At 48.4% G+C, this 115,343-nt stretch carries 114 protein-coding genes and 2 pseudogenes (2 of these 116 only partly in view); 39 read left to right on the forward strand and 77 right to left on the reverse strand.

Going from position 1 to position 115,343, the window contains the following annotated elements:
- Positions 1 to 71, reverse strand: the start of a protein-coding gene (locus GI364_RS17650; RefSeq protein ID WP_198850541.1) for an RDD family protein. 877 nt of this gene lie to the left of the window's left edge; 71 of the gene's 948 nt are visible here — the first part of the coding sequence; it begins with the start codon at positions 69 to 71; its stop codon lies beyond the left edge, outside the window.
- Positions 72 to 97: 26 nt separating this feature from the next.
- Between GI364_RS17650 and GI364_RS17655 the strand changes: the two genes are divergently transcribed.
- On the forward strand, positions 98 to 1,138 hold the full coding sequence (locus GI364_RS17655; RefSeq protein ID WP_198850542.1) for a stage II sporulation protein M: 1,041 nt from the start codon (positions 98 to 100) through the stop codon (positions 1,136 to 1,138).
- Here GI364_RS17655 and GI364_RS17660 read toward each other — a convergent pair.
- The 9 genes from GI364_RS17660 to GI364_RS17700 all read right to left on the reverse strand — a co-directional run bounded on the left by GI364_RS17660 (position 1,053) and on the right by GI364_RS17700 (position 11,978).
- Positions 1,053 to 2,414, reverse strand: a complete 1,362-nt coding sequence (locus tag GI364_RS17660) for a DUF58 domain-containing protein (RefSeq protein WP_198850543.1) — start codon at positions 2,412 to 2,414, stop codon at positions 1,053 to 1,055. The two genes, GI364_RS17655 and GI364_RS17660, sit on opposite strands and share 86 nt — an antisense overlap.
- Complete coding sequence (locus GI364_RS17665) at positions 2,368 to 3,300, reverse strand: AAA family ATPase (RefSeq protein WP_233095848.1); 933 nt, start codon at positions 3,298 to 3,300, stop codon at positions 2,368 to 2,370. Before GI364_RS17665 ends, GI364_RS17660 begins: the two co-directional genes overlap by 47 nt.
- A 58-nt stretch (positions 3,301 to 3,358) precedes the next feature.
- A complete protein-coding gene (locus tag GI364_RS17670) occupies positions 3,359 to 4,528 on the reverse strand; it encodes a DUF4350 domain-containing protein (protein WP_198850544.1) in 1,170 nt (389 codons plus the stop codon).
- A complete protein-coding gene (locus GI364_RS17675; protein ID WP_198850545.1) occupies positions 4,525 to 5,121 on the reverse strand; it encodes a DUF4129 domain-containing protein in 597 nt (198 codons plus the stop codon). The genes GI364_RS17670 and GI364_RS17675 overlap by 4 nt, the downstream gene beginning before the upstream one ends.
- A 5-nt stretch (positions 5,122 to 5,126) precedes the next feature.
- Positions 5,127 to 6,077, reverse strand: coding sequence for a DUF7847 domain-containing protein (locus GI364_RS17680; protein ID WP_198850546.1), 951 nt, complete (start codon positions 6,075 to 6,077; stop codon positions 5,127 to 5,129).
- A gap of 211 nt (positions 6,078 to 6,288) precedes the next feature.
- Positions 6,289 to 6,756, reverse strand: a complete 468-nt coding sequence (locus tag GI364_RS17685; protein ID WP_198850547.1) for a cupredoxin domain-containing protein — start codon at positions 6,754 to 6,756, stop codon at positions 6,289 to 6,291.
- An 83-nt stretch (positions 6,757 to 6,839) separates the two neighbouring features.
- A complete protein-coding gene (locus GI364_RS17690) occupies positions 6,840 to 8,684 on the reverse strand; it encodes an ABC transporter ATP-binding protein (RefSeq protein WP_233095849.1) in 1,845 nt (614 codons plus the stop codon).
- Positions 8,681 to 10,474: an ABC transporter ATP-binding protein gene (locus GI364_RS17695; protein ID WP_233095850.1), complete on the reverse strand. Its 1,794-nt coding sequence runs from the start codon at positions 10,472 to 10,474 to the stop codon at positions 8,681 to 8,683. Before GI364_RS17695 ends, GI364_RS17690 begins: the two co-directional genes overlap by 4 nt.
- 151 nt (positions 10,475 to 10,625) lie before the next feature.
- Positions 10,626 to 11,978 carry a glucose-6-phosphate isomerase gene (locus tag GI364_RS17700; RefSeq protein ID WP_198850548.1) on the reverse strand — a complete coding sequence of 451 codons (1,353 nt, stop codon included), beginning with the start codon at positions 11,976 to 11,978 and terminating at the stop codon, positions 10,626 to 10,628.
- Between the two features lie 198 nt (positions 11,979 to 12,176).
- Here GI364_RS17700 and GI364_RS17705 point away from each other — a divergent pair, with 198 nt between their 5' ends.
- Together GI364_RS17705 and GI364_RS17710 are read left to right on the forward strand one after the other, a co-directional pair.
- The gene (locus GI364_RS17705) at positions 12,177 to 12,704 is read left to right on the forward strand and encodes a transcription repressor NadR (protein ID WP_198850549.1); all 528 of its coding nucleotides are present in this window, start codon (positions 12,177 to 12,179) and stop codon (positions 12,702 to 12,704) included.
- A 189-nt stretch (positions 12,705 to 12,893) separates the two neighbouring features.
- On the forward strand, positions 12,894 to 14,267 hold the full coding sequence (locus tag GI364_RS17710; RefSeq protein ID WP_198850550.1) for a purine-cytosine permease family protein: 1,374 nt from the start codon (positions 12,894 to 12,896) through the stop codon (positions 14,265 to 14,267).
- 112 nt (positions 14,268 to 14,379) lie between these two features.
- Here GI364_RS17710 and GI364_RS17715 read toward each other — a convergent pair whose 3' ends face one another.
- From GI364_RS17715 to GI364_RS17725, 3 genes are all read right to left on the reverse strand, one after another.
- Complete coding sequence (locus GI364_RS17715; protein WP_198850551.1) at positions 14,380 to 16,011, reverse strand: Na+/H+ antiporter NhaC family protein; 1,632 nt, start codon at positions 16,009 to 16,011, stop codon at positions 14,380 to 14,382.
- Positions 16,012 to 16,212: 201 nt separating this feature from the next.
- Positions 16,213 to 16,419 (reverse strand): DUF378 domain-containing protein, encoded by a 207-nt coding sequence (locus GI364_RS17720; RefSeq protein WP_198850552.1) that lies wholly within the window; start codon positions 16,417 to 16,419, stop codon positions 16,213 to 16,215.
- A gap of 72 nt (positions 16,420 to 16,491) precedes the next feature.
- On the reverse strand, positions 16,492 to 17,229 hold the full coding sequence (locus tag GI364_RS17725; RefSeq protein WP_198850553.1) for an HAD family hydrolase: 738 nt from the start codon (positions 17,227 to 17,229) through the stop codon (positions 16,492 to 16,494).
- A 124-nt stretch (positions 17,230 to 17,353) separates the two neighbouring features.
- Here GI364_RS17725 and GI364_RS17730 point away from each other — a divergent pair, with 124 nt between their 5' ends.
- Together GI364_RS17730 and ytxJ are read left to right on the forward strand one after the other, a co-directional pair.
- The gene (locus tag GI364_RS17730; protein ID WP_198850554.1) at positions 17,354 to 18,658 is read left to right on the forward strand and encodes a uracil/xanthine transporter; all 1,305 of its coding nucleotides are present in this window, start codon (positions 17,354 to 17,356) and stop codon (positions 18,656 to 18,658) included.
- Positions 18,659 to 18,853: 195 nt separating this feature from the next.
- A complete protein-coding gene (gene ytxJ, locus GI364_RS17735) occupies positions 18,854 to 19,186 on the forward strand; it encodes a bacillithiol system redox-active protein YtxJ (RefSeq protein ID WP_233095851.1) in 333 nt (110 codons plus the stop codon).
- A 1,068-nt stretch (positions 19,187 to 20,254) separates the two neighbouring features.
- Here ytxJ and GI364_RS17740 read toward each other — a convergent pair.
- From GI364_RS17740 to GI364_RS17755, 4 genes are all read right to left on the reverse strand, one after another.
- Entirely contained in the window at positions 20,255 to 21,493 is a 1,239-nt protein-coding gene (locus GI364_RS17740) for an MDR family MFS transporter (protein WP_198850556.1), read from the reverse strand.
- A 97-nt stretch (positions 21,494 to 21,590) separates the two neighbouring features.
- Entirely contained in the window at positions 21,591 to 22,649 is a 1,059-nt protein-coding gene (gene selD, locus GI364_RS17745; RefSeq protein WP_198854095.1) for a selenide, water dikinase SelD, read from the reverse strand.
- Positions 22,650 to 22,768: 119 nt separating this feature from the next.
- Positions 22,769 to 23,560: a lipoate--protein ligase family protein gene (locus GI364_RS17750; protein ID WP_198850557.1), complete on the reverse strand. Its 792-nt coding sequence runs from the start codon at positions 23,558 to 23,560 to the stop codon at positions 22,769 to 22,771.
- 733 nt (positions 23,561 to 24,293) lie between these two features.
- Entirely contained in the window at positions 24,294 to 25,202 is a 909-nt protein-coding gene (locus tag GI364_RS17755) for a LysR family transcriptional regulator (RefSeq protein ID WP_198850558.1), read from the reverse strand.
- A gap of 168 nt (positions 25,203 to 25,370) precedes the next feature.
- Here GI364_RS17755 and GI364_RS17760 point away from each other — a divergent pair, with 168 nt between their 5' ends.
- The 3 genes from GI364_RS17760 to GI364_RS17770 all read left to right on the forward strand — a co-directional run bounded on the left by GI364_RS17760 (position 25,371) and on the right by GI364_RS17770 (position 28,947).
- Positions 25,371 to 26,648 (forward strand): adenylosuccinate synthase, encoded by a 1,278-nt coding sequence (locus tag GI364_RS17760; protein WP_233095852.1) that lies wholly within the window; start codon positions 25,371 to 25,373, stop codon positions 26,646 to 26,648.
- Between the two features lie 127 nt (positions 26,649 to 26,775).
- Positions 26,776 to 27,729 carry an EamA family transporter gene (locus GI364_RS17765; protein WP_198850559.1) on the forward strand — a complete coding sequence of 318 codons (954 nt, stop codon included), beginning with the start codon at positions 26,776 to 26,778 and terminating at the stop codon, positions 27,727 to 27,729.
- Positions 27,730 to 27,837: 108 nt separating this feature from the next.
- Complete coding sequence (locus GI364_RS17770; RefSeq protein ID WP_233095853.1) at positions 27,838 to 28,947, forward strand: mechanosensitive ion channel family protein; 1,110 nt, start codon at positions 27,838 to 27,840, stop codon at positions 28,945 to 28,947.
- Positions 28,948 to 28,954: 7 nt separating this feature from the next.
- On the opposite strand, the gene GI364_RS17775 is transcribed toward GI364_RS17770, so the two are convergent.
- The 4 genes from GI364_RS17775 to GI364_RS17790 form a co-directional block, all read right to left on the reverse strand.
- The gene (locus GI364_RS17775; RefSeq protein WP_198850560.1) at positions 28,955 to 29,323 is read right to left on the reverse strand and encodes a hypothetical protein; all 369 of its coding nucleotides are present in this window, start codon (positions 29,321 to 29,323) and stop codon (positions 28,955 to 28,957) included.
- Between the two features lie 227 nt (positions 29,324 to 29,550).
- Entirely contained in the window at positions 29,551 to 30,564 is a 1,014-nt protein-coding gene (locus GI364_RS17780) for a hypothetical protein (protein ID WP_198850561.1), read from the reverse strand.
- 85 nt (positions 30,565 to 30,649) lie between these two features.
- Positions 30,650 to 31,015 carry a hypothetical protein gene (locus tag GI364_RS17785; RefSeq protein ID WP_198850562.1) on the reverse strand — a complete coding sequence of 122 codons (366 nt, stop codon included), beginning with the start codon at positions 31,013 to 31,015 and terminating at the stop codon, positions 30,650 to 30,652.
- 185 nt (positions 31,016 to 31,200) lie between these two features.
- Entirely contained in the window at positions 31,201 to 32,652 is a 1,452-nt protein-coding gene (locus GI364_RS17790) for an MFS transporter (protein ID WP_198850563.1), read from the reverse strand.
- Between the two features lie 571 nt (positions 32,653 to 33,223).
- Here GI364_RS17790 and GI364_RS17795 point away from each other — a divergent pair.
- Positions 33,224 to 33,823 carry a hypothetical protein gene (locus GI364_RS17795; protein ID WP_198850564.1) on the forward strand — a complete coding sequence of 200 codons (600 nt, stop codon included), beginning with the start codon at positions 33,224 to 33,226 and terminating at the stop codon, positions 33,821 to 33,823.
- A 196-nt stretch (positions 33,824 to 34,019) separates the two neighbouring features.
- Here GI364_RS17795 and GI364_RS17800 read toward each other — a convergent pair whose 3' ends face one another.
- Positions 34,020 to 34,715, reverse strand: coding sequence for a response regulator (locus tag GI364_RS17800; protein WP_198850565.1), 696 nt, complete (start codon positions 34,713 to 34,715; stop codon positions 34,020 to 34,022).
- Positions 34,716 to 34,992: 277 nt separating this feature from the next.
- Here GI364_RS17800 and GI364_RS17805 point away from each other — a divergent pair, with 277 nt between their 5' ends.
- The gene (locus GI364_RS17805) at positions 34,993 to 36,069 is read left to right on the forward strand and encodes a sensor histidine kinase (RefSeq protein WP_198850566.1); all 1,077 of its coding nucleotides are present in this window, start codon (positions 34,993 to 34,995) and stop codon (positions 36,067 to 36,069) included.
- Positions 36,070 to 36,284: 215 nt separating this feature from the next.
- Here the strand turns inward: GI364_RS17805 and GI364_RS17810 are convergent, their stop codons facing one another.
- Together GI364_RS17810 and GI364_RS17815 are read right to left on the reverse strand one after the other, a co-directional pair.
- A complete protein-coding gene (locus GI364_RS17810; RefSeq protein ID WP_198850567.1) occupies positions 36,285 to 36,443 on the reverse strand; it encodes a hypothetical protein in 159 nt (52 codons plus the stop codon).
- Between the two features lie 188 nt (positions 36,444 to 36,631).
- Positions 36,632 to 38,032, reverse strand: coding sequence for a hypothetical protein (locus GI364_RS17815; RefSeq protein WP_198850568.1), 1,401 nt, complete (start codon positions 38,030 to 38,032; stop codon positions 36,632 to 36,634).
- A gap of 138 nt (positions 38,033 to 38,170) precedes the next feature.
- Between GI364_RS17815 and GI364_RS17820 the strand changes: the two genes are divergently transcribed.
- Positions 38,171 to 39,439: a hypothetical protein gene (locus GI364_RS17820; RefSeq protein WP_198850569.1), complete on the forward strand. Its 1,269-nt coding sequence runs from the start codon at positions 38,171 to 38,173 to the stop codon at positions 39,437 to 39,439.
- A 75-nt stretch (positions 39,440 to 39,514) separates the two neighbouring features.
- The gene (gene plsY / locus GI364_RS17825) at positions 39,515 to 40,144 is read left to right on the forward strand and encodes a glycerol-3-phosphate 1-O-acyltransferase PlsY (RefSeq protein ID WP_198850570.1); all 630 of its coding nucleotides are present in this window, start codon (positions 39,515 to 39,517) and stop codon (positions 40,142 to 40,144) included.
- 46 nt (positions 40,145 to 40,190) lie between these two features.
- Here plsY and GI364_RS17830 read toward each other — a convergent pair whose 3' ends face one another.
- From GI364_RS17830 to GI364_RS17840, 3 genes are all read right to left on the reverse strand, one after another.
- Positions 40,191 to 40,772 (reverse strand): glycerol-3-phosphate responsive antiterminator, encoded by a 582-nt coding sequence (locus tag GI364_RS17830; protein ID WP_198850571.1) that lies wholly within the window; start codon positions 40,770 to 40,772, stop codon positions 40,191 to 40,193.
- Between the two features lie 130 nt (positions 40,773 to 40,902).
- Entirely contained in the window at positions 40,903 to 41,301 is a 399-nt protein-coding gene (locus tag GI364_RS17835; RefSeq protein ID WP_198850572.1) for a chemotaxis protein CheW, read from the reverse strand.
- A gap of 40 nt (positions 41,302 to 41,341) precedes the next feature.
- Positions 41,342 to 42,637: a methyl-accepting chemotaxis protein gene (locus tag GI364_RS17840; RefSeq protein ID WP_198850573.1), complete on the reverse strand. Its 1,296-nt coding sequence runs from the start codon at positions 42,635 to 42,637 to the stop codon at positions 41,342 to 41,344.
- Between the two features lie 252 nt (positions 42,638 to 42,889).
- On the opposite strand from GI364_RS17840, the gene GI364_RS17845 reads away from it, so the two are divergent.
- From GI364_RS17845 to GI364_RS17855, 3 genes are all read left to right on the forward strand, one after another.
- The gene (locus GI364_RS17845) at positions 42,890 to 43,240 is read left to right on the forward strand and encodes a YojF family protein (protein ID WP_198850574.1); all 351 of its coding nucleotides are present in this window, start codon (positions 42,890 to 42,892) and stop codon (positions 43,238 to 43,240) included.
- 14 nt (positions 43,241 to 43,254) lie between these two features.
- Positions 43,255 to 43,923 carry a bacillithiol biosynthesis deacetylase BshB2 gene (gene bshB2, locus GI364_RS17850; protein WP_198850575.1) on the forward strand — a complete coding sequence of 223 codons (669 nt, stop codon included), beginning with the start codon at positions 43,255 to 43,257 and terminating at the stop codon, positions 43,921 to 43,923.
- A gap of 211 nt (positions 43,924 to 44,134) precedes the next feature.
- Entirely contained in the window at positions 44,135 to 44,431 is a 297-nt protein-coding gene (locus tag GI364_RS17855) for a HesB/YadR/YfhF family protein (protein WP_198850576.1), read from the forward strand.
- Between the two features lie 178 nt (positions 44,432 to 44,609).
- Here the strand turns inward: GI364_RS17855 and GI364_RS17860 are convergent, their stop codons facing one another.
- The 5 genes from GI364_RS17860 to GI364_RS17880 form a co-directional block, all read right to left on the reverse strand.
- Entirely contained in the window at positions 44,610 to 44,951 is a 342-nt protein-coding gene (locus GI364_RS17860) for a cytochrome o ubiquinol oxidase subunit IV (protein WP_198850577.1), read from the reverse strand.
- Complete coding sequence (locus GI364_RS17865; RefSeq protein ID WP_233095854.1) at positions 44,952 to 45,581, reverse strand: cytochrome (ubi)quinol oxidase subunit III; 630 nt, start codon at positions 45,579 to 45,581, stop codon at positions 44,952 to 44,954.
- A 3-nt stretch (positions 45,582 to 45,584) separates the two neighbouring features.
- The gene (locus GI364_RS17870; RefSeq protein ID WP_198854099.1) at positions 45,585 to 47,516 is read right to left on the reverse strand and encodes a cbb3-type cytochrome c oxidase subunit I; all 1,932 of its coding nucleotides are present in this window, start codon (positions 47,514 to 47,516) and stop codon (positions 45,585 to 45,587) included.
- Positions 47,517 to 47,579: 63 nt separating this feature from the next.
- Complete coding sequence (locus tag GI364_RS17875; RefSeq protein ID WP_233095855.1) at positions 47,580 to 48,482, reverse strand: cytochrome c oxidase subunit II; 903 nt, start codon at positions 48,480 to 48,482, stop codon at positions 47,580 to 47,582.
- A 346-nt stretch (positions 48,483 to 48,828) separates the two neighbouring features.
- Positions 48,829 to 49,458, reverse strand: a complete 630-nt coding sequence (locus GI364_RS17880) for an MBL fold metallo-hydrolase (RefSeq protein WP_198850578.1) — start codon at positions 49,456 to 49,458, stop codon at positions 48,829 to 48,831.
- Between the two features lie 151 nt (positions 49,459 to 49,609).
- Here GI364_RS17880 and GI364_RS25155 point away from each other — a divergent pair, with 151 nt between their 5' ends.
- The 5 genes from GI364_RS25155 to GI364_RS17900 all read left to right on the forward strand — a co-directional run bounded on the left by GI364_RS25155 (position 49,610) and on the right by GI364_RS17900 (position 53,900).
- A complete protein-coding gene (locus tag GI364_RS25155; RefSeq protein ID WP_255524477.1) occupies positions 49,610 to 49,735 on the forward strand; it encodes a hypothetical protein in 126 nt (41 codons plus the stop codon).
- Positions 49,736 to 50,066: 331 nt separating this feature from the next.
- On the forward strand, positions 50,067 to 50,945 hold the full coding sequence (locus tag GI364_RS17885) for a ubiquinol oxidase subunit II (protein WP_233095856.1): 879 nt from the start codon (positions 50,067 to 50,069) through the stop codon (positions 50,943 to 50,945).
- Positions 50,946 to 50,966: 21 nt separating this feature from the next.
- Positions 50,967 to 52,940, forward strand: a complete 1,974-nt coding sequence (locus GI364_RS17890) for a cbb3-type cytochrome c oxidase subunit I (RefSeq protein ID WP_198850580.1) — start codon at positions 50,967 to 50,969, stop codon at positions 52,938 to 52,940.
- A 2-nt stretch (positions 52,941 to 52,942) separates the two neighbouring features.
- Positions 52,943 to 53,572: a cytochrome (ubi)quinol oxidase subunit III gene (locus tag GI364_RS17895; RefSeq protein WP_370541795.1), complete on the forward strand. Its 630-nt coding sequence runs from the start codon at positions 52,943 to 52,945 to the stop codon at positions 53,570 to 53,572.
- Position 53,573: 1 nt separating this feature from the next.
- Complete coding sequence (locus tag GI364_RS17900) at positions 53,574 to 53,900, forward strand: cytochrome o ubiquinol oxidase subunit IV (protein WP_198850581.1); 327 nt, start codon at positions 53,574 to 53,576, stop codon at positions 53,898 to 53,900.
- Between the two features lie 136 nt (positions 53,901 to 54,036).
- Here the strand turns inward: GI364_RS17900 and acs are convergent, their stop codons facing one another.
- Positions 54,037 to 56,001 carry an acetate--CoA ligase gene (acs, locus tag GI364_RS17905; RefSeq protein WP_233095857.1) on the reverse strand — a complete coding sequence of 655 codons (1,965 nt, stop codon included), beginning with the start codon at positions 55,999 to 56,001 and terminating at the stop codon, positions 54,037 to 54,039.
- A gap of 260 nt (positions 56,002 to 56,261) precedes the next feature.
- On the reverse strand, positions 56,262 to 57,632 hold the full coding sequence (locus tag GI364_RS17910) for a S1C family serine protease (RefSeq protein WP_198850582.1): 1,371 nt from the start codon (positions 57,630 to 57,632) through the stop codon (positions 56,262 to 56,264).
- Between the two features lie 380 nt (positions 57,633 to 58,012).
- Here GI364_RS17910 and GI364_RS17915 point away from each other — a divergent pair, with 380 nt between their 5' ends.
- From GI364_RS17915 to GI364_RS17925, 3 genes are all read left to right on the forward strand, one after another.
- Positions 58,013 to 59,257: an aminopeptidase gene (locus GI364_RS17915; RefSeq protein ID WP_198850583.1), complete on the forward strand. Its 1,245-nt coding sequence runs from the start codon at positions 58,013 to 58,015 to the stop codon at positions 59,255 to 59,257.
- 3 nt (positions 59,258 to 59,260) lie between these two features.
- A complete protein-coding gene (locus GI364_RS17920; protein ID WP_255524478.1) occupies positions 59,261 to 60,217 on the forward strand; it encodes a carbohydrate kinase family protein in 957 nt (318 codons plus the stop codon).
- 102 nt (positions 60,218 to 60,319) lie between these two features.
- The gene (locus GI364_RS17925) at positions 60,320 to 61,237 is read left to right on the forward strand and encodes a pseudouridine-5'-phosphate glycosidase (protein ID WP_198850585.1); all 918 of its coding nucleotides are present in this window, start codon (positions 60,320 to 60,322) and stop codon (positions 61,235 to 61,237) included.
- Positions 61,238 to 61,254: 17 nt separating this feature from the next.
- Here the strand turns inward: GI364_RS17925 and GI364_RS17930 are convergent, their stop codons facing one another.
- From GI364_RS17930 to GI364_RS17970, 9 genes are all read right to left on the reverse strand, one after another.
- A complete protein-coding gene (locus GI364_RS17930) occupies positions 61,255 to 61,896 on the reverse strand; it encodes a ferric reductase-like transmembrane domain-containing protein (protein WP_198850586.1) in 642 nt (213 codons plus the stop codon).
- A complete protein-coding gene (locus tag GI364_RS17935; RefSeq protein ID WP_198850587.1) occupies positions 61,887 to 62,912 on the reverse strand; it encodes an FAD:protein FMN transferase in 1,026 nt (341 codons plus the stop codon). The genes GI364_RS17930 and GI364_RS17935 overlap by 10 nt, the downstream gene beginning before the upstream one ends.
- 3 nt (positions 62,913 to 62,915) lie before the next feature.
- Positions 62,916 to 63,299 carry a hypothetical protein gene (locus GI364_RS17940; RefSeq protein WP_198850588.1) on the reverse strand — a complete coding sequence of 128 codons (384 nt, stop codon included), beginning with the start codon at positions 63,297 to 63,299 and terminating at the stop codon, positions 62,916 to 62,918.
- 231 nt (positions 63,300 to 63,530) lie between these two features.
- On the reverse strand, positions 63,531 to 64,898 hold the full coding sequence (locus GI364_RS17945) for a HAMP domain-containing sensor histidine kinase (RefSeq protein WP_198850589.1): 1,368 nt from the start codon (positions 64,896 to 64,898) through the stop codon (positions 63,531 to 63,533).
- The gene (locus GI364_RS17950) at positions 64,898 to 65,584 is read right to left on the reverse strand and encodes a response regulator transcription factor (RefSeq protein WP_198850590.1); all 687 of its coding nucleotides are present in this window, start codon (positions 65,582 to 65,584) and stop codon (positions 64,898 to 64,900) included. The genes GI364_RS17945 and GI364_RS17950 overlap by 1 nt, the downstream gene beginning before the upstream one ends.
- Positions 65,585 to 65,701: 117 nt before the next feature.
- Positions 65,702 to 66,892: a S1C family serine protease gene (locus GI364_RS17955; protein ID WP_198850591.1), complete on the reverse strand. Its 1,191-nt coding sequence runs from the start codon at positions 66,890 to 66,892 to the stop codon at positions 65,702 to 65,704.
- Positions 66,893 to 66,947: 55 nt separating this feature from the next.
- Positions 66,948 to 68,156: an ABC transporter permease gene (locus GI364_RS17960; RefSeq protein WP_198850592.1), complete on the reverse strand. Its 1,209-nt coding sequence runs from the start codon at positions 68,154 to 68,156 to the stop codon at positions 66,948 to 66,950.
- Positions 68,147 to 68,878, reverse strand: coding sequence for an ABC transporter ATP-binding protein (locus tag GI364_RS17965; protein WP_198850593.1), 732 nt, complete (start codon positions 68,876 to 68,878; stop codon positions 68,147 to 68,149). The genes GI364_RS17960 and GI364_RS17965 overlap by 10 nt, the downstream gene beginning before the upstream one ends.
- The gene (locus tag GI364_RS17970) at positions 68,878 to 70,395 is read right to left on the reverse strand and encodes an efflux RND transporter periplasmic adaptor subunit (protein ID WP_198850594.1); all 1,518 of its coding nucleotides are present in this window, start codon (positions 70,393 to 70,395) and stop codon (positions 68,878 to 68,880) included. Before GI364_RS17970 ends, GI364_RS17965 begins: the two co-directional genes overlap by 1 nt.
- Positions 70,396 to 70,631: 236 nt before the next feature.
- Between GI364_RS17970 and GI364_RS17975 the strand changes: the two genes are divergently transcribed.
- Complete coding sequence (locus GI364_RS17975) at positions 70,632 to 71,708, forward strand: phosphodiester glycosidase family protein (protein WP_198850595.1); 1,077 nt, start codon at positions 70,632 to 70,634, stop codon at positions 71,706 to 71,708.
- Positions 71,709 to 71,833: 125 nt separating this feature from the next.
- Positions 71,834 to 73,171, forward strand: a complete 1,338-nt coding sequence (locus GI364_RS17980; protein ID WP_198850596.1) for a hypothetical protein — start codon at positions 71,834 to 71,836, stop codon at positions 73,169 to 73,171.
- A 1,227-nt stretch (positions 73,172 to 74,398) separates the two neighbouring features.
- Here GI364_RS17980 and GI364_RS25160 read toward each other — a convergent pair.
- On the reverse strand, positions 74,399 to 74,527 hold the full coding sequence (locus GI364_RS25160) for a hypothetical protein (RefSeq protein WP_255524479.1): 129 nt from the start codon (positions 74,525 to 74,527) through the stop codon (positions 74,399 to 74,401).
- Positions 74,528 to 74,535: 8 nt separating this feature from the next.
- Entirely contained in the window at positions 74,536 to 75,531 is a 996-nt protein-coding gene (galE, locus tag GI364_RS17985; protein ID WP_198850597.1) for a UDP-glucose 4-epimerase GalE, read from the reverse strand.
- A 158-nt stretch (positions 75,532 to 75,689) separates the two neighbouring features.
- Here galE and GI364_RS17990 point away from each other — a divergent pair, with 158 nt between their 5' ends.
- Positions 75,690 to 76,442 carry a hypothetical protein gene (locus GI364_RS17990; protein ID WP_198850598.1) on the forward strand — a complete coding sequence of 251 codons (753 nt, stop codon included), beginning with the start codon at positions 75,690 to 75,692 and terminating at the stop codon, positions 76,440 to 76,442.
- A 364-nt stretch (positions 76,443 to 76,806) separates the two neighbouring features.
- Here GI364_RS17990 and GI364_RS17995 read toward each other — a convergent pair whose 3' ends face one another.
- Entirely contained in the window at positions 76,807 to 77,595 is a 789-nt protein-coding gene (locus GI364_RS17995; RefSeq protein ID WP_198850599.1) for an SDR family oxidoreductase, read from the reverse strand.
- A gap of 254 nt (positions 77,596 to 77,849) precedes the next feature.
- Here GI364_RS17995 and GI364_RS18000 point away from each other — a divergent pair, with 254 nt between their 5' ends.
- A complete protein-coding gene (locus GI364_RS18000) occupies positions 77,850 to 78,410 on the forward strand; it encodes a hypothetical protein (RefSeq protein ID WP_198850600.1) in 561 nt (186 codons plus the stop codon).
- A gap of 268 nt (positions 78,411 to 78,678) precedes the next feature.
- Here the strand turns inward: GI364_RS18000 and GI364_RS18005 are convergent, their stop codons facing one another.
- Complete coding sequence (locus tag GI364_RS18005) at positions 78,679 to 79,215, reverse strand: YceI family protein (RefSeq protein ID WP_198850601.1); 537 nt, start codon at positions 79,213 to 79,215, stop codon at positions 78,679 to 78,681.
- A gap of 168 nt (positions 79,216 to 79,383) precedes the next feature.
- Here GI364_RS18005 and GI364_RS18010 point away from each other — a divergent pair, with 168 nt between their 5' ends.
- Both GI364_RS18010 and GI364_RS18015 read left to right on the forward strand, forming a co-directional pair.
- The gene (locus GI364_RS18010) at positions 79,384 to 80,226 is read left to right on the forward strand and encodes a pirin family protein (protein ID WP_198850602.1); all 843 of its coding nucleotides are present in this window, start codon (positions 79,384 to 79,386) and stop codon (positions 80,224 to 80,226) included.
- A 159-nt stretch (positions 80,227 to 80,385) separates the two neighbouring features.
- Entirely contained in the window at positions 80,386 to 80,814 is a 429-nt protein-coding gene (locus tag GI364_RS18015; protein ID WP_198850603.1) for a hypothetical protein, read from the forward strand.
- 277 nt (positions 80,815 to 81,091) lie between these two features.
- On the opposite strand, the gene GI364_RS18020 is transcribed toward GI364_RS18015, so the two are convergent.
- Positions 81,092 to 81,637, reverse strand: a complete 546-nt coding sequence (locus GI364_RS18020) for a GNAT family N-acetyltransferase (RefSeq protein ID WP_198850604.1) — start codon at positions 81,635 to 81,637, stop codon at positions 81,092 to 81,094.
- Between the two features lie 267 nt (positions 81,638 to 81,904).
- Here GI364_RS18020 and GI364_RS18025 point away from each other — a divergent pair, with 267 nt between their 5' ends.
- Genes GI364_RS18025 through GI364_RS18035 form a run of 3 tightly spaced genes read left to right on the forward strand, consistent with a single transcriptional unit; the run spans position 81,905 to position 84,618 of the window.
- Positions 81,905 to 82,408: a DUF6431 domain-containing protein gene (locus GI364_RS18025; RefSeq protein ID WP_255524480.1), complete on the forward strand. Its 504-nt coding sequence runs from the start codon at positions 81,905 to 81,907 to the stop codon at positions 82,406 to 82,408.
- 46 nt (positions 82,409 to 82,454) lie between these two features.
- Entirely contained in the window at positions 82,455 to 83,810 is a 1,356-nt protein-coding gene (locus tag GI364_RS18030) for a DDE-type integrase/transposase/recombinase (RefSeq protein WP_198850606.1), read from the forward strand.
- Positions 83,803 to 84,618, forward strand: a complete 816-nt coding sequence (locus GI364_RS18035; RefSeq protein ID WP_198850607.1) for an ExeA family protein — start codon at positions 83,803 to 83,805, stop codon at positions 84,616 to 84,618. Before GI364_RS18030 ends, GI364_RS18035 begins: the two co-directional genes overlap by 8 nt.
- 6 nt (positions 84,619 to 84,624) lie before the next feature.
- On the opposite strand, the pseudogene GI364_RS18040 reads toward GI364_RS18035, so the two are convergent.
- The 3 genes and pseudogenes from GI364_RS18040 to GI364_RS18050 form a co-directional block, all read right to left on the reverse strand.
- A pseudogene (locus GI364_RS18040) lies at positions 84,625 to 86,197 on the reverse strand (IS66 family transposase).
- Between the two features lie 68 nt (positions 86,198 to 86,265).
- Positions 86,266 to 86,625, reverse strand: coding sequence for an IS66 family insertion sequence element accessory protein TnpB (gene tnpB / locus GI364_RS18045; RefSeq protein ID WP_198850608.1), 360 nt, complete (start codon positions 86,623 to 86,625; stop codon positions 86,266 to 86,268).
- Entirely contained in the window at positions 86,625 to 86,945 is a 321-nt protein-coding gene (locus GI364_RS18050; protein ID WP_198850609.1) for an IS66 family insertion sequence element accessory protein TnpA, read from the reverse strand. Before GI364_RS18050 ends, tnpB begins: the two co-directional genes overlap by 1 nt.
- A 164-nt stretch (positions 86,946 to 87,109) precedes the next feature.
- Here GI364_RS18050 and GI364_RS18055 point away from each other — a divergent pair, with 164 nt between their 5' ends.
- Positions 87,110 to 87,340, forward strand: a complete 231-nt coding sequence (locus tag GI364_RS18055) for a DUF5348 domain-containing protein (protein ID WP_198850610.1) — start codon at positions 87,110 to 87,112, stop codon at positions 87,338 to 87,340.
- 190 nt (positions 87,341 to 87,530) lie between these two features.
- Here GI364_RS18055 and GI364_RS18060 read toward each other — a convergent pair whose 3' ends face one another.
- The 9 genes from GI364_RS18060 to GI364_RS18100 form a co-directional block, all read right to left on the reverse strand.
- Positions 87,531 to 88,058, reverse strand: a complete 528-nt coding sequence (locus tag GI364_RS18060) for a GNAT family N-acetyltransferase (RefSeq protein ID WP_198850611.1) — start codon at positions 88,056 to 88,058, stop codon at positions 87,531 to 87,533.
- 195 nt (positions 88,059 to 88,253) lie between these two features.
- A complete protein-coding gene (locus tag GI364_RS18065; RefSeq protein ID WP_198850612.1) occupies positions 88,254 to 88,991 on the reverse strand; it encodes a hypothetical protein in 738 nt (245 codons plus the stop codon).
- A gap of 321 nt (positions 88,992 to 89,312) precedes the next feature.
- Positions 89,313 to 89,603: a hypothetical protein gene (locus tag GI364_RS18070; RefSeq protein WP_370541796.1), complete on the reverse strand. Its 291-nt coding sequence runs from the start codon at positions 89,601 to 89,603 to the stop codon at positions 89,313 to 89,315.
- A gap of 198 nt (positions 89,604 to 89,801) precedes the next feature.
- Positions 89,802 to 90,626 (reverse strand): hypothetical protein, encoded by an 825-nt coding sequence (locus tag GI364_RS18075; protein WP_198850613.1) that lies wholly within the window; start codon positions 90,624 to 90,626, stop codon positions 89,802 to 89,804.
- A gap of 590 nt (positions 90,627 to 91,216) precedes the next feature.
- Positions 91,217 to 91,483 (reverse strand): hypothetical protein, encoded by a 267-nt coding sequence (locus tag GI364_RS18080; protein ID WP_198850614.1) that lies wholly within the window; start codon positions 91,481 to 91,483, stop codon positions 91,217 to 91,219.
- 1,069 nt (positions 91,484 to 92,552) lie between these two features.
- On the reverse strand, positions 92,553 to 93,839 hold the full coding sequence (locus GI364_RS18085; RefSeq protein WP_198850615.1) for an IS110 family RNA-guided transposase: 1,287 nt from the start codon (positions 93,837 to 93,839) through the stop codon (positions 92,553 to 92,555).
- Positions 93,840 to 93,979: 140 nt separating this feature from the next.
- Entirely contained in the window at positions 93,980 to 94,285 is a 306-nt protein-coding gene (locus GI364_RS18090; protein WP_198850616.1) for a hypothetical protein, read from the reverse strand.
- 73 nt (positions 94,286 to 94,358) lie between these two features.
- Complete coding sequence (locus GI364_RS18095) at positions 94,359 to 94,583, reverse strand: hypothetical protein (protein WP_198850617.1); 225 nt, start codon at positions 94,581 to 94,583, stop codon at positions 94,359 to 94,361.
- A gap of 121 nt (positions 94,584 to 94,704) precedes the next feature.
- Positions 94,705 to 95,181, reverse strand: coding sequence for a GNAT family N-acetyltransferase (locus GI364_RS18100; protein ID WP_198850618.1), 477 nt, complete (start codon positions 95,179 to 95,181; stop codon positions 94,705 to 94,707).
- A 250-nt stretch (positions 95,182 to 95,431) separates the two neighbouring features.
- Here GI364_RS18100 and GI364_RS24950 point away from each other — a divergent pair, with 250 nt between their 5' ends.
- Positions 95,432 to 95,578, forward strand: coding sequence for a hypothetical protein (locus GI364_RS24950; protein ID WP_233095858.1), 147 nt, complete (start codon positions 95,432 to 95,434; stop codon positions 95,576 to 95,578).
- A gap of 240 nt (positions 95,579 to 95,818) precedes the next feature.
- Here the strand turns inward: GI364_RS24950 and GI364_RS18110 are convergent, their stop codons facing one another.
- From GI364_RS18110 to ltrA, 7 genes are all read right to left on the reverse strand, one after another.
- Entirely contained in the window at positions 95,819 to 96,343 is a 525-nt protein-coding gene (locus GI364_RS18110) for a cysteine hydrolase family protein (protein WP_198850619.1), read from the reverse strand.
- A 132-nt stretch (positions 96,344 to 96,475) separates the two neighbouring features.
- The gene (locus tag GI364_RS18115) at positions 96,476 to 96,817 is read right to left on the reverse strand and encodes a hypothetical protein (protein WP_198850620.1); all 342 of its coding nucleotides are present in this window, start codon (positions 96,815 to 96,817) and stop codon (positions 96,476 to 96,478) included.
- A 508-nt stretch (positions 96,818 to 97,325) separates the two neighbouring features.
- Positions 97,326 to 97,709: an aspartyl protease family protein gene (locus GI364_RS18120; protein ID WP_198850621.1), complete on the reverse strand. Its 384-nt coding sequence runs from the start codon at positions 97,707 to 97,709 to the stop codon at positions 97,326 to 97,328.
- The gene (locus tag GI364_RS18125; protein WP_198850622.1) at positions 97,699 to 97,950 is read right to left on the reverse strand and encodes a hypothetical protein; all 252 of its coding nucleotides are present in this window, start codon (positions 97,948 to 97,950) and stop codon (positions 97,699 to 97,701) included. Before GI364_RS18125 ends, GI364_RS18120 begins: the two co-directional genes overlap by 11 nt.
- 204 nt (positions 97,951 to 98,154) lie before the next feature.
- A complete protein-coding gene (locus GI364_RS18130) occupies positions 98,155 to 98,535 on the reverse strand; it encodes a retropepsin-like aspartic protease (RefSeq protein WP_233095859.1) in 381 nt (126 codons plus the stop codon).
- Positions 98,516 to 98,779, reverse strand: a complete 264-nt coding sequence (locus GI364_RS18135; protein ID WP_198850624.1) for a hypothetical protein — start codon at positions 98,777 to 98,779, stop codon at positions 98,516 to 98,518. The genes GI364_RS18130 and GI364_RS18135 overlap by 20 nt, the downstream gene beginning before the upstream one ends.
- A gap of 214 nt (positions 98,780 to 98,993) precedes the next feature.
- Positions 98,994 to 100,778, reverse strand: a complete 1,785-nt coding sequence (gene ltrA / locus GI364_RS18140) for a group II intron reverse transcriptase/maturase (protein ID WP_198850625.1) — start codon at positions 100,776 to 100,778, stop codon at positions 98,994 to 98,996.
- An 853-nt stretch (positions 100,779 to 101,631) separates the two neighbouring features.
- Here ltrA and GI364_RS18145 point away from each other — a divergent pair.
- On the forward strand, positions 101,632 to 103,068 hold the full coding sequence (locus GI364_RS18145; protein ID WP_233095861.1) for a transposase: 1,437 nt from the start codon (positions 101,632 to 101,634) through the stop codon (positions 103,066 to 103,068).
- A 297-nt stretch (positions 103,069 to 103,365) separates the two neighbouring features.
- Here the strand turns inward: GI364_RS18145 and GI364_RS18150 are convergent, their stop codons facing one another.
- The 5 genes from GI364_RS18150 to GI364_RS18170 all read right to left on the reverse strand — a co-directional run bounded on the left by GI364_RS18150 (position 103,366) and on the right by GI364_RS18170 (position 108,179).
- Positions 103,366 to 103,572 (reverse strand): hypothetical protein, encoded by a 207-nt coding sequence (locus tag GI364_RS18150; RefSeq protein WP_198850626.1) that lies wholly within the window; start codon positions 103,570 to 103,572, stop codon positions 103,366 to 103,368.
- Between the two features lie 143 nt (positions 103,573 to 103,715).
- A complete protein-coding gene (locus GI364_RS18155; protein ID WP_198850627.1) occupies positions 103,716 to 104,090 on the reverse strand; it encodes a hypothetical protein in 375 nt (124 codons plus the stop codon).
- A 170-nt stretch (positions 104,091 to 104,260) separates the two neighbouring features.
- Positions 104,261 to 105,055, reverse strand: coding sequence for a GNAT family N-acetyltransferase (locus GI364_RS18160; protein ID WP_198850628.1), 795 nt, complete (start codon positions 105,053 to 105,055; stop codon positions 104,261 to 104,263).
- Between the two features lie 1,035 nt (positions 105,056 to 106,090).
- Positions 106,091 to 106,348: a ribosome small subunit-dependent GTPase A gene (locus GI364_RS18165; protein WP_198854103.1), complete on the reverse strand. Its 258-nt coding sequence runs from the start codon at positions 106,346 to 106,348 to the stop codon at positions 106,091 to 106,093.
- Positions 106,349 to 107,612: 1,264 nt separating this feature from the next.
- Complete coding sequence (locus tag GI364_RS18170) at positions 107,613 to 108,179, reverse strand: HXXEE domain-containing protein (protein ID WP_198850629.1); 567 nt, start codon at positions 108,177 to 108,179, stop codon at positions 107,613 to 107,615.
- A gap of 135 nt (positions 108,180 to 108,314) precedes the next feature.
- Between GI364_RS18170 and GI364_RS18175 the strand changes: the two genes are divergently transcribed.
- Positions 108,315 to 108,893: a TetR/AcrR family transcriptional regulator gene (locus GI364_RS18175; protein ID WP_198850630.1), complete on the forward strand. Its 579-nt coding sequence runs from the start codon at positions 108,315 to 108,317 to the stop codon at positions 108,891 to 108,893.
- A gap of 59 nt (positions 108,894 to 108,952) precedes the next feature.
- Here GI364_RS18175 and GI364_RS18180 read toward each other — a convergent pair.
- A pseudogene (locus tag GI364_RS18180) lies at positions 108,953 to 109,213 on the reverse strand (GNAT family N-acetyltransferase); the annotation flags it as partial.
- Between the two features lie 620 nt (positions 109,214 to 109,833).
- Between GI364_RS18180 and GI364_RS18185 the strand changes: the two are divergent.
- Together GI364_RS18185 and GI364_RS18190 are read left to right on the forward strand one after the other, a co-directional pair.
- Entirely contained in the window at positions 109,834 to 111,309 is a 1,476-nt protein-coding gene (locus tag GI364_RS18185) for a DHA2 family efflux MFS transporter permease subunit (RefSeq protein ID WP_198850632.1), read from the forward strand.
- 69 nt (positions 111,310 to 111,378) lie between these two features.
- Positions 111,379 to 111,999: a TetR/AcrR family transcriptional regulator gene (locus GI364_RS18190; protein WP_198850633.1), complete on the forward strand. Its 621-nt coding sequence runs from the start codon at positions 111,379 to 111,381 to the stop codon at positions 111,997 to 111,999.
- A gap of 101 nt (positions 112,000 to 112,100) precedes the next feature.
- Here GI364_RS18190 and GI364_RS18195 read toward each other — a convergent pair whose 3' ends face one another.
- The 3 genes from GI364_RS18195 to GI364_RS18205 all read right to left on the reverse strand — a co-directional run bounded on the left by GI364_RS18195 (position 112,101) and on the right by GI364_RS18205 (position 114,114).
- A complete protein-coding gene (locus GI364_RS18195; RefSeq protein WP_198850634.1) occupies positions 112,101 to 113,126 on the reverse strand; it encodes a hypothetical protein in 1,026 nt (341 codons plus the stop codon).
- Positions 113,127 to 113,167: 41 nt separating this feature from the next.
- Complete coding sequence (locus GI364_RS18200) at positions 113,168 to 113,458, reverse strand: nucleoside/nucleotide kinase family protein (RefSeq protein WP_198850635.1); 291 nt, start codon at positions 113,456 to 113,458, stop codon at positions 113,168 to 113,170.
- A gap of 74 nt (positions 113,459 to 113,532) precedes the next feature.
- Positions 113,533 to 114,114, reverse strand: coding sequence for a dienelactone hydrolase family protein (locus GI364_RS18205; protein ID WP_198850636.1), 582 nt, complete (start codon positions 114,112 to 114,114; stop codon positions 113,533 to 113,535).
- A gap of 252 nt (positions 114,115 to 114,366) precedes the next feature.
- Here GI364_RS18205 and GI364_RS18210 point away from each other — a divergent pair, with 252 nt between their 5' ends.
- Positions 114,367 to 114,618, forward strand: a complete 252-nt coding sequence (locus GI364_RS18210; protein ID WP_198850637.1) for an antibiotic biosynthesis monooxygenase family protein — start codon at positions 114,367 to 114,369, stop codon at positions 114,616 to 114,618.
- 79 nt (positions 114,619 to 114,697) lie between these two features.
- On the opposite strand, the gene GI364_RS18215 is transcribed toward GI364_RS18210, so the two are convergent.
- A protein-coding gene (locus tag GI364_RS18215; protein WP_198850638.1) for a CoA-acylating methylmalonate-semialdehyde dehydrogenase crosses the window boundary here: on the reverse strand, positions 114,698 to 115,343 show its end. It continues 815 nt past the right edge of the window; 646 of the gene's 1,461 nt are visible here — the last part of the coding sequence; its start codon lies off the right edge, out of view; it ends in the stop codon at positions 114,698 to 114,700.

Consider the following 115,343-nt stretch of genomic DNA (forward strand, 5'->3'; position numbering starts at 1 on the left):
CCGATGCCTGCCAGTTCATATTCGAGTTCCACATGTTCCGGCGTACGGACCTTCACAGTTGATTGATCCACTATTTCACCACCAAGGAGTCTGTCAAATGAATGTACAGCAGTTTCGCCGTCAGCGAGAACGGCGTTGGCGAAAGCTAGAAAAACTCACAACCTCGTCACTGACCTTCGAGAGCAGTCCGGAATTGGACGAGTTTATTCGATTATATCAGGAAACTTCCAGTGATTTAGCTTATGCAAAAACGTATTTTCCGGCCGATCCCCTGACATCTTACCTAAATTCACTAATTGTCACTGCCTATCCTCGCATGTATCAGAAAAAACGAGGCGGGTCGCAGAACTTGTTCGCATTTCTTCGCCGTGCATTTCCACAACTGTTTCGGAGCTACTTTTCATATATTCTGGTCGCCGCCCTCATTTCCTTGTTCGGCGCCTTATACGGCTATATCCTAGTCTATCAGTCACCCGTCAATGCCTATCACCTGTTGCCTGCAAGCTTTGTCCACCAGTTCCAGCCCAGTAAAGCAGGGCCCCACGCTGTCAACGCACCCATTATGTCGACCTTGATTATGACACACAACATGCTGGTGGCTTTAGAGGCTTTTGTTGGAGGTGCAACACTTGGTTTGTTTACCATCTACGCGCTGTGGCAGAACGGTCTCATTCTCGGCATTCTGGCTGCAGTATTCCAGCGCGCCGGACGCTCCGTCGTGTTCTGGAGTCTGATAGTACCTCACGGCGTAACAGAACTGACCGCCATCTTTGTTGCGGGCGGAGCGGGACTCATGTTCGCACGCTATTTGGCCGCCCCAGGACAGTTCACGAGGGGCAAAGCCATCGAATACGGCGGAAAGCGCGCCGTTTTACTGTTTCTCGGTACGGTTCCCATGCTGGCAGTAGCAGGAACTATCGAAGGTTTTGTTACGCCAAGCTCCGCTCCTGACTGGGTGAAGTTTGGCACAGCCATTATTACGCTTTTGTTTTGGATCCTGTACTTCGGCTGGGCTGGCCGGTCTGCCGACGCGCAACCAGGTTCAAGCACGTTTAGCGACTCCGCCTCAATCTCCGGCGCAGATAAGCCGCTACCGTATCCACCACCACATCGGAAGGCTGGGATTCCACGACGCTGACTCCCTTCTGGATCATGGCCTGCCGCACTCGATTTCGTTCATTCAGCACCCAATGGGCCGCTGCCAGCCGAGACACATCTTCCGTCTTTGCGGGCACCTGTTCCGCCCTTTTCTGTGCATCAATATCAGTGAGAGTGACAAACAACACCGGGTGCTGACGCTGTACACGGTGTAAGATACCGAGGAACGCAGGGTCACTTTGCAGACCTTCCAACTCAGACACAATCACCAGCAGACTTCTCCGATGAAAGCTTCCTGTCAGATGCCGCAACAGTCCTTCATAACCCCCTTGTACCATTTCTGCTTCAACCCCTGCCAACTCTTCGACAATTTGTTCCCAGTGCCGGCGTCCATGTCGGGGCGGTAACCGAAACAGCATTTTATGCGTAAATGCCAGCACACCAACGCGATCGCCAACATCAAGGCTGGCCGAGGCCAATGCCGCAGCGCACTCAATCGCGTAATCAAGTCGCGTTTTACCGTCTTCAAGGGTCACTTGCATATACCGACTGGCGTCCACTGCGACAATCAGTTGCTGACCTTGCTCTGCTTGATAGCTGTTCTTCATGAGTCGTCCGCGTCGCGCAGTGGCACCCCAGTTAATGCGGCGCGGGTCATCGTCAGGAACGTATTCTGCAAGGTGAGAAAACTCGCTGTCTCCTGCGCTCAGCGGTTTGACATGTGCGCCTTCTTGTGACAACGTTCGTTCCAGCGCTGCCACCGCTCTTCTCCAAGTTGTCAAATCCGGTATGACAAGCACCTCTTCAGCCTGTCCGATACGCACATACTGGTCCCACAACCCGAAGCGGCTTCGGACCTTGATATCCATGGGAGATACAGTGGTGTATCCGCGCTTGACGGGGACAACCACTTGAGAGAAGGAAAGACTGTCCAGATGATTGGCAGGCTGATACTCCACCTTTGACTCTTGCTCCAGCGGGCCGGAAAACCCCAGATCTACTCCAGCAATTCGCCGAACTGACGGTCGCACGGAGAGTAATCCGGTGACTTTCATGGGTATGTACAACTGCGGGCGAGGCGTGACGTCCCGGGTGCCGTGTACCTCGATGGTGCGCAAATCAACGAGATCGGCAAGGGTAAGCGCGGCGAGTACAAGCAAGAGTGCTCCCCACACCCATACAGAATGAATAAGCCAGTTTGCAAGCAAGAAATTCAGCAGACCGACGCCTGCCACAATCCCTGTCAGGCGATATGACGGGACCGTTCTTTTAGCGCGGCGCCGCCACGTTTTCCACCATGCGAGCCACGAAGTCATCCGCACTGAGTCCCTCCACTTCTGCATTTGGGTCCAGGATTAAGCGGTGCCGCAAAACAGGCGCTGCGATTTCCAGGACATCGTCCGGAATCACATAATCACGGTTGTCCGTATAGGCAACAGCTTTAGCTGCGTCAAGTAGAGCGGTGCCGGCCCGAGGACTTGCTCCCAACATGACGCCTTCCAGGCTCCGTGATGCCCGCGTCAGTTGTACGATGTAATCAAGAACTTCGTCCGCTGCTGTCATTTGTTGCACACGACGCCTGTGGTCTCGCAATTCATTCACATCCAGCACAGCACTGGCACGTGCAATGTAGTCCGCAAACCCGATTTTGTGTTCCTTGAGCATACGGCGCTCAGCAGAGGGCTCCGGATAGCTCAGTCGAACCATCATTAAGAACCGGTCCAACTGCGCTTCCGGCAGAGGATAGGTTCCCTCATATTCAATGGGATTCTGAGTCGCTATGACAAAAAACGGATTAGGAAGCTCGTGAGTTGCCCCATAAATAGACACCTGGCCTTCCTCCATTGCTTCCAGCAGCGCAGCTTGAGTCTTTGGAGGAGTGCGGTTGATTTCATCCGCCAATAGTATGTTGGCGAATACCGGACCCTGGTGTACCTGAAACTCACTCCCCTTCACGTCAAATATGACGTTCCCCACGATATCACTCGGCATCAAATCAGGTGTGAATTGAATCCTCCGATAATCACTGGAGACGAAGTGTGCCAGGCTTTTGGCCAGACGCGTTTTCCCGAGACCAGGCACACCTTCCAGGAGCACATGACCTCCCGCCAACAGAGCGACCAGAACTTGGTGAATGGCTTCCTCCTGTCCAAATACAACATCTCTCAGTTGTTCTTCTAACGCCGCAATTCTCCCATCCATCACGTTGTGCCTCCTCACTCCAACTGTGTCCGTGCTGTGCTTCATTGTGTACAGTACTTCATTTTGTGTGCCGTACCTCATGACCCATACGCGCTTCACTGTCCGTGGATTCTTCACGGTAGTCTTCGGCTTGTTTCAGCAGTGTCCGTGTCAACTTCAGGAACTCTCGCCACCGCTTCGCTTGATACCCAGCATCAGCAAGCTTCATCCAAGCCTGCCAGACAGCAGACAGCTCAGGAGCTCTGCGTGCCTCTATCCACTTTGTTGCGGCTTCAATCGTAGCCACTCCTCTGTAGCGCCCGTGCTGAGCCAACCGCTTTTGCACAAGGGGTACCAAGTGCTCGTATTGGTTCCGCCTGAGGGCCGGTCTCGTCATTTGCCACGCCAGTGCATCCATAAAGTCTGTCCCCTGCATGGGTGGTTCTAACTGTGGATTTCGAACAGGACCAAAACGCCACAAGTTTTTGTACAGGTACAGGAACAGCGCTAGAATAAACAGGATGAGAGCTAACAGCCTCCACCCGTGAAACATCCATTTGATGAGGCTTTGACTAGACAAGCCGTGGCCGTATTCATCCCAAAAAACCTTTCTATTCCCTATCAGATTCCAAACAAATTGAAAGTTGTCGCCTTTGTCAATCGTACCATTTTCCCATACGGATGGCGCTGCCCACAAGACCATACTGCCATTCCCTTGTTTGAAAACTGCTCCCAGAACATTTCCTTGCCCGTCTCTCCACAACTTTTGTGCAACCTGTAATCCAGCCCCGTTCAGCTCATCTGCAGTCGTAAAGGACGTGTTGCTCCACTTTTTATGCGGACCAGATAGAGTCCTAACTGTGTGTTCCGAGATAGGGTTTACCGATACGTTTAACTTCTGCAACACCGCATCCTGTTGTGAGACTGCAAAAATTACGGTGTTGCCTGCTGACGCAAAGTGTAAGAGCGCTGACACGTCCTGCGGCTGATAGACGCTTTGCTGCGGTTCCACCGACACGTATACCGAATTAGACGATTTCGGGAGAAAGCCGGGAATCTGTTCCCAGTTCTCCCAGGGCAGTCTTAATTGACGCCATGTTCGTTCCAATGCCATTGACCCTTGTTGCCCTGAAGACAATGCCGATCCCGCAATATCCACAGGCTTGCTACTTACACTGGTCGTCCACAATCCAACGGCGAGATAGACAACTAACAGCCCTGAGACAACCATCCACATCCTGAACTTCATGCGGACACCTTCTCTCTCCACAGGCGCACCTGTTGCCACAATCGCAAGACTCGCTCACTATCCGCCTTCTTTCGCGCGAATACAACTTCCTCTGCTGTTCTTGTCAACTCCGAAAACAAAGCAATGAAGTCTCTGTCAGCCTTGTCTTCCAGCTCACGCAGGCACCGCCGTGCTGTTTTATACGGATTATCCCTTAACCATTCTCTGGACTGGGCGAAACGGATACAGGCCGTGATGAGCAAATGCAGGGTTAGTTCAAAGTCGTTGGCTGCCACTGACTCCTCAATCTGCTCGTCCAGCGTAGTTCTCGACTCTGATGTCAAACTCCGCTCTACCAGTTTCCACGACCGCCGACGCCAACGATAGGTCAACCAAATTCCAGCTACCGTGATGAACACGACAGCAATCACAGCAGTGACGACCCATGCCAACGGCTTCAGTTGACCAAAATGCACAGAGAAGTGCACATGCTTAAGCACCCACTGCAATACAGGAAACCACCAAGGGTGCTTTGGTCCAGACTGATGAAACGCAGGCTCCTGCAACACATGATGCAGGGAGTGTTTGGCCTCTGAGTAGGATATTGCAGACACCGCACTCACTCTTTCGAATCCAGATTATCAGACGAATGCAGCCAGGACTGTAAATCAGGGGCATCCGTACGCACACGTAAATCGATGTACAATGTTGCTTGTGCCAGGAAAGAAAACGGCAGAGCAAACAAAGTGACGAGACTCGTTAAAATCAAATCGAGCACCGCCCCAGGTATGAGTCCCTGAATCACTAGGCCGATGGCACCCTGGAGTACATCGACAATCAGACCGACAACAAAGAGAAAGCCAAGGGACCTCCAAAAGTTTCCTTTCGTAAGCTGCCACGACCGCACCAAAGCAGACCACCCTGCGTGTCCATCCTCGATGACGGCCGAGGTCGTGAAGACCAGTCGAATCCGAATCCAAATAGCTCCCACAATAAGGGCCACAATAATAAGTCCGATTAAAATGCCGGCCACCCAACTCACATGAACGGCACGAGCCGCAACAAACAGCAGAACACTAACCAGACCAATTATGACGACGGCGGCCACATATAAAACGAAGATAAGGAGTTGCGTCAGTATCACCGCAAAGAGGCGTCTCGCAGACCGCGAAAAGGACTCGTCTACGTTGGCTTCGTGATTGAACAACCGAAGTTCGGTAACAAAGTGAAGCAAAGTCCCATACAAAAGGGGATTTACCACAAGCACCTCAAGGAACAGCAACACCATAACCATAGTGCTGAGCCCGAGTTGCTGTTGAGCTTGGTTAAAGGTCTGCAGTGCAGACTGCGTGTGAGCCGTATTGGTCATTATCGTATGTAGCAACTGTTGCACGTTCTTCGTTGCGTGAACACTAAAAATAGACTTTAGAACCATGAAGGGAATAAGTACCGCAGCCGATGCAATAAACCAAAATCGAAAATGAGACCGATATAAGCGAAAGACGTCATCCAGCAATGCGCCAAAATCGCGTGGCTGGACGTCGCGTGAAAACTCTCGTTGCTCTGCCACCAGACGACCTCCTCCAAGTGAACTACACACATCCATGGTACGAACAGACAGCCCGTCCGCATACTACTCGTTATCCTTTCCAATCATAGCACAAGGAGATTGCCTCGTGGGAAGAGGTAAATAGGCACGGCCCATTTCACGCATTGCATGTTCACTGCGTGAAGGCGGGAACTGCCGTTGGAGAGGAGTTCACAGGGATTCGCACTCGACTCTAACTCTGTTTGGGGATAACAACCAGATACCCCTCCATCGCTAGATGTTCAAAATCCGGGTGATGCAAACGCGTCAGTTTAAAGATTCCTGGTTTGTTAGCAATAAAACTCCAATTCAGTACTTCATTGGGACGGATGGTTCCGTGCATGTCGTACCCTTCGAGAAAAACAGGATACACCCCCGTCACAGTGCTTTTCAGGTTGAAGGTAACTTCATCGCCCTCGTTAACCACATAGACATCGGGTCGGAATCGGCGGCCGCTAGGTCTGTTGTCTTTCCCTTTTCCCTGTGAAGATATCCGCTCCACAAGAACATGGTAGGTAACCTGGTGTCCGGGTTTTGAAGAAACAAGGTCGCCGGAAGTGTTTATCGAAGAAGTTGGAGCAGCAAACACGGGTTCTACAGAACAAAAAAATGCAACCGCCAATGCAGCGGTTGTAAGCAATGGAGCAATTCGGATTGTCATGTTCTTTCACCTTCTCGCCTCAACGTCATATCCAACCGACAGTTCTAAGACCCGTCGACATATCGAATGTCTCTTAAGGTCTGTTAAAAGGATGGCTGGTACAACTCATTTCCCATATTATTATCGGTTTGGCGAGAATTATCCTCAATACCGGATTTCTCATGCAGGTCCCTGTACAGTCCCTGCTTAGCCAACAGCTCATGGTGCGTTCCTTGCTCAACAACTCTACCCTTGTCAAGAACCAAGATTCTATCAGCATGACGAATGGTAGACAGTCTGTGTGCAATAACAAGCGTCGTTCTGTCCTTGGAAACAGCCTGCAGTCCTTTTTGAACGAGTTCCTCCGTTTGACTATCCAAATTTGCAGTCGCTTCATCAAGGATTAGAACCTTGGGATTTAGCGCCACCACCCTGGCGAACGAAATGAGCTGTCGTTCACCCATAGACAGGTTGGCACCTTTCGCGTACAGTTGCGTTCGATAGCCTTGCGGCAACCTTTGAATGATATCGTGCGCCCCGACAGTCTTTGCCGCATGAATCACCGCTTCTTCCGTGATATCACTTCGGAATAATCGGATGTTATCGACTACAGTTCCTGTAAAGAGATACACATCTTGCTGCACGAGCCCAATGTAACGATGCAGGTCGGCCTGCCGAAACTGCCGGATGTCGGTCCCGTCGAGCAGAATCACACCGGAAGTCACATCGTAAAAGCGAATGAGCAGACTCATAATAGAGCTCTTCCCTGCACCCGTAGCCCCAACAAATCCGATGAACTCTCCTCGATTGACGGTAAAATCGATATCCTTTAGCACAAGTCTGTCCGACGAATATCCGAAACTTACGTTATGAAAGGACACAGTACCTGCAATCTCGTCGTCCGTTTTAACCATTGGATTTTCTGGATCTACAACTTCAGGTTGAACAGACAAGACTCCTCCCAAACGCTCCGCTGCTACCATCGATGACTGAAGTGTATTCCACTGCTGCGTAATGGCGTTAATCGGTTGGAAAAATTGCCGAATATAGCTGATGAATGCATAGAGAGTTCCGAATAAAATCGCGTGGTGCAACACGGACAGGCCGCCAATCCACGCAATCGCTGCGACACTGATGTTCCCGAACAGTTCAAATGTCCGGTTAAACATCACTGACAACCCGTATTCATGAATATTGGCGTCAAAGTGAGCACGGTTTAAAGCCTGATACTTTTTCCTTTGCCGCGCTTCTTGGTGAAAAATCTGGGTGATGCGCATGCCGGCCAAGTTTTCCGCAAGAAACGATACAATGTTGGAAAGCCGTGTTCTTGTGGTCTGGTAGGCTTTTCGAAGCCTCCGTCGAAAGAACAGAGAAATCAAAAAGATGATGGGAAGAATCACCATAGATTCTGCTGCAATTGGAACATTCAATTCAAACATGGCAACAATAATCATCACAATCGACATGCCGTCGCGAATCATACTCAAAAAGAAATTCGTAAAAAATTGACTGACTGTTTCTGTGTCGCTTGATATATTTGTAACCAGACTTCCTATAGCGTTTCTGTCGAAGAATTTCATAGCCTGTCGCTCGATGTGTTCAAACAGGTGCATGCGAATGGAGCGAATCACATTTTGTCCGGCATACTGCAAGAGCATGATTTGCCCGTAATTGGCCAGCACACCGGCAAGGACAACGCCAATGTAAAGTAGACTAATCAGAATGACCCCGTGAAGATTCGGGTGTTTTGTAGAAATGTCACTGTCAATTGCCACCTTGACCAAATAAGGCTGTAAGACATTGCTGATGTTAAAAATCGCAACAAGGACCAACACTGCGATAAAATGCCATGTATAAGGCCGGGCAAAGGGAAGTAAGCGGGTCAGGCTGCGAAAACCTACTGCCGCACGAGGCTTGGGACTTTCCTTCATCTCCTGTTGTTGACTCATCCCGCAGCACCTCCCGTATCTTCCTGCATGCTGTAAATGTCAGCATACGTACCGCCTTGTTCCAACAGTTCGTCATGTGTTCCCCGTTCAATTACCGTGCCCTTATCCAAGACTAAAATCAAATCTGCATGCCTTACAGCAGACAACCGATGCGCTATAATGACATTGGTCTTGCCGGACCGAACACCGCGGATTGCGTCAATAATTCTCTTTTCTGTCGTCATATCCACAGCAGACAAACTGTCATCCATAATTAAAATCGGGGCATCTTTTAAGAACGCCCTGGCGATGGCTGTTCTTTGCTTCTGGCCTCCAGACAGTGTGACACCCCGCTCACCCACCATGGTTTCAAAGCCGTCCGGGAAGTCTAGAATATCATCATAAATTGCGCTGTCTTTTGCTACTTGTTCAATCTCTGCCGACGTGGCCGTTTCCCGGGAAAACCCAATGTTTTCCCGAACCGTTGCAGAAAATAGGAACCCGTCTTGCGGCACATAGGCAATCGACTCGCGCAAGTCTTTCAGACTCAATGCCTTTACATCGTGCCCGTCGACAAAGACAGCATTTTCCGGCGGGTCAAAAATACGGGGAATTAGATTGGCAAGCGTCGTCTTACCGGAAGCGGTCCGGCCGACAATTCCCAGTGTCTGTCCAGCACCGAGATCGAAATGAACGTTTTGCAAAGCCGGGTGATCTCCGTCGGGGTATGAGAACTCAGACAAATGCACGGACAACTTACCGCCAATTGCCTCAACAGGGGCAGGATGTACCGGATCCTGAATTTCGGGGACCTCCTCCAAGAGAATACTCAACCGTTTCACAGAAGCGGAACCCCGTTGGAAATAGTTGAACACAAAACCCATCTGCTGCAGAGGCTGAATAATCATAGCAAGGTACAGTGTAAAAGCTACAAATGCGCCCAGCGTGATGTCGTGCGCCACTGTCAGATAGCCGCCGTAGAACAGTGCGATAGCAAAGCTCAGCGATCCCATTAACGGAATCATAGACTGAAACAACGCACTCTGCTTAAACATGGTCATTTGCCGTTTTACAATGGACTCTACTCGGGTTTGAAAACGAAGAGATTCCATGTCTTCGTTGGAACTTGCTTTCACTAAGCGAATCGCAGACAGACTCTCTTCCGTCAAATCTGCCATGTCAGACAGTCCCTCTTGCACGCGCCGCGACGCGTTGCGAATACGAGGTCCCCACCAGACAATGAAGAGGGGTACAAAGCAGATAGGAATCATACTGACTAACGTAAGTTTCACACTTACTGTGGTAAACGTCATATAGAGCGTTGCTGCGAGCAAGAAGACAGCATTTGAGAAAATATTCACTCCGCCTGTCAACGCGTCACGTATGGTTCGAACATCGTTGAGAGCGTGATTAAGTAAGTCTCCCACACTGCGTTGCCGATAGTAATTAGCCGACAGCAGTTCCCAATGAGAAAACAACTGCTGCCTCATTCTGTATTCAAAGCGACGACCAATTTGTCCATTGCGAAATTGACCAATTCCGTAGAACACAACGTAGCCGATGCCAATCAGAAGCAGCCACAAACTGTACATGGCAACCTTATGTGCATCGAGTTGTCCTGCTTTCAGTGCATTAGTGAAGTTTCCCAGAAGGTGAGGGAACTGCACCATAACGAATTCTGCCACCATGATGGAAAGCGTAGATACCAGATAAGACCACTTATGTTCACTTACATACTGCCGCAGAATATGCTTCGCGTCTTTGATGCCGAGTCCCCCCTTTTTGCTTACACGACTTCTACACCAATTCAAAACCGACCCAGGAGCAGCACCTTGAGGACCTCAACCTGGGCCGGATTAGAATTCATGATATTTTCAATTCACCGCTAACCTCAATTCAGGACTTACCCTAGAAGTCAGTACTTACGTTAACAAGTCAGTACTTACCTTCGCGAATTCAAACTTATCTCAGCGAATTCAGCCTCTCTCTGATAGCTTGACTCTGTTCTTCAAACCCCGGTTTGCCCAGCAGTGCAAACATATTCACCTTGTAAGCTTCAACTCCAGGCTGGTTGAACGGATTCACTCCGAGCAGAAGACCGCTGGCGGCACACGCCAGTTCAAAGAAATAGAACAAATGTCCCAGCGATTTTTCGGTTTTATCCGGAATTGAAATGAGCAGATTGGGCACTCCGCCGTCAGCATGTGCCAACTGTGTAGCAACCCGCGCTTTATTATTCACCCACGATAGCGTTTTGTCAGCTAAATACTCGAGTCCATCTTCTGAATCAGGCTGAGACGGAATTTGAATTTCGTCACCATTGTAATCCACTGTTAGAACCGTTTCAAACAAATTACGAACGCCCTCTTGAATATACTGCCCCAGTGAGTGCAAGTCAGTGGTATATCCCACCGATACCGGAAAAATTCCCTTGTTGTCTTTTCCTTCACTTTCCCCGTACAACTGCTTCCACCATTCGGCAAACATTTGGAACGACGGCTCGTAATATGCCAATATCTCCGCTGTCTTCCCCTTGCGATAAAGTGCATTTCTCACAGCAGCATAGCGATATGCCGGATTCTCAGTCAAGTCACTCCGCGCATATTTCTCCTCTGCCTCTCTGGCACCCTGAAGGAGCATTCGAATATCGACACCGGCACTCGCCAACGGCAACAACCCGACAGGAGTCAGTACAGAATACCGACCGCCGACATCGTCAGGAATCACAAAAGTCTTATACCCTTCCTCGTCTGCGAGCGTTCGCAAGGCACCTTTTGACTTGTCAGTGGTTGCAAGAATCTGCTTCTTCGCGGCATCTTCGCCCGACTGCCTTACAAGCCAGTTGCGTAAAACCCTGAATGCGACCGCCGGTTCAGTTGTAGTCCCTGATTTCGAAATGACATTTAAATAGACCCGCTTACCTTCGAGTACCTGGAGTAGATCCTCCATAGCCTGACCACTCAGTTGATTCCCGGCGAAGTAGATTTCAGGACCGCCGCGCTTTTCTCGGGACAACTGGTTGTAGTAGGGTGGCTGCACCCACTCGAAAGCTGCACGTGCACCTAAATACGAACCGCCAATTCCAACAACGACCAATGCATCCGCATGTTCCCGTACTTCGGCCGCAACCTCAAGCAAATTGTCCAACCCTCTGTCCAGTGTCTGGCTGGGTAGATGCAGCCAGCCCAAAAAGTCTGAACCAGGTGTTTCCTTCTTATGTAATTGTTGATGTGCCGTATTAATGTACGGCTGCAGTTGAATCCATTCATCATCGTGAAGTTCCAGATGCGCAAAAGATAAATCCAATGTTACCATAGGCGTTTTTGCTCCTTTCACAGACTATCGTCTCAGCCAGCCTCAAGTCAGACTGCACCGTTCTATTATCCACTGAATTCAACGCTTAATCCAGTTTCATTTGAAATCTCTGGCGTGCGTGTCCATTCTTGTACTCCGTTTTCACACGGGGTATGCTAAAAACAGTTGTCACCAGAAACGAGTTTAAGGAGAATCGTCATGGCACACCGCACACAACGACAAAATCGATTGCTCGAGGAGCTAGCAAAAGCCGACAGACCCTTGACTGGTTCCGAACTTGCCACGCGCTGTAAAGTCACGCGGCAAGTCGTGGTTCACGATGTTGCCATCATCCGGGCCTCAGGTGTCCAGGTTCTCTCCACCCCCCGCGGGTATTGGCTTCAATCTGAATCCCCGCGTGAAACACGGGTCTTGTCCGTCTGTCATCCGCCGGAACTAACAGAAATTGAACTAATGACCCTCGTTGATTTTGGTATTGAAGTGCTCGATGTAATGGTTGAACACCCGATTTACGGGGAACTGAGAGGCGGCCTCCATCTTTCCTCGAGGCGGGATGTAGAACTGTTTATGGAGCAGGTCAGAACCAGCAAAGTCACCCTACTGTCCTCTCTCACAGACGGATTTCACCTGCACACCGTTGCTCCGCCTCATTCACAGCGACTGCAAGAAGCCATCGCTGCTCTGCGGCAGAATGGGGTTCAAGTTTTTGAAGAAGAGTCTCAGTGAATAGCCGGAACCTGACATCGCGATGATATTGTTTGGCAACACTCCCGCTTGACTCCACTTTCTCACAGCCTGCCAATTCACGGAATATTGCTACTTTACATCCGGAACTTGACAACATCTTGCCAGTCTGTGAAAACAGGTGTATATACACTAGTGTAGTCATTAATTTATTTGTTGGGAGATGTACTGATGACAACTTCATCCTCTTCACCGGAGATTCGTTATGGAGAGAAAGTACTGCAAGTTGAGCCCTATGGTGCTGAAGCCGTTGCTCAAGCCGATAGACACGGAAAGCCGCGAACACAGTTTACACTGTGGCTGGGTTCAAACCTGACCATTGCCGACTTTGCTCTAGGTTTTCTCCCCATCTCAATGGGTATGTCTTGGGCCTGGACTATCGCCGCTGTTGTTGTGGGCAATTTGCTCGGAGCAACGGTGTTGGCAGCATGCGCTGCCATGGGTCCGACTTATGGAACACCCCAGTTGATTATCGGCCGTTTCACATTTGGGCGGGTTGGAGGATATCTGCCGGCCGTTTTGAATTACTTAAGCACCATCGGCTGGTTTGCTGTCAACAACATTCTTGGGACTTTCGGTTTGCAAGTGCTGTTTCCACACTTGGCTTTCTGGCAAGGTGCATTGATACTGGTGTTCATTCAAGGACTTCTGGCTGTATACGGTCACAATTTAATTCACACCTATGAACGCATCATGGCGGTCGTACTTGGGGTTCTCTTCCTGATTGCAACCGTCATTGCTTTGTCGCACCACCAAGCGTTGGCGGCCTATAGAGGGGGGCATGGCTCACCATGGGTGTTGTTCGCAGTCATGGTCGCGGCCTCATTCTCTTATATTGGCAGTTGGGGACCTTATGCCTCCGATTACAGCCGCTATCTCCGTCCGTCGACAAGCAAGGCAAGGGTGTTTGGATTTGCCTTCCTCGGGTCTTTCGTTGCATCTGTGTGGCTGGAGTTGGTGGGAGGAGCAGTCGCTGTTTTGGCCGCTTCTCAAAACGGCAATCCCATTTCTGACTTGCACCAAGTCATGGGCGGCTTTGGAGCAATCGCGACGATTGCCATCATCCTCGGCGGAACTGCAGCCGATGCCCTCAACTTGTACTCCAATTCGCTATCCGCAGGCGCAATGGATATTCGCTTGCCTCGCTGGTCTCTAGCCGTGACTGCCGGCCTCATCGGCCTGATTCTGAGCCTGTCTGGTTCAGGAGCGTTCGAACAGAACTATGAAAACTTTCTGCTCATGCTTGGATACTGGATTATGCCTTGGCTTGGCGTCCTCTTTACAGATTTCTATTTTCTCAAGCGTTATCGCGCGGCTGAGTCGGACCGCCGCATGCAACGAACAATTTTGTGGTCTGGACTCGTTTCCTTTGTTGTCGGGTTTGTTGTTTCCATCCCGTTTATGTCGGGTCCCTTGTACAAGGGACCCATTGCCAGTGCCTTAGGCGGAGCCGATCTTAGTTTTTACATCAGCTTTCTTGTATCCGCTCTGCTCTATATGGTCCTTGAGCGGACATCAAGTTCACATACTGCGTTACACCACTAGCGCATAGCGCACAAAATTTTCAGCACACAAAATTTCCCGTAGACAAGACCTGACGTATTGAACAAGATCCGATGGACCTTATGAAAGTTCATCGGATCTCAACTTATCCGTGTTATCCCATTAAAAATCCAGCCCCTGCATAAAACACAGTACAGAGCCCAGCCATTAAGAGACCTGCTTTTAGTTTGACTTTCGCATAGTCCATAATGGGCAGTTTCATGACTGTCGCCATAGCAACTGTGTTATCACTTAAAGGAGAAACGAATCCTCCGAATGTTCCGCTGGCAAATACCGCCCCAGCTATGAGGGCAAGTGATGCATGCGTATGGGCTGCCAATGAAAAACCGAGAGGCAGCAACATTCCCCACGTTCCGAAAGAAGACCCAATGACATAGGAAATTGCGCAACCAAATACAAACAAAGCCGGCGCGATGAGAGAAGACGGCACAATTCGATTAATCACGCCTTCCGTATAGGAAACGAACCCCAAATCTGTTGAAACGGCAGACACTGCCCAAATTAGAATCAGCAACACATTTACGGCCATCATCTCGTTTCCGCCCTGCAACAGACCAAACATGGTTCTTGCAATGGGTTGTCGTTTGTAGGCGTACCAGCTAAAGGCAATGATGAGCGTGGCTAAGAGTGCCTCTACCATAGCCTTCCCGGCGTTTGCGTGCGTTAAAGCACCGAAGAAGGTGTTTGAATGTAAATGTCCGTCCCACCAAGTTAAAAAAAGCGTAAATACCAGTAAGGAGACTAATGGCAGTATGAGGTTGGAGACATCAGGTTGGACGTTGTCTGCCACGAGTTCCACGGCATCAGGAAAACCTTTGTCCTTGCTCTTAACCTTTCCTGCCTTGTGCGACTGAGGAGACTCATGTCTGTCCAAATGAGCGTTGGTCGAAACAACCGGAGTCAGTTCCTGAGCCGTTTCCATGTAAGCCATATTTGGAGCCACGCGGGGCAGGCGTTTGGATACTGTCCCCTCAGTGGCTTCGTGTTCGTTTGTATTGTCTTTACTGCCGTCACGGGTTGTTCCAGTCTCAGCTTGAGTGTTTGAACCTTCTGCCGCCTGCGCGCTGGATTCTGTAGCCTTTGCCTTCTGAAAAAACGTCACGAACAATGCATACCCAAGCATTGCAGTAGAGAAAAAGTTGAGCGGGATACTGTACAAAAACAGGGTGTATGGTGACACGGCTATGCCCTGATGGCGGCCGGCGGTTCCAATCAAACCCACCATGTATCCAACAAAGGCGGTACCAATAGGTATCACAGCGGTCAGCGGGGTCGCTGTCGCATCAATTACAAAAGCAACTTTTTTTGTCGGTACGTGAAGCTTGGAAAATACCTGCTTCATCACGGGTGCTACCGTAATGATTCGAAAATCCGGAGCCATGAAAGTTGCGAGGGAAGAAATCCAGGTGACAAGAAATGCACCTTTTATTCCTTTCACTCGTTTTCCCATCCACTCCGCAAATCCAGAAACACCGCCAGTAATGCGGACCAGCCCAACAAACGCACCAAAGCCGTATAAGAATAACAGCAAGCGCAAGTTACCTTTTATCGTCAGTTCCTTAATCATATATTCAATGGTCGTTTGGAGACCGGTAAGCACTCCAGGGTGAATCATATAGCTGCCGACTAACAACCCAACCAGGAGTCCAGGAAGGACTTGGCGTGTTATCACAGCCAGCGGAATAACAATAACAAACGGTAACAGTGACCACGCTGTGCCATGCATGTGGAAACATTCCCCCTTGAGCGTCAGATATAACACGTGAGATATAAGGCTTAATCTCCCACGCCGGGGGCAGTTCATGCACAGAGTTTGGTCGTTGCCGTATCGAAAAAGCCGTATAAATGCAAATTCGACCGAAACGTATCGGCCGAACGTGCGCTTTCTCTCCATTCACCGGAAACTTGCAACTTCGCTGCTCAGTTCTCAGCTTTTCTTGCCTACCATCTTGATGCCAAAAGCCTGCGGTAAGAGATACACTCCAGCAAGGCCGACTATGACATACACCACTCGGCTCCAAAGAGTGCTGTCACCGCCAAAAATAACACCCACAACATTGACATCAATGAGTCCCACAAGAAGCCAGTTCAACGCTCCGATTAAGACTAACCACCACGCCACTTTTTCAACCATTGCCTATCCCCTCCCTACTCGTACATATGTACAAGTTTTTAGGAATAGACCAGGTCCAGGTTGTCCTCATTTTTAGTGTTCGTGGTCGTGTTCAAGGCCTCTAATGGCTTCCTGCACCTCAGGCGCTGTTCTCAACGGTGTTTCTCTCTCGACATACTGCTCTTGCTTTAAAAGGATATCGTCATCGGGCACATACCAGAGAGCATCCATGCCAAATTCCCTTGCTCCTTGCACATCACTCAGAAAATTGTCTCCAATCATGACCGCATTTTCCTTGTCTACACGAAAGGCTCTACATGCGGCCTCATAAACCGACGGATGCGGCTTCGCCTTGCCGACTCGTTCGGAGATAATGATGTCTTCTTCCCGAAAGTATTTGTTCAGCCCTGTAATGCACACTTTCCTCCATTGCAAATCTGGCGATCCGTTCGTAATTGCCCCCAACCGATACTCACCCGCCAAGGTGTCCATCAGTTCCAGGGTTCCCGGGAAGGGCTCCAACGTGTTCTCAAACGTAGCGTCATAAGTACTGTGGAACTTGTCCGCTTCCTCAATGGTTCGTTCGACACCGAGTTCTTTCCAGGCGAGCAAAAATCGGTTGCGGCGCAACTCCGTCATAGTAATTTCTCGTTTATCATAGCGCGCCCACAATTTATCGTGATGATTCATGAAGTGGCGCTCAAATTCGTCTGAAGACACCTGATTGCCATAAAGTTGATGAAGTGCGATTGCCAGTCCCTTGTGGTACTGTCCCAAGGTATCAATTAAGGTATGATCGAGATCGAAAAACACACAAGAATATCTGCCCATAGGCCCCTCCTAATGGTATGTTAGAGTATGTACGTCTAAAAGCCCCCGTCGCCCTCATCGCTGAATGCGCGGGCCTATAACACATTACATAAAGATTGTTGCAGCAAAGGGAGGAACAGTCTCCGTGACCACAAGATCTCAGTTTGTAACCCTTTTTGCAAGTCTACAGTGGCTTGGTTTCATGTTTGCCAACACTGTTGTTATTCCGCTCTCTACCAGTGCCGCCTTCCATTTAACCACAAATCAGACCGCAGGAGTCATGGCTAAGGCTTTTATTTTGACAGGGTTGGCATGTCTCTTGCAAGTCTGGCTCGGCCACCGCTTCCCCTTAATGGAAGGTCAGTCGGGGCTGTGGTGGGGCGTTATCCTCACCATCGCATCTCTTGGAGCAAGCAGTCACACTTCACTTACGACAATCGGCGGAAGTTTGGCGCTGGGGATGTTGCTCGGCGGAGTTGCATTGGTGCTGGCGGGGCTGCTTGGTGTGCACAAAGTCCTGAATCGACTGTTCACCCCTGTGGTGATGTCGGTGCTGCTTATTTTGCTAGCCTCCAAACTGATTGATATTTTCTTCAAGGGCATGCTAGGAATGCAAAACAGCAGTCATGTTCACGTAGGGATTGCCCTGTTGTCGGTTGTCATTGTCGTTGTTGTCAGCATTCTCACTATCGGCACCAAAGGTATTATTAGTAACTTCTCAATTTTAATCGGATTGTCGTTGGGCTGGGTCTCCTACGTATTGATCTTTGGCAGCAAGCAGGCACCTATTGTCCCAAGTTGGCAGGAAATAGGACAGGTGTTTACTTGGGGATCGCTGCCATACACGCACGGTACCCCGATTGACTGGGGCATTGTCATCGCTGGCATTGTCACAGCTTTATTGAACACAACCAACACCATTGCAACACTGCGCGCAGCAGAACCCCTGTTTGAGACAGACATGCCCGATACCGCCTACCGACGTTCTCTGGTCTGGTCCGGTGTGTTCACCATGACTTCAGGTGTCTTCTCCCAGGTCCCCTACGCACCATACACTTCATCCATCGGATTTCTCCGAACCACGCGAATCCTGGAACGGCTTCCATTTGTAGTGGGTGCAGTGCTGTTTATGCTGATGGGCCTCGTTCCCTATGTATCCGGCTTTTTCTCGACCATGCCCTTTGCCGTGGGAGCGGCCGTACTTTTTGTCGCCTACTTGCAATTATTTGGCTCTGCGCTGCAGAATATTGAGGGGATGCACTTCAACTTTCGCACCATCTTCCGCCTTGCAGTGCCTGTGCTTGCAGGACTGGCCATTCAATCGATGCCGCCAGATTCATTTTCAACACTCCCCAGTATGGCTCAATCCATTGTCGGAAACGGGATGCTCATGGGCATTTTGATTGCGCTGGTCTTGGAAAATATAATTTCCTGGGATAAACTCGATTGATTTAGGTGCGGTTCAGGTGCGGCTCAGGTGCGGCTCAGGTGCGGCTCAGGTGCGGCTCAGGTGCGGTTCAGGTGCGGTTCAGGTGCGGAAAAGATATGATTTAGGTGCGATTTCAGTGCGATTGGATGTACAATGAATTTATCAAATACGACAGGCAATGCCTCCGCAGGTTCGACGAAAGGAGTCGTAATTAAAGTGCAACAGCTAACAACAAGTGAAGATGTGAGGGAGTTCCTCACACAAAGCAACAATCAACCAGTGTTAATTTTTAAGCACAGCACTACGTGTCCAATCAGTGCCGCAGCCAATAAAGAAGTCACAGCCTATGAGAAGCAGTCAGATACTCAAATTGGGCTGATTCGTGTTATCGAAGAACGGCCCATCTCTCTGGAACTAGCTGATACACTGCAAGTTCGCCATCAATCTCCACAGGCCATTGTTGTTCGTGACGGCAAAGCCGTTTGGAACACCTCTCATTTTGATATTACCGTAAATGCATTGACAGAGGCCATCGCTGAGAATCGGTAAGTCGTATTGCTAAATACGCAACAGAACCACAAGACGTGACGAGGGGCCGGTCCCCGATGTCGCAATTAGTGATGTAGTCGAGGATAAGCGTTTGAGAAACGCTTATCTTCCACATTGCGAGTTCAAACAGCCGAATAGCGATCCGACAGGAGCTTATCTGCGGCCCAGGCCCCGTCAATGGGGGTGTATAGGCATGCGAGCGAGCGCAGGGACAGCCTCCAGTCTCGCAGTTACTGATGTAGTCGAGGATAAGCGTTTGAGAAACGCTTATCTTCCACATTGCGGGTTCTAACAGCCAAATAGCGATCCGACAGGAGCTTATCTGCCACCACGGCCCCGTGGTGGTGGTGTATAGGCGAGATAAGCATTCCGGAGGCGTTTATTTCGGCGATCTCCGGCCCTCATAGCCAAATAGCGATCCGAGAGGAGCTTATTTGCGACCCAGGCCCCGTCAATGGGGGTGTGAAGGCATGCGAGCGAGCGCAGGGACAGCCTCCGGTCTCGCAGTTACTGATGTAGTCGAGGATAAGCGTTTGAGAAACGCTTATCTTCCACATTGCGAGTTCAAACAGCCGAATAGCGATCCGAGAGGAGCTTATCTGCGACCTAGGCCCCGTGGATGGGGGTGCGCAGGCGAGATAAGCGTTCCGGAGGCGTTTATTTCGGCGATCTCCGGCCCTCATAGCCGAATAGCGATCCGAGAGGAGCTTATCTGCGACCCAGACCCCGTCAATGGGGGTGTGAAGGCATGCGAGCGAGCGCAGGGACAGCCTCCGGTCTCGCAGTTACTGATGTAGTCGAGGATAAGCGTTTGAGAAACGCTTATCTTCCACATTGCGAGTTCAAACAGCCAAATAGCGATCCGGCAGGAGCTTATCTGCGACCTAGGCCCCGTGGATGGGGGTGCGCAGGCGAGATAAGCATTCCGGAGGCGTTTATTTCGGCGATCTCCGGCCCTCATAGCCGAATAGCGATCCGAGAGGAGCTTATCTGCGACCCAGACCCCGTCAATGTGGGTGTGAAGGCATGCGAGCGCGCGCAGGAGCTGCCCCCTGAAAGCTGCAACCCTTACAGGCTCAAATTTGTGGGACGATCCGCTGTCTGGTCCAGTCTGTGATACAGGAGGAAGAGGAGCAAAGGAAAGGCTAGGCCTCCGCAAAAGACAGCTAGTGATACCGGTTCGGCAACCCTGTCATATAGAAATCCCCCTATTACCGGCCCGAACATTCTCCCGAGCGTAGCTGAAGAACCAACGAGCCCCTGTAACATACCGGCACGGTGGGATGGTGCAAGCTGAGCGATGGCGGCAGGGATGCTAGGCCAAACAAACATTTCTCCAAAAGTTGTTACAACCATGGCTGCGACGAAGCCGACGTATTTATCGTTCCATATAAGGATAAGGAAAGACATGGAAAACAAGAACACACCTATCATCATTTGTAAGGGAAGCTGATGAATTCGCTTCGCGACGAAACTCACTAATGGCTGTGCTGCGAAAATCAGAATGCCATTCAGGGTCCAGAGTACACTGTACATGGTGAGCGGATAACCCAACTGCTGCATGTATACAGACAGTGTGCTTTGCCACTGCACATAAACGACCCAACTAAGAACAAAACCTCCCAACAATACGCCCACTGCTAACCACGGGACCTGCGGGAACACGTGCAGAGGTAATGACACAGGGGTTTGTACGTCCTCCTTCGGTAGTCGATAGCGTTGAAAGCGGGACTTAAAGACTGTGATAACCAGCAACAGAAAAATAATATAAGCCAGCATAATTCCCGAAAACACGATTCGAAACGAGTGTTGAGCTAACAAGCCCCCTACTGCCGTACCTGTAGCGACACCCAAGTTGTTGGTGACGTAGATAAAATTAAATGGCCTTCTGCCTCCGTCAGGCCATGCCTGTCCAGCCATCGTGGTCAATGCTGGAAACGGCATCGAAGATGCTAACCCGAACAGTCCCATGACGACGACATAAACCGAAAATGCATGATTAAAAATTGGCACTGTAATCAATACGCCTGCTGCCCCGAGTCCAATCAGCAACACAGGAACAATACCAATTTTGTCGTAGAGCCATCCGCTCACAAAGCTTCCGATAAAACCAGCTCCGGAAAACAGCATTAGAACCAGTCCGGCAACCGTCATAGACTGATCTAACTGCGTATGAATGTAGATAGCATTAATAGGCCACAACAGAGACAGACCCGCGATGTTCACAAAACTCCCCAGACCAAGCAGCCAAATGTCTGCGGGAAACTGACGCAGCCAAGCTGTCATTCTACGCCTCAACATCACCATATTCTATTTCTCCTCAAACAACGGGCACCGCTGAGAATCAGCGATGCCGGCGTCTCATTCTTGCACTTTTACAAGGGTATATCTTGGGCCAATGGGATCACGCCTCAACAACAATATGCGGCGTGCCACTGTGTACAGTAGCAACTGCAGCCGCATCCGTCAATCCCTCTTTTTGTAACTCAGAGACCAACGTTGAGGCTTCTTCGGCGGGTACTGAGAAGAGCAGTCCGCCTGAGGTAATTGCGTCACATAACAATGCTCGGTGTTCTTCACGAACTCCACTGGCAAAAGTGATGTGCGGTTCAACATGCTGACGGTTTCTTTTACTTCCGCTTGGCACAACCCCGTCTGTCGCAAACTTGAACGCACGGGGCAGGATAGGAACAGCTTTGCTGTCCACATGTAACTCAACATTGGACGCTTCTGCCATTTCCCATGAATGTCCCAGGAATCCAAATCCCGTTACGTCTGTACACGCGTTAACAGTGTACTTCCTTCCAACTTCTGCAGCCGTCTTGTTGAGCTGGGACATAACTGCAACAATCTCATCCTCATCCGCAGGTGTAGTTAATCCACGTTTGATTGCCGTCGTCATAACACCTGCACCCAACGGCTTGGTCAGTACAAGGACATCTCCCGGCCTTGCACCTGAATTCCGCCAAATTTTCTCTGGATGACAAGTCCCTGTAACGGCCATTCCAAACTTGGGATCCGTATCGTCAATAGAGTGCCCACCCAAGAGTGCGGCACCTGCCTCTTTTACCTTTGCAGCCCCGCCTTCAAGAATGCGGGCCATAATCTCCGGCCCTAGCTTGGCAATCGGATATCCCACAATGTTGAGCACGGTGATGGGTGTTCCGCCCATAGCATAAATATCGCTGAGAGCGTTGGCAGCGGCAATCTGTCCAAACAAATACGGATCGTCAACAATCGGAGTAAAATAGTCCACCGATTGAATCAAGGCCGTATCCGGTGAGATTTGATACACGCCTGCATCATCCAACGTCTGTGTTCCAACCAAGACATTCTCACTGGGAGTATCGAGATTGACTCGGGCAAAAACTTGTTCAAGGTCCCCCGGACCTATTTTGCAGCCTCACCCAGACTTCTCAGTCCACTGTGTCAATCGGATCTGACCGTCCAGTCTAATTTCCATGTCTGCCACTGCTTCCACCTCCTTTCGCAGCATATGGGCTGACGCTTGGATTCAATAGAATTGTTCAAGAAAGACAACCCCATTGTAGCCTATATCTCTGAAACATGTCATTCGCGAGGTTACAGCATGAAGATGCTGCGATAGTACGCGGCCAAATCCAATCCAACTTGACGTGCCTTTTCTGCCGCAGTCAATTCTTGATAAAGGCCAGGACACTCCAACTGCAACGAAGTAGAGGCGTTCTCATTGACGCGGTACGTCTCCTGGGCCAACTCATAGAAGTGATTAATTCGCCGTGTGGCAAGCACTAAGTCGTATTCTACCACTAGATTGGCATGTGCTAGAATATAGCCCGGATGTCGAGAAGATATCCCAGCCAATCCTCCCCGCCAAGCCTGCGCAGTTCCCACCAATTTCTTATGACCAATCAGAACGTTGTACGTACCATCACAATAACTACCTTGAAGTGCACCCGTCTCTGCTTCCAAGCCCAAGGTCCCAAAGTAGTCAATTAAAGGGCCGCAAAGCAGACGATAGTAGTCGTCCGTAGTGCGGCTTTCGTGTACACGCGGCAATAAGAAAGAAATATGTAGAACGCCAGGTCCCTGCGGTACCGCGGTACCGCCAGTCTGCCTGACAACAACATCCAGTCCTTCTTCCATGATTATGCGCTGAGCCTCTTTTGCCGCTGGAGTGGCGACGTCTTTTCGGCTTACAGCAATGCCTGTCTGATTGGCAGAACGCCACAGGCGAATAACGGGAGGATGCTGCTGGCGGGCTACTTGTTGGCCGATTTCGCCATCGAGATCGATATTGTGCTGCCCATTTTCCAAATCTTCCATAAACAACACAACGGTATTCTCGGGCACGAGTTCCCTATACATTTCAGGTGGAATTTTGCTGGATATCATGTGGACCACTCGATTTCATCAGATAATTGAAGCCAGCTGCAACTCTGCCTGCAAACCGTCTCCGTGAAAACAGTGTAGCAAAAAGGTACCGTTATCAAAAGATGGCGTCCGTCGCAGGGGTGCCGGGTGGTACGCCAGTACGCCAGTACGCCAGTACGCCAGTACGCCGGTACCCCGGTACCCCGGTACCCCGGTACGCCGGTACGCCGGTACCCCGGTACCCCGGTACGCCGGTACGCCGGTACCCCGGTACGCCGGTACCCCGGTACCCCGGTACCCCGGTACGCCGGAGCAATAAGGATCGTTGCGCTCCCTATTCGAGAGAGTCAGAGTGAATAGGGATCCCGCGGATCATTAATGCACTTTAAGCCGGAGTTGTAAGTAGCGAAAAGATCACTATGCTGCATCGTCATTTTCTGATTGCTGAGATTAGTGCGAGATGAGATCACTATCGCTCGCACCCTTCACGCAATAGTGAGCGAAACGATCCCTAATGTTTTACCCTCTGCCCCAATAGTGAGCAAAACGATCCTTAATTCCGTTCTATCTTCTGTCCACTTCCTTCTGTCCACTTCCTTCTGTCCGCTTCCTTCTGTCCACTTCGGGGGTGTCAGGGTCCCCACCAACCTCAATTTCGGATCCGTTCTTTCCTTTTACTATTGAAGAATCTACCCCCCTCATCCCCTCATCCCCTCATCCTCAGCCGCACTCCCATCCACCGTTTTCCCGAAGCCTACTTGTTAGGGTTCAAATCACCCGACACAGCCAATTCCAACAAGAGATTGGCAAACTGATTGGTGCACGCGGGCAAAAAGCCGTCCTTACGCCTGACCAAGGTAATGGTGCGAGATGCCGGGCGAATGGATTCAATTCGAATGGCGGCAAGTCGTCCGGCGTTGAGCTCGCTTTGCACAGCCGATCTCGGAAGCACAGACACTCCCAATCCAACCTGCACCAACCGGCTGATACTTTCCAGGCTGTCCGTCTCGGTGGCTGTTTGCAGCTCAATCTGATGATCACGTGCAATCACATCAACGATTTTTCGCAAACCGGAGGACTTCGGCATTAATACAAACGGAACGTTCTGCAAATCCTGTGGATGAAGATTGCTTTTCGTCGTCAGCGGATGGTCTGGGGATACGACCCAAAGCAAATCGTCTGAGTAGAGCGGAGTGCCTGCCAAAGAATCGTCATGATTGAAGGTGGTGACAATACCAATGTCAATTTCGCCATTCAGCAAGGCTTCCTGGGTTTCTGCGGACGATCCGCTTCTAACTTGAAACTGAACTCTGGGATACTCTTTCTGGTAACTGGACAAAACCTGCGGTAACAAATAGAGAGACGGAGTAATCCCAGCGCCAAGGTGTACCGTTCCGACGGCGGGATCGCCTAAAGCACCTAACTCGTCTTGCAGCTTTTGCTCCAGTACTATCAACCTCTTTGCAAACTGATAGACGTGTTCTCCCGCCCGGTTTAGAAGGAGTCTTTTACCGACACGGTGAAACAATTCTATTTGGTAGTTTCTTTCTAACTGCTGCAGTTGGCGAGTCACCGTTGGCTGCGTCAAATGACGCTGCTTGGCTGCTTCAAGAAGTGTCCCCGCATCGACAACAGTGACAAGTGTCTCCAATAGATCATGCATTTTCGTCACCTCGCATTCTAATTCGGAAGAACATTTGACGGAATTTATACACATTGCGTATATAAAATATACAACAAATCGATTTTACACATATATGATGGGACAGTACACTAAATGTGTAGAGTCCTTGTAACGTGACGGTACAGGTGAAATCCGAGGAGGAATGACATGATGGTTCATGCCGTTGTCGGCGCTCAGTACGGCGATGAAGGAAAAGGGAAAATGGTGGACTATTTCGCAGTCCATGCAGACATGGTAATTCGTTTTCAAGGTGGAGGAAACGCAGGTCATACCATTGTCAACGAATTCGGCAAGTTTGCCTTGCACCTCGTACCTTCGGGAATTTTCAACCCGAAAACCACCTGCGTTCTCGGCACAGGTGTTATGATTCATCCTAAGAACCTGGTGGCAGAACTGCAAACCATTAAGGATGCGGGCATTGACACCGGGAACCTCGTCATTTCCGAACGAGCACATATGGTTCTTCCTTATCACATTTGGCAGGATGAATATGAAGAATCGCTTCGCGACAGGAAAGTCGGAACGACGCTGCAGGGAATTGGGCCTGCGGTTCAAGACAAAGTCGGGCGGTTCGGGCTTCAGATGGGAGAGCTTCGCGACGTAGACCGCTTCCGCAAGAGACTGGAAGAAGCCTATGCGTTTAAACTTAAGAGAATTCCCGGTCTAAAAGACTACAGCGGTGAGTTCGATGATATGTGGAAGGAATTGATGGCAGCAAGGGAAGTTTTGCTGCCCTACATTCAAGATACCTCACCTTTGATTCAAACAGCTGTCAGCGAAGGTAAAGAGGTCTTACTCGAAGGACAACTTGGTGTGATGCGCGATCTCGATTGGGGCGTCTACCCCTTCGTCACCTCTTCCAATCCAATATCCGGTGGTATACCGGCCGGTGCAGGTATACCACCTCGGCTTGTGACAGATGTGACAGGCATCACCAAAGCCTACACGACAGCTGTCGGAGCCGGCCCATTCCCAACAAAGCTAGAAGATGAGTCTGGGCGACACCTGCAACAACGCGGGCAGGAGTTCGGGGCAACAACAGGACGCAGTCGTGACTGCGGTTGGCTCGACATCCCTACACTCAAATACGGCACATGGCTAAACGGATATACCAAGTTGGCCCTGATGAAGCTGGACGTCCTCAGCGGCTTAAAGAAAGTAGCCATTTGCACAGCCTACGAATTAGACGGAAAGACGTACGATACTCCTGTCCCTGGGTACCTTCTGGACAACGTGACACCCGTGTATGAGTGGCTCGACGGTTGGGACGATGACATATCAGCATGCCGCCGCCGTGAGGATTTACCAGAAAGCGCACAGACTTTTGTGAAAAGGGTAGAGGAACTGACAGGTGTCCCCATTCGATACATTTCCGTGGGGCCTCGCCGACAGCAGACAATCATCGTCGAGGAAGAATTGGCTTAACCAACAAGCGCGGGAACGACCGGCGCTGTGCTGGAAAGTCAGCTCACCGCCGGCTTCAGTCGCGCCAAACTAAGCCAACCAAGTTCAGCTCGATTCGACTGGATTCAGGGCAGCAACGGAGGCATTCATGTCCAATTTCAATTTGGAAGCACCCCTAGACACGGCTTACAAAACCGCACAGACGAGCAGAATTCGAGGCTTTATAATGGTTCTAGTCGGTGCAGCATTGTGGGGAATTTCAGGAACCGTGGCACAACGATTGTTTCAATTTGACTCCTTTCACCCGGCTTGGTTAGTTGCAGTGCGCATGAGTGTATCGGGTCTTGTTCTGCTCACGATTGCGGGCTTACGCAGACATCATCCTTTCGCTGTATGGCGTACTCCAGGCTATCGGAGCCGCTTACTGATATTTTCCTTCGCGGGGCTGCTCGCTGTCCAGTACACGTTCTTCGCGGCAGTTGCCACTGGAAACGCTGCTACGGCTACATTCCTGCAATACCTGGGACCTGTCTTTATTACCGTATATTTTGCTATTCGACTTAGAAAACTGCCGGGCAAAAGTGAACTCTTTGCTGTCCTGTTCGCCGTCATTGGAACGCTGTTGCTCGTTACGAACGGACACCTTTCCACCCTGATTGTCCCCGTAAAAGCTGTCATTTGGGGGCTGCTGTCGGCGTTAGCCTTAGCATTTTATACCGTTTATCCCGGTAACTTGATCCGTCGTTTTGATTCTGCATCGATGATTGGCTGGGGCATGCTTCTTGGTGGACTTGGCCTCTACAGTGTGGCGCCTCCATGGGCGGTTGCAGGGCAGCAATGGTCATGGCTCAGTGCGCTGTTTGTTGCAATTGTGGTCATTTTTGGGACACTGATTCCCTTTTATCTGTATCTTGCCAGCCTGCGTCACATCTCTCCGTCTGAAACCAGCTTGCTGGGCGGACTAGAACCTCTTGCCGCCACTGTTACATCGGTTCTCTGGTTGCACATCCCCTTTGGTGTGGCAACCGCTGCTGGTGGATTATGTATTCTTGCAACGGTGACCCTGCTGAGTGTTCTGCCTCGCAATAAAACTGTACAATAGATTATAAATCAGATTGTGAACTAGTTCGTGAATCAAATTGTGAATTAGGTTGTAACTCGGCATAACTCAGGCTCTAAATCGTATTCGTTCAGATGGATGTGGGATATCGTGCGTAAAGTGACTGACACACTCTCGAATTGGATGTTTCAACAAAACTGGGTGCGTATTGGAGAATTCCTTCTTCTCTGTCTAATAATTCTGTCAACACGGGTGGTACTTAGGGTCCTGCTGAACCGGCTGGAGACTCACCACGGTGCAAAACGATGGATTCATGTATTGAAGTCACTCGTAAACTGGGGGACTTTTTACGCACTCTTAGTACTCATACTCGCTTATTTTTCCAGCTCTAAGTGGATGTTTAGTCGGCTGTTCACCATCGGTAAGGCTGAAATTTCCCCGTTTGTCGTGATTATTGCCATTCTCATTATATCCTTTGCGAATCGCTCCGCTGTTCTTATCAAGCGCCTGATGCTGCCCAACATTTATGAACGCTATCAGTTTGATATTGGACTGCGGTATACGCTCGATAGAGTTGTCCATTACAGTATTGTCGTGCTTGCCGTGCTCATCAGTTTAAGCACCGTCGGCATCAACCTTAGTACATTAACAGTGTTTGCCGGAGTGGTCGGAGTAGGGATTGGTTTTGGAATGCAAAACATTGCTTCCAATTTCATTTCCGGCTTGATTATCTTGTTTGAACGTCCCATTAAGGTGGGAGACAGAGTCATGATTAAAAACGTCGTGGGAGATGTAGAACGTATCAATATGCGGGCGACAATTGTTAAGACGCTGGAAAACGAGCACATCATTATCCCGAATTCATATTTTCTGCAGGAGCAAGTTGTGAATCGATCGTATGGGGATTTAACGCTGCGGCTGACTATCGACATAGGTGTGTCGTACGACGCTGATGTTGACGAAGTGCGTGACGCTCTGTTGACGGCGGTAAGCTTGGAAAGGACTCATTCCCCCGAAATACTACAAACGCCGCAGCCATTTGTAAATTTTCAGGCTTACGGCGATTCATCTCTCGACTTCCAACTCTTTGTCTGGATCTCTCATTCCACTGCTCAAATAGAGGTCAGCAGTAACTTGCGATTCCGAGTCTGGCATGAACTGGCGCGGCGAGATATAGAAATTCCGTTTCCACAACGGGATTTGCATATTCGAAGCATTGATGACGAGTTGTTGACGAAACTGCGGGAAAGCAGACAGTGAAGTGCGACTAGACGGCGTTATACAACACCCTTGACACCACAGGTGTCTCGTACAAATCTGATACATCGTTGTGCAAGATGCCTTGTAAAGCTACGACAAACCCCTCCGCATCGCCCTCGATGAAAGGGTTGGGCAACAGATATGCAGTGCCGTCAGTCAAATAGCACAATTCGCTGTCCCCTTCAAAATTCATACCTTCCTGTCTCGACCAAAGGATGAGAAATTCTCCATCAAGGCCGAACGCGGTTTGCGCCCATTTTGTTAAGTGATGACAAACTTGATTTACGTCGTTGCTGGTGTAGTGATTTTCCCACATCGAAGTTGTATACTCATGATTCCTCAAAAATTCCGCGAAAGACAACAGAACAGACGGCATTTCAACACTCCTCTTCACCTGTGCTTGAATAAAAACGTTTTAACCATCGATCCGGTTATTTCATGCACAAACGCTTTCATCTCCGTTTGTCATAATAATAGCACCACTTCCGGTTGAAGAGAAAGAAAACGGCGTCTAAAGGACGCCGTATCTTAATAAATCCACTCCTATTTCTACTACACTTTTCAAGCAACTTACGTTTCAATTAGCCCGCTGTCAACTCACTGTCAACCCACTGTGTTAGTGTTGTTGACCGTACTCGTAACCGGGTTGTTTGTAGTTGAATTGGTGGAGTTCAGTCCTGTCGAATTGGACGGAGACGACGCATCTGCCTGCGCAGCTGCGCTTTCCAGGTTGGCCGCCAGTTTTTCAAGTGCTTGGGCAGCCGTAGTCATAGCCTTAGTCTTAGCTACTTCTCTCGCCTGAGCGGCCTGAATTGCACTAATGGCCTGCGCCAAATCTCCCTTTTTCTCATTGTCCGAAGACTCTGCAGCACTCTTATCCGCCTCATTTTGATTTTGCAGAGCTGTCTGTAAGGTACTTAGCACTTGCTTCGCACTGGTGATAGAAGTGGTAACCTCACTTGAGGCACCAGCTGCAATCGCGTCCTGCATACCGTGAATGTAGTCATGAAGTGCATTCACCAAGCTCTGATGTGCAGCATGTGCTTGCTGGATAGCTGTGTGGTAGTTATTCAAAGCTGTATGTAGCTGCTGCAAAGCTTGTTGATGTGCCTGTTTCTGGCTCGTATCAGAACTTGAGCTCGTGCTCTTTGAAGGGGCTGTGGACTTGCTGCTCCCTGCATTAGAATGGTCGGAAGAACTGTTCTGATTACTTGGACTCTGATTTCCGGCGGCAGCTGACTTTTTATTGTCACTGCTCTTTTGTTTCTCCTGCTCGGAGCTGTGACTTTGCTTCTGCTGAGTCGGATTTTGAACAGTCTGTCCAGACGTACTTTGCTTCTTCTGGCTATCTCCGCCATTGTCTTCGCTGCTATTTGAATCCTTGTGCTGCCCGCTGTCCTCGAAATCCTTTTTCCTGGCTCCGCTTTGAGCCGGTGCATTGCCGAATTGTCCAGTGGAATTTTCAATGGAGTTCGATACCACTTGGTTGGACAGTTTAAACTGCCCGCCGTCTCCGCCGTCGTGACCGTCCGCCAAAGCAATAGAATTTCCCACCAACGGAGCGGCCATGGACAATGTCAGGATTGTACCTGCGATTAATGCTGCTACTCTCTTCATACATGAGCCTCCTTAAAAACGACGTTTGTTTCCCCCGGACAATATTATTGAATAATTTCTATGCGCCATTGCACTCCAACTGGTCTTAATGAAGTTCGTCGACAATCTTGACCATCTGATTCACGGTGGCCTGCGCTTTTGTTTTCTGAGTCGCACTGATATTTGGGCTTGATCCTTTTGAGGTCACGCTGGTTTGTGACTGAACACTCCCCTGCGAACCCGTGGATGACCCGCTGCTGCTCGATCCGCTAGTTGTACTAGACGTTGTCTGAATTTTCGAAGCGGATTTCGATGATGTCGAGGCAGAAGCTTTGGTTGTACCGGTCAGATTGCCCGACGCACCAGCCGCCGCGTTTCCTGAAATCAGCGCTTTGGATTGGGTGGCACACCCCGTTAGGGCGCCAATCACTAGGAAGCTTACAAACGCTGCACCGACTATGGATCTTTGCATCACTGTCCCCCCCATCTAAGAAATTGCGTTCGGAAACTGCAAATCCTGTCAGAAAAGTCGCACAGGAGCAGCCGCCGAACCGATGAACCTCAGTGATTGAGGCTCAACGTCTTTAATACTCATAGATTCGGCAGGATTTAAGAGTTTATGGGGGTATGAGAGATAAAATCAGGAGCTGTGTCGGTTTAAGCGTCGTTCTTTGCGTTTTCGACGCCAGGCTTAATGGCCGCCAACAGCAGCGTTATGGACGCCAAAACCAGAACTCCTGTAAACGACATGTGGAAGGCACGATTCATTTCAAGCGGGCTCGCACTGTGCTCAGTCACATGCTGGCTGAGCAAGAACAACTCGTATAAGAGCCCGCCCGCAGTAACACCAAAACTCATACCCAAAGTACGTGCCATATTGAGGACGCCGCCTGCGACCCCAAGCATGTTCCTTGTTACACTTCCCATGACGCTTGCATTGTTTGGTGGCGTATAAAGCCCCAGTCCAAGTCCTGTGAACAAAAGACCTGCTACGAGCCACCACTGGTTGTGCCCGGGAGATATTTGGGTCAAGGACAGCAGACCTACCATGGCTGATGCCATACCGGCCAGAGTGGGCAAACGGGATCCCACCTTGTCTGAAATCATACCAGCGAACGGAGTCGAAACAGCCATGCCCGCTGGAATGATAGTGAGGTATAGGCCACTGGTAAACGCAGACAGCAGGGCGACCCGCTCGAGAAAGAAGGGGACCAGAAAAATAACCGCGTACATGACGGCAAAGGACAGAACCCCTCCGGTGTTTCCAACTGAAAAAGTCCGGTTGCGGAAGATGGACAGGTTAATAAGAGGATGACGGGTCCTGTGTTCCACAAAGATAAACAGCAGAAAGCAGACTACACTAACAGCAAGACTCGCATACATTTTGCCGCCCATTCCCTGTTTCACTCCGGTATTCAGCAGATACATCAGGGATACAAGGGTTGGTGCCAACAGCAACGTTCCCCACATGTCGAACTTCTCTCGGGCTTGTCCCACTTTGTCTTTTGGCAGCCACCTGAAGCCGAGAATGGTGCCGATGATTCCCACAGGTACATTTACGAAGAAAATCCACTTCCAGCCGAACGCTGCCAACAAAGCGCCGCCGATGGCAGGGCCTAGGCTGAGCCCAATGCCCTGAGCACTGGCCTGAAAGCCAATCGCCTTTCCCCTGTCTGATGCGGGCGTATAGGCCGTAATGATAGAAACACTGTTGGCTTGCAACATGCCAGCTCCAATGGCCTGTAATACCCGTGCCCCGAGCAGAAAGGGCAAATTCCCGGAAAATCCACATAACGCTGATGAAACAGCAAAAACAATAAAACCGGTACTGTACATCCAACTTCTACCGAACATATCTGCCATTCTTCCCAGCGGCACTATGACGGCCGCCAGTGTCAGTAAGTACGCAAGACTTACCCAAGATACCAAACTCATAGAGACGTGAAACTGTCGTTGCAGCGTCGGCAGTGCAATATTGACAATACTTGCATCCAGAGCAGCCATAAAGGCACCGATACACACTGTTCCCACAACAAGCCAATGCCGCTGCGACTGGCCAACTCTGCCTTCCTTATGATAATGCGGCAGGGTTGTATTCGTGGATGTCATGATTCGTATTTCTCTCCTCTCCAGCCTCAGCAAGAGTCCTTCATATTAGATTAAATATATCGCGCCGGCTAAGCGGCCCGAACGGTGCCTGTTGCCCGCATTTGTAGTCGTAGTCTCTATCTCACCCAACACAGACAAGGTGTGGCCAGGTGTGAATTGAGCCGCTGACGCACTTCGATAAGGAACCGTGTCAACGTCATAACTCAATAAGAAAGTATAGGCCATATTACCTGTATCACAGCCGCTGGTTTGAGTCAATCTGTAAAATGGTTTACGGGACCTGTGTGCTTTGCACGAAAACAGCGTCACATTCGAAGGTGAAATCGCTTTGCTGTCGTCATATAGGATTTAATGTATTCGTCTTCGAAACTGGTTGTCTTAGACTACGGACCGTAGTCCATCTGTACCGGCCGCATGTACACTGCAAAAAGTCAAAAATGGTGCATTCTAATCTTCTGGTATTTCATAAGAGGTTTTAAGATAGTAACCAAAGAACAGAAGAAATCTGACGTGTTGTTAGTGGTTTTTTACTGAAATAATGACTTTGGAAATCTAAAAGCCGGTGATTGAGATGAGACTGAGAATCTCCAGAACAGGGGAAAAAATTCGCCGTACAGATGCCTTATTTGTTGATGCGATACAAACGCGGTCCAGTCTTCTGACTGCCTTGATTGTTGTAACCCTTTGCATATGGGGTTCGTCGACGGGACACGTATGGTTTGTTGCAGGTATTATGGTCGTTGGAGCGCTAAGCTATTTCTTTGGCATTGTCATCGCGTTACTAGGGGGCCTAGCTTTCACCTGCATCGAATTATTTGCTGCTGCAATACCCCATATGCAGGCGTCTGTCATTTTCATGGAAATAACCGGATATATAATGATTACATGGCTGGGATACCGTCACAAAGAGCAAAAAGAACTACAGCAGGAACATATACAGCAACAGCAGTTTGTAAGCCATTCCGATCAAGTCATTCCATGGAGCGTAACCAACGAAGTGAGAACATCGTTAGCCGCGGTGCGATTCCTGCTGTTTCCGTTAGACACGGATGAACAGAAAGACGCAACCCTGGAAAAAGCAACAGCAGAGCTGTCCCGCTTGGAGCATCTGTTTAATGAAATGGAGCAAGATAAATTGAAAGAGGCAAATCAGGAGACCACGATTCACTAGGGAGCAGGTCTGTTTGGTGAAAAGTTCGCCGGGGCGATGCCGAAGCATGCATCAAAGGGTGTATCAAGAGTAGAGGTGTATCAAGAACAGATTCGAATATGGGGTTTCAGGAATTAACAGTGGTCGTCAAATAATTTTACCGCACCAAAAGAGTGGGCAATTCTCAGCCGCAAAGAATATCGGCTGAGAATTGCCCTTACTTTGACTCGTCGTCATCATCTTGCTCAATAACATACCCTTCTCGAACTGCGTAGGCCGCGGCCTGCACACGATTTCCGAGATGCAGCTTCTCTAATATATTCCGAACGTGATTGCGGACTGTGTTTTCACTGATATAAAGAGCACTGGCGATGTCTCTATTCGTCGAGCCTACGCTCAAATGGCGCAATACCTCAACTTCACGCTCCGTCAATTCGTCCACCTGCTGTCGAACGGGCTTGGAAGCAGGTTTAGAAAATTCACTGATAATCTGCATGGCAAGGTTCCCTGGAATGACCGGTTCCCCCGCACTGACACGTTTAACGCTGTCAATCACAACCGTCGGACTGGCGTTCTTCAGAACATAGCCAGATGCACCCGACTTGACGGCTTCAAACAGCATTTCTTCAGCATCAGACACAGTCAGAATCAAAATCTTCACGTACGGGTGTTCCCGCTTAATCTGCCTTGTCGCTTCGAGTCCGTCACAAACGGGCATGTTAATATCCATGAGGACCACATCAGGCAGCAACTCGCGGCATTTCTCAATGGCGATCTCGCCATTTTCAGCCTCCGCCACAATATCAATTTCACTCGATTTCTGGAGAATCGAGCAGACTCCTTGACGAAACAATTCGTGATCGTCGACGACTAAAACACGGATCTTGGACTGAACATCCTCGGTACCCGGCATATTTTGCGCTCCTAACCTTAAGTGTCGTTCTTTATTCACTATCATACCCTGTTTCGCTTATTTCCTCCATATGTGAATGTAATGAGAGCATATAGTTGTATATAACTAAGCAAAATAGTCCATTATAACTACTTTGCAGTCATCCTTGTGGCATGCGCATGTTGCCAAGACTTATGGTACCTTGTCAGTAAGGCTTCGTATGTCCTTACGACATCGTTTGCACAGAGTCCGGATACACTATCTACGGGCCCAGTCCATGTAGAAGAGAGGGAGTCATATGCGGCCTGCAGCAGATAAGTCCATACCAAAACCCCAAGGTCAGACGCAGGCGCTGCCTCAGACCTTGTTTAAGGCTGTTTTTAATCATGCAGCTGATGGAATGGTTATCTTAGATCAGTGGCGGCAAGTGCTATACATGAACCCTGCAGCTAGAAGTTTGTTGGGGACCGAATTTTCTGAGCGCAGTTTTTGCGGTGACCTGTTCAAATGCCATGACAATGAGAATGGCACTTTTGACGATGAACGGTGCTTTGGTCAATGTGTCTTATCCAGCAAAATTCCAGTCGAAGATATTGAGATGAACATTACGGACAGCAAGGGTAACGATATTCCGGTGGCTGTCACCTATTCCTATATACCGTTTGAGAACGAAAACCCGTATCTGCTGATGTCAATTAGAGACATTTCCGAAAGAAAACGCCTTGAGGAAGCCCAGAGGCACAATAATGAACTGCAATACACTTTGCAGGAACGAGAACGCCTGGCACGAGATTTGCATGACGGAGTGGTCCAAGATATTGCCTATGCCAACATGCAGACGAAGTCCCTCCTCGACGAACTCGAGAATGGACATACTGTATCGCAGCCGGAATTAAGCGCTATCAGCAATATCATGGAGAGGAGTTTTACAGACCTCAGACAAGCCATCTACGATCTTACGTTCCGCATCTCTGATGACTTCTCAGCATATGTAAAACGCTATGTGCTTGATTACGGTGTACGCTACAAAATTCTTTCTCATGTAACCAAAACCCACGATATTCCCAGGGTCGATCCGTTTGTCGCCACCCAAGCCGTCAAAATCATGCAGGAAGCATTGGCGAATGTACGCAAGCATGCTGAAGCTACGGAAGTCGATGTGAGTCTGCAATACCTTAAGAACAAGAAGGCAATTCTATTGGAGGTGTCTGACAACGGAAAAGGATTTGAAACGCAGGATACCGGTGGGTGCGAACACTATGGCATGACTTCCATGAGAGAACGGGCCAATCTGATTGAAGGCAGGGTAACCGTTGATTCTGCAATCGGGCAGGGAACGAAAGTGATGATTACAATTCCTGTTGTCTCTTCCTGACACCAAGAACTGATTCGATTCATTTTCACAGCACGTGCTGACTGAACGAAAACCTTTGAGACAAGATAAACACAGGGCTGGTCAAAAACCTGCGCGAAGAACCCGATGAAAGAGATACAACAAATGCAATAGATACAATAGATACCGAAGGAGGACTGTCAGTTGCAGTTGTCCTTTTTACTTTGCGGAAGTACCGGAACGGGTATAAGTTAAGCCTAAGCCATAAAGGGATTAAATAGACCGAACCAGACGATTGAAAAGACCATTGTCATAATCAGCAGACTCATCATAATTGTACCTGTGCCTAACCTGGATTCACTCTGCGTTTCCTCTGACGCTTGCTGCTGAACTTTCACCGCTGTATTACTGTGCATGTGTTTCGCCTCCCAATTAAACTTCTTATACGCAGAATACATGTAGCGGCAGTGATTCCGACAGGCCAAAAACGACAGACTTGAGTCACTCATTTAGACTATCAACTTAGACTAGTTCATTTCGTCTGTTTTAACTATTTGGACACAAATTGAACTACCTGTTCATTAAGCAGTTCAGTCCAACGAGCTTATGTCATCGATTCTGAATGCTGTGCGACCTTTTGAGGTTTAGAGAGTACCCATTGCAGCAAAAAGATGAGTGCCCCGAGTGCTGCCAGAATGCCCCCTAACGCCAGCTGTGCAAATGCACCTTGACCGCCGTGCATGAGCCTGATAAAGGCGACAGGCATCAGTATCGCTCCTACGACCGCCATGACAGCCTGTGAAGCCGCTATAACGCGCGGTGGCCCAGTCTTCCCAAGCAACAATGGAAAGACCCTATAACCGATACTGTAAACAAGGGTAGTAATCCAGCCCAAAAACAGCAGATGCAGGGCCGCCAGTGACAACGGAGAGATTCCAATCAACAAGAGCGTACCTAGGACAAAAGCGAAAAACCATGAAATCATCCACAGTAGTACATGCAGTGTGTGAAACTTGTTTTGCTTATCAAACACACTTTTGCCAGCCCGCATAGTCGCTAGAAACCCTGCCGCCTGCAGGCCAATTCCCAATCCGACAACGCGGCCGCCGATGGTTTCAAGCGGGGTCCAGAAGCTTGCTGAGAGAAAGAGAAGAACGCCGATGCCCCATGCAACCTGAGCTGTCTGAGCATACCACCCTGCAATCGACCGCACTCCAAATAAACGAGGGTACAAATGCATAGCAACAGACAGTACCGTTCCGGCAATCCAACCATAGTAAACTAATAACTGTGGAGTTCTCCCCGTCTCAAAGGGCCATGTTATGGGCTGCATACAGGAAGCAACAACCATCCAAATTGCAGCGACTATAAAAATCATCAGACTGACGTCTGTACCCCTCTGCGCCACTTTGTCGGTGGCCTTTAACTCGCTCACGACTCCGAACAGCGATAGAATACGCTTTTCGTTGCTCCATGATGATGCGACGTCCAAACGAGGTCTTGGGTCCTGATTTAGAGATTGGGATGCGTTTTGCCCCTGCTCCGTTGCTTCCATTTCAAGCTGCGCTTGCTCAGCATGCTTTGGAAACGACGCTACCTGTCTGCTTCTCTTTCTGCTGATAACCATCGACAAGATATTTGCCATAAACAAAAGCGGCGTAAGTGCTTGAACGAACAGTCCGACTCTATCCAAAAGAGGACTGTGCAGGAGTAATGCAAGGAGAATCAGCACAATGCTTCCTTCTGCCGCAGTAACGTGAACCGCTCCCTGCCAGCGCCTTGGTAACTTGAGACCAAGAGACAGAAAGAGCACAATATAAGTCATGCCATAGATTAGCATTGTCAGCCAGCCAAACGGATTTAGTTCAGCATGATAGGCGGACAGAACGGGCCACAAGCTTGTGAAGCTTGCCATGATTCCACCTAACGTCGCGCCAACAATAAAGTTGATGAACGCTGTAAAAATAAAGACTTTGGGAAGCTTTAAAGCTTGTTGAATCGGCACAGTATCCAACCCCTCGGTTCAGATGTTCAAGATGAATTCTTTGTCTCCCAGTTTATCGAATCGCATTCCACAACCATGTGACCCACCTCACTCACTCTGTCTCTGTTCATGAGTACACTGATGAAGGAGGGGATGAAGATGGCGAATCAAAACGCGGCCAAAAAACGCTTATCACCAACCGTGATCTATATCTTAACCGGTCTAATCGCGGCACTACCAGGGCTGCTCCTGTCCACATTCGCACTCCACTCGTGGCGCGACGGAACAACTTTGACACCTGATTCATTAATGGCCATCCATCTTACCATTCTCGGGTTCATGTTAACCGTTGCCTTTGGGGTTCTGTATCAGATTGTCCCCATTGCATTTCAGGCTTCGCCTCTGCCGAGACACGTCTATCAATGGCACTTGCCTGCACACCTGTTTGCTGTAGCGGGAATGGTCGTCGGATTCGGCTTGACGCGGTATCTCTGGGTGGGCATTTTCGGAAGCGTGCTCGTTGCGTTTGCTTGTGCTTACTTGTGGTTTGTTCTCAGGAGTTACCGACACGCGAGAAATAAAACTCATGTACACCGACAACTCGCGTGGCCGTTCCTGTCTTTTATCGGCGTTACAACCCTCGGGCTGTACCAGGCTTTTGTCGCTTCTCAAGTCACACAACCGGTGTTATTGTCTCATGTGGTCTTGGGCGGCATTGGGATGTGGGGTGGATTGGTTATTGCTGTGTCTTATAAGCTCGTTCCGATGTTCTCCTTGAGTCACGGTTACCATGCCAGGCTCCCGTATGTTACAGGATTTTACTATAGCGCAGTTGTATGCTATCTTCTGGCGCAGATTACGGGAAACCATCTGCTCCTTGTGCTCGGCATATTGGCTACCGGCGTTGCAGTCGTCGGCTTTTCGTCCGACATCGTAAGAATTCTCAGAGCAAGAAAGCGAAAGCGAATCGTGTTGCCCCTAAAAGAAGCGCTGCTGGCCCTCGCTATTAGCCTTGGCGCACTGTGTCTTGTTTTGATAGGATGGAGTATTGGACGCACCCATACAGCTCTTGTCGGAGCTTACCTATTTACATTCGCCGGCCTCATTCCAATGATGATGGCCTACATCCAGAAAATGATACCGTTTCTGTGGTTTGAATACCGATTTAGCAAGAGTAAAGACAGAAAAACGGCGCCGCTTATTGATGAAATGATATCAAAACCCGTAGCCACAACGGGCTTTATCGGTTACTATATAGGAGTTATTTCAGGTCTTGTTTACCTACTGTTGCCAACCGAAGAACCGGCCCGTTTCGGCACCGTGTGGCAGGTACTGTTTGGTCTCTTTTGCATCTTTGGTGTATTAGGGATGTTTGCAGCGTTGGCGAAAGTGGTTACAATCGGAGGGAAGAGGCCGGCAGACAGCTAGCGGCAGGCTGTTTTAAAAAGCCCTTTGTGTGTTATTCTCGCCGAACCTAGCAGGTATTCCCGTCCAGGAGGTCATATGGTGTTTGCAGTAGGCGTCATACTATCTTATCTTATTGGCTCTTTGTCTTTCAGTACGATTATCGGTCGAATCGTGGCACACATTGATATTCGCCAACACGGCAGCGGCAACGCTGGCGCGACGAATACACTTCGAGTCTTGGGTGTCAAGTGGGCAATTCTTGTATTAGTTTTGGACATTGCAAAGGGCGTTGTGGTCGTACTAGCAGCATCACGATGGTTCCCCAACACGTCACCGCTGTTTTTATATTCCTGCGGTATCGCCGTCATTGTTGGGCACAACTGGCCTGTGTTTTTTCGTTTTAAAGGCGGTAAAGGCGTTGCCACAACTATTGGTGTCCTCGCTGTATCGATGTTTCATCCCGCTATCATTGCTGGTGCGTTCGCCCTCGCACTCATTTCCGTGACACGCTATGTGTCACTTGGATCGCTTAGCTTTACGACACTCACATCTGTCTTGGCCGCAATTATGTACCCCTCTGTTATACCCAGTATCTTCGGCGCCATTGTGGCTGCATTCTCGATTTTGCGACATCGACAAAATATTGTGCGACTCTGGAATGGCACAGAACGCCGCATTTTTGAAAAGAAAGAAGCGAACCTCAGCAGCAAGGAAGAAGAACACTAATCTCGCGACGGCTAAAGAGGCTTTCATACGTCCGGGCCGAGGTGATTTACAAGTGCTCTCCCACATTGCCTGGTTGCAGCGCTTTCCGCCAAATCTCCTTAGCTGATGTAGTCACCGCAACAGCTCCGTGACTGAGCGCCGTTCGGGCATCCGCCATGCTGCGTATAAATCCGCCGGCCAAGATTGGATACTCTATCTGGCTGTGCACTTCCTCCAAAATGCCGGGCATCATTCCCGGCAGGACTTCAATATAGTCAGGAGACGAACTCTTCATGATGCGAAAGCTGGTCTCAAGCGAATGTGAATCTATCAGGAAGATCCGCTGGATGCTAATGAGACCGTGTTTTTTTACCGTTGCAATGACATTTGAATGTGTTGAAATCAGTCCGGCGGGCTTAATCACCTGACACAGAAACTGCGCGGCGGCATCATCATGACGAAGCCCTTGAATCATGTCCGCATGCAGTAACAGCTTCTTTCCGTTGTCGCGCGCAATCCGTCTTAAATAAATCAATTGTGCGACGTGGATATCCAGATACACTACATATTCGTAGGGTGTCTTCATGAGCAACTCAAAATCCTTCATGGACCGTGCTGCCGGTATAATCTTTTGTCCGTTAAAATCCATCCTGTCAACTCCCATGCATCCAACACCAGGTGAATTCAAGACCTCTACTTTGCCATTATACATCGTTGTAATGCCAACAAAAAAAGCCGCAGCGTGAGGTACCACGTTTGCGGCCGTTGTTAGACTAGGCTTACGCCGATGTGGAGTTTTGCGTCTGCTCCACTGTGTCTAAAATCAAAATCAGGTCTGACCCCCGTGACCAAACACCTCGGACACGCGGATCTGAACCTTCCCAAGCATCAATCTCATTGTCAGCAATCTCTATGACATCCTGTGCCGAATCTACTATGTAGGCGCCTGAATGGGTGACTAAGACGCGCGTCTCGCTTGTCCTCGCGGCTTCTGGTACACGAAGGATAGAATGCAGACTAAGCACAGTAATTAAGCTTCCCCTTAGGTTGGTAACACCCACAACATGTTCTGGGGCTTGCGGCACCGGCCGAATTGTCGGCACCTCTTCAATGGACTGTACTTCATCAACGGGCAGCGCATATCGCTCTGTTCCCATCATAAAGACTACGTATTTCATACCATCTCTCCTTCTGAACCCTTAACGTCTCTGCTGTTTACTATACCCTCTCAGTGTGAAACCGCAATACTGCCTTTCTAAGATTTTCTGCAAGTGTATTCAGTGATTCGGCACTCGCCGCAACTTCCTGCATTGTACCGACTTGCTGCCGACCAAACGCGGCAATCTTTTCAAGGGTTTGTGCTGTTTGCCTTGAGATTCTGTTCATTGACTGCAAAGCCTCTGACGATGTCTTTGCTGAGGATTCAACCAACTTCATGGCCTTGGTTCCATTCTCAGCAGACGAAGCCCTGTGACCCGCTTCTTCTGCGAACTGAACAAACATACCTTTGGATAGAGAGACGGCATCCGTAGATTGTTTCGTCTGTTGCTGCGCTTCATTCATCATGGTACCCGCCTGTATCACACGGCCGTGAATACTCTCTACCAATTGCACGATAAACTTAGCTGCCGTCTTCGACTCGTCCGCCAGCTTCCGCACTTCCTGCGCTACGACCTCGAATCCTCGCCCTTCCTCACCTGCGCGTGCTGCTTCAATGGAAGCATTTAAAGCTAACAGATTGGTCTGTGCAGCAATACGCTGTATCAGCGACATAGTTTCAACAATTCGTTCCACTTCCTGTTCCAACTCTGCCATGACGGTGCCCACATTCTGAATGGTAATTTGAAAACCCCGCATTTGCTGTTCTGCGGAATCAGCCTGGGCTTTGCCTTCATTCGCGTGAAGCAATGACTGCTCTGATTCTTCATACAAAGTCTCAGAAAATGCACAAACGTCCACAATCTGCTTCATTGCCTCTTCCATCTTTCGCAGTGCTTCATCGGACTGCTCTTTCTGGGAGAGTGCTGTATCTGCTACTTCCTGAGTCTGATTGGCGGCCTCTTCAGCGGTGGCCGCTGTTTCTTCAGCACTGGAAGTCAGTTGCTGGCTTGCCGATGAAATTGAATCCGCAGCTCCTTGCATTTTGTAGATAGCGTCCCGAACCCTTTCTGTCATAGTTTCCAGGTTCTTAGCCAATTGACCAAGGTCATCCGTTGCTGTGACGTCTAGCTGCACATGGCTGAAATCTCCTTCAGCCATGCTATTCACCCGGCGGGATAGGACAGATATTGGCTTCATGAGCCATTGAACATATTTTAAGGAGACAATCGTGCCAATCACAACAGATGCAATAACGATTGCCGCAAATACAGACACTGCTTTTAAATCCTTTAACGCAAGAGCTAGAAACAGCATAACTCCGTTAATACATGCAACAACCACAGCCATTCCAGCCCATAAAATACTGATTTTCGTACTGATAGTCCATCGATTAAACACTCTAATGAGCCCCATAAAATCTTCGAACCTCCTTGACCTCAACACTGTTCTTCTGTGATCTGCCTTGGCGCAGCGCCTATAGTCATTCCATTCATAAGCTGGATTTCCCTACCTTTCCATACCATAAAATGAAACGATTTTATGTCCAATTCTCCTTCAGTCGACATTATAAATTGACCTCCAGAAACAGTAAGTTGAGTGGAACAAAGACCACTCGCTGTGATACGATGTGACAGAATAGTTGTGCAGTGACAAGGAGGAACTCGCATGGAGCGGATCGTAAAAGACCAAGTACAATCCGAACTGGATAAATACGCAAATCAGGATCTCTATATTCACCTGGAAACTACAAACGGAGCTTATGCTACGCATAATTCTGAGAGCAAGATGAACGTGGGAGCTTATATTCGCAACGGCAAAATCCGTTACGAACGAGGTGTGATAACTGGAAACGGCCCCCACCGCGTCGGACTGAAAATGGAAAACGGCTGGGTGTATGCGGAAGGCTTAACCGACTGGGAACTCGACAGTGAAGGAAGGCTGCTGCTGGCGGGACACGACGAATTAGGCCGCCTGGCCGTCGCACTTGAAGTCAGCCCGCAACCATTCAGGATGTGACAGGAGGAAACAATGTGGAACGGCACGTACTGGTAGTATTACCTCATCCTGACGACGAGTCCTTTGGCGCAGGAGGTACCATTGCTCTGCATCGTCAAGCAGGTACTCCCGTCACCTATTTGTGCGGAACGCTGGGTCAGATGGGCAGGAATATGGGAAAGCCGTTTTTTGCTACAAGAGAGCGGCTTCCAGACATTCGCAAAAGTGAACTTGAGGCAGCCTGCGCAGTTCTCGATATTCAAGATTTGCGGTTCATGGGACTCCGAGATAAAACCGTTGAATTTGAAGATCCCGAAATACTGGCCAACAGAATTCTAGCAGTCATAAACGAAGTCAATCCTACTTTAATCATCACTCAGTATCCGGGGTTTGCTGTGCACCCTGATCATAATGCGATGGGACATGCGACGGTCTTAGCTGTGGCAAAGCTGCCCAAAGAGTCACGTCCACCAGTACATTGCATGGCAATGGCGAGAAATCGCTTTGACGCGTTGGGACGGCCTGATGTTGTCGTCGACATCACTCAGACGTCTAAGACAAAGCTCAATGCGATTCGTGCACACCGCTCGCAAAGCGAAGGGTTGCTCCAACAATTTGAAAGCGGACAAGATATGGCAGCAAAGAGGAGAGTTGAGCAATTCCTGCAACAAGAAATGTTTTGGCTGTATCCTTTTGAAGACTAGGCAGTAGAACAACATTTGAAGTGTTACAATGTTACAACCTCAGAACAGCATTAGGTGCCCGTACACATACCACCCCGCCGTCCCGCCGTCGTCTCTTAGTCCTTCTATACCAGAGAAGATAGTCTCTCTGAGACTATCTTCTCCTCATCCTTCTCGGCAGACTAGTAATAGAGCGATATACACTACCGTCAAAGGAAGGTGTGACGCACCTATGAATATCCAGATGGATGCCAAGTCACTACAATGGTTTCACGACGAACTCCCAGTGAAAAAAGGAGACGGTGTCAGGTTTTTTGTACGATATGGCGGAGAGTCTACCGTGCACCCTGCCTTTTCCTTGGGGGTAACTGTCGAGTCACCTACAAACGTCGCTACCAGTGTAACCAAGCATAATATCCTGTTTTTCGTCCGCGAAGAAGATGCCTGGTACTTTAATGGAAATGATTTAAGTGTAGTTTACAATCCAGATGAGGAAGAAATTCAGTTTCAAGTAGAATCGCTTCATTAGATCAGACAGCGGAGCGTTCAGGCTGCCAGTCTGAGTACGTTTATTCACCATTGCGTGTGTTCATCATCCCGTTGTTCCCTATTACGCTACCCGTGAAGAGTTAACAAACGGCTGCCCCAACCTGGCTGCTAAAGACAGCCAAGGGACAGCCGTTTTACGGTCAACATAACTTTACTTTTTACGATACGATGGAGTTAAATCCCATAATCCAAACCGACATGAATGCTATGGCGAAGGTAAAAAACAAGCCCAACACGAGGCCCATTGCGTGATAGGCTGGCCCGTCACTCTCCGTAACGTGCATGAAGAAGAATAACTGAACGACAATCTGAAACGCTGCCAATATCACAAGAACAACAATCAATGGTTGGAAACTCATTGAATGTGTTAATGCTAAGGAGAACGAAATACCCGTCAGCACCAAGGAAAGCAGATAGCCAACAATGTACTTTCCTGACTTATGTTTGTGCCTTGGTGTTACTGTCTGCTGCTGGACAGATGTTCCGGTTTGTGCAGACATCTACATCACCACCCCTGACAAATAGACGATGGTAAAAATGAAGACCCAGACAACATCCAGAAAGTGCCAATAGAGGTTCACAATGAACACCTTTCGAGAGGTTGCAGGCGTCAAGCCGCGTCGAGCCACGTTAATCATTGTTAGAAGCATCCATACAATGCCAATGGAGACGTGCGTTCCATGTGTTCCTACGAGGGTAAAAAACGCAGACAGAAAGGCGCTGCGTTGCATGGTTGCTCCGGCCAGTACGTCCGTTGCAAATTCATGGGCTTCAAAGCCGATAAAAGACAAGCCCAGTAAAATAGTCACAATCATCCAGCTGATAACTGCCCTCTTGTTTCCATTGCGCATAGATAGGGTTGCAAGCCCGCCTGTAAAACTGCTCGTTAACAAAATGAACGTCTCTGAGGTAAAGCCGGGAACGTCGAACAGTTGATGAGCTGTAGGACCGCCGTCTGTATGAGTTCGAAGCACCAGATAGGTGGCGAACAGACACCCAAACAGCAGCATGTCCGTTGCAAGAAAAATCCAGAATCCCAGGATTTTAACGGAGTCGTTGGGAGTTTGGTACTCCAACGGCAGCTCAGACATAGCAGCGCCTTGCTTGAGATGAGTTTCTGAGACTGCCATAGCTTATAACCTCCCCGTGGCTGCTTCTGTCTCCAGAATTTCATCGACAGGGACAGCGTATTCGTCATGAACTTCCAAAGCACGGTGAATCATGATGGCCGCAACAATCGCGAGTGCAGCAAACCCAAGTATCAACCAGTGAAAAACGAATCCGAAACCGGCGAAAAAGAACGCGACTCCCATTAAGAAGGGTCGAGCACTGTTCTTTGGCATTTCAATCGACTTCAAGGTTTCTGCTTTCGGTCGGAGTTCATGGGTTCTGTTGTTTTCCTTTAACTCCCACCAATAATCCCGTTCTGTCACCGTTGGAATGACAGCGAAGTTGTAGTGAGGTGCCGGTGAAGGCAAAGACCATTCCAGCGTTCTTCCATTCCAAGGATCTCCAGTCAAGTCCCGTTCACCGTATTTGATACTGTAAATGACTTCAATGACAATGAACAAAAAGCCGAGACCCATTAGATAAGCACCGATTGTAGAAATGAAGTTGAGAGTACCCCAACCCATGCCTGCCGGGTAGGTGTACATACGTCGTTGCATACCCATGAATCCCAGGGCATATTGCGGCATGAAACAGACATAAAACCCAATATTAAACAGCACCATAGCCCACATACCAAGTTTTTTATCGAGTTTGAATCCAAACATTTTTGGCCACCAATAGTACATGCCAGCTAAGAGTCCGTAGACTGTTCCACCAATCAGGGTTTGGTGGAAGTGAGCAATGAGAAAGTAACTGTTGTGGTATTGATAGTCTGCGGGTGCAACGGCTAACATGACTCCTGTTGCACCGCCCATCAGAAAGTTGAGAACAAAAGATGCTGTCCACCACATGGGCAGTGACATGGTCACTCGGCCTCGGTACATGGTAAACAACCAGTTGAATACCTTCACTCCAGTTGGAATCGCCACCATCATCGATGCAACCGCAAAGAACGTATTAACATTCGCACCAGCTCCCATCGTGAAGAAATGGTGAGCCCAAACGAAGTAGCTGATAACGCTGATGAGCAGAAGTGACGCAACCATGGAACTGTACCCAAAAATCCTTTTCTTCGAAAATGTTGCCACGACCTCTGAAAATATCCCGAAAGCAGGCAAAATGACGATGTAGACTTCAGGGTGTCCCCAAATCCAAAACAGGTTGACAAACATCATCGGGTCCCCGCCGTGAAGCATTGTAAAGAAGTGGGTTCCAAAGACTCGGTCTAAGAGCAGTAACGCCAAAGCAATTGCAAGTGCCGGAAAGGCTGCAATAATAACGATGCTTGCTGCCACTACGCTCCAGGTGAATAGAGGCATTTTCATTAACTTCATGCCAGGAGCACGCATCTTAAATATCGTCGCAAGGAAATTAATCCCCGTTCCGATACTCCCAATTCCCGTAATCTGAACAGCGAGCAAGTAAAAGTTTTCCCCGGGTCCCTTGTCAAATCCCAACTCCGTCAACGGAGGATAACTCACCCATCCTGCGTCTGGTGAGCCGCCGAAGACAAAAGACAAGTTGAATAATAAGGCGGCAAAGAAGAACAACCAAAAGCTGATTGCGTTTAAATACGGGAATGCAACATCACGTGCACCAATTTGCAGTGGTACAACAATGTTGAACATGGCGAAGATAAAGGGCATTGCCATGAAAAGAATCATGATGGTTCCGTGTGTGGTAAAAATCTGATCGTAGTGCTCTGCAGTCAGCAGATGATTATTCGGCACAGCAAGCTGTGTTCTCATAAGGAGCGCGTCCACGCCCCCTCGAAACATCATCAGTAAAGCGGCAATCAGATACATAATGCCAATCTTTTTGTGGTCGACAGTCGTCAGCCATTCATCCCACAACCATTTCCATTTTTTGAAGTGCGTCAGCACACCTATGATTCCGACGGATGTAAGCAAAATGAGCACATCTGATGTCCAAATCATGGGGCCTTCATTCCACATGAGATATGTGTTGGCAAAGTGCCAAAACCATTGCGGCACCAAAATCACTCCTTTCAATACTCCTTAATGATTGAGTCCAGCAGCCTTCATCATATGATTCATGTATTTTCCGCCCTCTTTCGAAACCACGTCCTTGTATAGGTTGGGCGGAAAGCCTGAATAGGACTTCGTTCCCACAACACTAGGGTCTGTAAGTTGTTTGTATGCCGATTGCGTCAGTCTTGGCGACGTAGCCTTGATTTTCTTCACCCATTGATTGAACTGTGTCTGGGACTTAGCAACAACGTGAAAATACATGTGTGCAAAACCTTTGCCGGTAAAGTTAGCCCCGTGGCCGTAATAGGTCCCGGCCTTATCGGCTTGCAACCACAGTCCCATCGACATTCCAGGCATGGTGTACTCTTGTCCTCCCAGTTGAGGTACCCAAAACGAGTTCATGGGTCCGTTGGCCGTAAGTTGAAATCGTACAGGGACACCAGTCGGGATATCAGCGTAATTAACAGTGGCGACTTGCTGTCCCGGATACTGGAACAGCCATTTCCAATCCAGTGAAGTCACTTGAATGGTTATTGGCTTCACACTCTTTTCCGGGGGATGAACCAACGCGAATGTAGTTTTCGCAGTGAAACCGCCCAAAACTGCAACGATAACAATCGGAATTCCCCACCAAATCAGTTCCATAGTGCGGTTCTCTGACCACTTTGGCTGATATGGAGCCTTATTCCCCGGCTTGTCGCGGTAGCGAATGAGAACATAGACCATGAAGAGAAAGACCGGAGTAATGATTGCCAAGACGAGGATGGCCGACAATTCAATAAGATGAAGTTCTTCCCTGCCGACAGGACCGGCAGGATGCAACACTACAAACCTGGACCCGCAGCCAGTCAGCAATACTGCTGTCGCTGCTGAGAGGGCTAGCAGAAACGATTTCGAATGGCGGCGTCGACGTTGATTCGGCGTCTGCAAGGCAATATCTCCTTTCTATTGCTGTCCGTTGGTGAGTACATAGGCAGCATCAAACTGTAGTAACAGAATACGACGCGGCAAAATATTGATTTTGTGATCTGCGTCACACTTCCAGCGCATAAAATTCCGGCGTTCACACTTTGTTCTATTTTTCGTGACAACAACAAAAACGGATTCTCCTACAGCGACAAGGTCCCTGTAGGAGAATCCGTTCCATTTACAGTCAGGAAACTCCAATTTAGTTTTTACTACTTGACACAATTACGCTTCAGCGAGCCACGCAACAAATAAGCCTTCGTCCTTCCATCGTATCCGTACTTCTCCATGTTGTGTGCGGCTAGCCCACCTAGACCATCACTTCCCATAGGTTCCCGCGTTGAACCGGAGTCCCATGAGCTGGACAGACCCAGTCGAACGAAAGCTTTCCTACGGTACGAATCGACTGCTTCAACTCACCCTTATTCCAGTTCAGAAAACCGGGAGTCGCTTTCAGTTTCCCTTTGCTTGAAGTAACGAGATCGCCCGCAAAAAGCGTGTCTTGATACAGAACAGAAACATGTCCCGGGGTATGACCCGGTGTAGGTATGACTTCCAGATTACCAATCTTTTGACCGGGTCCATAGACAGCATCAACTGTCGGTGACTCGGCCTTGACGAGGGTTGCGATAACCCGCTTTAATCCGTGCCGCTTCTCCGTACCGTGGATATACGGCAAGTCCTGTTCCGGCGCCCACAACGTGGCTTTGCTTTGTTCCTGCAAGAACTTTGCATTGCCAATGTGATCGACGTCGTGATGCGTCAGTAAGATATGTGCAATATCGTCTGGACGCAGTCCGAGTTCCTGCAGTTCTGCAACAATTCTGTCAGCCCGGCCAGGCATACCCGTATCAATCAGTACCGGCTCGTCACCCATCACCAAATAGACGTAGCTGCCTTTTGAGGCTTCGAGTAAGTAGACATTTGTATGAATTCTCATCCACGCACCTCCGCTCGACCTGTTCGAAATCATTATATCGTTTTTTAGCACTGCTGTTGTTTAAGATCCCGGTCTCCCACACATACTAACTGCGCACCATACACTCAAGTGCACGCCCCCATCTATCCTTAAATGAAAAGGAGGCAGGCCAATGCAGCGCAACCCTAATAAAGGTCTGGGCTCACTTTACTGGTCTATCATCATTACGGTTCTGGTTCTCTTTGTTTTGGCAGGAGTCCTGTGGTGGTATGATGCCAAGCTGATTCCAGGGCACTAGACGAAAGAAAACGGCAGCAGATGGACAAGCACTCAGCACGAAGTCCATAACATTTCTCCATAGGTAAGTTCTACATAATTCACCGTAAGCGGGGAACAGTATTGCTATGAATAGACAAAGACCAAGACGCGACACAAAGGCGAGAAAAAGACTCGTAAATGCTAGAACTGCGACCATTGTTATTGCAGCGGTATTTTTGTTCGTTCTCCTATTGGAATTCCAAGAGTTTGTGCACCTGAGCTCACGCCTGTTTTACTTCATTCGCTAGAGATTCGTCATGAAAACCATTGGCTTATCTCTTGTACACAGCGGGAAAGGAGTGGCAACAACTTTGAAACGTCTATGGAGCAGGTTGAGCGTGTTATTGCTGTTTACTATGCCCTTGCTGCTAACAGGGTGCGGAGAGAGATACTTTGTTCTGAATTCTGCCGGACCCGTAGCAAGAGTCGAGAGGAATCTAATTTATACATCCATCGCTTTAACTTTGATTGTCGTCATCCCGGTCATTGTTTTGATGTTTTACATTATCCATCGTTTTCGAGACAAACCAGGAAATGACGCGCCTTACGAACCACAGTGGTCGGAGAATAAAACCCTGGAAATTGTCTGGTGGGGAATCCCGATTGTCATTATTGGCATTCTCGGTACCCTAACTGTGCGAGACACATTTCGACTGGTGCGCCCGCCTGCGAACGTGACGGGAAAGCCTCTGACCGTACAGGTAACCTCCTTAAACTGGAAGTGGTTGTTTCAGTACCCCGAGCAAAATATTGCGACAGTAAATTACTGCGCAATTCCCACCAATCGCCCTGTCCGGTTTATCTTGACGAGCAATGCGCCCATGAATTCCTTTTGGGTTCCGCAACTCGGCGGTCAGGAATATACCATGCCGGGTATGGCGATGAGGCTGTGGTTGCAAGCGGATCATCCAGGCAAGTATTTTGGCAGCGGCGCAAATTTCTCGGGCCGCGGTTACGCACACATGAAGTTCAATGTGGTTGCAAAACCCGAAGGCGGATTCCAACAGTGGGTGAATCAAGTGAAATCCAGCGCACCAGCATTAACAGTCTCCGGCTATCACGACTTGACAAAAGACAGTGTTATGAAAGAAACTGCGTATTCCTCGTTTCCTCCGGGAAGTTTTGAACGGATTGTACGTCAAGAAGGCGGCATGTATATGAAACACAAATTGACCGAAGCAACCGACTAGATATGGAAAAGAGGTGTATCGATGCCTGTTGACATCAAGAATTTCCTAACTCACTTCTTCGTAACCGGTTACCCGCTGATTTATGGAGCCGACGCGTCGATTATTCTGGCCACTGTCGCCATCTTGTTTGTCCTGACTTATTTCAAGAAATGGAAATGGTTGTGGACTGAATGGTTGACAACGGTGGACCACAAAAAGATAGGAATTATGTACCTTATTGCAGCGCTGCTCATGATGTTTCGCGGCGGTGTCGATGCAATTTTGATGAGGACCCAACTCATGTTGCCGAACATGCACTTCCTGGGGCCCCAACACTACAATGAAATCTTCACAACGCACGGCACCCTGATGATTTTGTTTGTTGCAATGCCTTTCATCTTTGCACTTTTCAACATCGTTGTTCCGCTGCAAATTGGCGCACGAGACGTCGCGTTTCCGTATCTCAATGCGATTAGTTTCTGGCTGTTCTTCTTTGCCGCCTTATTGCTCAATCTCTCGTTTGTCATCGGCGGCTCTCCGGATGCAGGATGGTCCAGTTACCCTCCACTGGCAGGCGCTGAATTCGACAAAGGACCAGGAGAAAACTACTACCTTTTGTCTTTGCAAATCACGGGAATTGGGAGTATGGCAACCGGAATCAACTTTCTTGTCACAATTTTAAAGATGCGGGCACCTGGTCTTACTTTAATGCGTCTCCCTCTGTTTACATGGAGTGTTGTCGGAGCTTGTATCCTCATTATTGTTTCGTTCCCGGCACTCACTGCAGCCCTGGCCCTGCTCCTGATAGACAGAGTTGCAGGCGCCCACTTTTTCACGATGCTCGCGGGCGGAATGCCCATGATGTACGTCAATTTGTTCTGGATTTGGGGGCATCCAGAGGTATACATCGTGGTACTGCCGGCATTCGGTGTGTTTTCCGAGGTAGTTGCCACCTTTTCAAAGAAACGGATTTTCGGTTACACATCAATGGTAGCCTCCATCATGGTGATTACAGTTATCAGCTACTTTGTCTGGGTTCATCACTTTTTTACGATGGGTGCGGGACCAGGTGTCAACAGCTTTTTTGCCCTTGCCACCATGGCAATCGCAATTCCAACTGGTGTCAAAGTCTTTAATTGGCTGTTCACGATGTACCGCGGCCGGATACGAATAACGGCACCAATGCTCTGGACCCTTGGTTTCATTCCCAACTTTGCTATCGGCGGGGCTACGGGTGTTCTGCTGGCTGTTGCACCAGCAGATTATCAGTACCACAACAGCTACTTTCTCATAGCCCACTTTCACCAGGTACTCATTGGTGGAACCATCTATGGAATGCTTGCAGGGATGTACTACTGGTGGCCAAAGATGTTTGGTCACAGGCTCTCTGAAGGGTTGGCGAAACACGCGTTCTGGTGGTTTAACCTTGGCTTCTACATTTGTTTCATGCCTCAGTATGCCCTTGGTCTGATGGGCATGACGCGGCGGATTTACACCTATCCGAAGGGACTGGGATGGGGGCCGTACAACTTTATTGCTACCGTCGGCGCCTACATGATGGCCATTGGGTTTGTCCTTATTGTCGCAAATGTGGTCTACAGTGCCTTTTACGGCGAGCGCGATACAACGGGAGACATCTGGGATGCACGCACACTGGAATGGTCACTGCCATCGCCTGCTCCTCACTACAATTTCGCCGTTATTCCGCATGTGGACAGACGAGATGCATGGTGGGTCATGAAACAGGAACGCAAGGAGGGGAAGACAACCCTTGATTTACAGCAGGAACCAATACGCCCAATCCACATGCCGAACAATTCAGGAAGACCCTTCATCCTGGGCGTCTGCTTCTTTACTGTGGGCTTCGGGTTCGCTTTCAGCTGGTATGCGCTGGTTGTTCTTGGCTTCTTGGCAGTCGCCGTGCTGTTACTCGTGAGGTCCTTTGAATACGAGGATTCACACTACATTCCGGTTGAAGAAATCAAAGAAACTGAAGCAGCTTACGGGAGGTTGTAGAAATGGCAACAACTGAGGAGTCTCTTCATATCCCATCACATTCCCGGAGTAAGCCATTAGAGTACTCCACAGAGGACGGAGCCCTGCGAATATTTGGGTTTTGGGTGTTTTTGGTTACGGATATGCTGTTGTTCTCGTGTTTCTTTGCAACCTACGCGGTGCTGTACAGACACATCTCTACGGGTCCAACGCCTTCCGCAATATTTGATGTGCGCGGGTACACCGCCGAAACACTGATTTTGTTAACCAGCAGTTTCACGTCTGGTATTGCAACCTATGAAATGCGCCGTCAAAACAAATCCGGTTTGATTACCTGGACCATTATTACACTGCTCCTGGGTTTATCGTTTATTGGACTTGAAGTCAGCGAATTCTGGTCGGATGTGGTATCAGGTGCCACAATGCAAACAAGCGCTTTTCTGTCTGCCTTCTTCACACTGGTTGGAACACACGGCTGCCACGTCTCTTTTGGGATTATATGGATTACATCGGTGCTAATTCAAGTCATCCGCCGTGGAATTACACCTGTGACTTCGAGAAAGGTGTTTATCACCTCCCTCTATTGGCACTTTCTTGACGTGGTGTGGGTGTTTTTGTTCACCGTTGTCTATATGATTGGAGGGATGTATTGACATGTCATCTCCCGATGAGCACATGAGATCGACACACAGAGAGCACGGACTAGGCGTACCGATTGCAGGATTTATTCTGTCAATTGTACTCACCATCATCGCCCTGTGGCTTGACCAACAGGGTGCGTTACCTAGAGACTGGCTGATTACGGTCGTTCTCGGATTGGCTGTTATCCAAATTGCCATCCAACTGTTTTTCTTTATGCATGTGACGGAATCCGATGAACGAGCCTGGCACATCTGGCTCCTTGCGCTTGGATTCCTTCTCGTTATTACAATTGTCGCTTATTCTATGTGGATTATGACCTTCGGCGCCGAAGCCTACTGACGGCGCCGAGGATCCCCGTTCTTGTTCCTTACCCCCAAATATCATGAAGCCGAGCCTTGTCTTTTCATCTGTAGCCGCAGCACTGCGAATCGTGCAACTGCAGCTTGCGCGTAACAGTTTCTCTCCCTCAGAATCTTCATGACTCCTTGTGAATGTCGGAAATCAACTTGTCGAGAATCTCACTGTCTTCGAGCCCAGTAACATCCCCTTTGACAGTGCCCTCCTGAATGATTTCGCGAAGCATTCGGCGAATAATCTTTCCGGACCTGGTTTTTGGCATGGAATCGACAAAATGCATACGATGAGGCCGCGCAAAACTTCCAATATCGTCCACGATTTTGTCCTTCAGTTCCTGCTCAAGTTCCGAAGACGCCGTTACGGTCTTGTCCAGTGTTACAAACGCAATGGGGACCCAACCCTTGATTTCGTCCGGCTGACTGACAACGGCAGCCTCAACCACAGCGCCGTGCTGAATCAGCGAACTCTCCATTTCCATTGTGCTGATACGGTGGCCCGAAACGTTTATCACGTCGTCAACACGGCCGAGCACCCAGAACTGCCCATCCTTATCCCGTACAGCGCTGTCCCCAGTAAAATAGACCCCCGGCATTTGTGAGAAATAGGCGGTGATGTAACGCTGCCTGTCCCCAAACACATCCCGCGCCAAACTTGGAAACACGTTTCGTATAATCAAATAACCAGCCTCACCGTCAGCTACCGATGACCCGTCCTTATCGACCACGTCTAAATGATGTCCGAAGAAAGGAACTCCGCAAGAACCGGGCTTCATAGATACTGCCCCAGGCAAGGATGCCAAAGGCGTTCCTCCGGTTTCAGTCTGGCCCCAGGTGTTATTAATCACAACCTTCCCTTTACCCAAATCATGATAAAGCCAATTCCAAGCTTCAGGATTCAGCGGTTCACCGACAGATACCAGTAACTGTAACGCAGAAAGGTCGTACCTCTGCGAAACTTCCGTCCCGTACTTCATGAGCATCCGAAAAGCTGTTGGCGCTGAAAATAACTTGTTTACCTGATAACGCTCCATGACTTCATAAACACGGCCCGTATGTGGATAATCGACGGCTCCGTCGTATAGGACGGTTGTCACACCAAGCGCTAAACCTCCAACTAACACAAAAATATGCGATGTCAACCAGCCAATGTCGGCCGTGTTCCAATACACATCGGCAGGTTGGATGTCCAACTGGTACTTCGTATAGGCATACGTGCCTAGTAAAAAACCGCCCCCGGCATGAACAATTCCCTTCGGCTTTCCGCTTGTGCCGCTTGTGAAGATAAGCAACCCGGGAGCATTCGCTTCTAACTTCTCCGGAGGACAGACACTTGCGGCTTTAGCCATGAGTTCACCGTAGTCATAATCACGTCCCTCTTTCATCGGCGTAGGCTCATGCGGTATTCGTGAAAAAACAATGACATTCTGAACTGGTGTTTCCCCCTGAAGGGCTTCGTCGACAGTATCTTTCAGACGCAAAACCCGCCCTCGGCGATAGCTTGCATTACTGCATACAACCGCTTTTGCGTTGGAACTGACAATTCGTTCACGTAACGCTTCGGCAGAAAAACCAGCAAATACTGTGTTATAAATGATTCCTAAGCGCAGACAAGCCAGTAACACAACATAGGTCTCAGGAAGGTTTGGCATATAGACGCTCACGACGTCACCTTTTACAAGACCAAAGCCTTTTAATACGTTCGCGAACCTCTGCACCTCTCGATACAATTGACCGTAAGTCAGGGTACGTCGATTGCCTTCTTCGCCTTCAAAATAAAGGGCCACTTTGTTCTTTCTGTCCGGATTCAAGGCATGTCTATCCACACAATTCTCACAAACATTTAAAAAGCTATCAGGGAAAAACTTAAAATCTGGCATCTCTCCGGTCATTACTGTACTGCTGCGTTCTGTCCAGGTCAGTTCGTCAGCAATAGCGTTCCAAAACCCTTCAGGATTGGTAATCGACTCGTTATACTTCTTCATATACTCATCATAGTCCGAAACGTAGGAACTGTTGCGATACCCATCGGACGGAGCGATAAGAGGACTTTCTGCAATCATCTTTAAAGCTTGCTCATCCCTCACTGAATCACCTCTTTCACCATGATTTGGGTGTGCCATAATTGAGTCGCCAACGACAAGCTCTCCCACACCAATTGAAAGGAAGCGCTTTCTTTTAGAATAGAACAACCACGCCAGACTGTAAATATAGAATTTTCAGATACAAATGGTCATAAAGTGTGAAGCTTGCCATCTGACCGTATACAAAGGGAGTTACCTGTTGCAGGCAACTCCCTTCGTAACTCGCTTACTTATCTATCATCAACCGCCAAGCATAATTTGCATTAACCGCCAAACATGCCTGGGGCGGAGAACGGGTTTAAACTTGACCCTCCACTACTGGAACTGCCAGATCCACTACCGCCAATATAGCCGCCGCTGCTTCCGCTTCCGCCGATGTAGCCGCCGCTGCTTCCACTTCCACCGATGTAACCGCCGCTAGAGCCGCCGCTGGATGATTGCTGTTGCGGAACTTGTGTATACTTCTCCAAGGTTATTTTCAGGGTCTTTTTTGTCTTACCACGGTAAATTTGCACCGTTACAGTCTGGCCAGGTTTCTTTTCAAAAATATACGTTCTAAGGTCTGCTGTGGAGCTCACCTTGTGTCCGTCAATTGAGACGATGACGTCGCCTTTTTTCAATCCTGCGCTGCTTGCTTTGGACGACATCACTTTGTAAACGTAAACCCCATTATTCACAGGGATCTGGGCCAGCATACTTTGAGGAACCTGAGACAACGGGATGCCTTCAATCCCCATCTCTGAATGAACCACTTTCCCGTTTTTCATTAACTGAGTAGCAATATTTTTGACTTCATTAGCTGGAATCGCAAAGCCCATATTATTAAATCCCTGGGCAACAATTTTGCTGCTGTTAATGCCCACAATATCTCCCTGCATGTTAAGCAAGGGTCCGCCGCTGTTTCCAGGATTAATGGCTGCATCCGTCTGAATGACACTTTGATAATCTAAAATTGATTGACTCTCTGTCTCAACCGGCATCGTGCGTTTGGTCGCGCTGATAACGCCGGATGTGACCGAGTCTTGAAACGCGAGTCCCATTGGGTTACCGATGGCTACCACCGGCTGGCCCGCTTGGAGTTCCGTGGAATTTGCAAAAGGAACGGGGTTGACATTACTCACTTTGCTGACCGGTATGCGTACCACCGCCAAGTCTGTAAAGGGATCGGAACCGACCACGTCAGCCTTAATGTGGACACCTTTGCTTGTGACAACCTCCACTTTAGCTGCACCCGCAACAACATGATGGTTTGTGACCAGATATCCATATTTTGAATTCTTGAAAATCAGTACGCCGGAACCAACCCCGGTCGCTTTCAACTGACTCTGTTGTGAAAAGTAATTGGTTTGCTTCGTATAATTGACGACGCCCATCACTGCGGGCTTCACTTTTTGAACCACTTTCACCGTGGCATCACTTGTTTTTATGTTGGCCGTTTGCAAGACCGGAGTAGAACTGCTGCTAGTCGTAAGAAGACCAGTGGTTGAAGCGGGTTGCTCCTTGGTTAACGTAAATAGAGTTGCTCCAGAACCGACCAAAGCTGAAAGTACAACAGTCGCTGTCCAGCCGGCGACACGACTCCAACCTCTTCCTTCAAGTTTTGGTCTGTTGTCTTTATTGCTGTAGAACCCCATATGTTCAACCTCCTTCCTTTCTTCTTACTAAAGTTTAGCATATAGCACCTTGCGAACTGTAAAGATTATATGGAGATTTTATTGTTTTTGTTTGCAGAAAATCGCCGCGTTTGCCGATAGGCAGCAGGTCGCGCGTGCTATACATATCCGTTACGGTTCAGTAAATTAGCATAGCCACATCAAGTCTATTTCAAACCACGTTACTAGAATTTTGAGAGTCCGATATGATACAGACTCTTAATTAGATACCAAAAGAAAATTGCCAAATGAGTTTTACCCGTTTACGGTGGATGTAAAGTGAAAGTAATCTGCCTGCCAGTCTGTTATCATGAAGAGGAACGGTTCACACCGCACTACTATTTTAGGGAGATGAACAGAGCTTGAAAGAAAAATGGAGAAAATATGCTGAACTCGCTGTCAAAGTCGGCGTCAACCTGCAACCGGGTCAGCACCTTGTCATAGGGTTTGGTTCCCGACAGGTATACCCTGAACACATCGAGTTCGTACGCATCTTAACAGAAGTCGCGTACGAAGCCGGGGCACGCTTTGTCCAAGTCGACTGGGGAGACGAGTTGTGGCTGAAAGAAACTGTCAAACACGGTGATTTGGATACTTTAGCGGCACGTTATAAATGGCAGGCTGAATGGGTTGAGCAATTGGCTCGAGAAGGTGCGGCATACATAGCTATCCCAGCGTCCGATCCCGATTTATTTGACGGCATGGACTCAGAACGAGTCCTTCAAGCGACAAAATCTGCACGTACCGCATTTCAGGCATTCAACCAAAGACGAACAAACGATGATTACAGTTGGTCCCTGTTCTCACTTCCGACCCAGGCCTGGGCAGACAAAGTCTATCCTGAATTACCAGCTGCACAACGCGTTGACGCGATGTGGAAGGATATTCTCTATTGCTCCCGCGCGGATGGCCCTAATCCAGTGGAAACATGGAAAGAACACTTGGCCAATCTCTCAAAACGCGCTGATTGGATGAATGACCTCCACATTCACAAATTGCATTATCAAGCGCCGGGAACAGACTTGACCATTGAATTACCCCAAAAACACTTCTGGACGGCCGCCTCAAAGGAGACTCCGGAAGGTGTAAACTTTGTTCCCAATATGCCCACAGAGGAAGTGTTCAGCGCTCCCCTGAAAACCGGTGTAAACGGGACCGTTTCAAGTACCATGCCTTTGAACCACAACGGAGCTCTCATCGATGGAATTAAGCTTCGATTTGAAGGCGGACGCATTGTCGAATACTCAGCCAAATCCGGATATGATGCGTTAAAGGGCATCATTGAATCGGATGAAGGCAGCCATTATCTCGGGGAACTTGCTCTTGTACCCGTAAACTCCCCGATTTCAGAAAATGGTCGGCTCTTCTACAATACCTTGTTTGACGAAAATGCCTCATGCCATCTCGCCATCGGCATGGCATATCCACTTATTGAGAACGGAAGAAACATCGACAGAAGTGAGTGGGAGCAGCATGGTCTTAATGACAGTCTGGAGCACGTTGACTTCATGATTGGTTCGAACCAGTTAACCATTGATGCACAGACCAAAGACGGTAAGACAGTTCCTATCTTCCGCAATGGAAACTGGGCAACATCCCTTACCTGAACCATGCATGCAGTGGAGAGACAAACTTCGTTTTTATGTATTGGCGGGGCAAACGTGGATAGGAAAATCCAAAGTCTTGTCCCGCTTCAGTTGGAAACGTCAAATCCGTCCGTGTCCTCTCACACCTTTGGCGGTGTGGCGAGAAACATCGCAGAAAACTTGGCTCGAATGGGAGGACGCGTCGGCCTGTATACTCTGGTCGGCCCCGACTCTGAAGGAGAACACCTCATTTCCCACTGTAAACAGGCAGGTATAGACACTGTCACAACGGAGGTTGTCCCCAGTGCGCAAACAGGAAACTATACTGCTGTACTGAACCGAGACGGAAGCCTGGCCGTGGCAATGGCGGACATGCAAATCTATGACCTGTTTACTGTACAGCGGGTAGGGGGAAAGTGGGACACGATTGGACAAGCTGACATCGTTGTCGCTGACACGAATCTGCCTGCGCCAACGATAGATTATCTGATTCAGCACTGTCGCAGCAAGAATCTGAAACTGTGCATTGTTCCGGTGTCCGCACCAAAAGTACAGCGAATTCCAAATGACTTAAATGGCGTTTCTCTTTTCATTTTAAACCGGGATGAATTGGAGTGCTTAATGGGGCTGACGAGCCAAACACAGACCACGGCCGCTATAACTGAAGCTTGCAGACAATTGCACAAACGAGGCTGCCACAACGTAGTGGTCACACAAGGATCTAAAGAGGTGCTGGTTGTCTCTGACTCCGGAGAAGTGCTCGTGCAACCTGTTCCAAAAGTGCACGTTGCGGAGGTTACGGGAGCGGGAGACGCATTTGCCAGCGGAGTTACCTACGGATTATATGCACTGGAGTGTACGCTCTCTGTGGCCATACAGTTGGGACTGTCCGTCGCAAAAGAAACCTTGCAAAGTACGGAAACCGTATCTTCGAGCATCACACCGCTGTTTCTGAAAGAGTGGGGCACACAGCAGACTTAAGAGCAATCTGACAAGAGAGCATACAAGTTCAAAAGGCACCGATTGCAACTTCAAAAGAACTGAAGAAATTCGGACCACGGCAACAAAGGAGACGGCTCATTTATGAATAAATGGATTCAATTCTCTGCGGAAGTCGCAGAGGCTGCAGCACAGCAGAGGCCGATTGTCGCCCTCGAATCAACAATTATATCCCACGGCATGCCCTATCCAGTGAATGTCGAAACAGCCCTGGAAGTCGAACAAATCATCCGCGATGAAGGGGCAGTTCCTGCAACCATTGCCATTCTGGACGGAAAGATTCACGTAGGATTGGCTGAAGAAGAACTGCAACTCCTCGCTCGGACAGACGATGTGTTGAAAGTCAGCCGACGCGACTTGCCTTACGCCTTGGCGACCGGAAAACCGGGTGCAACTACCGTCGCAGCGACAATGATTTGTGCGAATTTGGCCGGGATATCGGTCTTTGTTACGGGAGGAATTGGAGGTGTGCACCGTGGTGCAGAACATACCATGGATATTTCAGCAGACCTGCTTGAACTCTCCAAAACAGATGTGGCTGTCGTGTGTGCAGGAGCAAAATCCATTTTGGATATTGGATTCACGCTGGAGTATCTGGAAACCCACGGCGTACCTGTGATTGGGTACCAAACCAACGAGTTTCCTGCCTTTTACTCCAGACACAGCGGATTTGAAGCGAATTACAAATTAGACACACCGGAGCAAGTGGCAGTATTTCTTCAAACAAAATGGAATTTGGGACTTAAAGGCGGAGCCGTAATAGGAAATCCGGTTCCCGAGAAAGATGAACTCCCCCGTCAGCAGATAGACACTGTTATCAATCAAGCGCTGGAAGCGGCGGAGAAGCAAGGTGTTCACGGGAAGGCGGTTACGCCGTTTTTGCTCGACAGGGTGAAGGAACTAACTCTCGGTGAAAGCCTCACGACAAACATTGCGCTCGTGCGCTCCAACGCTCACGTTGGAGCCCAGATTGCAATGGCTCTCAACTCAGGAACAGTGTGAAGAATGGTAGCCCCTGTTTATCCTGCTGGAAAAACGAAACGGCGTAGCAGTGTAATCACAAAAGCTGTCCCTGCAGCAAAGTAGACTAACAAAGCCCAAGCCTGATGTGCATCGGTGCCAGCCCATATGCCGTGTATTGTCACCAGCACGAACACCGGGAACGTCAGGTAGTGGATGAAACGCCATATACCTATCCACTGTTTTCGTCGCAGTACACTGCTCAGAAGAATCAGCACTATGCCGTAGAATCCGATGGTGCCGACTGCAGTTGCTGCGACTCGATAGGTTGCTGTACCTGGCACCAGCATTTGTCTCCAGGAAAATGGCACTGACGTATCGGCGTGCAGTCCGAGTAAATGCAAAGCAAGAAACGGGATTAGCAGCAACGAAGAAAACTGATGCACCAGCGTAACGACGCGTCTCGCACGAAGCCCGTCCCATATTGCTGCTTTCCCGGTTGCGCCAAGTAAAACTGTTAATGACAAGAGAACGTATGCAATCAGTCCGGACGCTCGTGCCATGTACCAAAAACGAAGGTCAGCCTGTGCGGGTGCCAGCCCCGCTACGCGGACATATGCAAAGGAAAACAGCGCAATCAGTGTTACGAATACAATGCTTAACATCAATGGTGTTGTCTGTCGTTCATCAATCACATCCACGCGTGTCTCACCTCCCCATTTCGCAGTACCACAACCCAGCCGTTGTTGCGTTGCTTCTGCAGCCATTCGATGCCAAGTTTGCTCCCTTGGATGAGCAGTGTTTTTGCCATCCATTCTGCCTCAGTCAAACTTGGGTGCAACACGGATGCTGAGACAATATCCGTCTGTGCAGACCATAACGTTCTCGGATCAATGATGTGGTGGACTTCCTGACCGTCAAACTTCCAACGCCGTCGATAGGTCCCACTCGTAGCAATGCTCATTGATTGAAGGTCGAGCACCAAAGCATGACCAGACACAACGGGGTTTTCAATGCCAACGGTCCAAGGTTTTCCTCCCTTCGACCCGCTGCAAATCATATCCCCACCAGCATCAATCACGAAGTTCATCACTGACCTGTCCTTAAGGAATTTGGCAGCCTGTTCAACAATCCACCCCTTCGCAATTCCTCCCAAGTCCACCTCATATCCAGATTGGAGCTTCACTCTATTGTCATAATGTTCAGACCACTCCAACGGACTTGAAGTGCGGCCATTCACAGATGCATCATCCGAAGACGTATTAGCAAAAGACACAAGCGTATCGGACTGAGTACTGTCGGTTGGCGTTCCACCGGAAGTGACAGGTAGTTCCGTGACGGAAGACACCGTTACACCTTGCTTTCCATTCACTCTGTCCATCAGGTGAAAGGATGTCTTATACCCTAATCCGGCAATAGTCGTTCCCAGAAAAGGATGAAACAGTCCCTGACTGTGTTTAAATGCAGAATCGGCTGCGTGAAGGACACCTGTCAGTTCACTACTTGCATCGAACCAAGTGCCCTGACTGTGATTGAGTCTGTATAGCTCATTGCCTTCAATAAACCGGGAGAGCTTCCGTTCAAGCGCCACGATGATTTCTTCCACCGCTTGCAGCAGTTTCGATGACTCGCTCTCACACTTCACTCCAGCGTCTTCTTCGTGGAATGCGGCCAACGTAACTTCAGTACCCATGGCTTTAAAATTTCTCTGTTTCATTGCTTAAGAAGCTCGGGATGTAAAGCCTGGCGTTTGGCTGGGGCTTATATTTACACTGCCGCTCTGACTGCTGGTCGTACCGCTTCCTGAACCTGTCTGTCCCGACTGTGAAAAAGACCTGTCATCTGAAAAGCCGCCGTTATCACCGCCCGCATCATCGTGGCGGTGATGCGTTGTACCGGAAGAAAATGCAGTGCTGGATGCCGCTGTGGTTCCCTGCGCAGCAGAATGCGTACTGGCAGAGGCCAAGTGGTTCCAGATGGTGAAGAATCCAACAAAGGCCGCTAAGGTCGTTCCCCAAGTCGATAAAATCATGTAGCGGTTCCGGCGACGTTTGCGGAGCTCTTTCTCTAACTGCTTTTGCTCATGAGTCGGGGTCCCCATCATCTTCGTTCCTTTCCCTAAGGATTATTCCATGGCTTCTTTCAAGATGGATTATCTTCTGACTTTGGTTGTTCTGAAGCTACGTTCATTAGTATATCCAGATTATATTATGAAGAGTTTATGACGATGTGGAGATTTTATGGAGAGCCACACTTGATTTCGCCTGACTCTCCCGCTTAAGTTGTATGGATACGCGTCGTCGCGTTGTCCCGCCGACCCTGAACACATGTCCTGTCACGAAGTAGCAGGGGAATTCTCTCGAGGCAAGCTCACGGTAAAGGTCGTACCTTTCCCCACCTTGCTTTCAACCTCAATCGTTCCGTTGTGGGCTTCGACAAACTCTTTGGCTATCGCCAGGCCCAGACCCGTTCCACCGGTCTCGCGGGACCTGTCCGCCTGCGCTCGATAAAACCTGTCAAAAATATGACTCAGATGCTCTTCGTCAATTCCGTTTCCAGTATCCGCTACCGCGACAGCAATACTTTCAGCCGTCGCGTTCATAGAGACGGTCACTGTACCTTCTCCTGGTGTATATCGCATCGCGTTGCCAAGCAGGTTAACAAACACCTGAGTGATGCGATTTGGGTCTATGCGGAGGTCTATGTTCGTATCGTCCATGGATTCATAGCGCAGTTGGATATCGTGGTCGTCAGCCTCAACCTGAAAATTCTCAACAACACGCTCAACCAGTTGTGCAATGTTTGTAGGCACTTTGTGTAACGGAAGTTGGCCAACTTCAGCCAGAGAAAGCCGATGCAAATCCTGAACCAGCGACGTCAGGCGAAACACTTCATCCTGAATGGGGAGGAGTGTACTCGGCTCGGCAGGCTCCACCCCTTGCTGAATCAACTCCAGCTTTCCTTGCATAATGGTCAAGGGTGTTCGCAGTTCGTGGGCTACATCGGCAACAAGATGCCGCCGTGCCTGTTCCGTCTCATACAGGCGATCAATCATTTGGTTAAAAGCCGAGGCGACTTGACCAAACTCGTCTTTCGTATCAAGGGAGAGACGTGTCTCCAAGTCACCCTCTTCGATTTTGTGCATGGCTTTCGTCATGTCCTTTAAAGGCCTCGTAATGCGGCTCGCCAGCCACGCACCTAGCAGAACAGCAACCAGTGCGGTTGCAAACAAACCAAGTACAGTAGCTGTTGTCATGGAGTGAAGAAGTCCTTGCTCTATTTGAAATAGGTTTTGATTGCGTTTGCTCCAGTCGCGCACGGTCAGAGTAGCCACTTGTTTCCCGGAAACAGATGTAATGGGCTCCGTCACTTGGACAGACTTGCCTCTCACATTTGGCACAGAAGTCTGCACAATGACGTGATTCTGCGTATCCGTTAATGTCAGTGATTCATTTCTGAGGGCCTCATGCAGCGTTCGGCTGTTTTTCAAAAGGAATCCCAGATTATTCCACGAATTCCCGTTAGAGTAGTAGTAGTATCGTAAAAATTGCACCCATTGGTTTACACTTTCTTGCTTGGCTGCAGTTGTTGCATAGCTCTTGAATAAATGAGCTGTGTACCCTTCTGACAAGGCAAAAAACACTGCTGCCATAAGCAGAACCAAGCTGGCCAAGGCAATGAGAAATTTGTCTCTCAGTTTCATTATTTGGGATTCCCAAAGCGGTACCCAACGCCGTGGACTGTTTGAATGTAGTCCGGAGCAGACGGGTCGTCTTCGATTTTCTTACGCAGGTGACTAATGTGACTGTCAATCGTACGCTCGTAGTACAGGTACTCATCGCCCATTGTCGCCTTCAATAACTGCAGTCGGCTGTACACAACACCAGGACGGTTGGCCAGCGTAACAAGTATCTGAAACTCCGCAGGTGTCAGTACAATTTCCTCGTCGCGCTTGAAGACGCGAAAGCTGGCTTCGTCGATAACGAGATCGCCCCGCTGCAACAGTTCTGCCTCATCGGTCTGCGGATTCAAACGCCGCAGGACTGAACGAATCCGAGCCAGCAACTCACGCAGGCTAAACGGCTTTGTCACGTAATCGTCGGCTCCTAATTCCAGTCCAATAATGCGGTCCGTCTCTTCGGTTCTGGCCGTCAGCATAATAATCGCGACATTGGATGCTTTTCTTAGTTCACGACAGACATCAATCCCGCTTAACTCAGGCAGCATCCAATCCAGGAGTACCAATTCAGGCTTAAACTCTGCGGCTTTTCGAAGAGCCTCCGTACCGGTTGTCGCTGTGTCAACTTTGAATTTTTCTCCTTCCAGAAAGGGTTGGAGAATATCAATAACCTTTTGCTCATCGTCCACAATCAGAAGTCTCTCATTCATGCGCTGTCATCCTCGTCATAAAATTCAGCATCAATCCCAGTCGGCTGCGGGCATACCCACGGCTTTGGACCGCTGCTGCGGAACCGACCCCGTCCGCAGCCGTCCTCGACCCCCGTGTCAACGGGTATTTGGTACGGCTGTGCCCAACGTTCCAACTGTTTCAGTGAGCGTCAGCTTCTTGCTCCCGCGGTAGACTTGTAACTTCACATTCTTTCCAGGTGTTAACTCAAACAATACCGCTCGTAAGTCTGCCATCGTTTGGACGGTGGTTCCATCAACCGCTACAATCACGTCACCGCTGGTGAGCCCAGCAGCCTGTGCCTCTTTTGACGTTACGGTGTGCACGTACACACCGTAATTGACAGGAACACTGGGTTGCAGCGATTCAGGCACTGTGTTCAACGACACACCCTCAATTCCGAGCGCGGGATGAATCGCATGTCCCGTCTGAAGTAGTTGCTTCGCAATTTTCTGCACCGTATTGGACGGTATTGCGAAGCCCATGCCCTGTACACTGGGATCGACGATTTTGCTGCTGTTTATACCTATCATATCACCTTGCAGGTCAAGCAGGGGACCGCCGCTGTTACCAGGATTAATCGCTGCGTCTGTCTGAATAACAGACTGGTAGTTAATCGTGGTGTTCGTCGCTTCATCCTGTACTGGCATCAGGCGTTCCTTTCCACTGACAATACCAGATGTAATCGTATCCTGAAAATCCAACCCCATTGGTGTCCCGATGGCCACCACGGGTTCCCCTACTTGAATCTGATTGGAGTTGGCAAACGGAATCGGCGGGATGTTTTTCACTGCTGTCAACGGGATCCGCAGCACGGCCAAATCCGTGTAGGCATCGGACCCTACCAAATCAGCGGTTTGCTGCTTTCCTGACTCCAATACTATTGCAATTTTGCTGGCCCCGGAGATGACATGATGATTGGTAATCAAATACCCGTATTTACTATCCTTTGCGAACAACACACTCGTACCGACGGCTGATTCCTGAAGCTGACCCTGACTTGTCGCATAAGATTGACTTCCGGCCGATTGAAAATTTACTACAGGGAATACAGACTTCGAATCTGCTTTTGCAACTTTCGTAATCCCTTCTCCAACCGTTACGTCTGTCAACTTGTCGACGGGTGCAACTGTTTGCGAGACACCCGCAGTCTGCACTGCGTTTTGAGGCTGTTGTTGAAACTTTGTAAACGCCAGCGTCGCACCAACTCCACTCACTCCAGAGACCACCACAACAAGTCCCCACCTTGCGACTGATTGCAGCTTCTGTTGCAACCCGCGTTTTTCCACTGTACCTCATCCCTTCATTGGGTGATGTTGTTTACTCAAATCGGGTGATGTCCGCCTACTCAAATCGCAGAGCATCGATTGGTGAGAGCCAGGCTGCACGGAATGCCGGGTAGATGCCGAAAATCACGCCTACAACAAGGGATACGACAAACGAGATCCACACCGCGGTGAGACTAATCTGAACGGGTGTACTCATCATCTTGCCAATCATCACACCTGCACCGCTGCCGACCCCAATTCCTATTACGCCACCGAGAATACCCACAAGTCCGCTCTCCACGAGAAATTGCCGCAACACGGTGCCTTTAGTTGCCCCTAATGCCTTGCGCAATCCAATTTCGCGGGTGCGTTCCGTCACAGATACCAGCATGATATTCATGATTCCGATGCCGCCTACAATTAAGGATATGCCGGCAATTCCGCCAAGGAATCCTTCCATGGTAGAGGACACGCCCTGCAATGTACTCAACAGGGATGCCTGGTTTGTGATGGTAAAATCATTGGATTGGGTGAAGCTTAGCCCGTGGCTCTGGCGCATAATACTTGTCGCGTCGTTTTGTGCCGCGGTCATACTCTGGCCGCTTTTGGCCGACAAGTAGATGGTGCTAGGGTCAGTCGATCCCGTTAGTCTCGACTGCAACGTAGACAGCGGCACAATAATCTTGTCATCCTGGTTGGTCGGCCCAGACGACCCCTGTGATTGCAACTCGCCGATAATTTGAAACGGAATTCCGCTGACCCAAACGGTTTTGCCCACCGGATTTGCATTGCCAAAAATGTTTTGTGCCGCGGTTGTTCCAATTACGCCGACATCGGCGCGTGCGTTTTGCTCCTCCAGGTTAAACTCCCGTCCCTTGGCGATCTTCAAGTTGCGCACCGTGAACAGAGCCGGAGTGCTTCCTTCAATGGTGGTCTGGTAGTTAGTGGCACCATACAATATCTGCGATCTCGTCGTCTCATCCGGCGCAACTGCCGCAAAGTCGTTGCTGTTTTTAAGTGTCGTCACGTCCTTTGCGGTAAGACTCGCTGTACCCAAGCCTTGGCTGATACCGTTTTGCACGGATTGCCCTGGTGAAATCACCAGCAAATTGGTTCCTAGACCCTCGATTCTGGACGTGACACTGCTCGTCGTAGCACTGCCAATGCTCATGAGTGCCACCACTGCTGCAACACCGATGATAATCCCAAGCAAGGTTAAAGCAGTCCGCAGCGGGTTATGCCAGAGACTTGAGAACGATGTTTTGAGTACTCTCCCTAAGCCCATGTTGAGGCACCCTCCTTCGCCCGCCGCGGTCGCTCGACCCGTTCTTCACGCTCAATTCTGCCATCGCGAAACCGGATGATTCGCTTCGCGTGTTCCCCCACGTAGTCTTCGTGGGTTACGATAACTACAGTTGTTCCTTCATCGTTCAGCGACTGGAACAAGGACAGAATTTCATCCGTGGAGTGGCTGTCCAGATTGCCCGTCGGCTCATCTGCCAAAATCATACTAGGTTCCGTTACAATTGCCCTGGCAATGGCAATTCTTTGTTGCTGTCCGCCAGACAACTGATTAGGATGATTTCTCCCCTTACTGGCAGGGTCCATACCTACTCTTTTCATCGCTCGAGCAGCTTGGGCACGGGCATGCCCTGCGGGTTGCTTAGCATACCACAACGGCAGTGCAATATTTTCCAGCGCCGAAGTCCTGCTTAACAAGTTATAGCTTTGAAACACAAAGCCCAACTTCTGATTGCGCAGACGTGAAAGTGATTTCTCGGTAAGCAGTGAAGTCGAGATGCCGTCCACGAGAATGTCTCCGGACGTAGGCTCATCCAGCAGCCCCATCAAGTGCATCATCGTGGATTTTCCAGATCCGGACGGACCCATAATGGCTACGAACTCACCAGCTTCTATTTGCAGGTTCACATCACGCACCGCGTAAAATGACACGGGTCCGGTATCATATCGCTTCGACACCTTCTTTAGTTCGATAACGGGCGGCATTAGTTGCCACCCCCTGTGCGACTGGAACTGCTGCGGCTTGCACTTCCACCGCCACTGCCCCCGCTGTTGCGGGTACCTCCACGGTTAAAGTTTCCCCCTCCAAATCCACCGCCTCCGCTCAACCGGCCAATTCCGCGGAAAGCACTCCCGCTGCCGCCGTTGCTGCTGCTACTGCCGCTGGATTGACTTGCAATCGGCAAGACCAAGGCGATTTGCTGGCCCGATTTCAGACCACTTGTAATTTGCACTGTATTCCCTCCGTACAGCCCCACGCTCACAGGATGAAATACCAACCCCGACGGTACGTTGCTTGTGCTTGCAGACTGGGTTTTAGCTGCACTGGATTGTCCGTTGCTGCCGTTACTCGAACTCCCCCCCGACCTGCCGTTTGCACCCGAGCTGGCACTTGACCCGCCAGACCCGCCTGTGGCACCTGAGCCGCTCGCACCGCCGGTTCCCGCCTTTTCATACACGCCGATTTGTCCATGAGACTGTGTCAAAGCCGCTGTCGGTACGGTAACAACGTTTTTCGCTTGCTTCTCCGTGACTTCCACAGACACACTGGCGCCTGGAAGCATCGTGATTCCTGACTGAGTCGGTTTATCAACCTGAATGATGGCCGGATAGGTGGTGACTCCGCTGGATGTCTGCGGGATCAGCTGCACGCTTTTCACTTTCCCGGTTAAGAATCCCCCACCGGTTGAAGACAGCGAAATTCTCGCCTGTTGACCAGGGTGTACCTGGGACACATCCGCTTGTGCAACACTGGCTTGGACCTCAAAATGCGAAGACGACAGGTCAGTAATCGTTGCAATCGTATTACCCGATGCGCTGCCTCCTCCCGATAGGCTTCCTGAGCCGCCGCCTGAGCCTGTTCCCGTGCTGGACGAGGTTGACGAGCTTGTAGAAGTGGAGGAATTTGGATTAGCCACTGTCATGATGGTTCCTGAAATCGGACTGGTAATAGTACAAGCAGAGATTTGATTTTCGATGGATATCACGTTGGCATTTGCCTGGTCCACTGATGCCTGTGCTTGCGCTACGACATTCGGATCGGGCTGTGTTGTCTGCGTTTGACCCTTTACGGTCGTTGTAGTTGGTTCCTGTGCTTGTGCTAATTTAGCCTGTGCGCTGGAAAGCTGAGCTTTGGCCTGTTCCAGTTGCAGTTCCAGACTGCTTGTGTCAAGATGAGCCAGCACTTGTCCTTTCTTTACTTTCTGTCCCACCTTCACAGACACGGACTTTAACGTGCCGCTGGCAGACACTGTTGCCTGATTGGTTGGTTCGAGAGTGCCCGAGAAACTCACCGCCTGGGAAACTGTACCGGTTGATGCCTGAATCCATCGAATCTGGTAAGCTGGAGATGCTGAAGCAGTCGTATGCTGGCGCACGATTGCATATGTGCTGCCGCCAGCTGCAATGACGACGACCGCAATCCAAGGAAAGGGCCGTTTCCACCATGATTTTTTCTTAAGATATAAGTCCTCTTCGAGTGCTGCCGAATCTTTTGATTCCACTTTACGGCCTCCTTCAGTAACCGTGACAATATGAACTTTTGCAGTTCGCCTTTGATGTGTTTTTGACATCTTAAGTCTATTGTTTCTGGGCATTTCTTTGATGGAGAAGCTTTGTAAATGATATGGAGAAGATGTGGAGGCTGGACAAAAAAACCTTTTCTTTTTACGAAGACATCTGGCAGGATTCATGATAGATAATATAGAAAGCCCATGGTCGGATAGGAGTGACAGATTCAGTGAGACTGCTGCGATTCATTCGCTTTGTCGCAATCACGATGATATATGGTTTCATATCCTGCAGTTTGCTCATATTTCACGGACCGTTTCCCAATGTAAAACTCTTTATCGTTGATTCTTTGACAACGTCGATGCACGGCTATTTACTGCGACCCTTGTCTATGTATACTCTTCCAGTTTCATACATCAGCGCTCATGCGCCTCAGCTTAGGAATACCAAGGTGCGTACTAGTCCTGTCATGGCGCATATGAATTACCAAAGCGTACACAACAACTCAATTCAGGTGAAGACGTACAATGGAAAGACGTTTTCCGCCAAAATTATGCTGATTCGCGATCCCAAGCGATTGAGGGTTTTGGTCACCAAACATCTCGGTAACGTCGGACAGTCGGTCAGTACCATGGCCAAAGAATACGGAGCCGTTGCTGCCATCAACGGAGGCGGATTCCGAGACGGTCATTACAAGGGGACCGGCGGCATTCCCATCGGCATCACCATCGCTGACGGGAAAGTCGTCCAGTCTGACAACAGTAAGCAGGCCCCAGTTATTGGGTTCACACAACAGGGCGCAATGATTGCCGGCGCCTATTCTCTGCCGCAATTGAAAAAACTGCACGTGGATGAGGCCCTGTCATTCGGCCCTGTCTTGGTGCAAAACGGCAAAGGTCTTATGCAGGGCAACGGCGGCTGGGGCTACGCGCCAAGGGCAGCCATTGGACAAAGGAAAGACGGTACCATTATATTGATTGAGACAGACGGGAGAACCCCGCAACACGTCGGGGCTACACTGACTGATGTTCAGAACCTAATGCTGCAATACGGCGCAACCGTGGCAGTAAACCTGGACGGCGGTTCCAGCACGACTCTCGTTGAAAACGGAAAACTCATAAATCACCCGTCGGACATTCTGGGTGAGCGAAAAGTGGCTACAGCCATCGCCATCATGCCTGAAGGTTGGAACAGCACATCTGGATCTGGAAGCGGATCTTCGTCTGGAACCGGATCGTCATCTGGCAACGGCACTGCATCCGGGGGCGGATCTTCGTCTGGAAGCGGCAGCAGCACAGGTAATTAAAGAAAATTTGTCATCGCGGTGAAAGGAAAACCAGGCAGTTGAGAGACGCAGTACAACGCAAGACGGAAGCCGGGTAGTAGAGAGAGGAAAGGCACACCGTAGAAAGACGGAAAGGCGGACAGTAATTGAAAAGCAAAACACTACGCAGGTGGACAATCTGGCTGGCTGTTATCACAATCGCAGAGGTTGGTGTTTTTCATCACTACAACCAGCAGTTGACCCCGAACAGCCAAGTCTCTCCTGTTCGAAAATACAGCCAGAGCGATTTTCATCTGATTTCAAACATTGGTACAACCAAGTTGCAACATCACCTGTATGCCCTGAGTCCGGACCATTCAAACTTTGCCTATATAACCGCAAAGAATACTTTTTTGGTTACTGACACACAGTCTGGCAAAGTCCTTGTGAATAAGCCTCTGAGCTACAAGCCGGACTTTATCAAGTGGATTGATAACAGCCAACTGATTGTGGGAACTGAAAATCCGGACCAAAATGGGTTAAAAAACATTCGTTTTAATACGTTTGACGTGAACAGCAAAACATTCCGGTTAATTCACGTTTTTAAACAGTACAAACAAAACGCATCACTTGAGAATGTGGCCTTCAGTCCCTATACCAATGATGTATATGTCCTCTTAGGAGGATCTAATAAATCCCTAGAATACCATTTTAACACGAATAACACGATGTTTCCATATCCACTGTCAGGGCGATTGGTTCGGAATTTAATGGTGTCCCAAACATCCGATCAACTCTATTATCAAGATGTAGCCAACGGCCAACCCAACGTTTGGGTATATGACTTCCATACTTCAGCGAGTCACTTAATTTCAAGGGATGCCAAATTACTCCATATTAATAATAATACTTTGACCTATGCTCAGCTAAATCAAAGCGGCTCAGCAACTGTTTTAAAGACGGTTTCCAGTTGGAAAAATGGATCAAAAACACTGCTGAAGTTGTCGTCTCCAATACCCTTCTCACAGTTGTTCATGTACAAGAATCAAGTTTACCGTGTAGGGTCAACAAAAATGACGAACCTTAAAACGAAGAAGACCATCACGCTACCTGACAATCAGAGTATTGTGAATTGGCAAGGCAACTTGTACCTTCTACAGGCAAGCGGAAAGGTGTATTATTTTGACCCGTCTGCGCAAACCGGCGCAGCAACCGCCAACCAGTCCAGTGGAGGCGGAACAAGGCCAGCCGGATCGTCCAAGAAATCCAACAGCGGTAACACAGGTTCGTCCTCATCATCCGGCGGCCAAGGCGGTTCTTCATCCGGCAATCAGGGCGGCGGCCAGAGCAGTCAAGGCGGTTCTGGAGGGGGGAGCACCGGTACGTCTGGTTCAACGGGATCGACCGGTTCATCCGGCACATCATCAGGCTCAGGAAACTCCGGAGGATCTGGCAGTTCCGGCGGCTCTATTACAGGAAACAGCATCATCACGCCGAGCAAATAAACAATAGACCAGATGCGGTCTCATGAATCGATGATAAAACCGGCACAATGTCCCGCGTGCCGGTTTTTTGTCCTCAACCTGCCTCGCGGATGAATGGCTCCCGTTCCCTGTCCGGCGCGCGTTGGTTAGGGATCCTTTTGCTCCCTATCACGACGCGCGCCAAAAAATAGTGATCCATTCGATCACTATTGCAAGCGGGCCGTCTTGAATAGGGATCCCGTTGCTCCCTATCACCCGCGCTCCATTCTGCCGCCTCCCACATTAGGGATCATTTATGACACTAACGTTCCCGGGCACGGACCATTAGGGATCTTTGGGATCCCAATCCCAGTGGGCCAGCACCATTAAGGATCATTGCGATCACTAACCGCCGCACGCCAGTCCTGACAGCCTGCGGCGGCAGCGGGATCGACAGGATGGAACGGGTTTGAACAAGACATAAGCGGAATGACGGAATTTATTAACTTAGGATACTGTTACATCCAGTTCGATGCACGGCAGACCCGGTGCAGGTTCTTCGTCTGGGCTCAGTTCTCCGAAATGTCAGCGCGCGCTGGTTAGTGATCCTTTTGCTCCCTATCACGACGCGCTCCAAAGAATAGTGATCCATTCGATCACTATTGCAAGCGGGCCGTCTTGAATAGGGATCCCGTTGCTCCCTATCACCCGCGCTCCATTCTGCCGCCTCCCACATTAGGGATCATCTATGACACTAACGTTCCCGGGCACGGAGCATTAGGGATCTTTGGGATCCCAATCCCATTGGGCCAGCACCATTAAGGATCATTGCGATCACTAACTGCCGCACGGCCAGTCCTGCCAGCCTGCGACGGCAGCGGGATCGACAGGATGGAACGGGTTTGAACAAGACATAAGCGGAATGACGGAATTTATTAACTCAGAATACTGTTACATCCAGTTCGATGCACAGCAGAGCCGGTGCAAGTTCTTCGTCTGGGCTCAGTTCTCCGAAATGCCAGCGCGCGCTGGTTAGTGATCCTTTTGCTCCCTATCACGACGCGCTCCAAAGAATAGTGATCGATTCGATCCCTATCCCCAGTAGCCGTCCAGAATAGGGATCCCGTTGCTCCCTATCACATACGCCCGCCTCTGCCCCCTCCCACATTAGGGAGCTTTGCGATCACTAATGTTCCCGGGCCCGGAGCATTAGGGATCTTTGGGATCCCAATCCCATTGGGCCAGCACCGTTAAGGATCATTGCGATCACTAACCCCGCACGCCAGTCCTGCCAGCTTCCTCTTCCTCTTCCTCTTCCTCTTCCTCTTCCTCTTCCTCTTCCTCTTCCTCTTCCTCTTCCTCTTCCTCTTCCTCTTCCTCTCTTTGCTTCTGCCCCAACGCGCTGTCTAGTTGCCCGCGTAGCCTGCAGGATGAGACTTGTGCCACTTCCAGGCTGTAGCTACCATGGTCTCCAGATCGTCGAATTGCGGGTTCCAGTTCAGCGCCCGCTTTGCTTCGTTGGACGATGCCACTAAGACTGCGGGATCGCCTGCCCGTCTATCTGCTTTTTCCGCTGGAATCGCTATTTCTGTAACTTTACGTGCGACTTCGATAACCGTCTGTACCGAGAATCCGTTACCGTTCCCCAAATTATAGGACTCTGCTGTTACCTGGCCTGAGCGCAGCCGCTCAACAGCTAAACGGTGGGCACTGGCTAAATCCATGACGTGAATATAATCGCGGACACAAGTACCGTCTTCTGTGGGATAATCCGAACCGAAAATGCTGACCTGTTCCCTCTGACCCAATGCAGTCTGTAGAATAATGGGAATCAGGTGTGTTTCTGGATTGTGATCCTCTCCAATAGGCAAGTCCGGATGTGCCCCTGCAGCATTAAAATAACGCAGCCGAACTGACTGTAAGCCATAGGCTTCATAAGACCAGTCCATCATCTTCTCTATTGCCAGTTTCGTTTCACCATAAGGATTGGTTGGAGTTTTACGATCACGCTCATCAATCGGCATTCTTTCAGGCTCCCCATACACGGCTGCCGTTGACGAAAACACTATCCTCTTAACTCCTGTTTCAACCATGACTGAAAGCAAGCGCGTCGTCGCACCAACGTTGTTTTCATAGTACTTGAGAGGATTTTGCACACTCTCGCCGACCAAGGAGTTGGCTGCAAAGTGAATCACAGAATCGACCTCATGTTGCCGTATAATCTTGCGCATTTGTTCTGACTCTCTGATGTCGCAGTCATAAAACGGAACACCATCCAGTACTGCCTCTCGATGACCTGTTGTGAGATTGTCAACCACAACGACTTGCTCCCCGTGACTGACCAGTTCAGCCACTGTATGACTTCCGATATAACCAGCTCCGCCGGTAACTAAAACAGACATTGAACAGTCCTCCCCAGTGTAGAAACCAATGACATCAAAATGAGTCTACCGAAGTCTAAGTGAATTTTCACCGTTTAAATCTTTTTTAAAAATTTTTGGACATTCTATGTATGTGGTATCCGCCACAAGTCTAAGCAAGATACTCAGGAGGATGAGTAATGAACAAGAAAGTAAGATGGATGACAATTACAGGGTTAGCTGCAACCGCCTCTATCGTCGGCGCACTGACCTACAGTATTCCAACTACATTCGCCCAAACCACTCAACCCGCCGTGCAACAAACTAACCATACGACGAAACCGGCACAGTTGAAAACCTATGAAGCACAATTGAAAACAATCCGAGAGACTGAAAAACAAATCAACGCGCAGTTAAAAGCAGCCCATGCTAAATGGAAAGACTCACACCAAAACCCAATGAGCCAATTGTCTGATGCCGAAAAGACCCAACTCTCGACGCTTCGCAGCAAGCTGAAAGACATACGGGCTACGGAACAAAAGCTGCACGCACAAATTAAGGACATCAACCAACAAATCAAAGACGCCAGGGCCAAACATGACAAAGCCTCCGTACAGAAACTAAAGACCACAAGGGCACCCCTGATTGAGCAGGCCAAGAGTCAGCGCGCTGATGCAGAGCAATTGAGAAAACAAGTTGAATCCTTAGTACCAAAAGACAAAATGAAAGCTTATAAGGAAGCAAGAAAAGCGCTTCAAGCGAAGGTTGCTCCGGTGCGCTCCACACTGAAAGACGCACAACAAGAACGTAAGTCTATTGTACAGTCCGTTCAGAGTCATCGCCAGAATAAGGATTGGAGCGCTCTGACAACAGACCTACAGAAATTAATTCCTGTCGAACAGCGAATCGTGTCTTCCAAGAAGCAGATTTTGCAGATTGTACAAAACGATTAGATAACCATCCTTTACAACTCGCACAGACGCTCGGCTGGGTGCCGGCCACATTCTTGTCCGGCACCTGCCGTCTCTTGGTTCCGTCCAATCACCTTCAAATCAAACGATGAGGGAGGCTAGCCCAATGCACACCTATACCTGGAAAGAAATCATGTCTGCCATAGCAGCCGCAATTGTTCTGAGTTCCCTCGCTTTCGCACTGAGCTTGTACTAGTGGGCGGGAATGATTACGAACATAAGAACGAAGCTGCCTTTGAAACCTTCTCGGAACTTTCCTTTGAATCCGTGGCGTAACAGCGCACTACAGTCACTACAGTCACTACAGTCACTACAGTCACTACAGTCACTACAGTCTCTACAGTCACTACAGTGCCTTTATCATGCCGCCGTCTACGAGTAGTGCCTGCCCGGTTATGTAAGACTGGGAAAACGATGATAAAAAGACAACTGCTTTTGCAAACTCGTCCGCGTCGCCGTACCGTCCGACAGGTATATCTTTCACAAACTGATTGCGTACCGTCTCCATATCCATACCCGTACGTTGGCTAATCGCTGTATCCAATTGAATGACTCTGTCTGTTAAGATACGGCCAGGTGCAACCGTATTGACAAGAATGTTATCTGATGCCAGCTCGGACGCCAGGCTCTTCGTGAGAGCGTGCACTCCGGCCCTAATTGTGTTCGATAAAATCAGGTTATCTATCGGCTGCCGAATCGATGAAGATGTTATTGAAACAATTCGGCCTCCGTTACCTGCTCTCAAATGCGGCAGAGCCGAACGTACGAGCCGAATCATGCTCATTAGGTTCAGATTGAACGCATCTTCCCAATCGTCGTCACTAAAGTTGCTGAATCCGCCAGCAGGAGGACCACCCGCATTGGTCACCAAAACATCTAGAGAACCAGTGGCAGCGACTGCAGTATCAATTGCCCTCTCAATATCCGAGTTTTTCCTCACGTCCAGCACACACGTATGGACCCTCATACCTGTTTCCCGTTCAATGTCCGCAGCAGCGTCCCGCAAATTCGTTTCGTCGCGACTGGCGATGGTCACTGAAGCGCCTTCTCTTGCAAACTGTATCGCACATGCTTTCCCTAAGCCTTTGCTGGCAGCAGTGACCAGAACTGACTTGCCGGCCAATTTGAGATCCACCTGTATTTCCCCTTTCATCCATCATCCATCATCCATCATCCATCATCCATCATCCTGCACTATCATAGCACTTTCCGTTGACGGCACTCCATTTTTGTGATGGTCTGCACACAGGCGTTTGTACTGCATAGGATACATAGAGAACAAATTCGGAACTAAGGCAGCCTCAAATGGCAGTTTATTACCAGAGGCTCACAAAACTCTGCAGCAACCAGGCAAGTTGACGAACGCACTGTAATGGAGGCTGATTCAAGATGTATCCCATGGACCGAAATCAACACGAGAATAAACCCAAGATTTACTCCGGGCCGTTTTGGGTTTCTGATAATAACCACCCGCAACATGAGAACGATAGATTAACGATTATCGTGACGAACCCAACGAAGCGCGATCTGTCGGCATCCCTAGATATCGAGCAGGCTTCGGCACCGGAATCATTTGGAAAAACAACTTTGCCTTTTGTGTTCTTCGCATCGAATGCACCCGTCTATTCGATTGGACCGACAAATATCTCACCTCAGAAAAGTCTGCAGATCGATCTCGATTTATCCATGTTCAAGGTAAGCGATTTGGCAGGCAGCGGTGCCCTTCGCATTACCAGTACTGGCGACTACGAGATTAAGCGCAACCAGGTTGTGGCCGGAAAATTGGAAATCCAAGTACTTGGCGGTGCCGGCCGAACAACAGTGACTGGCGATCCCGTTCCCGGCATCGACGTTCCCGACCCGAGCCTGACGTTTCATCTCCGAGACTTTGTCACCAATACATCAAGCTCACCAACTCAGCGTCCGCCGCAACAGATGCCCCCATTTTAATTTGTTTCTATGGAATACTGTCCAAATAAGGCTGCCCTTCATTACAACTGCTAGGACGGGCCTCGCGAAGTGTCCCATACAATGATTCACACGAATCTGGAAAAACGGTCTTCATAACTTTCGGTCCAATACAAACTTGAAGCAGGATAGTAGCCGTTGGGCTTATCCTGCTTCAATGTCAACTAGATTTTCAGTTAAATCTTACAATGTTTCCAAATGATGAACATGTATCAACAAGTACTGTAATGAACAAGAACAGCCATAACCCCTAGTTCTGCTTATGTGCTTCCAGTTCGATCGAAATCTTGACTTGGTCTCCAACGAGCACGCCGCCTGTTTCCAGAGCAACGTTCCAGACCAATCCAAAGTCCTTTCGATTCAGGGTTGCCGCTCCGCTGAAGCCTGCTACTTCGTCTCCAGACATAGGGTCTTTACCTGAACCTTCATATGTCACAGCAAAAGTAATCGGTTTGGTTGTACCGCGAATCGTTAAATCACCGGTGACATCATATTTTCCGTCGCCTGTCTTCTCAATCTTGGTGGCGTTAAAAGTCAGTTCCGGATGATTCTCAACGTCGAAAAAGTCACCTGATTTCAGATGTCCCTCGCGGTCGGGATTTCTTGTATCAATACTTGCTACGTCAACCCAGAAGCTAATGTTAGCTGTGGTTAAATCTTCGGGATCGGCCTCAATAGCAGCGTCAAACTTCTGAAATGTCCCTTTCACCTTGGATACCATCATATGCTTTACGGAGAAGTCAATACTGCTGTGTGCAACGTCTACTGCCCACTTCGCTTTTGCCATTTATATCCTCCTTCACCAGATGTGTGTGTCTTCGATATTACTTTACAATAGTCACTTACGTTTTGTCAATTAGATATGCTATGCTCTTTTCGTTATCATAATTAAATTCAACGCACGAGTTTAACAAAAAATACGTAGGTTTTGAAGGAAAGGAGCACACTAAGTCATATGAATAACAGAGGAATACACCGCGAGATTAGCAGTGTCCGGACAATCGAAGCACAACAGGACAGCAACATTCACTCTGTTGGGATGGTGTTACAGCCTGGGGATTGGCAACACAACGATCCGTTTCTATTCCTGGCGGAAGACTGGTTTGAACAAGGGACTTTTGATGTACACCCTCATCGCGGCATTGAAACTGTAACCTATGTCATTAGCGGTCACTTAAAACACTACGACAACAAATTCGGAGATGGAGAACTCTCGCCGGGGGACGTGCAGTGGATGACTGCCGGAGGAGGCGTGATTCACAAAGAGGATCCCGCAGACGGAGAAACAGTGCACAGCCTCCAACTGTGGGTGAACCTTCCTAAAGAACAAAAAATGACAACCCCCAGGTATCAAAATCTCCGAAGTCAGGATATGCCTGTACGCCGAGAACAAGGGGCGCTTATCCGTGTGTTCTCAGGACGGTCTGCAGACGTGGAAGCGCCCACTAAAAACCACGTTCCAGTGACTATGGTAGAAATTAACCTGAAACCAGGCGCTTCCATCAGCCAGGACCTGCCTGCAGATTACAATGGATTTATGTACGTGCTTGAGGGACAAGGAAAATTCGGTTCCAATCAAGTCGAAGGAGCAAAGAAGCAAGTCTTGTGGCTCGGAAATGCAGACGGAGCAGAGGATAGTTCAGTAGAAATTCATGCCGACACAAAAATGCGCGTACTCCTATATGCGGGACGCCCACTGCATGAACCTGTAGTCGCATATGGTCCCTTTGTCATGAATACCAAAGCACAAATCGCTCAAGCATTTGACGACTATCAATCAGGAAAATTTGCACATTAGAAACGGACGCTTTAAACACCTCGGACTCCGACGTACAGAAATGAGTCACAGCCAACGAAGACTTATGGTGATCTCTCAATACCCTTCGTAACATGCGCCACTACTGAGCGAGTAGGCTTATAGTAGGGCGCAAATCCTTACTAAGGAGGAGAAATCACTATGGCTCAAAAATATCGGTTGATTAAGACTGATTCAACAGGGAGTCGGTATTCTCCCTCCGCTGTGGACTCAGGTGCAAAAGACAACATACAACCAAACCAGACCAGCCGCATACAATCTGGCTCTAGACCTAGTTATCAACCGGTAAAATCCCAACGAAAGCTCCGATTTTGGAGAACGTTTACTATTGTCTTGTTTTCAGCCGTAATAGTAGTGGCAGCCCTCTTATGGATGCATAACGTTTCGGGATCGCTGGGTCATATACGGCATTCACTCGTACAGCAGTCCCAGACAAATGCTCAGCAAAATCGCCAGTTGTCACAGATTCAATCGACTTTGCAAAGCATCCAACACGATTTGGCAACACTCGGGCAACAAATGCAGACCGACTTTCTTAAACTCTGGACGGCTGTCAGCCATTCCAAGTAGTATATCTCAAGTGTGTCCTGCGGAGAATCGCGATTAGTGTAGCTCTAGGTTTAAGTTTTAGGGTTGAGTTTTAGGGTTTAATGAAGTAACAGTCGCAGCCATGACCGAGTGAAGATAACGATTTTGATAAGCTGTCCTGACTGTTCAGGACAGCTTTCATCTTCGCGCATTGTTTAAGTTGGCGTGACTCTATTGTCATGCCGCCAACTAGCTCCGTGAAGTTAAAGTTCACAGGGAGTTTGCAACACGAACCCGCTTATATTCACAAAGGACCACTCTACAGAGGCTCCGACTTCAGAGAAAATTCACTCGCCAGAATCCCGTAGATAAACGAACTCTGCCATTTTCCTTTCCAAAACATATGCTCCCGCAACACTCCTTCTTTGGTCATTCCTAGCTTCTCCATGATTCTTGCCGACGTAACATTCTCTGGCCTGCATGTCGCATAAATCCGGTGAAGGTTGAGTCTCGAGAAACCAAATTCGCACAAGGCATGTGCACTTTCGGTTGCAAATCCCTGCCCCCAGAACGCCCGATTGAAACAATATCCAAGTGAAGCCTGCTGGTACTCCTCGATATGTAGTCCGCTTCCACCAATCAACAAACCGTTAGCCTTGAGCGTAATCGCAAATTCGTATGTCACTCGGGGAGTTTGCTTCTGAGACACTAGCATCCTGTCGATATATTCCTGTGTTGCAGCCTCCGAATTAGGTCCCCACTCCATAAACTGCACAAGTTCCGCGTCCGAAGCATAAGCCTGCACTTGCTCCCAATCTGCTTCGATAAATTCCCGTATTATTAATCGATTCGTTTCAATTCTCATGGCAAACTCGTCCCCCGCTCCATTTAACCCCTCTTTAACCGTCTTTGTGTGTTGACTCAAGACTTATCAAGAATGTTTCTGCCACGGCATAATGGCGGAAAGCTGACGGTATTGCCTGTCCAAAGATTGACGGATATACTGGCCTCATCCTAGGAATGGAAAAGACGCCTCCATTACCTGTGACACTGTTAGCGCAGTGCCACTAGAGGCGTCCCACATTCAACATGATCATTATAGCAGAATTTTCGTTAATTGAGCAGTCCCCCGGTGTTTTTTGTTCGAAGTGAGGAAGTCATCCCATGTCCGTGTTGCCAGGGACACCTAGGGGTGGCAGGGAGTCGGCGTAGGGGTTGTATCAAAAGTTCTGGAGAGAAGATTCAACTCATCATTCGGAGAATGCGCTGCGAAGGTTGCAAGCGGATCCATCATGAACTCCCGAACCTGCTTGTGCCTTACAAACGTTATGAGGCTGAGAGTATTGAGCAAGTTGTTACACAGGAAGCCCCAGCCGTCGGAGCCGATGAATCGACGCTTCGCAGAATCCGAACATGGTTTGAAATATGGTCTGTGTATGCAACCAGGTGCTTAGCTTCCATAGCTCACCGAATGGAGTTCCCTGTAGAGAATGGGTCCAATCCTCTGCAATTCTCACTTCAAAGCATTGGACAGGCGGAATCTCATCAAAACAATGGATGGCTGGGGAAAGTTGTCCGTCCCATTGTAAATATGAATTTATGGGTACAGACCCGTTCTGCATTTTTGTCCGAATGAAGCCAGTCTACATTCATGTTATCCCTAGTTGAAAGAGGAGATAACCATGAAAGATTGGAAAAAAGCGGAGGATATTGCAGCGTACAGGGTACAACTAATCTCCCCATTGTTAGCAGACGGACTCGATGGAGCGAAGGTCCGGGACATCAAGGCTCAGATCTGTCAACAGCACGGTGTCTCTGAACGGAGTTTACGCCGCTATCTGGCTCAGTATCGCAAGCATGGATTTGAAGGACTCAAGCCAAAAGGAAAGCAGCATTTCCACTCATCCTCGTCACCGTTTAAAGACCTCATCGAACAAGCCATTCTGTTACGCCGTGAAGTGCCAAGCCGTAGTATCTCGCAAATCATTCAAATTCTGGAGTGGGAAGGCAAGGCGCTTCCTGGACAACTGAAACGCAGTACACTTCAAGAGAAACTAGCGGAACGCGGATATAGCGCAAGGCACATGCGTATGTATGCGGAGACAGGGATCGCAGCGCGCCGGTTTCAAAAACGGCATCGTAATCAGCTGTGGCAGTCAGATATTAAACATGGTCCCTACCTCCCCATCGGTCCGGGAGGAAAGAAGCTGCAAGTCTACCTGGTAGCGATGCAGGATGACGCAACACGCTTTGTATTACATGCCCAGTTTTACCCCACTATAGACCAATCCATCGTTGAAGATTGCTTTCGGAAATCCATCCAGAAGTATGGGGTACCTGAATCTGTGTACTTCGACAACGGCTCTCAATATCGCACCAAATGGATGTCCCGAACCTGCTCTAAATTGGGGATCAGACTTCGTTACACAAAAAGTTATTCGCCAGAATCCAAGGGGAAAATTGAGAGACTGAATAGAACGATTGACACATTTCTCAGCGAGGTGTCGTTGAACAATCCTCAGACACTAGAGCAACTCAATGAACAATTCCAAGTCTGGTTAAGTGAGTGTTATCAACATCGTCCACATGCCAGTCTGGACGAAAATGCCAGTCCTGAAACCGCCTACCGCAGTGACCGAAAGGCGTTACGCTTTACCACCCCTGAGGCTGTAGCAGATGCCTTCCTGCACGCGGAAAAGAGAAAAGTAGACAAGTCTGGCTGTATCAGCTTCATGGGTAAAAAGTATGAAGTGGGCCTTTCGGTAATTGGACAAGCAGTGGATGTAATCTACGACCCGGCGGACATCAGCCAACTTACCATTGAATGTTCGGGCCACAAACCGTGGCAGGTCAAAGAATTATCTATCGGAGAATCTGCAGGCCAGCGGCCTCCACTTCCATCGCATTTGGACACTCAACCTGCAAAGTCCTCCCGCCTTCTGGATGCAGCAAAGGAGCAGCATCAACAGCGCCGTGAACGAACGACACCCGCAGTTCGCTACGAGGGGCTATGGGAGGGGGAAACCGAGCATGTTTGAATCCTTTTACGAATTGCAACGCACCCCCTTTTCGCGAGATATCCCCACAGACGAACTCTATATACCGCCTGAACTCAAGGAGATTCTCGGCAGACTCAAGTATGTAGCAGAACGGCAATGGTTTGCTGTGGTAACGGGCGATTGCGGTATCGGCAAGACAACCACCGTTCGCAGATTCACAGAAGTCCTTTCCCAGTCGGCGTTTAAAACCCTGTACCTCTCAGATTCTAAACTAACGCCTCGGCATTTCTACAAGGGAATGTTGGAGCAGTTGGGGTATGAGGCAAAATTTTATCGTGGAGACGCCAAACGGCAACTTCATCGTGAGATTGAGATCATGCGTAGGGTTCATGGCCTACAGCCGGTGGCCATCATTGATGAGAGCCATCTGTTGGATAGAGAAATGTTAGAAGAACTCAGGTTCCTACTCAATTTCCGTATGGACTCACAAAGCCCGATGTCCCTCATACTCGTGGGACAAAATGAATTATGGGAACGTCTGAACTTACAATCCTACACTGCCATCCGGCAGAGAATTGACTTACAATGCAAACTGGAGTACTACGATAGAGCGCACGTTGGCGAGTACATTGAACGACACATGGCCTACGCTGGGGCAGAGCACACCATCTTTTCCGAGAAGGCGGTTGATGAAATTTATCGCTATTCTGCTGGTGCACCCAGGCTCATTAACAAAGTCTGTACGCATTCTCTACGTAAGCGTCAAACCACGGACACATTGCAGCATCATGCCACATCTGCCAGTATTGAAAAGCCCCACCGGCTAGCCAGCGGGGCTGTTGTATAGGGTTGTCTATCGACGATGTCGGACTTGTTCCGGCAAGCCGTCGGACCAAGGTAACAGGGTCGCCAGTGAATCTTCAACGGTCTGGTCGAGGTTAGGCAATTGTTCAAAAAGGTATTCGAGATAGGCAAACGGGTTCAGACCATTTTCTTTCGCTGTTTCCACGATGCTGTAAGCGACAGAACTGGCTCTGGCTCCGCTGGGGGCGTTACTAAACAGCCAAGACCGTCTTCCGAGAACGAAGGGTTTTATGGAGCGTTCCGCACGATTGTTATCTATCTCCAGGTTCCCGTCTTCCAGAAATGTAACAAGCTTCTCCCATTGGTTCAAGCAATAGTTTACTGCCTCGCCCAAGGTACTCTTGGGGAGTACATTGTCTTTCTGAGTATGAAGCCATGCTGAAAAAGCGTCGAGAACAGGTCGACTCTGTTTCTGGCGCTCCTTGTACCGTTTCTCTGTACTGGCGTCCTTCAGTCCACGTTCGATCTTAAACAGTTTATTGCAGAAGTCCAATCCTTCTTTGGCAGCCGTTGGACCTTTGCGTTTGCCTGCAGGCAAAGCTTTCAAAGCCTCATCAAATTTGCGCCGTGCATGACTCAGGCAACCCGACAGTCTCACATTGGGAATGTCATTGTACCCGACATAACCATCCACGTGCAGATATCCATGAAATCCTGCCAGAAAGTTCATTGGATGTTCTCGTCTGCGTGTTTCCTGGTAGTCATAGAGAACAATGGGAGGTCCGTCCCGTCCACTGCGGTATAGCCACATGTAGGACTTGCTCTCTGCAGCTCTCCCAGCTTCGTGTAACACTTGGACCGTGGTCTCGTCTGCGTGGAGATACGTTCTTTTCAACAACTCTTCATGCATGCGCTCATAGATTTTGGCCAACCACTGATTCGCTCCATATAGAACCCAGTTGGCCAGCGTCTGCCGAGACAGCGGGATTTTCTGACGCTCGAACTGTTGTTCCAAGCGATATATGGCATGCCTTGTACGTATTTCTTATCCAGAATGTAGGCCAGCGTCGATGGGGAGGCCAAACTTTTCGGAATCACCGGCTCTGGCATCTGCGCCTTCACAATGGGGGTATGGATTTCATTACGTTCGCAGCGGCGACAACTATAGATGTATTGTACATGCTCAATGACTTTCACCTGCGCAGGAATGATCTTCAGTTCTCGTCGAGTTTCTGTGCTCATCTCATGTGTCGGATTGCCACAACAAGAACAGATCTGCTCCTCCTCAGGCAGCCGATATTCAATACGCTCCACAGGCAGGTCTTTGAGTAGCTCTTCCCGTTGGCCAGTTTGCTTCTTCTTTCGTTCGTACGTGATGGTTTCCTTTGGCTCTTCCGGGGTAGGTCTGCTTCCGACTCTGCCTCATTAAACAGCCGTGTTTGCAATGCGTCCGGATTCGTGCGTTCGCTGGATGCACCAAAACGCTTATGCTGAGCAAGACGGAGTTTCTCTTCCAGCCACTCTACCTTAGAATGTAACTCATCGTTTTTGTGCTTTAATGTTGTATTTTCATGCTGCAAAGCAGCGACCTCTTCTGTGGTCAAATCAGGTGATTTACTCATGCTATATCACTTCGACAAAACCTCAGAAAACCCTTGTTGTGACAAGGATTTTCGTGCTTTTTATCTAACTAAATGATGGTCCTTGCTTTCACTTTCGGATGTGCCTTTTTCTGGTGGACCGATAGCCCATCCAGAAGCCATCGCAACTCCCGCTGACCCATGACAATGGGACCCGTATGAGAGGCATCCGGCCACTGAAACCGGCCTTTCTCCAACCGGCGATAATGAATCCAAAAGCCGTTATGCTCCCAGTGCAAGACCTTGAGTTTGTCACGGTTTCGGTTACAAAAGACAAAAAGACACGGAGAAAAGGGGTCTAGGTGCAGAACCTCCTTCACCAGAACAGAAAGCCCGTCTATAGATTTCCTCAGGTCCGTAGGTCCTGGTGCTAAATACACACGCTTCTCCAGGTCAAACTCACCAAACATTATTCCGCCAACACCTGAACAACCTGTTTGAGTAGTGAGCGGTTGAACCCGTTATGTACTTCGACGGACGCCGCCCCCACGTGAACAACGAGTGCTGGTTCGGCGTCCTCTACCGAGTCCTCAACCTGAACGGATAGTAGCTTTACTCTGGGTGATGCAGTGGCATTGGTGGACGTCTCCTTGTCGAACTTCCGAGCCCAACGACGGAACTGTTTCACGTCGAGGTTGTGCTCCCTACACCAGGCCGCCGCGGTTTCACCACTTTCTCGAAACTCTTCAACAAGCTTTCTCCAATGATTTCGCACTTCTTCTCTGGACATAAAAAAACACCCCTCCGATTGGTTTGAGGTTATTATCTCTCCCCATGAATCCTACGACGAGGTGTGCTAGGTTTTACGCTTACTTCTCTACTCTATGGTGTGCAAAATCGCCAACCAATTATCGACGACTACATTGTGAGCATTGTGGTTCAAGGTGAACTCTCATGACGTGGTGCAAAGGATTCATCGCCTATGACGAGGAACTTGGACGGTGGGTGTTTGAAGGAGAGGATGCGTGGTATAGCCTTCGATGCGGGGAAACGCTTAAACTACATTTTCCGAACCGTACGATGACTGGGAGACTGGAACTATCTCAGAAATGGTATGTGATTCTGGAGAATGTACCACTCGGACTCCTTGAACGGCGAAGATACAAGGTAACCATAGAAATCTAAGTGCTCGCAGGAAGGATGTTGCATCCTTCCTGCTCTCCTGTATTCTCATGGCCAGGATTTCCGTCAAATCATGGACAACTTAGGCCGTCAAACTATGGCCACTATGTTCTGTCAGTAACACAAGAACAGCGTTTCCTGTCAATAACCCGTGCAATAACGCATGCAACAAAACAAAATAAGTCACAATAAGTCAACCCCTCGTGTCAATCCAAAACCTGCAAGTCACATGACCATTGTCATCGATGTAGTTTGAGTCTTGGATACCCCCATTATTTCGGATCGTCTTTTCTGATGCCACATTTTTTTCATCGCAGGTAAGCAATGCTCGTTGAATGCCTAGGTCTCTCGCCCGGATTAGCGATAGTTGCAGCAGTTTGGTCGCATACCCTTTTCTTCTTTCAGACGGTCTAATTCCGTACCCAATGTGTCCGCCTATGGTCCTAAGGTACTCTGTTAACCGATGACGGATATTCACTGCGCCAATGACGCGATTCGTTGCGTCCACCAGCCAAAATGTAGACGAAGGAACCCAGCCATCTGGTAAATTCGCGCCGCGTTCATTGTCAAGCAGAAACTCAAGCATGGAGGGAAAGTCTGAGGGGTCTCTGGAGATAACCCAAGGAACCATGTATTCTCCGGAGCTGACCCAGTCCTGATAGAAGGAAAAGTAGTTGTCTTGAAGTTGCATAGAAGGTCGTACAAGACAAACGTCATTCATCGTAACAAAGCAACTCCCTTGACTCACCCATGACGGGTTCGATCATTTCTCTAAACAGGTTTATATCCGCTCAGTGTTAAGGAAACGATTCTCCTCACTAAACCGCCTCGTAAAAGGACGAGGGACTTACGTTTGAAACATCGACCACTCGTTACTTCAACAATTAAACTCTAATTCACTGAAATAGACACACTATCAGTGGCGAACCCAGATATTTGGTTCCGTATAGGTGCCAACATCACGGTCTCTGTCGATGTAAAGTGTGTTTAATCCATCGGGAATGACGTAATGCCCAGTAGAAGGGAATTTCATCTCTGCCCACTGTTCCCATTGTTCGACCGTTCCTGTCATGGTCTGTGAATGGGGAGCCATTGCAATGATGCTGCCTCCCAAACGGATATGCGTTCTCAGCCAGGGGTCCAACGGTAGCCCATCTGGGCGAACCCACTGACTGTAGGTTTCTATAGGTGTCAATGGGTACCGATGCTTGAGCGTCGGTCGCAAGGGAACAATAACATGAGATAAGTTGGATGCGGAGGCGAGTTCCTTTAGGGCGAGAATCAGTTCACCTGCTACACCCTTGTTTGCAAACGTTGGGTTTACGATACCTGCGCAAATAACTAACGTATTTGGTTGGATATTCGTGTCAGACTCCCGTATCGCTCGTCTCAGTGTGTCCGTATAGCCTGACGGCAGGTCGGTTACCTCTCCCGTCCAACGAATCGGTACGCCCCAACCACTTGCCATCGGTTTATCTTCTCTCGCATCGACCAGGGCTATATGGTACTTTCCAAAACATTCGAAAACACGTTCGATGTACACCTCTGCTACTGGATCAGCCGTGATAAATGGAGGAAAACCCTCCGAAAAAAGTTCCTCAATTTGCTCATCTGCAAATTGCATAGCATCAAAGCGTTCCACACTATATTCCATAGTTATCCCCCCTGACTCTTGCCCCTAGGAACACATTATTTGCTGCAGCCAATCAACTTACATTGTTGTTTGCAAACAATAAAGTTGGTAACCGAACTTCTGGCTTCAAGCAGTTCAGCATCTGTCGACGAATAGCAGGATCGACAGCAAAAACCTATAAACATACACTAAAATGTATGTCCAGTCACTATGCTGAGCATATTCTTATGTAGCTAACGCCCCCGTTACTGCAATAGATTTACTACCAATTCCCTTACCAGAATAGCTAGATGAAAGGACGAATATGGCATCCGTCCTTTCATTCAACAGAGTTAATCTCATTTAGTGCCGTCCATCACGACAAAGGCTCTTAGTTCGCGGGCGGTGTTCTTGTACATACATGTCTTCGGCGATCATCCACTGATTTTCCCATAAATCACGTGCTTCTTCGCCGTCTCGTTCTAATCCTCGGGATAGTCTAACATCTCTAGGACAATCAATCCAAATAGATAAATCATACTGGTCAAACAGTTCTTTACGAAGGGAATATACCCCCTCCACAATGACAATTCCTCCAAGTGGCACAGTATGCCAATCGGCTAACGATCCGTTTCCCAATCGTATCTTTGGCATTGTCCCTGTTCGTTCTCACTAAGGGGGTTAAATACTTGTTCTAATATCCGTTGCCAGTCAAAGTCTGCTCCAATTGGCTTATTTACTGGAAGGTCGTTTAAAATTTGATTCGAAGGTAGATAGAAATCATCCATGTGAATGACGGTTACAATTTCAATAGTTCTTTGAAGCCTGTTTAGAATATGTTATTGTGTTTTGTTAACTACTATAAGAAACATTAAAGCTTGTGCTAGTGGTTAGAGCGGAGGGAACTAGTTTTCCATACGCACTAGACATTGTGACTTTCGTTAGGTTGCCACTACCAAGTGTTTCATTCAATCCGCTGCTATTCATCCAGTAGGCACTACTAAAATCGGTCGTCGCAGGAGACCCAGGATCGCTCTTCGGAGCTTCTAAGATAAAATCTGCCGTGTCACCAGGTACATTGTATGAAAATTCGTTTGCATAATATACGTTTGTTGTTAAGTCATCCACGTCAACATACCACATGTTACTACTAAAATCATAACTAACAGTAGCTGCGATATTGTCACCAGGATGTACATTAAAAACATATTGTGGTTTGCTTGGTAGCATCTCATACCAAGCTTCTTGTAAATTATCGTCAATACCTGTCTGAATTAGAGAAGAGGAATCGACTCCCCCAACCCCTACCCAAGGAGCAACGTCGCCGGTCGAATCGGAAACATCATTAAAGTGGGCTTGAGCACCCTTACTTTGAGTAGTGTTGACATAATATCCAGACCAGTTGCTGGATGTCGTAGATGTAACATAGCTCATATTAGGATGTTGCTTTACTTTTGATGGATTAGCTCGATGAATCATGTGATCAGCAACGTTTTTACCCAAAAACTTTTTAGCTAGTGCCTTTGCCTTCTTCGCGCTAATGTGGTGAAGAACTGGAGGTTTTGGGTCCATGGATTGTTGAGCGTTTCCCGTCGGAAGTGTGTTTGCAAAGACATTAGGAGCCATCATAACAATTCCGGAAAATAAAGTTACTGTTGTCAATACACTCTTTTTCATTACAAGATATTCGCTCCTTCTGTGGAATGATATGCAGTTCCTATTTTACAAACGCAAAAGAAACTGCACATCGGTCTAAAGACTGATTTTGCTTTGAGTGTTACTCACGGTTTGTTTTTCCCGTTTATATACGCTTTGACGTATACCCCATTCTTCAGCTTCACAACTATATTTCTTATCGATGCTTTCCCTGGAATCTTATAAATCGCCTCTGCTGAATTATCATTTGTTGCCCAGTAGTTTGAGCCATAGTTGGTTGAATGTTTTATGCGCAATTTGTAAATCAAATTGCCGACTTTAGTAGTCTTATTGGAAGTTATCACATAGTAAAACGTATTTGGACCTAAAGTATGAGACACCCATAGTTTTCGTTGTCCACAACCGACGATAGACACTAATGTAACCAAGACCAAAATAAATGTATATATGCGACTCAAACTCTATACACTCCTCTGAAGACCGCAATTATGTCGGACAACATACTCTGAATGTAGCAACCTTAAGCCTAATAGGAGGTTGCCTCATAATCAAACTAGCCTGCCCTTTAGTCCAGTAACGGAGTCAATCCAATTGTCGCACGAGCAATTGCTTCAATGCGCCAGATTGATTACCAAATTGATTGCGGACAAGACAGCAATTAAGAAGCCGATGACAAGCATCAGTAATGCCCATGCCTCTTTACTATCGGGGAGTCCTTCTGTGAACACGTTTAGCACAATATCCGCAATCGCAAGGAGTATTTCAACAAACCAATTCCGTTCGGTTTTTGGTGCTCTTCGATGAGATTTTTTGAGAATAAAACCGCCTAACACAAACGGAATGATACCTGCCAAAAGAAAAAAGAATTCTTTGGACATAATCCGCCTCCCTCCACAAGCGTAAGGAAGCAAAGAATTCAATTCAAGTGAGATTCTGCGGTGATTCTTTCCTATTCTGAGTTATATTACAAAAAGACGTTGGTTCAGTAACAACGAAAAGAACCTTTGTTATAAAGCCCAAACTCTAAAGTTCAGTGGAGCTATCAAAGCGAAGTACATTCTTCACTTATTTGTTCACGCCCAAACAACAGATTAACGCAGCTAATTCGAGTAAAGGAATTATATCCATATTCTGTGTGCGAATGTGTCGCATAGCTGCCCGTTAACGACAGAATTTAGTAAATTACTTGTTGCATATTTATGCACCTAACAATTCAATTTTTTCTTACTACAGACTCTACAACGCCTTCAACGGTGTTCTTGTCTAAAGTAATTCATGGTTTAAAAAGGGAGATAGACTCTAATTAACTAGATGAGTTAGAGCTAACAATAACGCTACTCCGCCCCCAATTAGACCAGTAATCGTTTTAAAGTCAAAACGAAAATTTTGCTTTCTTTTATTGTTGGGATAATAAACTCGAATAAGAAGCATATACAGCCCGCCGACCAAAGAACTACAAGCAATCATAATGCCTAGCCAGTGGAAAAAAATGTGGCTCATTTTTCACTTTCCTCCTTCGTGCCTGAAATAAAATCTTTCATAGGGACTCTGGGACATTCCTCTCTCTATGATCTTTCGTTTCCTTTCTCATTCTCGTTCAATCGCAGTTTTTCTCTATCGACATACAAGCAGTTGTGTTCAGGAACAGAGACAAAACCTCGGTAATGAACATCTGGGTATGCAGGAATAAAGGGTTACCCCCATTCTACCAAAATATGGTTGCACATTGGATGTCCATTTACACCTTTGTGGCTTACCCTCTCATGTCTCCCAGGGTCTCCTATGAGCCCGTTACATTCCTTCGTCCTGCCTGCCAAAGGATGGATGCCGTTGTCTGCTGCCCGCCTGGGTCTTTGTCCTAAAGGAATGTGTCGGACCGGCTGCTCCGTGCTTCGTTTGTCCATGGAGTTACTGCAACTGAACTAGATATCGAGAGAAACTAAGATCTTAGGCGACGTTCTGTGTTCGTTCTAGATGAACAGGTCCTAGCATTTTAACCGGATCATACGAGACTTCTTTACGTCCTAGTGCAAACAAAACTCGAATCAATCGACAACTCAGCGCAATGGCTGACTGCATTTTCTTAAGTGGATTCTCAGTTCTTTGCGTGTAGTATTCATGTTGCAACCGAAACTCCGTGTTTTTTGCTAATAACGGGATGACGCACCGGAACAATAGTGACCGCAGTCTTGGACGACCACGCTTAGTAATCGTCGTTTGCCCTTTATGTTCCCCAGAACTGTTTTCCTTCAGATTCAGTCCTGCCAACTTTTGAATTTGTCTGGGATTGTCGTAGCGTGTGAGCTCCCCGACTTCGGCTAGAAATCCAGCCACCGTAACTAGTCCCACCCCAGGTACGCTCAGCATGTTCTGTGCTCCAGGTATCTCACTGAGCAACTGCTCTACTTCACTCAGGAGTTGGTCTAGCTGCTTTTGGTACAAGTCATATTGACCTAGCAGAATCTCCAGCTCTCGGTGAGCCATCTTCAGTCCTTCCGTGAGTCCAATAGATTGTTCAGCCATCTCTTTCAAGAAATTCGCTTTACTTAATCCAACACCTCGTGAAATGCCACCCTGTCTCCACTCACAGACAATGTCAAGCGCGGTCATTTGCTCAACATCTGCTGGACACGGGAACTTGTGCAAACACACGAGAGCCGCCTTTCCTTCCCAGTCCTTAAAGACCTCTGTGAACTCTGGAAAGTAGCGCTCCAACCAGTTGTGGATACGTGCTTGAACTCGTTTTAAGTCTACGGACAAACGGTCTCTTTCGTTCATTCCTACCCGCAAATCTGCGTAGATATCTTCCGGAATGTTGGGTTCGGAGTACCGTCCATCCTTGACTAAAAGTGAAATTACACGTGCATCCTTGCGGTCGTTCTTTGTTGGACTATTGTCTTCCAACTCTTTTGTTTTCTTGACATGAAACGGGTTCACCACCACGACACGAATACCCTCTCGACGCAGGAACTGAGCGAGATTGATCCAATAGTGCCCTGTGGGTTCAACGCCGAAAACGACGTTGTCACAGCTGTGTTTCAACATGAGGGTCCGAACCCACTTCTTGAGTCCCCGAAATCCACGTCTTTCGTTCTTGAAAGTCAACGGAGAACCCAGCTCTATTCCACGAACGTCACAGGCACGTGCTACATGTACCTTCTTGGAAATATCTGCTCCGATGACCAAAGTGGACTCTGTAATCCTGCGAATCTTGGTGTTTTGCGTTATACTCATGTTAGTGTTCTACCTCCTGATTAGTGGTGTGTTTTCGTCGACATCAACACTATCAGGAGTTTTTTATTGCCTCAAACCCGGTTTTGCTTCATAACAGGAATGCTGCCCTTTAACGATACAACAAAATATTCTGAAAGTTGCTAAGCAACTCCCAAAAATGGCGTTGCCACCAGAAGCAAGACGACCATGATCAGGGACAAAACCCTACCGGTTTTTGCTCCAAAGTTATTTCTGTACTTGTAACCCAAGATCAAAGCTGGGATGTAGAACAAAAGTGCATAAAACATTGTAAAATGTAGCCCTGAATTACCGTTTGACCAAGGGCTTAACCCTAAAAATCTTAGTATACTATCGCCATATGCCACTCCATTATCAAATGAAAAGGAAAATAATATCCCGAACATCAAGAGCAACAATGAAATCGAACCTAAGCCAATTCTCTTCAAGGTCAATCCTCCATTCCTGTTCAACAATCCTGCCCGCTAATGACAGATCTCACAGTGTCAACGCAATGAATATCTATACACGTGACGAATCATTCAGATTGTCCTCGGCTTCTTGCAACAGGTTTTTGAGCCATTTCAGTGGAATCTGACAGTCCTGCTTGTTGGCATACCATACAAGTTCCAGCCCATCCTTGTCCTTGTGAATGCGTCCCACATCTTGTCCATTGAATTCAATTTCTAGAATTAAGTCGTAATCATGATCAGGGTCATTTACATAAACAGCTTCCCATTGTGACATGCCACTGCCTCCCTGAAACCACTGTGAAGCGTCGAACTCCTTATGGTACTTCCCCATAATCCAATAAAGCGCAGGCGTTCAAAGGGAATATTTATTCAAACTTCGTTGCGAGTTCCTTCCACTACCGCAATGTCTTACCCATTCTCCATACAACGTGGTTAAATGATTCCTCTTTCAACTTTGCAAGTCCGGCTTTTTCGTAGAACCGAACCGCATGTTCATTTGTAGGTGACACACGTAAATGGTATTCTGAAACGCCATGTTGGCGGAACCGCGCTTCAGCGTAATTGGTCAATTGCGCACCTTGTCCCTGACCACGAGCATCTGAAATAAGGTAGTACAGGCTCACGAAGCCAATCCGCCTTCCCTCGTATTTTCTTATGAAAAATTCCATTTGTCCAACAACTTGTCCAATGTCTTCAACCATGACATAGCCCCACGGAAACTGAACTGTCCGCTTTTTCAGCAAGTCGATGTATTCATCTTCGTCCAAGCCATTGTCTCTGCCGTTAAAGCTCACTCGAAATGAATCTTTCCGAAACTGGATACATGTAGAGAGGTCAGTGTTCAAGTCGATAGTACGAAACGAAAATGCCATGACGATCTCTCCTCACTGCTGCGCTATTCTGCCCCTGACCGATAACAGCCACAAAACACTCAATGAATATTCATGCAAATACGAGCACGTATAACCTTTTTTCCCCCCTTAAGTGATACTATGAAACCATGTTACTCGGACCCTAGGATGGTGGAGAATGGTTGCATCGTGGATAGGAAGTATTGATTTTGTGATGGTAATCATTTTATACATATTGCTGGCGTTAGGCTTACCTTTAGGAGACTTCGCTATGGGTGGGAAGCATAGAACCCTTCCTACGGCGTTACGAATCGCATCTATGGTATCAGTATTCGTGCAGATACTTGCAATCATGGTCCTCCTACAACTTGGACACATTGTGTCCATCCGGTTACCATCCGGTTACCATCCGGTATAGCCAGAGGGCTTGGGTACTTCTTCACTTTTTATCTTGGCTTAAACACGTTTATGAATCTGCTGTCCAAGAGTAAAAAGGAAAAGTTCTATATGACTCCACTATCGTTTGTAGCAGCAATTTGCTTTGCAATCGCAATATTTGCTTACTAATGCTAATGCGTCTAAACCCTAGTTGACCTCTACTGCCCAATACTGCAATAAATCTCCTATTGACAAAGAAACTATAAGCGCCAATTTCCCGTCAAAACGTCATATTGTCGGATTCTACAGTGTCAGCAAACCACCTAAGTAAATCATTGTGATGAGCAATAATATCTTTTGCTCGCAGGTTTCCCCGATCCCATGTACTATGGGCGTCTTTAACAAGAACAGCTTCGTATCCAAGACTAAATGCTCGACGACATGTCGTATCAACACATATTTCCGTCTGAATACCGGCTAGTACAAGTCGTCTGATATGACGTGAATCCAGTTCATTTTGAAGATTTGTTTTGTAGAAAGCGTCGGGAGTGGACTTGTGGATGATGATGTCCCCATCAAGTGGAGTGATATCAGGATGTATGTTCCACCCAGGTGTATTGGGTTCAAGGGGATCCCCTACACCTGCGTTATGTTGAACGTAGAACACGGGCATGCCAGCTGCTCGTGTCTTCTCCAGCAGTCCGTGAATTCGGTCAAGCAGTAGGCTACCGGAATAAACAGGGTCACTCTCTAAAAACATTCCAACCTGTACGTCTATCACCAGCAATGCAGCGTTGTTATTCATTGTCTACCTCCATTTGTGAACATCCCTTTTCACTAACTGCGTTATGCTGCCCAAGAGCTACGTAGGCGTCGCCATGCGAGAAAGAATATAAATGCAAACAATGTATTTCAGTTAGTGCTCGCATCAAGTGAACTAAAGGGTATCGAGAAACGCTCTTAGTTCTGGTTGTTTCAAAATCTTAACTGCTCCGGTCGCATCTATCATTTGTATCCTATTTTCCGCCGAACGAGTGATCTGAACGAAGAAGGGCTGTTGTGGTCCGTTAATTAAATCAATCAAGATTTTACTCTCAGGGTCATTCGGTTCTCGCCGACCATCCAACTCGTTAACTAATTCAACAGAGTGAATCCATTGACGAATGCTCGATATTTCATCCTCTGTAGCTTTCCTTCCATCCGAGGGTTGCTTTGTTCCGAACAGGCGGCACTCACGTATATTATCCTTAGCCTCAATCGAAGTAATGGTACTGCCCACTTAACTCAGCTCCTCTTTCGTTAAGTTCCGGAGACCATAAAACGGCGACATTGCATATCCATGCACCTTGCCGCACCCTAGTGTAAGTAAGTCTACATTCACTCAATCATCTAGTAGTTTTTCAGGACTATCTACCCACATATGGACCACTTCCCCGCACTTCGAACAGACAGATAATTTCAGCGGCAGTCTGTTCCCAAATGGTCCCGTGTGACTTGCTTTTACACTGGCTGCGCCATATACAACACACTCCAGAGCCGTATTCTCTTTACAATGAGGACAGTTAGCGTAGTTTGGCTTACTTTTCATCTGTTCGCCTTCGATTTCATAAGGTATAGCTTAGAGCCTTCTCCTCGTTCATGGACTAATCAACCTAATTATACCATCCATCTGGAATATTTAAGATGGAGTCGTATTGAGGTAATCTGCCCTTGAGTACCATAGCGATTTCTTATCAAGAGTGAATATTCATGCAATGTCTTCATTTTTCAATTAGGCAGGGGACGGCTTACCTCACTCCTGGAGCATAAATCTCCATTGTGTCAAAATTGATAATAAAGCGTCCTGGAATGAGGATGTCTAAACCGATTAACCCGTTAATGTCCCAGTCTATTTGCCCAAAGTCCAGCGGCTTGCTGGACATCCGATATCCATTGAACTCGATGCTGTCAACAGTCTTTTCAAATGCGTAATCCGTCCCACCGGCGCCAAAGGAACGATTTATGGGATCACTGATGTCGAAACTTATTCCAATTTCATCAACCGCATCAGAAACAACGATGGTCTGAGCCGCTCCTGTATCGACCGCCATTCGGTCAATAACCTTACTCTGTCCCCTGTATGTGATAGTTAAAGAAGCAAGCAGGAGTCCATGGGAATATTCAATTCGCACGTAATCGACCCCTTAGTCCTGGTCTCCGTCGAAGTTCGATAACTACTGATTCATTGTTTGTGTGGTAGACGAACCGTTTCCCCTTACATTGCATGAGGGTTTTTGTAGCTTCTGCATCTGGAACGGCACGAACTACGGCAACATCATCCACAAGTACTGTGTCATTTTCAACATGCGATGCTAGTTCTTCGACCAATACAAACTGGTTTGGGAAGCGTTCACGAACGTCGGACCACTTCATCAAAAACCTCTCCTTTACACATGTTGGTAATCTAAATGTACCATATTTCAAGCGTCACAGCGGTGCAAAATGTCAAGAGTAACAGACCGTCTTCCTGTTCTTCTGCCCAAATACGCCACAACCAACAAAATACTCAATTGCATAAACATACAAAAACCGCCAGATAAGCTCCTTTGGCGGCTACAGAAATTTATATGAATAACATTATTTTTGGTAAAGCTCCATCGCGTCGAGATCTATAACAAAGCGCCCCGCTGTCAGTAGGTCTGCACCCAACAAACCGTTGATCCCAAAGTGGGCGTCAAAGTTAGCAAAATCCAAGTTTACTTCCGAAACTTTAAACGTTCCAAATTCAACCGAATCAATCTTCTTACGGATTGAGCGCTCCACGCCACCGATACCATGCATGACAACAATTTCATCGTCTATTTCGCCATAAATACCTATATCATCTACGGCATCCATCGAGATTACTGAGTGACTTGCACCAGTATCAAGAACCAATTGGTCAATGGTTCGGCTCTTTCCTCGAAGTGTCAACGTCATTGTGACGAATAAAAGACCATCAATTGGGCCGATCTTCAACTGGTGACCTTCTAAAACCCACACGAGACACGACTTCCATAACCAATTCAGGCTTGCTCGTATGGTAGACATAGTTTTCGTCTCTAGATTTCAAAAGTTCCCTGGTAGCCTCTTTCGGATCTGGTATGGGGCGAATAACCGCCATTTCATCTACATACAACTTGTTGCCATTCTGATGGGACTTTATCGCCTGTACAAGCACAAATTGATTCGGGAATAACTCACGAACCTCGGACCACAACATGAGTAATCACCACCCATTTCACTCGCTATGGCAATTATACCATTTACCTTAAAATACAGGTTCGGCTTGTGTAGAATAAGCCCGAGCCGACCCACCCCCAGAGGGGGGTAGTTTGACGCTCGGACTCTTCCCCGAACCGGACTTGCAACTTTCACCGCATCACGGCTCTCCATTCAAAGTAGTTGTGTTTGCACGCATTAGGACGACCCGTTGGTCAGTTACGTATGCGCTGCTGTCGCATTTGCCTGTAGCATGAAATGCACGAAGCAACAAGATTGTCTGGTATCAATTCCCTTTGAGATGAGCGTTTTCCTACTGGCCTCGGTAGGTAATCGACATGTACATTTCGACGAATCAGCTTGCATCCACAGATGCTACATCGGCTGTTTTGCCGTTGTACAACGTGCCGTCTGTAGTGCCCCCAGTTCTTGGACAGTCCATATAACCTCTGAATAAATTTGGCTTGTTGTACCTTCATCGTCTCACGGAGCTTCCGGTTTCCATCTAGCCATTCTCGGTCTTCGACTACATAAGGATTCTTTTGTGAGCACTTGTCTGGATACTCTATCTTGTAGAGCCCAAACTTATCGAGCATATGCACATTGCCGTCATCATCTCTAAACCCAAAGTTCTTCGCCGTTGACTTCCGGTGGTGCGGGAGATTGGCAGCCTCATTGTATCGGTACTGAAATCGCCGAGCCACAACACCTGGTGGTTCCCGTGTTCTCTGTTTAAGCCTGTGAAACACAAGCCACCAGAGATAGTAGTCGAGGGTAAGAAAGGTGTCCTTTGCGTTCCCTCGTCGGAAGTATTCAGCGAATCCTCGAATCTTCTTGTTTAGAAGCGCAATGGCAGCTGTGCCAGGTGCTATCTGTAGTGCCTTTGAGTCCTTAGCTAGCGTGTTTCTAAACCGCTGAATCGCCCTTCGACTTGGCTTGGCAAGGACTCGTGTCTTTCCTTGCCGTGTCCATCTTCGAATGTTAAATCCGAGGAAATCGAACCCCTCGTCCGCATGTGTGACGAGTGTTTTCTCTGCGGACAGCTGGAGCTTGAGCTTCTCCTGAAGGAATTGTGCAACTTGAGCCTTCAGTAGCTCAGCATGCTCCTTACTTCTACAGAGAATCACCGCGTCATCTGCATACCGGACAATGTAGCAGGGGATTGGCGACTTGCTCCGCTGGTAAGGTGAGAGAAACTCGTACTTGCTTCCGATGAATCTGTCCAGTTCATTCAGATAGATATTCCCAAGGATTGGACTGACGACTCCACCTTGTGGAGTGCCTAGTTCTGTTTCCTCAAATTCTCCTCTGTAAACCAGTCCTGCCTTAAGCATACTGCGGATGACTCGGATGAGTCGGCGGTCAAAAATCGTCCGTCGCAGAATGCTAAGCAGGATTTCATGGTCTACGTTGTCGAAGAATCCCTTAATGTCGAGCTCTACAACCCATTCGTAACGGTGCCTGCCAATGAGAAAGCGGACTCTTTCAATGGCGTGGTGCGTACCGCGGAATGGTCGGAAACCGTAACTGTGTGGGTGTTGCTTTCCTTCGTAGATTGGTTCCAAGATGCTGCGGACAACGTCCTGGGCAACGCGGTCGACGATAGTGGGTATACCGAGCGGGCGCTTTTCTTTGGGCTTGTTGTGCTTCGGGATAAATACTCTTCGTACCGAACTGGATATGTACGAGTGGAGTGCATGTTTGACTTCTTCCCGAAGTTGCTGCCTTGCTTCCTGCGTGGTGTAATCCTTCTTCGTCATGTTATCTACTCCGGGTGTAAGCGCACCTGAGTTACTGAGGACGTTCTCAATTGAATTGTCAATCCAGACATTCCATCTCAGCAGATAATGCAGTCTTGAAAAAGGTCGTTGTTCCAAAGATTTTCGTGCAAGGCGCGTTTGTGTTTCGAACCTCTTTCTCTCCTGTACGGAGGATTGAGTGATGGTAGAAGAAATCGCAATCACTCCCGTTTTGGGGAGTCCTACTTTACTTGCGCGCACCCTACTTCAAACTGGAACCCTTCGCCATGTAATGGGCTTTCCCCATCTCCGACTACTACGGTTCCTCCGTCCCGACGCATTCACTTCAACGTAGCTGTCCATCCCAACCGGGACGAATGAGTCGGTTCCCATGTTCACTGTGTACAGTCTCGTCTGCCTTAGGTCGCCACTATACGCGGGGAAGATTCAGGGAGGTTATACCTCTGTACCAGCCTGACCACCGGACAGTCCGGGTCATGACACCAAGCGACAGGATGCCATGCTCATTCCACCCACTCGTATCATCCGACGATTTCGAGTGTTGCAGTTGACCACGCTTCAGACATGGCTTTGCTTTCGCTGACCATAGCAGGTCTCCGAGGCTAGCCCTGCATCTTGGGAGGTCGGTTCTCCCTCACAGGTACATTGTTAGATGGGCTTCAAACCCTGGGTGTGCTCGGACCCAACGCATGCCATCCTAGCCGTGGCAGGATGAGGTACCTGCCAGCCGCAGAGATCGCGGCATCTATATACAGCGCCTCATGGCGCACGTAGCATAACTGCCCTTTAGCCGAGAGCCGATGCCACAATTAAATTCTCGCCGTTACAGTAGGTAAATCAGGAACACGAATACAGTCGCTTTATTTCGCGAAAGGAAATCAGAAGAGTGAGAGAACTTGCTCTCAGGCATTTGACGACCAATATTGCGATATGAATCAAGGCGGCTTGTATGTTTATAAGTATCGCTGAACGTTTATGCAAGGAAAATCATGGTGGATGTAAATCGTCAGTGTGACATTAGATATAAATACGCCACGGAACCCTCTTTGGTAGAATAAAGTCGACGAAAACCTACCTACAAAGGAGAAGAACCATGGCGCTATCTAGTATATCACGACAAACGCAATCGTGTTTGCTTCCCCTCCCGTTGATTTCTCGTCAGTGGGAACAATATCTGGACGTTCCGTTCGTGATCCCCGCACTGACTTTCCCTTGGGACATCTTTCGAGACATTGAGCAAGAATACTACCAACATCTGTATGACTCGTTACGTGAGAAACGGATGAATCGGTCAGATAGAGGCGCCAGCGTCACTGACTCTGCTCTTGATCTAGGACTCGCAACCCCAACCGAACAAACATCTGATACCTCGACCGTCAGACGAAGCCGCTCAGGCCGCAAGCCTCATGATTTTATGCCTATGATGCGGTCGTTTGAGCTGGCCCGGTTGCTATACGTCGAAAGCATGGCAGAGAGTGTTTATCTGCAAGTTCGCTCAAACCCGTTATTTGCTGAAGCTTGTGGGTTCACAGGCAAACTCCCCAGTTACCGCTCATTTGCCCGCTTCGACGAAATCATGACGAACTTCGGATTATGGGATAAGGCTCGACGACGAGTCGTTGAATTCAATTTGAACCAGGGCGTGCTAGAGGCTGAAGACACGTTGGTGGCTGACACGACACACGTTGAAGCAGAAGCGACATACGGAAAGCAGATGAAAATCTGCGGGCACAAAGAAGATTGTGATTGTGCCATGGTACCCACAGACGGCAACGTAGGCATTGTCCGTAAGAGTAACGCTGTATCCTATATTGGCCACAAAGTTTCTTTACTCAGTGGCGCTAAGGGACAGCTTCCACTTACTCGAGAGGTATGCAAGGGCGGAGAATACGATGCCTTCACTTTGCTGCCTACGCTTGAGAGATTCAAGTCTGAATTTGAGGAACTGGCACAGGCTGTGCAATACGTGCTTGCCGATGGAATTTACCAGAGTCCAAGGAACCAGCAGACAACAAAGGATGTGCTTGGGGCGAAGCTAGTTGCTCCCATTAATCCCGGAGGCCGGCAGGACAAACCGAGCGATATCCGTGGCATGGATATGATTGACCGTTACGGGGTACCCCATTGTATTGCTGGACACAAGATGGCATTGAAGGGGTGCGACCTCAAAAAGCAACAGTACATATTCACGTGTCCAGTTCACAATCCTCAGGCAACACAGGCAGGGCTTGTCTGCCCTCACCACAAGCACATTGAATGCTGCGGCGGTGTCACGCAAGGCCGGGTACTCCGGGTTGATTTTTCGACGACACCTCAGGTCGACCCTGAGTTCCCACGGCACAGCCGTACGTTCCATACGCTGTATGACGCCCGAACAGGGATTGAGCGAATTATTGGAATGCTGAAGGATGGGTACAGTTTACGGCGTGTACACAAACGTGGACGTAAGGCGGTAGAGGCACACGTCGACCAAGCTATCCTCTGTATGCACGTATGGCCTACTGCGCTTACGCTCAAACCGGCACAGTAAATCGAGGCTGGACACGAAGTAGACTGAGGCGGGCTCAATGAAAACTACTACCCACAAAAACTGAGGCTGGCGGACCTTATTCTCAGCTTTCCTACGCCCATTTTTTCCGACAGGAACGAACACCCACGGTCCTTCAGTAACAGAACGCCCCAACCGGTCGAGTTCTGGACCATTTGACCGCTCTTCGTATTACTCCCATGTCCTCAAAGTAATTTTGGCATCGGCTCTACAGAATCCAGAAAATTACTTGTGGAATATTTATTCATGGAGCAGCAGAAAATCCGTCCTATTTAAGGCTCAATGAAACATCCATTCGGTAGTCAAAAGAATCGCTACAAATGCCAAAAAAATCAAGATAGACCCGCTGTAAAATTTCAATGTAAACCCAGACTTTTTGTCAGAAGTCTTTACCCCCCATAGACTGGTTGCTAACAATCCCACTCCACTCATAAAGACAACGAAAAATAGTCCCATGACAAACGACCCTGTAATCCCTATGGACATGCCCACAACCGCCTTCCCCGATTAACTCAGCTCTTCTGCCCGATAATTCAAGAACCGAGAAACACTCAATCTGAATATTCATGCACATACAAACCGGTATGTTATACGACTTTTACCGAGAGCGAATCAAAGCATAGAGGCTGTTAAGGCTTTTTGTTTTGCACAACAGCCTTGTAAAAAGCACCGTTATTCGAATATTGAACAGCAACTGCTGTCTTTGAATCGACACCAGATATTTTACGGATTTCTAGCTTCCTATTTTTGATATCTGTGGTCCAAGAACTGGGACCCGTAGAACTTCCGGCATTAGGCATTGTACTAATATCTTGCAAATAGCCTCCAACATTTTGCACTTTATTGCTAGTCAACTTATAAAAGACGGGTGGTTTACTACTCGAATAAAATGCGACCCACGGTACTTGGTTCGCTTGACTCGTTTCAATGGTGGTACTAACCTTGGCACCGCATCCGACAAGTAAAAGTGAATTTGCCAATACTCCATAAAGTAATTTCTTCATAGAACATCACCTCACCAAATAAGACGGTTCGAATAGCCGAGATGTTAATCATTCGTTACTGCGCTGCCCGTAAACGTAACAACACCAGCTCACAGACCGATGCATTTTCATGCACTTGTCTACTGAGCACCCGACTCGCGTTGCCCCCATTGGCTGAGTGAAAGTAGCTGTTAAAATCTCTTCACGAGCATCTCAAATGTGCAGTACTCTTGAAATCCCAGTCGTCGCAGAATGGGTTCCGATGTACCGGCACGGGCTTGAACGGTGAAAAGTTCACACCCAGCTTCTCTGGCTTTAGTGAATCGATATCGCAACAAGGCATGATAAACACCTTGATTTCGACATTCAGGTAAAACAGCCGAGCCAATCAAATACATGGTACGACCATCAGAACTAATTCGAAATGTCCCGTTACCAACAGCTTTTCCTTCACGGTTTCGAGCAAGAATGTACCCACCACGTCGACCTGGCAACGATACGTAAGACTTACGTTCCCGCACGGCAGCTTCGACAGACGCCGAATCCATGCCCCAAACAATTGCATTAACTGACACATGATCACGAAGCTGTGACTCGCTGATACACTCTTCCACTGTCCATTGTAGAGGTTGCGGAAAAGATGCGTCATTCACGGAAGCAGCCAACCCGATGTACACATCTTCACGTGTAAATCCTAAGGATTGCAATCGAGTGGACAAGTCATGGGGTTGTGTTTTTGGACCAATCCACCAGGAGAAACTTTTCCCCTTAGACTTATATAAGTCAATTACCTCGTTTATCTGGTCGTCTACAGTGGAAGAGAAGACAGAACGGACAACCTTGTTTGCAAATACACTTGAAGAGCGATCGGAAATGCGCAAAATAAGTTCATCGTTTCGAATTTCGTGCAGCCCAGGAATGCGCAGTGTTGGCTCAAAATCATACTGTTCTGCTTCAATAGCAAGAACGATATCGTCAAAATCCAACAATAATCACCCAAACTTTTATCGATTTCTTCTGTAGCTTATCTTCCTATTACTTACATTGGTTCATAATATTACGGACGTATGAATATGCAGTAAGAACAAAATATCCGGCGTAGGTAAGTCTGTGGCAACTCAATCATCTAAGAGTTTTTCAGGACTATCTACCCACATACGGACCACCGCCCCGCATTTTGTACATACAGATAATTTTAGGGGCAGTCTGTGGCCAAATGTTCCTGTGTGACTTGCTTTTGCATTCACTGCACCATATACAACACACTCAAGTGCAGCATTCTCTTTACAATGAGGACCGTTAGTGTAGTTTGGCTTACTTTTAATATGTTCACCCTCGATTTTCACAACATAGAACTTAGAGTTGTCTTATCGTTTTGTTTCGTTAAACATGGGCTGATTAACCTAATTATACCATCTATCTTGAATATTTAGGTTGGAGTTGTATTGCAGTAATCTTCCCATATGTGCAATAAGCCAGCCAATGACCCAAATGCATGCTCATTCAATATTTGCAGAGGCAGCGTCTAGAGCAATATGGTTTGAAAAGAAACCCTGGACGAGGTTCAATAACCCGGCTATGCCAGCAAAAGGTGCGCTGTATGCAAAATACAGCCAAAGTAAATTGACGCCGTTTGTCGGAGTTAACGAAATGAGTATGCCAACGATGAACGGAAGTGTTAAAGACAAGACGTTTTTAACGGACGAACCCGTGTCCCTCAGAACATACCTGCCAGCAACGACAAATAGTATTAAAGTAATAGCTAACATTGGTATGAAAAATGCAAGTTGTCATTTTGCATGCTGGTTAAACCTATAAATATAGTTTGGTATTAGGAAAAGCATGAAGGTAATGATATTAATGGAAACAGTCATCAAGAACGAAATGACATTATTTTGTATCAAAAGGACCTTCCTGTTCTATCCACAACTGGCACGACACCCGTACGGAATATAGTGATCCAAATCGCTGAGTTGACACTACGTTTTGCTACCCCAAATGTTCAACAGCGGTCCAAATCTCTAACGTCTGTCGAAGAGCTTCAATTGCTTCATGTAGTCAACTGCCTTCGTCTTGTTCTTTTGTTTAGACACATAGACCGCTTCGTTTTTTGCTTTAAAGTAGCTATTAAATTTGTCTTTCGAAAGACTGCCATTAGAAATAGCTGCTAAAACAGCGCAATTTGACTCGGTAGTATGTGTATAATCCGAGAACTTACAACCCCCGGATAGTTCCATAATATCCTCAAATCCATTATCAATAAATTCTGTACTCTGCATCGCTTCGTAAATCTTGTGATTAGCTTTCAATGTCTGACTCCCTTTTTATTGACTAATCCCTGGTCACGCTATTCCATGCCAAGTTTCCCTTTGCCACCCACCATCATTATACAATATTTACACAGATGCACTATGTAGAATAAGCCCGAGCCCAGACTGAGAGCCTGCACCGGCTCCGCTGCGCATCTAACTGGATGTAACAGTATTTGATGTTAATAAATTCCGCTTGTGTTTTGTTAAATCTTGTTGATGCCGCTCCCCTCACTGGCTTTCTGGATTGGCCATTAGGCAGTTAGTGATCGCAATGATCCCTAACGGGTGTTGGCCCAATCCGATTGTGATCGCAATGATCCTTAATGCTCCGTGCCCGGGATATTAGTGATCGCAAAGCTCCCTAATGTGGGAGGCGGCAGAGTGGGGCGTAGTTGATAGGGATCAACGGGATCCCTATTCTGGACGGCTACTGGGGATAGGGATCGAATCGATCACTATTCTGTGACGAGAGTTGGGATAGGGAGCAAAAGGATCCTTAACCAACTGGCGCAGCGAAGAACGAAGCCCAGACTGAGAGCCTGCACCAGCTCCGCTGCGCATCTAACTGGATGTAACAGTATTTGATGTTAATAGATTCCGCTTATGTTTTGTTAAATCTTGTTGATGCCGCTGCCGTCGCAGGCTGTCTGGACTGGCCATGAGGCAGTTAGTGATCGCAATGATCCCTAACGGGTGTTGGCCCAATCCGATTGTGATCGCAAAGATCCTTAATGCTCCGTGCCCGGGACATTAGTGATCGCAAAGCTCCCTAATGTGGGAGGCGGCAGAGTGGGGCGCGGGAGATAGGGAGCAACGGGATCCCTATTCTGGACGGCTACTGGAGATAGGGATCGAATCGATCACTATTCTTTGCCGAGCGTTGGGATAGGGAGCAAAAGGATCCTTAACCAACTGGCGCAGCGAAGAACGAAGCCCAGACTGAGAGCCTGCACCGGCTCCGCTGCGCATCTAACTGGATGCAACAGTATTCAATGTTAATATATTCCTATTGTGTTTTGATAAATCTTGGTGACCCATCCGGCTCTCCATTTGAGATATTTCACACGGTAGTTACTTGTGTGCCACACGCACCACGTTTCGATTTTCAAGTCTTAAAGACTAGCGATGGGGGAAAAGCGCAATCACTCCAGTACAGGAGTCCTACTTTGTCAATGCGTATGCATCTCAAACTGGAACCCTTCGCCATGTAAGGGGCGTGACACAGCTTGACCTAACCATTTGCCATGACAAATTTGAACAACACAAGGTGAGCCAGTGCTGAGAAAATCACGGTCCCAACCCACCACCATAGACCATTCACGAGTCCATGGGCAGTAACAAAGAACGCGGCGTAGATGGAGAGACCGAATTGAACCGACGCTACAACCAGCCCTGGGTTCCATCTGCGACGCTTCACTCCCTCAACGATGTGTGTGGCGCAATTCATAAGGCTGAAGATGACAATCAGTAATCCAAATCCTAAGTTCGCCACAGATAGAATTCCGAACACCAAGAAGGCAACCCATACAAACAGGAGGTTTATCCAAAAGACCTTCACGTCAGTCAGTTTCTCCTGACCCGCAGGCAAGCCATAGACCACACGGTTCATGTAGTCCTTAAACCCACCCGGCCAAAGATGTTCCTCTGTTTGATGAAACAAATACATCGGGATGTTGATCAACGCCCAAAACATCGCTTGAGAGGGATGATATGAGAGAAACAGCAAGATAAGGGTGACAGTGGCCATCCAAGGAGCAGCCCTGGCCCAGTGCTGATTACGTGACAACGCTTGAATCATCGCGATCCCCCCTAAAAGTGTCTGGTTTCATCTCCCGTGAACATTAGGAGACGTTTGACTCATTGATTACAAGCTTATATAGTAAGAAAGTGAGTAGTCAATATATCCCACAAATACGGGACAGAGGGCATGCGAATGTATCATATCAAGCGAGACAAACGCAGTGAGCAGTCGTGCCAATGGATCATCAACGCCCTAGCTCAGTGCATGAGGGAAAAAGATTATGATGAGATTTCTGTGGTGGAACTCGTCATGAAGGCGGGTGTGGGTAGAGCCACTTTCTACAGAAACTTTGATGGAATTGACGATGTACTGCGTCTGGAGTGCGACAGAGCCTTCGATGCCCTCCGCGTGCAATTTGTGGATCACTATAAATCTGTTGAAAATACAGACGCCAAAACGGTGTTCATCAAGCCCCTCCTCCGGTACTGGGACGCGCGCACAGACGTCATCGAACGGTTGATTCGGGCGAATCGAACCGACCTCATTAATGACGGGATTGCGCGACTCATAGAGTTTGTTTTATCATCGCGGATGGATCCAGACGAACAGGCGTGGCATCGACTGGACTACTTCATTGCGAAGCGGGCTGGCGAAGCAGTGAATGTGCTCATTCACTGGGTGAAGAATCATAAGGATATCCCCGCAGATGAGTTAGCCGATTTAATCACGTTGCAGTCACAGGAATCTGTCAATCTAACACTTCGGCTCTAAGCCAACCATTTCTACTGCACAAGAAACGAGAGCGGGTATTGCAGACGTTGCCCCCCTGTTTAAAGCAGGCTTAAGACCTTCCATTCACCACCATTGCGAAATCCTAAATGCTGATACACGGAACCAGCTTGGGGGTTTGTGTAGAACAAATACAGCACCTTTCCTGATTGGATTGCGTCCAAACACAGCTTATAAAGAACCTTGGATGCGTAGCCATTCCTACGGTACTGCGGAGGAGTCGCCACGCCAATGACAATTGCAATTTGAGGACGGTCGTTGACATACGCAGCAGTCGAAACCATTTTTCCCCAACACTCGCAACATAAGTACGAATTGAATCGTTTTCTACGATTTTCATTTGCTCATCGATGTACTTCTCTTTATCGTTGCCTGTGAAGCCATATTCTTCGACCTGAACGAACAGTTCGTACAGCTTGGACGCTTCTTCTCTTGTGGACAATCTCTTGACCACAAGGCGATCATCGCAAAATTCATTCGAGACGGATCTTAATTCCCGAACGTGACAATCTGTGTTTCCCCTTCGAGAAATGGAACAAACTTCTCAATCAATACTTTCTTCCCGACCAGCCTTAACACACCTGATTGTTGAACGTACTTGACATACCCGCCCTGTCGTTCCGCGGTTGAGCTATTGACGATTGATAATATTGACAGTATGATGTGAACAAATGTTCAATGAATATTTGTTCATTTTAATTAAGCAAACTGGAAGAATGGCGTGAATATCCAGAAGACCATGCGTCGCTTGAGAAATCTTAGCTGAACTTCGTGTCTGCATTTATCTATATCTAGCCCAGTCGCCCCCCTGAGAGTCCTCACATTACGCAGATTATAACCATCTTAAGGAGATATCTGGGGATTCTGGTGGTGTTGCGTACTTGGAAGCGATGCTTGTCTGAATCTTTGAGGAGGGACATCAGTGGCAAATGAATATGTGGAATCCCGACAAAAGCTGAAGCTCTTGGCCCAAATAGGTTTGTTGATGGGGCCGTTTCTGTCGATGGTGGACAGCAATATCGTTAACGTCGCACTCCCCGATATCGCGAAGGCATTGAACAGCAACCTGACGGATGCACAATGGGTCGTGTCCGCTTACATGCTGTCCATGGCTGCCGGCTTGGCTATCAGTCCGTACTTAGCGAAGCGGTTCGGTACATTAAACGTGTATCGCGTTTGTTTACTTGGCTTCGCGTTGGGTTCCACTTTGTGTGCGCTATCGACGTCTATCGTTGTGTTGACTATTGCCCGTAGCATCCAGGGAGTGCTTGGCGCACCATTAATCCCGTTGGCAATGAGTATGATGTTTGGTCGTGAAACCAAAACTGAGAACAAAAACATCTCGCCCATCATAGGAATGACGCTGTTTCTGGCCCCTGGACTTGGCCCTACGATTGGAGGTGTATTCCTCCATTATTTCAGCTGGCCTTCGGTGTTTTGGATTAATGTTCCGATAGGTCTGCTTGGTTTCCTCTCCATCTTTTCTGTACCCAAGTTTCCAGAAGATGAAAGCAATGCTTCCGTTCGATTCGACCCACTCGGCTTAATCTTATTGTCTGGCGGCTTGACATTAGCTGTTTTTGGAACGTCAAGAGGTCCAATTGATGGTTGGGCGTCTATTCAAAGCTGGCCGTACTGGACAGGTGGGGCTGTTCTGCTGATGCTCTACGCCCTATGGGCATCCACAACCAAGAATCCAGCCGTAGATTTGAGGTTGATGCGCAGCAGCTATACCGCCTTAGCCATGGCTTTATGTGCATTGACCTCCGTGGTGATGTTTTCAATTATCGTGATCATCCCTTTATTCATGGAAAACGTTCAAGGCAAAACACCACTAATTACTGGACTCACGATGTTCCCGCAAGCCATTCTTATGGGTATGGGTACGGTAATTGGAGGTAAATTCTCAAAGAGATATGGTGTTAAAACGAGTGTCATCGTCGGACTGACCTTCCTGACAATCGGTTCGGTATTGCTACTCCTAATCCAACAGGATACGCCAAGTTGGAATGTTGCGTTTCTATTGTTGTTCCGCGGCTTGGGTCTCGGACTTGTAATTCAGCAACTCTTGACTGCCATCTTGCAGGGCTTAGACATAAGAGAAAACACAGATGCCAATACCTTATTCAATATCTCTGAACGCATTGGTGGAGCTACTGGCGTTGCATTGGTAGTTACATACCTTCAGACGAGGCTTCAGCACCGCCTAGACATTGCGAAGAATGCTGGTGATAACCTGTCTGCAATGAAACCGGCAACAGTTTCAGGCTTTCACGATACATTCCTCTTGCTCGCCATTCTCTCTTTTGTCGGCTTGTTGGTGGCCATCGTGTTTTTAAGAAGAGATATGAAGATGGCAATTGAGCAGTCGGTGTCTAAGAGCTTTCCGACAAAATGATGAAGAAGTAAAATAGTGTGTAGGGCAGAGTTAGGAAGACCATCAAATCTCGGTGAGACAGGTGACGTTTTGAATACACGCCAGCACCAACGACAAGTACGTCGTGAACAAATACTCAATTGTAGCCTCGACATGATCATCCGTCGCGGGTTTGAGTCCATGAAGATCCGCGACATCGCTGATACACTCAACATCAGCGTCGGTTTGTTTTTTAATTACTTCGAGTCGAAGGAAGCCGTCTATGAAGAACTTGTCAGGTTCGGGCTCTCCGGACCTGGTAGCCTGTTGGAATTAAATGTTGAGGGCATCGGGCCCATTGAACTGTTCGAAAAAATGACCGCCACTATTTTCGAATCACTACAGACCAATTCCATTGCATCAAAAATATTTTTACTCATGAGTCAAACAGTAAATTCGGATGCGGTTCCGGACAGTGTTAAGAAACTCGTTCACGACTTTGATGCCGTTTCTCCGCTAATTCCCACGATTCGAAAAGGTCAGGAATGCGGCGAAATAAAGCTGGGTGATCCCACGGCATTGGCCGTGGCGTATTGGGGCGCGGTACAGGGAATTGCGGAGAGCTTCGCGATCCACCCCGAGATACCTTTGCCCGAAAGTGGCTGGATTGTCGATATTCTACGCGCGCATCCTTTCCAAGCAGTCGTTTCGAAGGAATTCGGGGGTTCTTGAATCCTTGGCTTTCCCATATCCCGGCATTGTAAATCAGAACGCCCACAACATTAACGACAGTCTTGTTTGCTCTAGGATGAGATGGTGGTATGTCTACTCTCTTACTGACGGTCTTCTGGATTAGCTTGATCTTTCAGATTTGATACGCACCTTACGAAGTTCCCTGGCTGGTCCAAGTGAATGTATAAGCCTGTTACACTCTTCTGCAAACCAAAAGGTCCTCTGGCTAGAACCGGATGGTTTAAGGCGATATGAACATTGGATTCGTACATGAGCGTCTCCCTCCGCTCTTTTCTGGTCAGGCGCACATTGGAAGTTTCAGTCACAGCAGCAATGTCAGTCATTGGAATCGTTAGTTTGAACCGCAGACCATACCGTACACGAAGGGCAGAATCGCTGAGAATCAGGGGATTTAGCTTCATAGCTCGGTAGTCTCCCAGCAAAAACAGCCACAGATAGATGTTGCTGGCAGTCAAGACCCATGCAGCAAAATGAGACCAGTGCTGGACAAGAATATGCGTTGCAAAGCCCTCTAGCAATAAGACCTTGGACATAACAATGAGAATGATCCATGCGTTTGAGGTAGTGTGATACGAAAAAACTTTGGTACCGGATGGGGAGTACGCCTTTCTCCCCCAAGAGAACAGACTGTAGTAAATCAAGGTCAAGTCGGTGGCAATGTAGCGAAAGAATGGATTAGAACCCAAATGTACAGTCAGTGCTGATTCAAACACCTCGATGCCAGGCACATCGCTGCTGTGTCGCATTTGTCGATATGTGCTACCCACTCGGAACAGTCGCATGAGCAGCCGGATTTCTACAATGACAAATAGGAGGTCGACTGGATAAATGAGAAGGCGGAGACCCGGGCTATGAAGGAACCAGAGCAGAGCGTGACCAAAGAAGAAGGACACATAAATCACACTCGTCCAATGTCGCTGGTTCTTCCGGACCAAGACCATGTAATATACGAAGGGAATGACTAACATGAAATCCATAGCGACGCCAAAGTCTACAGTTTCAAGGTCGGTGCTGGTTCGATACGGAAGGTGAATAAGACAAAAGTCGCAAGCCATGATGAGCATTACTAGAGAAAAAAACAACCATTGCCTTCTGGTTATAGTCACTCATTATTCCTCCTTTCCGCATCCACTCTCATGGCACTTGACTATGCATCAACACATTCCATGAGTATGCGGGTAATCTCTGACACGGGCAATGCGCCATCAACAACAAAATCGGACTGGGGTCTTATGGTATTTAGAGCCTCTAAATATGCAAGTCTCCCGTGTAATAAATAGTTGCTCATATCAGACATTACCTCTGTAATCGTGCTGTTACCAAAGTCTCTCACTAAGCGGCGCGCTAGGGCTACATCGAGCGGTGTGTCGATAAACACAGCGAAGTCAATAAACTTACTAATTTGATGATTAGCGTAGGCAAAAGGATAATCCAACACAACAAAACTCAGCACCGCGACGAGGGCTTGAGTGTATGCGTGCGCGTATTCCCAAGGACAGCAAGTAGCACCGTTTAGTTATCCAGCTTACGGAGGAACTCTAGGACACGTTGCAAGAGCAATGCTGTGGCATCCGCGTCATATGATGGTAGGCTGATATCAGCGAAATAGTGTTGGTCGCCTGGGTACAAAAAGAGCTCAGCAGTGTCAGACGCGGCCACGATGTCTCGAGCCGCTTCTACATCTCCCTCGCCAACAAAATATGGGTCAGCATCCATGCCGTGAATTTGAACTGGCAGATTCGTGGGAAAGGGAGCTTCAAACATCGAGGCTGGAACGCACGAGTAAAAGAAGAGGGCACCACGGGCACCTTCGCGTGTTTGCGCGAGCTTCTGTGCCACCACTACACCAAGCGAAAACCCGGCATAGACTATCTCATGCGGTAACCCGTCAGCCTCACGCACTCCCATCTCTACGACTTTGTCGAATCCCACACTCTCAACATACGCCATACCCTCGTGGATTGAGGCAAATGTGCGACCCTCGAAAAGATCAGGAACGTGCACCGTATGACCCGCTGCTCTAAGTTCGTCAGCGAACGTTTCAACTCCCTTCGTCCGCCCAAGTGCGTGATGATATAGAAGAACTTCGGCCATCTCCATTCCCTCCCAAGCAAAACGTGGCTTTCTGGTATAGATTTCACAGGCCACTCTCATTATCCTGCTAGCTCCGTAATAAACGACACGACAAAATCATTGTATAGCACAATCACCCTTAAATGTATTTATATTTAATTAATTGGATATAATTCCTATTACAAATTTATTACGAGAAAGGTGATGTTTCTCTTGTATACGCGCCTTATTAATTATGTATTGGGACCAGACACGAAGTGGGAAGCCGAAAGAATGGCAGATGTAATTTACTTGCGGCTCAAATCACAAGACGGATTTTTAGGACTTCATTGCTTACATGACTATGACAACGGGCGGTATAACTGGATTTCGCACTGGGATACAAAAGATGATTTAAATCACTCATTTAACCAGGTGTACCCGCTTTTTAAAGAAATGATAGGACGCCAGGGTCACTGGCCCCCATCAGTAGAAATTTATTCATATTATACTCCGAGAAATTTGGAACACTTGCATGCTGAGTAGACTATGAGATGACTACTCACCCCCGCATCGTTGCCGATGTCACAAACCTACGGTCTGTGCCTGAGCAACTCGAGCGACCCTACGACTGAAAGCGCCCTGTAATCATCTTCCGCCGTGTGTAGAATTCCACCCCGTCCCGCCCATTGGCGTGCAAATCTCCGTAAAACGATTTTTTCCAGCCGGAGAAGGGGAAAAACGCCATTGGCGCGGGTACACCTACATTAATGCCTAACATGCCTGCATCAATCTCCTCACGAAATTGACGAATAGCTTTTGCGCTGTCTGTATACATGCAGGCACCGTTCGCAAAATCGGACTGGTTTGCTGTTGCGATTGCTTCATTCAGGTTTGAGACACGAACGATAGACAGCACAGGTGCAAAAATCTCATCCTGCCAAATTTTCATTTTGGGGGTCACGTTATCAAAGATTGTTGGACCGAGAAAATACCCCGTTGCATCCGCTGCATCTTGTCTCCCGTCGCGAAGGAGAATTGCCCCTTCTTTTTCTCCTGTGTCAATGTATTGCATCGTTCGCTCTCTATGGGTGTCCCGAATTAACGGACCAAGGAACACATCTTCCTGGCTTCCGTCCCCCATCTTTATCTGGTTTGCCGCTTGCACCAATTTTTCAATCAACTCATCTGCAATCTCTCCGACAGCGATGACGACAGAACAAGCCATGCAACGTTCCCCCGCCGAGCCAAATGCTGCGCCAATAATACCG

Origin of the sequence: Alicyclobacillus sp. SO9, from assembly GCF_016406125.1 — a bacterium.
Lineage (GTDB): Bacteria > Bacillota > Bacilli > Alicyclobacillales > Alicyclobacillaceae > SO9.

What these genes read in the sequence shown, in the direction of transcription:
- GI364_RS17700 (WP_198850548.1), bottom strand. Translation starts at nt 11,978, where the DNA reads ATGGTAACATTGGATTTATCTTTTGCGCATCTGGAACTTCACGATGAT.
- GI364_RS18170 (WP_198850629.1), bottom strand. Translation starts at nt 108,179, where the DNA reads ATGATTCAAGCGTTGTCACGTAATCAGCACTGGGCCAGGGCTGCTCCT.
- GI364_RS18095 (WP_198850617.1), bottom strand. Translation starts at nt 94,583, where the DNA reads ATGTCACAATGGGAAGCTGTTTATGTAAATGACCCTGATCATGATTAC.
- plsY (WP_198850570.1), top strand. Translation starts at nt 39,515, where the DNA reads ATGGTGTTTGCAGTAGGCGTCATACTATCTTATCTTATTGGCTCTTTG.
- GI364_RS17965 (WP_198850593.1), bottom strand. Translation starts at nt 68,878, where the DNA reads ATGCCGCCCGTTATCGAACTAAAGAAGGTGTCGAAGCGATATGATACC.
- GI364_RS17720 (WP_198850552.1), bottom strand. Translation starts at nt 16,419, where the DNA reads ATGGTTGAAAAAGTGGCGTGGTGGTTAGTCTTAATCGGAGCGTTGAAC.
- GI364_RS17790 (WP_198850563.1), bottom strand. Translation starts at nt 32,652, where the DNA reads ATGACATCCACGAATACAACCCTGCCGCATTATCATAAGGAAGGCAGA.
- GI364_RS17655 (WP_198850542.1), top strand. Translation starts at nt 98, where the DNA reads ATGAATGTACAGCAGTTTCGCCGTCAGCGAGAACGGCGTTGGCGAAAG.
- GI364_RS18155 (WP_198850627.1), bottom strand. Translation starts at nt 104,090, where the DNA reads ATGAAGAAATTACTTTATGGAGTATTGGCAAATTCACTTTTACTTGTC.
- GI364_RS17725 (WP_198850553.1), bottom strand. Translation starts at nt 17,229, where the DNA reads ATGGGCAGATATTCTTGTGTGTTTTTCGATCTCGATCATACCTTAATT.
- GI364_RS17785 (WP_198850562.1), bottom strand. Translation starts at nt 31,015, where the DNA reads ATGCAAAGATCCATAGTCGGTGCAGCGTTTGTAAGCTTCCTAGTGATT.
- GI364_RS18035 (WP_198850607.1), top strand. Translation starts at nt 83,803, where the DNA reads ATGTTTGAATCCTTTTACGAATTGCAACGCACCCCCTTTTCGCGAGAT.
- GI364_RS17990 (WP_198850598.1), top strand. Translation starts at nt 75,690, where the DNA reads ATGAACAAGAAAGTAAGATGGATGACAATTACAGGGTTAGCTGCAACC.
- GI364_RS18100 (WP_198850618.1), bottom strand. Translation starts at nt 95,181, where the DNA reads ATGGCATTTTCGTTTCGTACTATCGACTTGAACACTGACCTCTCTACA.
- GI364_RS17830 (WP_198850571.1), bottom strand. Translation starts at nt 40,772, where the DNA reads ATGGATTTTAACGGACAAAAGATTATACCGGCAGCACGGTCCATGAAG.
- GI364_RS18030 (WP_198850606.1), top strand. Translation starts at nt 82,455, where the DNA reads ATGAAAGATTGGAAAAAAGCGGAGGATATTGCAGCGTACAGGGTACAA.
- GI364_RS17765 (WP_198850559.1), top strand. Translation starts at nt 26,776, where the DNA reads ATGTCCAATTTCAATTTGGAAGCACCCCTAGACACGGCTTACAAAACC.
- GI364_RS17900 (WP_198850581.1), top strand. Translation starts at nt 53,574, where the DNA reads ATGTCATCTCCCGATGAGCACATGAGATCGACACACAGAGAGCACGGA.
- GI364_RS18085 (WP_198850615.1), bottom strand. Translation starts at nt 93,839, where the DNA reads ATGAGTATAACGCAAAACACCAAGATTCGCAGGATTACAGAGTCCACT.
- GI364_RS17835 (WP_198850572.1), bottom strand. Translation starts at nt 41,301, where the DNA reads ATGAAATACGTAGTCTTTATGATGGGAACAGAGCGATATGCGCTGCCC.
- GI364_RS17665 (WP_233095848.1), bottom strand. Translation starts at nt 3,300, where the DNA reads ATGGATGGGAGAATTGCGGCGTTAGAAGAACAACTGAGAGATGTTGTA.
- GI364_RS17935 (WP_198850587.1), bottom strand. Translation starts at nt 62,912, where the DNA reads ATGAAACAGAGAAATTTTAAAGCCATGGGTACTGAAGTTACGTTGGCC.
- GI364_RS18005 (WP_198850601.1), bottom strand. Translation starts at nt 79,215, where the DNA reads ATGGCAAAAGCGAAGTGGGCAGTAGACGTTGCACACAGCAGTATTGAC.
- GI364_RS18020 (WP_198850604.1), bottom strand. Translation starts at nt 81,637, where the DNA reads ATGAGAATTGAAACGAATCGATTAATAATACGGGAATTTATCGAAGCA.
- GI364_RS18210 (WP_198850637.1), top strand. Translation starts at nt 114,367, where the DNA reads ATGGCAGATGTAATTTACTTGCGGCTCAAATCACAAGACGGATTTTTA.
- GI364_RS17895 (WP_370541795.1), top strand. Translation starts at nt 52,943, where the DNA reads ATGGCAACAACTGAGGAGTCTCTTCATATCCCATCACATTCCCGGAGT.
- GI364_RS17670 (WP_198850544.1), bottom strand. Translation starts at nt 4,528, where the DNA reads ATGAAGTTCAGGATGTGGATGGTTGTCTCAGGGCTGTTAGTTGTCTAT.
- GI364_RS17755 (WP_198850558.1), bottom strand. Translation starts at nt 25,202, where the DNA reads ATGCATGATCTATTGGAGACACTTGTCACTGTTGTCGATGCGGGGACA.
- GI364_RS18070 (WP_370541796.1), bottom strand. Translation starts at nt 89,603, where the DNA reads ATGCCAAAGATACGATTGGGAAACGGATCGTTAGCCGATTGGCATACT.
- GI364_RS17855 (WP_198850576.1), top strand. Translation starts at nt 44,135, where the DNA reads ATGAATATCCAGATGGATGCCAAGTCACTACAATGGTTTCACGACGAA.
- GI364_RS25155 (WP_255524477.1), top strand. Translation starts at nt 49,610, where the DNA reads ATGCAGCGCAACCCTAATAAAGGTCTGGGCTCACTTTACTGGTCTATC.
- GI364_RS17845 (WP_198850574.1), top strand. Translation starts at nt 42,890, where the DNA reads ATGGAGCGGATCGTAAAAGACCAAGTACAATCCGAACTGGATAAATAC.
- GI364_RS17940 (WP_198850588.1), bottom strand. Translation starts at nt 63,299, where the DNA reads ATGATGGGGACCCCGACTCATGAGCAAAAGCAGTTAGAGAAAGAGCTC.
- GI364_RS18175 (WP_198850630.1), top strand. Translation starts at nt 108,315, where the DNA reads ATGTATCATATCAAGCGAGACAAACGCAGTGAGCAGTCGTGCCAATGG.
- GI364_RS17690 (WP_233095849.1), bottom strand. Translation starts at nt 8,684, where the DNA reads ATGAGTCAACAACAGGAGATGAAGGAAAGTCCCAAGCCTCGTGCGGCA.
- GI364_RS18050 (WP_198850609.1), bottom strand. Translation starts at nt 86,945, where the DNA reads ATGTCCAGAGAAGAAGTGCGAAATCATTGGAGAAAGCTTGTTGAAGAG.
- GI364_RS17800 (WP_198850565.1), bottom strand. Translation starts at nt 34,715, where the DNA reads ATGCCGGGTACCGAGGATGTTCAGTCCAAGATCCGTGTTTTAGTCGTC.
- GI364_RS18010 (WP_198850602.1), top strand. Translation starts at nt 79,384, where the DNA reads ATGAATAACAGAGGAATACACCGCGAGATTAGCAGTGTCCGGACAATC.
- GI364_RS18165 (WP_198854103.1), bottom strand. Translation starts at nt 106,348, where the DNA reads ATGCAGAGTACAGAATTTATTGATAATGGATTTGAGGATATTATGGAA.
- GI364_RS17945 (WP_198850589.1), bottom strand. Translation starts at nt 64,898, where the DNA reads ATGAAACTGAGAGACAAATTTCTCATTGCCTTGGCCAGCTTGGTTCTG.
- GI364_RS18000 (WP_198850600.1), top strand. Translation starts at nt 77,850, where the DNA reads ATGTATCCCATGGACCGAAATCAACACGAGAATAAACCCAAGATTTAC.
- GI364_RS17795 (WP_198850564.1), top strand. Translation starts at nt 33,224, where the DNA reads ATGAGACTGAGAATCTCCAGAACAGGGGAAAAAATTCGCCGTACAGAT.
- GI364_RS17750 (WP_198850557.1), bottom strand. Translation starts at nt 23,560, where the DNA reads ATGATATCCAGCAAAATTCCACCTGAAATGTATAGGGAACTCGTGCCC.
- GI364_RS17740 (WP_198850556.1), bottom strand. Translation starts at nt 21,493, where the DNA reads ATGGTGATGTTGAGGCGTAGAATGACAGCTTGGCTGCGTCAGTTTCCC.
- GI364_RS17705 (WP_198850549.1), top strand. Translation starts at nt 12,177, where the DNA reads ATGGCACACCGCACACAACGACAAAATCGATTGCTCGAGGAGCTAGCA.
- GI364_RS18150 (WP_198850626.1), bottom strand. Translation starts at nt 103,572, where the DNA reads ATGTCCATAGGGATTACAGGGTCGTTTGTCATGGGACTATTTTTCGTT.
- GI364_RS17860 (WP_198850577.1), bottom strand. Translation starts at nt 44,951, where the DNA reads ATGTCTGCACAAACCGGAACATCTGTCCAGCAGCAGACAGTAACACCA.
- GI364_RS17960 (WP_198850592.1), bottom strand. Translation starts at nt 68,156, where the DNA reads ATGGGCTTAGGGAGAGTACTCAAAACATCGTTCTCAAGTCTCTGGCAT.
- tnpB (WP_198850608.1), bottom strand. Translation starts at nt 86,625, where the DNA reads ATGTTTGGTGAGTTTGACCTGGAGAAGCGTGTGTATTTAGCACCAGGA.
- GI364_RS17760 (WP_233095852.1), top strand. Translation starts at nt 25,371, where the DNA reads ATGATGGTTCATGCCGTTGTCGGCGCTCAGTACGGCGATGAAGGAAAA.
- GI364_RS17865 (WP_233095854.1), bottom strand. Translation starts at nt 45,581, where the DNA reads ATGGCAGTCTCAGAAACTCATCTCAAGCAAGGCGCTGCTATGTCTGAG.
- GI364_RS18135 (WP_198850624.1), bottom strand. Translation starts at nt 98,779, where the DNA reads ATGTTGTGGTCCGAGGTTCGTGAGTTATTCCCGAATCAATTTGTGCTT.
- GI364_RS24950 (WP_233095858.1), top strand. Translation starts at nt 95,432, where the DNA reads ATGGGTGGGAAGCATAGAACCCTTCCTACGGCGTTACGAATCGCATCT.
- GI364_RS17890 (WP_198850580.1), top strand. Translation starts at nt 50,967, where the DNA reads ATGCCTGTTGACATCAAGAATTTCCTAACTCACTTCTTCGTAACCGGT.
- GI364_RS17910 (WP_198850582.1), bottom strand. Translation starts at nt 57,632, where the DNA reads ATGGGGTTCTACAGCAATAAAGACAACAGACCAAAACTTGAAGGAAGA.
- GI364_RS17920 (WP_255524478.1), top strand. Translation starts at nt 59,261, where the DNA reads ATGCATGCAGTGGAGAGACAAACTTCGTTTTTATGTATTGGCGGGGCA.
- GI364_RS17880 (WP_198850578.1), bottom strand. Translation starts at nt 49,458, where the DNA reads ATGAGAATTCATACAAATGTCTACTTACTCGAAGCCTCAAAAGGCAGC.
- GI364_RS18205 (WP_198850636.1), bottom strand. Translation starts at nt 114,114, where the DNA reads ATGGCCGAAGTTCTTCTATATCATCACGCACTTGGGCGGACGAAGGGA.
- GI364_RS18075 (WP_198850613.1), bottom strand. Translation starts at nt 90,626, where the DNA reads ATGAAAAAGAGTGTATTGACAACAGTAACTTTATTTTCCGGAATTGTT.
- GI364_RS17780 (WP_198850561.1), bottom strand. Translation starts at nt 30,564, where the DNA reads ATGAAGAGAGTAGCAGCATTAATCGCAGGTACAATCCTGACATTGTCC.
- GI364_RS18015 (WP_198850603.1), top strand. Translation starts at nt 80,386, where the DNA reads ATGGCTCAAAAATATCGGTTGATTAAGACTGATTCAACAGGGAGTCGG.
- GI364_RS17685 (WP_198850547.1), bottom strand. Translation starts at nt 6,756, where the DNA reads ATGACAATCCGAATTGCTCCATTGCTTACAACCGCTGCATTGGCGGTT.
- GI364_RS17840 (WP_198850573.1), bottom strand. Translation starts at nt 42,637, where the DNA reads ATGGGGCTCATTAGAGTGTTTAATCGATGGACTATCAGTACGAAAATC.
- GI364_RS17870 (WP_198854099.1), bottom strand. Translation starts at nt 47,516, where the DNA reads ATGTGGAATGAAGGCCCCATGATTTGGACATCAGATGTGCTCATTTTG.
- GI364_RS18060 (WP_198850611.1), bottom strand. Translation starts at nt 88,058, where the DNA reads ATGAATGACGTTTGTCTTGTACGACCTTCTATGCAACTTCAAGACAAC.
- GI364_RS18065 (WP_198850612.1), bottom strand. Translation starts at nt 88,991, where the DNA reads ATGGAATATAGTGTGGAACGCTTTGATGCTATGCAATTTGCAGATGAG.
- GI364_RS17950 (WP_198850590.1), bottom strand. Translation starts at nt 65,584, where the DNA reads ATGAATGAGAGACTTCTGATTGTGGACGATGAGCAAAAGGTTATTGAT.
- GI364_RS17820 (WP_198850569.1), top strand. Translation starts at nt 38,171, where the DNA reads ATGGCGAATCAAAACGCGGCCAAAAAACGCTTATCACCAACCGTGATC.
- GI364_RS17710 (WP_198850550.1), top strand. Translation starts at nt 12,894, where the DNA reads ATGACAACTTCATCCTCTTCACCGGAGATTCGTTATGGAGAGAAAGTA.
- GI364_RS18080 (WP_198850614.1), bottom strand. Translation starts at nt 91,483, where the DNA reads ATGTCCAAAGAATTCTTTTTTCTTTTGGCAGGTATCATTCCGTTTGTG.
- GI364_RS17810 (WP_198850567.1), bottom strand. Translation starts at nt 36,443, where the DNA reads ATGCACAGTAATACAGCGGTGAAAGTTCAGCAGCAAGCGTCAGAGGAA.
- GI364_RS17660 (WP_198850543.1), bottom strand. Translation starts at nt 2,414, where the DNA reads ATGACTTCGTGGCTCGCATGGTGGAAAACGTGGCGGCGCCGCGCTAAA.
- GI364_RS18110 (WP_198850619.1), bottom strand. Translation starts at nt 96,343, where the DNA reads ATGAATAACAACGCTGCATTGCTGGTGATAGACGTACAGGTTGGAATG.
- GI364_RS17925 (WP_198850585.1), top strand. Translation starts at nt 60,320, where the DNA reads ATGAATAAATGGATTCAATTCTCTGCGGAAGTCGCAGAGGCTGCAGCA.
- GI364_RS17775 (WP_198850560.1), bottom strand. Translation starts at nt 29,323, where the DNA reads ATGCCGTCTGTTCTGTTGTCTTTCGCGGAATTTTTGAGGAATCATGAG.
- GI364_RS18055 (WP_198850610.1), top strand. Translation starts at nt 87,110, where the DNA reads ATGACGTGGTGCAAAGGATTCATCGCCTATGACGAGGAACTTGGACGG.
- GI364_RS18145 (WP_233095861.1), top strand. Translation starts at nt 101,632, where the DNA reads ATGGCGCTATCTAGTATATCACGACAAACGCAATCGTGTTTGCTTCCC.
- GI364_RS17715 (WP_198850551.1), bottom strand. Translation starts at nt 16,011, where the DNA reads ATGCATGGCACAGCGTGGTCACTGTTACCGTTTGTTATTGTTATTCCG.
- galE (WP_198850597.1), bottom strand. Translation starts at nt 75,531, where the DNA reads ATGTCTGTTTTAGTTACCGGCGGAGCTGGTTATATCGGAAGTCATACA.
- GI364_RS17805 (WP_198850566.1), top strand. Translation starts at nt 34,993, where the DNA reads ATGCGGCCTGCAGCAGATAAGTCCATACCAAAACCCCAAGGTCAGACG.
- GI364_RS18125 (WP_198850622.1), bottom strand. Translation starts at nt 97,950, where the DNA reads ATGAAGTGGTCCGACGTTCGTGAACGCTTCCCAAACCAGTTTGTATTG.